This is a genomic window from Agromyces laixinhei, from assembly GCF_006337065.1.
Lineage (GTDB): Bacteria > Actinomycetota > Actinomycetes > Actinomycetales > Microbacteriaceae > Agromyces > Agromyces laixinhei.
The window spans coordinates 1,019,851-1,132,762 of the sequence record NZ_CP040872.1; the positions used below are offsets into that span (position 1 = coordinate 1,019,851).

At 68.8% G+C, this 112,912-nt stretch carries 105 protein-coding genes, 4 tRNA genes and 3 pseudogenes (2 of these 112 running past the window's edge); 68 read left to right on the forward strand and 44 right to left on the reverse strand.

What is annotated here, in order from left to right; genetic code table 11:
* Nucleotides 1-72: the final stretch of a hypothetical protein gene (locus FHG54_RS04810; protein ID WP_139416269.1), read on the forward strand. It extends 399 nt beyond the left edge of the window; 72 of the gene's 471 nt are visible here — the last part of the coding sequence; its start codon lies off the left edge, out of view; the stop codon is at nt 70-72.
* A 126-nt stretch (nt 73-198) separates the two neighbouring features.
* Here the strand turns inward: FHG54_RS04810 and FHG54_RS04815 are convergent, their stop codons facing one another.
* The 4 genes from FHG54_RS04815 to FHG54_RS04830 form a co-directional block, all read right to left on the reverse strand.
* On the reverse strand, nt 199-1,044 hold the full coding sequence (locus tag FHG54_RS04815) for a type IV toxin-antitoxin system AbiEi family antitoxin domain-containing protein (protein WP_168197107.1): 846 nt from the start codon (nt 1,042-1,044) through the stop codon (nt 199-201).
* Nucleotides 1,045-1,547: 503 nt separating this feature from the next.
* Nucleotides 1,548-2,405 (reverse strand): hypothetical protein, encoded by an 858-nt coding sequence (locus tag FHG54_RS04820; RefSeq protein WP_139416271.1) that lies wholly within the window; start codon nt 2,403-2,405, stop codon nt 1,548-1,550.
* Between the two features lie 160 nt (nt 2,406-2,565).
* Nucleotides 2,566-3,372: an IS21-like element helper ATPase IstB gene (istB, locus tag FHG54_RS04825; RefSeq protein WP_139416272.1), complete on the reverse strand. Its 807-nt coding sequence runs from the start codon at nt 3,370-3,372 to the stop codon at nt 2,566-2,568.
* Nucleotides 3,369-4,646, reverse strand: coding sequence for a Mu transposase domain-containing protein (locus FHG54_RS04830; protein ID WP_233437875.1), 1,278 nt, complete (start codon nt 4,644-4,646; stop codon nt 3,369-3,371). Before FHG54_RS04830 ends, istB begins: the two co-directional genes overlap by 4 nt.
* 529 nt (nt 4,647-5,175) lie before the next feature.
* Here FHG54_RS04830 and FHG54_RS16690 point away from each other — a divergent pair.
* Nucleotides 5,176-6,183 carry a hypothetical protein gene (locus FHG54_RS16690; RefSeq protein ID WP_233437876.1) on the forward strand — a complete coding sequence of 336 codons (1,008 nt, stop codon included), beginning with the start codon at nt 5,176-5,178 and terminating at the stop codon, nt 6,181-6,183.
* A 436-nt stretch (nt 6,184-6,619) separates the two neighbouring features.
* Here FHG54_RS16690 and FHG54_RS17115 read toward each other — a convergent pair.
* Nucleotides 6,620-6,937: pseudogene (locus tag FHG54_RS17115) on the reverse strand (HNH endonuclease); the annotation flags it as partial.
* Between the two features lie 178 nt (nt 6,938-7,115).
* Here FHG54_RS17115 and FHG54_RS04840 point away from each other — a divergent pair.
* Entirely contained in the window at nt 7,116-8,372 is a 1,257-nt protein-coding gene (locus FHG54_RS04840) for a hypothetical protein (protein WP_139416273.1), read from the forward strand.
* 381 nt (nt 8,373-8,753) lie between these two features.
* Here the strand turns inward: FHG54_RS04840 and FHG54_RS04845 are convergent, their stop codons facing one another.
* Complete coding sequence (locus FHG54_RS04845; protein ID WP_233437877.1) at nt 8,754-10,151, reverse strand: ATP-dependent DNA helicase; 1,398 nt, start codon at nt 10,149-10,151, stop codon at nt 8,754-8,756.
* 177 nt (nt 10,152-10,328) lie between these two features.
* Entirely contained in the window at nt 10,329-10,820 is a 492-nt protein-coding gene (locus tag FHG54_RS04850) for a valine--tRNA ligase (protein WP_139416275.1), read from the reverse strand.
* A 196-nt stretch (nt 10,821-11,016) separates the two neighbouring features.
* On the opposite strand from FHG54_RS04850, the gene FHG54_RS16920 reads away from it, so the two are divergent.
* Nucleotides 11,017-11,142: a hypothetical protein gene (locus FHG54_RS16920; RefSeq protein WP_267898512.1), complete on the forward strand. Its 126-nt coding sequence runs from the start codon at nt 11,017-11,019 to the stop codon at nt 11,140-11,142.
* On the opposite strand, the gene FHG54_RS04855 is transcribed toward FHG54_RS16920, so the two are convergent.
* The 3 genes from FHG54_RS04855 to FHG54_RS04865 all read right to left on the reverse strand — a co-directional run bounded on the left by FHG54_RS04855 (nt 11,125) and on the right by FHG54_RS04865 (nt 18,670).
* On the reverse strand, nt 11,125-12,048 hold the full coding sequence (locus tag FHG54_RS04855; RefSeq protein ID WP_168197108.1) for a DUF2971 domain-containing protein: 924 nt from the start codon (nt 12,046-12,048) through the stop codon (nt 11,125-11,127). The two genes, FHG54_RS16920 and FHG54_RS04855, sit on opposite strands and share 18 nt — an antisense overlap.
* 115 nt (nt 12,049-12,163) lie before the next feature.
* Complete coding sequence (gene mobF / locus FHG54_RS04860) at nt 12,164-14,845, reverse strand: MobF family relaxase (protein WP_233437878.1); 2,682 nt, start codon at nt 14,843-14,845, stop codon at nt 12,164-12,166.
* A 381-nt stretch (nt 14,846-15,226) separates the two neighbouring features.
* Complete coding sequence (locus tag FHG54_RS04865) at nt 15,227-18,670, reverse strand: hypothetical protein (protein ID WP_139416277.1); 3,444 nt, start codon at nt 18,668-18,670, stop codon at nt 15,227-15,229.
* Between the two features lie 435 nt (nt 18,671-19,105).
* On the opposite strand from FHG54_RS04865, the gene FHG54_RS04870 reads away from it, so the two are divergent.
* Nucleotides 19,106-19,558 (forward strand): hypothetical protein, encoded by a 453-nt coding sequence (locus tag FHG54_RS04870; RefSeq protein WP_139416278.1) that lies wholly within the window; start codon nt 19,106-19,108, stop codon nt 19,556-19,558.
* Here the strand turns inward: FHG54_RS04870 and FHG54_RS16305 are convergent.
* On the reverse strand, nt 19,502-19,951 hold the full coding sequence (locus FHG54_RS16305) for a hypothetical protein (RefSeq protein ID WP_168197109.1): 450 nt from the start codon (nt 19,949-19,951) through the stop codon (nt 19,502-19,504). The two genes, FHG54_RS04870 and FHG54_RS16305, sit on opposite strands and share 57 nt — an antisense overlap.
* A 22-nt stretch (nt 19,952-19,973) precedes the next feature.
* Between FHG54_RS16305 and FHG54_RS04880 the strand changes: the two genes are divergently transcribed.
* Nucleotides 19,974-21,014 carry a serine/threonine protein kinase gene (locus FHG54_RS04880; RefSeq protein ID WP_168197110.1) on the forward strand — a complete coding sequence of 347 codons (1,041 nt, stop codon included), beginning with the start codon at nt 19,974-19,976 and terminating at the stop codon, nt 21,012-21,014.
* Between the two features lie 108 nt (nt 21,015-21,122).
* On the opposite strand, the gene FHG54_RS04885 is transcribed toward FHG54_RS04880, so the two are convergent.
* Nucleotides 21,123-22,022 (reverse strand): HIRAN domain-containing protein, encoded by a 900-nt coding sequence (locus FHG54_RS04885; protein WP_139416281.1) that lies wholly within the window; start codon nt 22,020-22,022, stop codon nt 21,123-21,125.
* A gap of 69 nt (nt 22,023-22,091) precedes the next feature.
* A complete protein-coding gene (locus FHG54_RS04890) occupies nt 22,092-22,805 on the reverse strand; it encodes a hypothetical protein (RefSeq protein WP_139416282.1) in 714 nt (237 codons plus the stop codon).
* Nucleotides 22,806-22,943: 138 nt separating this feature from the next.
* Between FHG54_RS04890 and FHG54_RS04895 the strand changes: the two genes are divergently transcribed.
* Both FHG54_RS04895 and FHG54_RS04900 read left to right on the forward strand, forming a co-directional pair.
* Nucleotides 22,944-23,141, forward strand: coding sequence for an XRE family transcriptional regulator (locus tag FHG54_RS04895; RefSeq protein ID WP_127794348.1), 198 nt, complete (start codon nt 22,944-22,946; stop codon nt 23,139-23,141).
* A complete protein-coding gene (locus tag FHG54_RS04900) occupies nt 23,141-24,346 on the forward strand; it encodes a tyrosine-type recombinase/integrase (protein WP_139416283.1) in 1,206 nt (401 codons plus the stop codon). Before FHG54_RS04895 ends, FHG54_RS04900 begins: the two co-directional genes overlap by 1 nt.
* Here FHG54_RS04900 and FHG54_RS04905 read toward each other — a convergent pair.
* The 5 genes and pseudogenes from FHG54_RS04905 to FHG54_RS04925 form a co-directional block, all read right to left on the reverse strand.
* Nucleotides 24,315-25,654: pseudogene (locus FHG54_RS04905) on the reverse strand (ISL3 family transposase). The gene FHG54_RS04900 and the pseudogene FHG54_RS04905 sit on opposite strands and share 32 nt — an antisense overlap.
* A gap of 197 nt (nt 25,655-25,851) precedes the next feature.
* Nucleotides 25,852-25,924 (reverse strand) — tRNA-Phe (locus FHG54_RS04910).
* 89 nt (nt 25,925-26,013) lie between these two features.
* Nucleotides 26,014-26,087: transfer RNA gene (locus FHG54_RS04915), tRNA-Asp, on the reverse strand.
* Nucleotides 26,088-26,133: 46 nt separating this feature from the next.
* Nucleotides 26,134-26,206: transfer RNA gene (locus FHG54_RS04920), tRNA-Glu, on the reverse strand.
* A 169-nt stretch (nt 26,207-26,375) separates the two neighbouring features.
* Nucleotides 26,376-27,143, reverse strand: a complete 768-nt coding sequence (locus FHG54_RS04925; RefSeq protein WP_210415472.1) for an alpha/beta fold hydrolase — start codon at nt 27,141-27,143, stop codon at nt 26,376-26,378.
* A gap of 276 nt (nt 27,144-27,419) precedes the next feature.
* Between FHG54_RS04925 and FHG54_RS04930 the strand changes: the two genes are divergently transcribed.
* Together FHG54_RS04930 and FHG54_RS04935 are read left to right on the forward strand one after the other, a co-directional pair.
* Nucleotides 27,420-28,742 carry a M23 family metallopeptidase gene (locus FHG54_RS04930; RefSeq protein ID WP_139416285.1) on the forward strand — a complete coding sequence of 441 codons (1,323 nt, stop codon included), beginning with the start codon at nt 27,420-27,422 and terminating at the stop codon, nt 28,740-28,742.
* 25 nt (nt 28,743-28,767) lie between these two features.
* Nucleotides 28,768-30,015, forward strand: a complete 1,248-nt coding sequence (locus FHG54_RS04935; RefSeq protein ID WP_139416286.1) for a C40 family peptidase — start codon at nt 28,768-28,770, stop codon at nt 30,013-30,015.
* A 448-nt stretch (nt 30,016-30,463) separates the two neighbouring features.
* On the opposite strand, the gene ppa is transcribed toward FHG54_RS04935, so the two are convergent.
* Entirely contained in the window at nt 30,464-30,949 is a 486-nt protein-coding gene (gene ppa, locus FHG54_RS04940; RefSeq protein WP_139416287.1) for an inorganic diphosphatase, read from the reverse strand.
* Nucleotides 30,950-31,010: 61 nt separating this feature from the next.
* Between ppa and tilS the strand changes: the two are divergent.
* From tilS to cls, 18 genes and pseudogenes are all read left to right on the forward strand, one after another.
* Nucleotides 31,011-32,166, forward strand: a pseudogene (tilS, locus tag FHG54_RS16925) (tRNA lysidine(34) synthetase TilS).
* Nucleotides 32,167-32,264: 98 nt separating this feature from the next.
* Nucleotides 32,265-32,816: a hypoxanthine phosphoribosyltransferase gene (gene hpt, locus FHG54_RS04950; RefSeq protein ID WP_139416288.1), complete on the forward strand. Its 552-nt coding sequence runs from the start codon at nt 32,265-32,267 to the stop codon at nt 32,814-32,816.
* A gap of 62 nt (nt 32,817-32,878) precedes the next feature.
* Nucleotides 32,879-34,579, forward strand: a complete 1,701-nt coding sequence (locus FHG54_RS04955; RefSeq protein ID WP_139416289.1) for an MFS transporter — start codon at nt 32,879-32,881, stop codon at nt 34,577-34,579.
* Nucleotides 34,580-34,637: 58 nt separating this feature from the next.
* The gene (locus FHG54_RS04960; protein ID WP_139416290.1) at nt 34,638-35,351 is read left to right on the forward strand and encodes a DUF2652 domain-containing protein; all 714 of its coding nucleotides are present in this window, start codon (nt 34,638-34,640) and stop codon (nt 35,349-35,351) included.
* 91 nt (nt 35,352-35,442) lie between these two features.
* Complete coding sequence (gene ftsH, locus FHG54_RS04965) at nt 35,443-37,461, forward strand: ATP-dependent zinc metalloprotease FtsH (protein WP_139416291.1); 2,019 nt, start codon at nt 35,443-35,445, stop codon at nt 37,459-37,461.
* Between the two features lie 38 nt (nt 37,462-37,499).
* The gene (gene folE / locus FHG54_RS04970) at nt 37,500-38,120 is read left to right on the forward strand and encodes a GTP cyclohydrolase I (RefSeq protein ID WP_139416292.1); all 621 of its coding nucleotides are present in this window, start codon (nt 37,500-37,502) and stop codon (nt 38,118-38,120) included.
* A complete protein-coding gene (folP, locus tag FHG54_RS04975) occupies nt 38,113-38,925 on the forward strand; it encodes a dihydropteroate synthase (protein WP_139416293.1) in 813 nt (270 codons plus the stop codon). The genes folE and folP overlap by 8 nt, the downstream gene beginning before the upstream one ends.
* A complete protein-coding gene (gene folB / locus FHG54_RS04980) occupies nt 38,918-39,304 on the forward strand; it encodes a dihydroneopterin aldolase (RefSeq protein WP_139416294.1) in 387 nt (128 codons plus the stop codon). Before folP ends, folB begins: the two co-directional genes overlap by 8 nt.
* Nucleotides 39,301-39,786, forward strand: coding sequence for a 2-amino-4-hydroxy-6-hydroxymethyldihydropteridine diphosphokinase (folK, locus tag FHG54_RS04985; RefSeq protein ID WP_139416295.1), 486 nt, complete (start codon nt 39,301-39,303; stop codon nt 39,784-39,786). The genes folB and folK overlap by 4 nt, the downstream gene beginning before the upstream one ends.
* Entirely contained in the window at nt 39,783-40,256 is a 474-nt protein-coding gene (locus FHG54_RS04990; RefSeq protein WP_139416296.1) for a DUF3180 domain-containing protein, read from the forward strand. The genes folK and FHG54_RS04990 overlap by 4 nt, the downstream gene beginning before the upstream one ends.
* Nucleotides 40,249-40,779: a PH domain-containing protein gene (locus FHG54_RS04995; protein ID WP_139416297.1), complete on the forward strand. Its 531-nt coding sequence runs from the start codon at nt 40,249-40,251 to the stop codon at nt 40,777-40,779. The genes FHG54_RS04990 and FHG54_RS04995 overlap by 8 nt, the downstream gene beginning before the upstream one ends.
* Nucleotides 40,776-42,677 (forward strand): PH domain-containing protein, encoded by a 1,902-nt coding sequence (locus tag FHG54_RS16310; protein ID WP_168197111.1) that lies wholly within the window; start codon nt 40,776-40,778, stop codon nt 42,675-42,677. The genes FHG54_RS04995 and FHG54_RS16310 overlap by 4 nt, the downstream gene beginning before the upstream one ends.
* On the forward strand, nt 42,667-43,449 hold the full coding sequence (locus FHG54_RS05015; RefSeq protein WP_139416298.1) for a Rossmann-like and DUF2520 domain-containing protein: 783 nt from the start codon (nt 42,667-42,669) through the stop codon (nt 43,447-43,449). Before FHG54_RS16310 ends, FHG54_RS05015 begins: the two co-directional genes overlap by 11 nt.
* Nucleotides 43,446-44,312, forward strand: a complete 867-nt coding sequence (panC, locus tag FHG54_RS05020; protein WP_232333700.1) for a pantoate--beta-alanine ligase — start codon at nt 43,446-43,448, stop codon at nt 44,310-44,312. Before FHG54_RS05015 ends, panC begins: the two co-directional genes overlap by 4 nt.
* A 328-nt stretch (nt 44,313-44,640) precedes the next feature.
* Nucleotides 44,641-46,233 carry a lysine--tRNA ligase gene (gene lysS / locus FHG54_RS05025; RefSeq protein ID WP_139416299.1) on the forward strand — a complete coding sequence of 531 codons (1,593 nt, stop codon included), beginning with the start codon at nt 44,641-44,643 and terminating at the stop codon, nt 46,231-46,233.
* Between the two features lie 4 nt (nt 46,234-46,237).
* Complete coding sequence (locus FHG54_RS16315) at nt 46,238-46,399, forward strand: hypothetical protein (RefSeq protein ID WP_157002170.1); 162 nt, start codon at nt 46,238-46,240, stop codon at nt 46,397-46,399.
* A 68-nt stretch (nt 46,400-46,467) separates the two neighbouring features.
* Nucleotides 46,468-46,644: a hypothetical protein gene (locus FHG54_RS16320; RefSeq protein ID WP_168197112.1), complete on the forward strand. Its 177-nt coding sequence runs from the start codon at nt 46,468-46,470 to the stop codon at nt 46,642-46,644.
* A gap of 4 nt (nt 46,645-46,648) precedes the next feature.
* Nucleotides 46,649-48,115 carry a cardiolipin synthase gene (cls, locus tag FHG54_RS05030; RefSeq protein WP_139416300.1) on the forward strand — a complete coding sequence of 489 codons (1,467 nt, stop codon included), beginning with the start codon at nt 46,649-46,651 and terminating at the stop codon, nt 48,113-48,115.
* A 7-nt stretch (nt 48,116-48,122) separates the two neighbouring features.
* Here cls and FHG54_RS05035 read toward each other — a convergent pair whose 3' ends face one another.
* Nucleotides 48,123-49,190, reverse strand: a complete 1,068-nt coding sequence (locus FHG54_RS05035) for a pirin family protein (RefSeq protein ID WP_139416301.1) — start codon at nt 49,188-49,190, stop codon at nt 48,123-48,125.
* Nucleotides 49,191-49,249: 59 nt separating this feature from the next.
* Here FHG54_RS05035 and FHG54_RS05040 point away from each other — a divergent pair, with 59 nt between their 5' ends.
* Nucleotides 49,250-49,732, forward strand: a complete 483-nt coding sequence (locus tag FHG54_RS05040; RefSeq protein WP_139416302.1) for a hypothetical protein — start codon at nt 49,250-49,252, stop codon at nt 49,730-49,732.
* Nucleotides 49,733-49,790: 58 nt separating this feature from the next.
* Nucleotides 49,791-50,312 carry a DUF6609 family protein gene (locus FHG54_RS05045; protein ID WP_139416303.1) on the forward strand — a complete coding sequence of 174 codons (522 nt, stop codon included), beginning with the start codon at nt 49,791-49,793 and terminating at the stop codon, nt 50,310-50,312.
* On the opposite strand, the gene FHG54_RS05050 is transcribed toward FHG54_RS05045, so the two are convergent.
* Together FHG54_RS05050 and FHG54_RS05055 are read right to left on the reverse strand one after the other, a co-directional pair.
* Nucleotides 50,303-50,548, reverse strand: a complete 246-nt coding sequence (locus tag FHG54_RS05050; protein WP_139416304.1) for a helix-turn-helix domain-containing protein — start codon at nt 50,546-50,548, stop codon at nt 50,303-50,305. The two genes, FHG54_RS05045 and FHG54_RS05050, sit on opposite strands and share 10 nt — an antisense overlap.
* Nucleotides 50,548-51,165: a hypothetical protein gene (locus FHG54_RS05055; RefSeq protein ID WP_139416305.1), complete on the reverse strand. Its 618-nt coding sequence runs from the start codon at nt 51,163-51,165 to the stop codon at nt 50,548-50,550. The genes FHG54_RS05050 and FHG54_RS05055 overlap by 1 nt, the downstream gene beginning before the upstream one ends.
* Nucleotides 51,166-51,388: 223 nt before the next feature.
* Between FHG54_RS05055 and FHG54_RS05060 the strand changes: the two genes are divergently transcribed.
* The 4 genes from FHG54_RS05060 (at nt 51,389) to FHG54_RS05075 (ending at nt 55,647) form a co-directional block, all read left to right on the forward strand.
* Nucleotides 51,389-53,920: an ATP-dependent Clp protease ATP-binding subunit gene (locus FHG54_RS05060; protein ID WP_139416306.1), complete on the forward strand. Its 2,532-nt coding sequence runs from the start codon at nt 51,389-51,391 to the stop codon at nt 53,918-53,920.
* A gap of 93 nt (nt 53,921-54,013) precedes the next feature.
* Complete coding sequence (locus FHG54_RS05065) at nt 54,014-54,517, forward strand: amino-acid N-acetyltransferase (protein ID WP_139416307.1); 504 nt, start codon at nt 54,014-54,016, stop codon at nt 54,515-54,517.
* A gap of 63 nt (nt 54,518-54,580) precedes the next feature.
* The gene (locus FHG54_RS05070; RefSeq protein WP_139416308.1) at nt 54,581-55,210 is read left to right on the forward strand and encodes a hypothetical protein; all 630 of its coding nucleotides are present in this window, start codon (nt 54,581-54,583) and stop codon (nt 55,208-55,210) included.
* A 257-nt stretch (nt 55,211-55,467) separates the two neighbouring features.
* Nucleotides 55,468-55,647, forward strand: coding sequence for a hypothetical protein (locus FHG54_RS05075; protein ID WP_233437879.1), 180 nt, complete (start codon nt 55,468-55,470; stop codon nt 55,645-55,647).
* A 28-nt stretch (nt 55,648-55,675) separates the two neighbouring features.
* Here the strand turns inward: FHG54_RS05075 and FHG54_RS05080 are convergent, their stop codons facing one another.
* Nucleotides 55,676-56,185, reverse strand: coding sequence for a pyridoxamine 5'-phosphate oxidase family protein (locus FHG54_RS05080; RefSeq protein WP_168197113.1), 510 nt, complete (start codon nt 56,183-56,185; stop codon nt 55,676-55,678).
* 118 nt (nt 56,186-56,303) lie between these two features.
* On the opposite strand from FHG54_RS05080, the gene FHG54_RS05085 reads away from it, so the two are divergent.
* Both FHG54_RS05085 and FHG54_RS05090 read left to right on the forward strand, forming a co-directional pair.
* A complete protein-coding gene (locus FHG54_RS05085; RefSeq protein WP_139416310.1) occupies nt 56,304-57,476 on the forward strand; it encodes an aminotransferase class I/II-fold pyridoxal phosphate-dependent enzyme in 1,173 nt (390 codons plus the stop codon).
* Nucleotides 57,477-57,505: 29 nt separating this feature from the next.
* A complete protein-coding gene (locus FHG54_RS05090; RefSeq protein WP_139416311.1) occupies nt 57,506-57,916 on the forward strand; it encodes a dehydrogenase in 411 nt (136 codons plus the stop codon).
* A 13-nt stretch (nt 57,917-57,929) separates the two neighbouring features.
* Here FHG54_RS05090 and radA read toward each other — a convergent pair whose 3' ends face one another.
* Nucleotides 57,930-59,294: a DNA repair protein RadA gene (gene radA, locus FHG54_RS05095; RefSeq protein ID WP_139416312.1), complete on the reverse strand. Its 1,365-nt coding sequence runs from the start codon at nt 59,292-59,294 to the stop codon at nt 57,930-57,932.
* A gap of 184 nt (nt 59,295-59,478) precedes the next feature.
* Here radA and FHG54_RS05100 point away from each other — a divergent pair, with 184 nt between their 5' ends.
* Nucleotides 59,479-60,747 (forward strand): flavin-containing monooxygenase, encoded by a 1,269-nt coding sequence (locus FHG54_RS05100; RefSeq protein ID WP_139416313.1) that lies wholly within the window; start codon nt 59,479-59,481, stop codon nt 60,745-60,747.
* Here FHG54_RS05100 and FHG54_RS05105 read toward each other — a convergent pair.
* Complete coding sequence (locus FHG54_RS05105; RefSeq protein WP_233437880.1) at nt 60,725-61,552, reverse strand: SGNH/GDSL hydrolase family protein; 828 nt, start codon at nt 61,550-61,552, stop codon at nt 60,725-60,727. The two genes, FHG54_RS05100 and FHG54_RS05105, sit on opposite strands and share 23 nt — an antisense overlap.
* 109 nt (nt 61,553-61,661) lie before the next feature.
* Between FHG54_RS05105 and FHG54_RS05110 the strand changes: the two genes are divergently transcribed.
* Nucleotides 61,662-61,751: transfer RNA gene (locus FHG54_RS05110), tRNA-Ser, on the forward strand.
* Between the two features lie 233 nt (nt 61,752-61,984).
* Here FHG54_RS05110 and FHG54_RS05115 read toward each other — a convergent pair.
* Nucleotides 61,985-62,197: a hypothetical protein gene (locus tag FHG54_RS05115; protein WP_139416314.1), complete on the reverse strand. Its 213-nt coding sequence runs from the start codon at nt 62,195-62,197 to the stop codon at nt 61,985-61,987.
* Between the two features lie 63 nt (nt 62,198-62,260).
* Here FHG54_RS05115 and FHG54_RS05120 point away from each other — a divergent pair, with 63 nt between their 5' ends.
* Nucleotides 62,261-63,541: a Fic family protein gene (locus FHG54_RS05120; protein WP_139416315.1), complete on the forward strand. Its 1,281-nt coding sequence runs from the start codon at nt 62,261-62,263 to the stop codon at nt 63,539-63,541.
* A gap of 64 nt (nt 63,542-63,605) precedes the next feature.
* Here FHG54_RS05120 and FHG54_RS05125 read toward each other — a convergent pair whose 3' ends face one another.
* Complete coding sequence (locus tag FHG54_RS05125) at nt 63,606-64,685, reverse strand: DNA polymerase IV (protein ID WP_210415473.1); 1,080 nt, start codon at nt 64,683-64,685, stop codon at nt 63,606-63,608.
* A 73-nt stretch (nt 64,686-64,758) separates the two neighbouring features.
* On the opposite strand from FHG54_RS05125, the gene FHG54_RS05130 reads away from it, so the two are divergent.
* From FHG54_RS05130 to FHG54_RS05140, 3 genes are all read left to right on the forward strand, one after another.
* Nucleotides 64,759-65,052, forward strand: coding sequence for a DUF6412 domain-containing protein (locus FHG54_RS05130; protein ID WP_139416316.1), 294 nt, complete (start codon nt 64,759-64,761; stop codon nt 65,050-65,052).
* Between the two features lie 142 nt (nt 65,053-65,194).
* The gene (locus tag FHG54_RS05135) at nt 65,195-66,004 is read left to right on the forward strand and encodes a YidC/Oxa1 family membrane protein insertase (RefSeq protein WP_139416317.1); all 810 of its coding nucleotides are present in this window, start codon (nt 65,195-65,197) and stop codon (nt 66,002-66,004) included.
* Between the two features lie 104 nt (nt 66,005-66,108).
* Nucleotides 66,109-66,384 carry a GlsB/YeaQ/YmgE family stress response membrane protein gene (locus tag FHG54_RS05140; protein WP_139416318.1) on the forward strand — a complete coding sequence of 92 codons (276 nt, stop codon included), beginning with the start codon at nt 66,109-66,111 and terminating at the stop codon, nt 66,382-66,384.
* 2 nt (nt 66,385-66,386) lie between these two features.
* Here FHG54_RS05140 and FHG54_RS05145 read toward each other — a convergent pair whose 3' ends face one another.
* The gene (locus FHG54_RS05145; RefSeq protein ID WP_139416319.1) at nt 66,387-67,136 is read right to left on the reverse strand and encodes a glutamine amidotransferase; all 750 of its coding nucleotides are present in this window, start codon (nt 67,134-67,136) and stop codon (nt 66,387-66,389) included.
* The gene (locus FHG54_RS05150) at nt 67,133-67,840 is read right to left on the reverse strand and encodes a LysR family substrate-binding domain-containing protein (RefSeq protein WP_139416320.1); all 708 of its coding nucleotides are present in this window, start codon (nt 67,838-67,840) and stop codon (nt 67,133-67,135) included. The genes FHG54_RS05145 and FHG54_RS05150 overlap by 4 nt, the downstream gene beginning before the upstream one ends.
* A 132-nt stretch (nt 67,841-67,972) precedes the next feature.
* Between FHG54_RS05150 and FHG54_RS05155 the strand changes: the two genes are divergently transcribed.
* On the forward strand, nt 67,973-68,353 hold the full coding sequence (locus tag FHG54_RS05155) for a DUF5997 family protein (RefSeq protein WP_139418309.1): 381 nt from the start codon (nt 67,973-67,975) through the stop codon (nt 68,351-68,353).
* 16 nt (nt 68,354-68,369) lie between these two features.
* Here FHG54_RS05155 and FHG54_RS05160 read toward each other — a convergent pair whose 3' ends face one another.
* Nucleotides 68,370-69,008 (reverse strand): alpha/beta hydrolase, encoded by a 639-nt coding sequence (locus FHG54_RS05160; RefSeq protein ID WP_139416321.1) that lies wholly within the window; start codon nt 69,006-69,008, stop codon nt 68,370-68,372.
* A gap of 36 nt (nt 69,009-69,044) precedes the next feature.
* Here FHG54_RS05160 and FHG54_RS05165 point away from each other — a divergent pair, with 36 nt between their 5' ends.
* Nucleotides 69,045-69,626 carry an NUDIX hydrolase family protein gene (locus FHG54_RS05165; RefSeq protein ID WP_139416322.1) on the forward strand — a complete coding sequence of 194 codons (582 nt, stop codon included), beginning with the start codon at nt 69,045-69,047 and terminating at the stop codon, nt 69,624-69,626.
* An 84-nt stretch (nt 69,627-69,710) separates the two neighbouring features.
* Here the strand turns inward: FHG54_RS05165 and FHG54_RS05170 are convergent, their stop codons facing one another.
* Entirely contained in the window at nt 69,711-70,214 is a 504-nt protein-coding gene (locus tag FHG54_RS05170) for a GNAT family N-acetyltransferase (RefSeq protein WP_139416323.1), read from the reverse strand.
* A 71-nt stretch (nt 70,215-70,285) separates the two neighbouring features.
* On the opposite strand from FHG54_RS05170, the gene FHG54_RS05175 reads away from it, so the two are divergent.
* Together FHG54_RS05175 and FHG54_RS05180 are read left to right on the forward strand one after the other, a co-directional pair.
* The gene (locus tag FHG54_RS05175) at nt 70,286-70,726 is read left to right on the forward strand and encodes a helix-turn-helix transcriptional regulator (protein WP_139416324.1); all 441 of its coding nucleotides are present in this window, start codon (nt 70,286-70,288) and stop codon (nt 70,724-70,726) included.
* 10 nt (nt 70,727-70,736) lie between these two features.
* Nucleotides 70,737-71,147, forward strand: coding sequence for a VOC family protein (locus FHG54_RS05180; RefSeq protein WP_139416325.1), 411 nt, complete (start codon nt 70,737-70,739; stop codon nt 71,145-71,147).
* A gap of 95 nt (nt 71,148-71,242) precedes the next feature.
* On the opposite strand, the gene FHG54_RS05185 is transcribed toward FHG54_RS05180, so the two are convergent.
* Both FHG54_RS05185 and FHG54_RS05190 read right to left on the reverse strand, forming a co-directional pair.
* The gene (locus FHG54_RS05185; RefSeq protein ID WP_139416326.1) at nt 71,243-72,790 is read right to left on the reverse strand and encodes a DEAD/DEAH box helicase; all 1,548 of its coding nucleotides are present in this window, start codon (nt 72,788-72,790) and stop codon (nt 71,243-71,245) included.
* A 308-nt stretch (nt 72,791-73,098) separates the two neighbouring features.
* Nucleotides 73,099-73,641, reverse strand: coding sequence for a hypothetical protein (locus FHG54_RS05190; protein WP_210415474.1), 543 nt, complete (start codon nt 73,639-73,641; stop codon nt 73,099-73,101).
* Between the two features lie 100 nt (nt 73,642-73,741).
* On the opposite strand from FHG54_RS05190, the gene FHG54_RS05195 reads away from it, so the two are divergent.
* Nucleotides 73,742-74,995: a hypothetical protein gene (locus FHG54_RS05195; RefSeq protein ID WP_139416327.1), complete on the forward strand. Its 1,254-nt coding sequence runs from the start codon at nt 73,742-73,744 to the stop codon at nt 74,993-74,995.
* Between the two features lie 49 nt (nt 74,996-75,044).
* Entirely contained in the window at nt 75,045-75,620 is a 576-nt protein-coding gene (locus FHG54_RS05200; RefSeq protein WP_233437881.1) for a hypothetical protein, read from the forward strand.
* Nucleotides 75,621-75,704: 84 nt separating this feature from the next.
* Here the strand turns inward: FHG54_RS05200 and FHG54_RS05205 are convergent, their stop codons facing one another.
* The 3 genes from FHG54_RS05205 to FHG54_RS05215 are packed head-to-tail and all read right to left on the reverse strand — an operon-like array spanning nt 75,705 to nt 78,069.
* Nucleotides 75,705-76,316 carry a CGNR zinc finger domain-containing protein gene (locus FHG54_RS05205; protein ID WP_168197115.1) on the reverse strand — a complete coding sequence of 204 codons (612 nt, stop codon included), beginning with the start codon at nt 76,314-76,316 and terminating at the stop codon, nt 75,705-75,707.
* Between the two features lie 47 nt (nt 76,317-76,363).
* Nucleotides 76,364-76,861: a SprT-like domain-containing protein gene (locus FHG54_RS05210; RefSeq protein WP_139416329.1), complete on the reverse strand. Its 498-nt coding sequence runs from the start codon at nt 76,859-76,861 to the stop codon at nt 76,364-76,366.
* Nucleotides 76,862-76,887: 26 nt separating this feature from the next.
* Nucleotides 76,888-78,069, reverse strand: coding sequence for a PQQ-dependent sugar dehydrogenase (locus FHG54_RS05215; RefSeq protein ID WP_139416330.1), 1,182 nt, complete (start codon nt 78,067-78,069; stop codon nt 76,888-76,890).
* An 86-nt stretch (nt 78,070-78,155) separates the two neighbouring features.
* On the opposite strand from FHG54_RS05215, the gene FHG54_RS05220 reads away from it, so the two are divergent.
* Genes FHG54_RS05220 through FHG54_RS05230 form a run of 3 tightly spaced genes read left to right on the forward strand, consistent with a single transcriptional unit; the run spans nt 78,156 to nt 80,412 of the window.
* Complete coding sequence (locus FHG54_RS05220) at nt 78,156-78,932, forward strand: LamB/YcsF family protein (RefSeq protein ID WP_139416331.1); 777 nt, start codon at nt 78,156-78,158, stop codon at nt 78,930-78,932.
* Nucleotides 78,929-79,555: a 5-oxoprolinase subunit B family protein gene (locus FHG54_RS05225; RefSeq protein WP_139416332.1), complete on the forward strand. Its 627-nt coding sequence runs from the start codon at nt 78,929-78,931 to the stop codon at nt 79,553-79,555. The genes FHG54_RS05220 and FHG54_RS05225 overlap by 4 nt, the downstream gene beginning before the upstream one ends.
* Nucleotides 79,552-80,412 carry a 5-oxoprolinase subunit C family protein gene (locus FHG54_RS05230; RefSeq protein ID WP_139416333.1) on the forward strand — a complete coding sequence of 287 codons (861 nt, stop codon included), beginning with the start codon at nt 79,552-79,554 and terminating at the stop codon, nt 80,410-80,412. The genes FHG54_RS05225 and FHG54_RS05230 overlap by 4 nt, the downstream gene beginning before the upstream one ends.
* 45 nt (nt 80,413-80,457) lie before the next feature.
* Here the strand turns inward: FHG54_RS05230 and FHG54_RS05235 are convergent, their stop codons facing one another.
* Both FHG54_RS05235 and FHG54_RS05240 read right to left on the reverse strand, forming a co-directional pair.
* Nucleotides 80,458-81,183, reverse strand: a complete 726-nt coding sequence (locus FHG54_RS05235; protein ID WP_338025694.1) for a response regulator — start codon at nt 81,181-81,183, stop codon at nt 80,458-80,460.
* Nucleotides 81,180-82,382: a sensor histidine kinase gene (locus tag FHG54_RS05240; RefSeq protein ID WP_168197116.1), complete on the reverse strand. Its 1,203-nt coding sequence runs from the start codon at nt 82,380-82,382 to the stop codon at nt 81,180-81,182. The genes FHG54_RS05235 and FHG54_RS05240 overlap by 4 nt, the downstream gene beginning before the upstream one ends.
* Before the next feature lie 189 nt (nt 82,383-82,571).
* On the opposite strand from FHG54_RS05240, the gene FHG54_RS05245 reads away from it, so the two are divergent.
* On the forward strand, nt 82,572-83,234 hold the full coding sequence (locus tag FHG54_RS05245) for a hypothetical protein (RefSeq protein ID WP_139416335.1): 663 nt from the start codon (nt 82,572-82,574) through the stop codon (nt 83,232-83,234).
* Between the two features lie 40 nt (nt 83,235-83,274).
* On the opposite strand, the gene FHG54_RS05250 is transcribed toward FHG54_RS05245, so the two are convergent.
* A complete protein-coding gene (locus FHG54_RS05250) occupies nt 83,275-84,129 on the reverse strand; it encodes a spermidine synthase (RefSeq protein WP_139416336.1) in 855 nt (284 codons plus the stop codon).
* Between the two features lie 54 nt (nt 84,130-84,183).
* Nucleotides 84,184-84,936 carry a spermidine synthase gene (locus tag FHG54_RS05255; protein ID WP_139416337.1) on the reverse strand — a complete coding sequence of 251 codons (753 nt, stop codon included), beginning with the start codon at nt 84,934-84,936 and terminating at the stop codon, nt 84,184-84,186.
* 270 nt (nt 84,937-85,206) lie between these two features.
* On the opposite strand from FHG54_RS05255, the gene rpoB reads away from it, so the two are divergent.
* The 3 genes from rpoB to FHG54_RS05270 all read left to right on the forward strand — a co-directional run bounded on the left by rpoB (nt 85,207) and on the right by FHG54_RS05270 (nt 93,837).
* Nucleotides 85,207-88,698, forward strand: coding sequence for a DNA-directed RNA polymerase subunit beta (gene rpoB, locus FHG54_RS05260; protein WP_139416338.1), 3,492 nt, complete (start codon nt 85,207-85,209; stop codon nt 88,696-88,698).
* A 43-nt stretch (nt 88,699-88,741) separates the two neighbouring features.
* On the forward strand, nt 88,742-92,638 hold the full coding sequence (gene rpoC / locus FHG54_RS05265) for a DNA-directed RNA polymerase subunit beta' (protein ID WP_139416339.1): 3,897 nt from the start codon (nt 88,742-88,744) through the stop codon (nt 92,636-92,638).
* A 161-nt stretch (nt 92,639-92,799) separates the two neighbouring features.
* Entirely contained in the window at nt 92,800-93,837 is a 1,038-nt protein-coding gene (locus FHG54_RS05270; protein ID WP_139416340.1) for a hypothetical protein, read from the forward strand.
* Between the two features lie 6 nt (nt 93,838-93,843).
* Here FHG54_RS05270 and FHG54_RS05275 read toward each other — a convergent pair whose 3' ends face one another.
* Together FHG54_RS05275 and FHG54_RS05280 are read right to left on the reverse strand one after the other, a co-directional pair.
* Nucleotides 93,844-94,557 carry a hypothetical protein gene (locus FHG54_RS05275; RefSeq protein ID WP_139416341.1) on the reverse strand — a complete coding sequence of 238 codons (714 nt, stop codon included), beginning with the start codon at nt 94,555-94,557 and terminating at the stop codon, nt 93,844-93,846.
* A 77-nt stretch (nt 94,558-94,634) separates the two neighbouring features.
* The gene (locus FHG54_RS05280; RefSeq protein ID WP_139416342.1) at nt 94,635-95,195 is read right to left on the reverse strand and encodes a hypothetical protein; all 561 of its coding nucleotides are present in this window, start codon (nt 95,193-95,195) and stop codon (nt 94,635-94,637) included.
* Between the two features lie 165 nt (nt 95,196-95,360).
* Here FHG54_RS05280 and FHG54_RS05285 point away from each other — a divergent pair, with 165 nt between their 5' ends.
* From FHG54_RS05285 to FHG54_RS05295, 3 genes are all read left to right on the forward strand, one after another.
* On the forward strand, nt 95,361-96,446 hold the full coding sequence (locus FHG54_RS05285; RefSeq protein ID WP_139416343.1) for a hypothetical protein: 1,086 nt from the start codon (nt 95,361-95,363) through the stop codon (nt 96,444-96,446).
* 47 nt (nt 96,447-96,493) lie between these two features.
* Nucleotides 96,494-100,825: an FtsK/SpoIIIE domain-containing protein gene (locus FHG54_RS05290; protein WP_139416344.1), complete on the forward strand. Its 4,332-nt coding sequence runs from the start codon at nt 96,494-96,496 to the stop codon at nt 100,823-100,825.
* A 184-nt stretch (nt 100,826-101,009) separates the two neighbouring features.
* Complete coding sequence (locus FHG54_RS05295; protein ID WP_139416345.1) at nt 101,010-101,513, forward strand: FHA domain-containing protein; 504 nt, start codon at nt 101,010-101,012, stop codon at nt 101,511-101,513.
* Nucleotides 101,514-101,530: 17 nt separating this feature from the next.
* On the opposite strand, the gene FHG54_RS05300 is transcribed toward FHG54_RS05295, so the two are convergent.
* Together FHG54_RS05300 and FHG54_RS05305 are read right to left on the reverse strand one after the other, a co-directional pair.
* Nucleotides 101,531-102,169: a hypothetical protein gene (locus FHG54_RS05300; protein WP_139416346.1), complete on the reverse strand. Its 639-nt coding sequence runs from the start codon at nt 102,167-102,169 to the stop codon at nt 101,531-101,533.
* Nucleotides 102,166-102,891 (reverse strand): hypothetical protein, encoded by a 726-nt coding sequence (locus tag FHG54_RS05305; RefSeq protein WP_139416347.1) that lies wholly within the window; start codon nt 102,889-102,891, stop codon nt 102,166-102,168. The genes FHG54_RS05300 and FHG54_RS05305 overlap by 4 nt, the downstream gene beginning before the upstream one ends.
* A 238-nt stretch (nt 102,892-103,129) precedes the next feature.
* Between FHG54_RS05305 and FHG54_RS05310 the strand changes: the two genes are divergently transcribed.
* From FHG54_RS05310 to FHG54_RS05355, 10 genes are all read left to right on the forward strand, one after another.
* The gene (locus FHG54_RS05310; RefSeq protein ID WP_168197117.1) at nt 103,130-103,423 is read left to right on the forward strand and encodes a WXG100 family type VII secretion target; all 294 of its coding nucleotides are present in this window, start codon (nt 103,130-103,132) and stop codon (nt 103,421-103,423) included.
* A gap of 67 nt (nt 103,424-103,490) precedes the next feature.
* Nucleotides 103,491-104,150, forward strand: a complete 660-nt coding sequence (locus FHG54_RS05315; RefSeq protein ID WP_139416349.1) for a WXG100 family type VII secretion target — start codon at nt 103,491-103,493, stop codon at nt 104,148-104,150.
* Nucleotides 104,143-104,454, forward strand: a complete 312-nt coding sequence (locus FHG54_RS05320) for a hypothetical protein (RefSeq protein ID WP_139416350.1) — start codon at nt 104,143-104,145, stop codon at nt 104,452-104,454. Before FHG54_RS05315 ends, FHG54_RS05320 begins: the two co-directional genes overlap by 8 nt.
* Nucleotides 104,455-104,583: 129 nt before the next feature.
* Nucleotides 104,584-110,415, forward strand: coding sequence for a toxin glutamine deamidase domain-containing protein (locus FHG54_RS16930; protein WP_139416351.1), 5,832 nt, complete (start codon nt 104,584-104,586; stop codon nt 110,413-110,415).
* Between the two features lie 4 nt (nt 110,416-110,419).
* Nucleotides 110,420-110,704, forward strand: a complete 285-nt coding sequence (locus tag FHG54_RS05330) for a hypothetical protein (RefSeq protein WP_139416352.1) — start codon at nt 110,420-110,422, stop codon at nt 110,702-110,704.
* Nucleotides 110,705-110,776: 72 nt separating this feature from the next.
* Nucleotides 110,777-111,139, forward strand: coding sequence for a hypothetical protein (locus FHG54_RS05335; protein WP_139416353.1), 363 nt, complete (start codon nt 110,777-110,779; stop codon nt 111,137-111,139).
* Nucleotides 111,140-111,280: 141 nt separating this feature from the next.
* Nucleotides 111,281-111,559 carry a hypothetical protein gene (locus FHG54_RS05340; RefSeq protein WP_139416354.1) on the forward strand — a complete coding sequence of 93 codons (279 nt, stop codon included), beginning with the start codon at nt 111,281-111,283 and terminating at the stop codon, nt 111,557-111,559.
* A gap of 93 nt (nt 111,560-111,652) precedes the next feature.
* Nucleotides 111,653-111,904 carry a hypothetical protein gene (locus FHG54_RS05345; RefSeq protein WP_139416355.1) on the forward strand — a complete coding sequence of 84 codons (252 nt, stop codon included), beginning with the start codon at nt 111,653-111,655 and terminating at the stop codon, nt 111,902-111,904.
* A gap of 67 nt (nt 111,905-111,971) precedes the next feature.
* On the forward strand, nt 111,972-112,334 hold the full coding sequence (locus FHG54_RS05350; protein WP_139416356.1) for a hypothetical protein: 363 nt from the start codon (nt 111,972-111,974) through the stop codon (nt 112,332-112,334).
* 144 nt (nt 112,335-112,478) lie between these two features.
* A protein-coding gene (locus tag FHG54_RS05355) for a T6SS immunity protein Tdi1 domain-containing protein (protein ID WP_139416357.1) crosses the window boundary here: on the forward strand, nt 112,479-112,912 show its start. The gene runs 436 nt beyond the window's last position; 434 of the gene's 870 nt are visible here — the first part of the coding sequence; its start codon is at nt 112,479-112,481; its stop codon lies off the right edge, out of view.

The following is a 112,912-nucleotide window of genomic DNA, read 5'->3' on the forward strand; positions in this document are numbered from 1 at the left end:
ATCAAGTACGTCGGCAACGGCAAACCCCGCGGCCGACGCCCCCGAACCACCGTAGCGTCACCGATGTCCTGAGACATGAAGTGTCACCGATGTCCTGAGGCAGTTTCGTCACCGATGTCGTGAGACATCACAATCCCGCTCCAGGCGGCGGCGGTCGCCTGCGTCGACGGGGCATCTTGGGCGGTCTGTCCTCGGTCGTCACTTGCGGACCTCCTTCGTCGCCGGTTGCGTCGACACGGCAAGTGAGACCCAATCAACCGCGTCCAGTTGCATTGTCAGCCGCGCATGCGCGTCTGACGACCTAGTCGCTGCAGCGACTCCGCTAATGGACTCGGCCTTCGGGAGGTTCTCGAGGAAATGGGCTGCGATGAGGCCGCCGAGCGAGGGGATCGAGGCGATCTGCTTCGCGATGCTGTCCTGGTCGATGCCGGCGACACGCATGAGTTCCTCGAGCAGCGCATCACCATCACCCCTGCGGTGGCCGTTGCGATCAGCGAGCGGGCTCAGGAGTTCGGTGAGTCGGTCCACGTCCAGACGGGACTGCCAAGCGGCGTCACGGAGTGCATTACCGACGATGCTGAAGTCGTGCCGACCCTCGACCAGGTCGGCGATCGTGCGTTCCCGAGTCGTCGTGGGCAGGCCGTCCAGCACGGTGACGTCCTGCTCGGGCAGCACTCGGGTTCGGTGTCGGACGTCTGCTCGCTGGGTCTGCTTGCGGGTTGGGGTCGTGAACTCGCTTTTCATCGCCCGTAGGTCGCCGATGTCGTGGAGTCGAGCTGCCGATTCCCCGGAGACGACGGCGCTTCCCGGTCGTTCGCTGAGGCGCTCGTACGCAAGCTTCGCGGGCTCGGTTGCCAGCCATGCCGCACGCAGTTCCTCATGCTGTCCGCCGGGTGCGCCGGCAACCCTGTACACCCCGTGCGACAGGCGGATCAGGTCACCGGACTCAGCCAGTCGCGTGAGGTTCATGTGGCTGATGCCGCGCGCGCTGGCTTGTGCTGAGGTGACCATGCCCCACTGGGATCCGGACACCTCCGCCAGCACTCGGAGCGCCTCACGCGATTTCATGCTTGGATTCTAACGAAAGATGTGAGTTTCCAAGCATGGAGATTGGATTTGGGCCATTCCGGGTGAAGACGTTCCGCGTGACCTCTCTCGCATCGTGCGCGGTGATCAGAGCGAGACCTGCTCCCCGATGCGTACCCCGTCCTTGAGAGTGACACGCAGACTCTGCCACCAAGCACCGCACCGGTGAGATGCTCATACACGGAGGCCCTGCCCGGGCGCCCGGGCCGGTATGCCGATCCCCGAACGGAGATCCCAGCTTGCCCATTGGCGTGCCCCTGCGGGCATCCTCACTGGGCGATGTTTCTTGGTCATTACAATTCGCGCACCGGCGAGCGTGCGGATGGGCTCGAACTGCGGTCGCTCGAGCACCGGCTATGGGCACTGGTGCTCGCCACCGCTACCGAAACCGCCACCCTCGTCAAAGACAGCTACCACCGTTGGAAGGTGAAGCTCGAGACCTCTCACCCGGACCGTGCCGATCAGCTGAGCTCGGTCCACGGCCGGCTGCCGGTGAGCTTTGCTAGCCGGTCCACGATCGCAGACTGCCAGTACTTCGGGTCGGAATTCCGCATCCAGCGGCGCAGCACCTCGATCTCCTCATCGTGGCGGCCGAGCTTCCGTAAGATGATCGCCGCCTGCTCGGTGTAGAACGGTGGCAGCGCCCGCTTCCCCTCAAAACGGCTTCCGTCCTCGGCAGCCTCGATCGCCTTGTAGGCCAGCACCAGCGCCTCCTCGAGCCGACCGTCGCGCTTCAGCTGCTTGATCGGTTCGACCAGCTCGAGGTAGTGGACGCCGTCCACCAGCGACGCCCGGAATTGGTCACCGCGCTCATCATCGCGGGCGATCGCATCGGCGACCATTCGGCGTGCTCGCTGGTGGTTCGCCAGCCGTTTCTCAGCCGAGGTCATCGGCGGGCGGTCGACCTCGTTGAACGTCCATCGAGGCTTCCGGCTTCCGATCCAGGCCCACCCTTCGACCCGGAACCCGCTCGGGGTGTCGGCGGAGAACAACCGGACTGGAACTGTCACCGCGCCGTCGCCGAGCGGAAACCCACCGGCTGTCCCCGACGAGAGGTATCCGATCCGATCCCCTTCGACGTGCACCGCGATCGCGCCGGCGTAGACCGGGTTGTCTGGTTCGCGCACCAGAACGCCGGTCCTGTCGAGCATCCCCACCCCGGAGATCCCGTGCCTGAGCATCAGCGCGTGGGCGGCAGCTTTGCTGGTCGTGGTGGTGCCGGCCAACCACTCCTCGTCACGCTGGTTCGAAGCAGCCGCGACGAACTGACGCACGTCCGGCTGAGAAACCGCTTGCTTCGACCTGGCAATGTCATCCATGCACTCATCTTGCCGGCTGCCGCAGACCAAGGCGTGGGCCACGCGTAACGGTCTCGAGGAAGGGACACCCGACAAACGAGCGGGCTGACCCCAGCGATGACGGCGCTCAGCGAATTTCCCCAGAGTTGCTCATCGAAGTTCCTCAGGTCGCGGGGCAAGGTTAGCGCAGGTTTGTGCCGGTGGTGACGCGGCGGAGTTGCTCGGCTGCGGCGTGGTGGTTTCGGAGCCGGTAGGAGGCTCCGTCGAGGGTGACGACGACGGATCGGTGGAGGAGCCGGTCGAGCATCGCGGCGGCGACGGTCGTGTCGCCGAGGATCTCGCCCCAAGCCCCGACGGGCCGGTTCGTGGTGATCACGATCGAGGTCTTCAAGTACCGCTGGTTGATGACCTGGAACAGTGCGGACGCGGCTTCGCCGGGCAGCGGGAGGTAGCCGAGCTCGTCAATGATGAGGAGCGTGGGGCCGGCGAAGAACCGCATCATCGTCGCCCATTTGCCTTCGATCGCGGCGCGGTGGCAGCGCGCGGCGAGGTCGGCGGCGCTGATGAAGTAGACCCGGTAGCCAGCGGTCACGGCGGCGTGGCCGAGACCGGTCGCGATGTGGGTCTTCCCGACGCCGGGCGGTCCGATCAGGAGCACGTTGGTGGCGGTGTCGATGTAGCGGCAGGTGCCCAGCTCGGCGAGCAGCGAACGGTCTATGCCGCTGGCGGAATCCAGATCGAAGTCGTCGAGGGTCGCGCCGGTGGGGAGGTTCGCGAACCGGAACCGGCCGGCCAGGCGGCGGGCGTCGATCGCGGTGACCTCGACGCGCAGCAGGTGCTCGAGCGCCTGGGTGAGCGACCAGCCCTCGGCAGTGGCTTGGTCGAGCACTGTGGGCAGCGCCTCGGCCGCGTCGGTGAGTTTGAGTTCGAGCAGGTGGCCGCGCAGCTGCTGGTAGACACTCGCGGCGGTGGTCGTAGTGGTGGTCATCGGAGGGTGTTCCTGTTCTTCGCGGCCTGCTCGTAGGCGGCCAGGCTGATCACGGTCGAGGAGGGCTGGGCGGCGCCGGTCAGGACCTGCGCAGCCCGAAGCGCGGCGGGCCCGGGCGGGATGCGTTCCTTGCGCCGGTGTGGGCGTCCCGGCGGTGCCGAGGCCATTGCGATCGCTTCCAGCGCGGTGACGTGTCCGCTGTCACGGATCGTGACTCCGAGGCCGGACTCGGCGAGGCGGTGCCGGGCGACGACGGTGCCCGCGGCGGTGGCGATGTCGATCGTGTTGGCGCCGAGGCGCTGGTGCACGGTCACTCTCGTGGCGGCCAGCTCGGGCGGGACGGAGTACCGGTTCCCGCGCCAGTCGATCAAGGCCTGCCGAGTCGCGGAGCGCTCCTCGGTCACCACGACGGGGAACACGAGCGGTGGGAGTGGGCGGAGTCGCTCGGCGGTGAACATCGCCGCCGAGGTCGTCTTGCCGGTCTGGGTCTGCCGTGGCCGGTCGTCCTGCCGTTTCGCGAACGCTTCGACGCTGGCTTGCGCCTGCTCGAGGGTGAGCTCGTCGGGAAGGTTCCGCCACCAGCGTTGCGCGGCGGTGTGGTTGTTCTTCTCGACCACGCCCTTCCGGTTCCCGCTGCGGGGTCGGCAGACGATGGGCTGGACGGCGTGGTGCTTCGCGAACGCCGCGAACATCGGTGTCAGATCCCCGGTCACGGGGTCCAGCACGGTCCGCATCCGGTCGAACCGCCAGACCCTGGTCAGCCCGCCCAGCAGCGCGAGCAGGGTCGTCATCGCGGCCAGCAGGTGCGGGATATCCATCGACGGCGAGATCACCGCCCGCCAGGCTCCGGAGTGCGCGAGCGAGCCGACCAGCAGGAACGCCCGCTTGCGCGGGAACCGCCACCCGGCGGGTGGGTCGGGTAGCTCGAGCCAGTCGAACTGGGTCTCCTCCCCGGGCGGGTGCTCGATGATCGCGTTGGGCCGTTTCGTGACGTGTGCGCAGGCCGTGCACGCCGGGCGCAACCCTCGGACCCGGATCTGCCGCGTCAACGTCGGGTACGACCCGGTGAACCCCAGCGGCACGAGTTCGTCCAGCAGCGTCGCCGCCCACAGGTGCGGATCCTCGGCCAGCCGGGCGGTGACATAGTCGACGAACTCATCGAACGCGTCCGGGGCGGCGCGTTCACGCACCCCAGGGCTGCGTTCACCGTTCAGGTAGGCACGGATGGTCTTGCGGTCATGGTTGGTGCGGCGGGCGATCTCGCTGATCGTCATCCCTGCCGTTTCAGAGCGTGGATATCCACGCTGCTCCTCTCTGAGAGCATGAGAAACAGGGCCTCCCTCGAAGGCTGGTGTGTGGTCAGAGACCACCAGCATCGAGGGAGGCCCGCCTCATGCGGCGGAGCGACCCACGGTGGGGAATTTCGATGAGCAGAAGTGGGGACTTTCAGTGAGCGCCGTCAGCGATACGCTCCCGGCCTTGATGCATGGCTCGCTCGTAGCGATTGAAGCATCCGAGTCATCGTGCAAGGCAGTCCGGCCGTCGGGATTGCCGAACGCATACAGTACTTGGCAGCGGCCTGCGCTGCGTTGCTTTCGCTCCTGGGGCTCGCGATGGCGTTCACCGGGGGTGAAGGTGCGCGGGCCATCGGGCTGGGTGATGTCGTCGGCGGCGGCACCGTTGGTGACCGTCCCTGCGGGAACCGTCTCTTCGGGTTGTTCGGTCTTATCGGTGGAACGTCGCAGCGGGTGTTGCGGTTCATCCAGCGACGAAGGCCGGGTGCGCGGCTGGCAGGCTATCGGTATGACCTCGAAATCGTTGCCGGTGTCGACAGTAGGCGCCGCACTCGTCGCCAGCGCGGAGCGATGGGCTCGCGACGCGTTAACCGCATGGCATGACGAAGATCTGGAAGCAGTCTGCCTCATGGCCCCGCAAGCGGTCGAGCTGCTGGGCAAAGCTGCCCTTTGGGCGCGTAACCCCGCGCTGCTCGCGGTGGTCTCCGGCAACGATGGCGAGCAATCTCTGCGGCGGCTCGTCAAGGGGGACCCCCTCAGTGCACCAGGTCTCAAGACGGCCAGTCTGAGCGTCGTCCTTTCTCGACTTGCTGACCTCAACGCCGGATTCCCAGTTGAGAAGAAGCGTCGTGACCGCATTGCGGCTGTGCGGAACGGTGCGGTCCATGTTGGAGCTGCGTCCGAGGAGGCAAGGCACGTCTTGCTTGACTGCCTGGCGGTGATCGATTTCTTGCTTGAGCAGCTCGGCCGCGACCGCAATGCGTTCTACGGGAGTGATGTGGCGACCGTCAATGCCTTGGCGGAGGATCAACAGGCGTCGGTGTCAACCACCGTGCAGATGAAACTCGCGAAAGCACGCAACCGGCTTCGCCGGTTGGAGGATCTGCTGGGGCAGCCCAGCTTCGACACGACAACAAGTCAGCGCGAGCGCGAGCGCTTCACCCTGGACCCGAAGGACTACGTGCCTGGCGGCACGAGCATGGATGCCGATTGCCCCGAGTGCGCCTCGTCGGGCCGGCTTTTCGGATACGTCGATGTGGAGGCTGAGGTCGACTGGGACGTGGAGCCTTTGGGAGGCGGGCAGTACGAACCAATCGCAATCGGTTATTGGCAGCCATCTTTCGATCCGATGGTGTTCTTCTGCGCCGTTTGCGAGCTCGTCCTCGACGGCCAAGAAGAACTATCGACAGCTGGCCTCCCGGCCCGCCGGTTCGACGTTGACCCAAGCGCACTCGACGATCCGGCATTCGACTTTGAGACCTTCGTAGCCGCCTCGAGGTACGACGACGAAACGTGACCGATAGGGGATCCGCTTGCCGACGTCCGTTGGCGGACCGCCGACCGAGACACGAGTCTGCTAGGGAGCGCCGCGCCTCCTCGGCATGAAGCTCGTCCTTTCCGAAGTCTGGAGCCGTCTCCGTTATCAGGCAGTCGTCGACGGCGTGGCCTCGAGGTAGGCCCGCACACGCGTTGCATGCGAATCGTTGCGGCGCACTCGCAACCCGGCATTCCGCAGCTGGTCGATGAAGCGTTCTTTGCGCGCCGCTTGAATACCGGCGCCACTGTGCGTTCCAGCCGACCTCATCGTCGGCGAGAAGCCGCGGCTCGTCGGGCGCAACACGCATCGCCACGAGCGCCAGGAGTAGCTGTCGGCTTTCCTCACTGGCGGGAACGAAGTTCTCGGCGGTTTTCGCGTGGTGGCAGTCGAGGCAGAGCAACTGCAGATTGTCGAGCTCGTCGGAGTTCCCGTCTATGTGATCGACTTCGACCCCTGGCTTGCCGCATCTCTGACAGATCCCGCTATCGCGCTGTCGCACCTCGACTCGGATCCGGGGGAGTAAGCCTGCGCCCGAGCGAGCGATACCCGCCGACCAGGAGGCATGCGTTCTTTGTGTGGATGGCGAGTTGCACGTCCGGGTCATGGAAGCGTCCGTCCCGGAACACCCGTCGCATGTAACGGACGTGGCCCGGCACCTCTTGGCACCAGGTTGAACAATAGAGTCCTGCGATGTCGAGGTCGAGCTCATCGAGGCAATTAGCGCAGTGGTCATCTACGAAGTAGCGAGCATGCGGGACCTCGATCAGGAATGGTGGCTGCACATCGTCACCATAGCGAGATTCGGGTCATTGACCGATGTCGTGCGGATCGCTGAACAGCTCAGCGCATTCCAGTCCCCGTAGCCTCTTGCGGTGAGCTAAAGCCCGCCGCACGGCTGGCAGGATGACTCTGTGGAATACAACCCGCTTGCCTCGCACATTCGCGCGCACACAGAAGCCCTCGAAGATTTGGGCTCGACAATCGGCGAATGCCGCGAGGAGCTCGAGTGGTTCGACGCTTTCGAACCGGCCGCGATGGAGAGTCAGATCGCCGACGCTGAGGCGGCCGTGGTCGACGGCGAAGACAGACTCGCGAACCTGCGGACGACGATCGAGGGCACACGTGAGCAGGCCGACAACCTTCGGCCGCAGACTCGTCTTCAAATCGAACCTCGGAATTTGGTACTCCCTTGGACTCTGCTCTGGGATCTGGTCTCCGCTACTCGGATAGCGGTGGCGAAGACGAAGGAGCTGAATCGGTGCCTTGTCGAGATCGAGAATGGTCAGTCGCTAGAGCGCGAGCTTGCAGACGGGCAGGCCATGATGTTGACACGTCTCGCCGAGATGCGCGACGAGCTGGAGCGGCACTCGATGTTCGACCGCGGCGCGACTGGGGATCGCCTGGGCAAGTTGGTCGCTGAAGCCGCGGGCAGGAGCGACGAGTTGGACGCGTTGACGGCGCGGGCGACTGCACTCGACGAGGAACTCGAAGTCCCCTTGAAGGAGTACCTCAGGCGGAAGAGCGAGCTGGGCGATCTGGAGCGGAAGCTTGAGCGGGCTCGATACTACGACCGACAGCTCGGACTGGCTGAGAATGGCAGGGAGAGGCGGCAGATCCACGAGGAGTGCGGCAGCGACCTAGGCAATTCGAGGCCCCGCGACATCATCAATTCCGCCGTGCCGAAGGTCGCCTCGGCGCAGCGGGATGTGGCCAAGCTGGAATACCGTGTTCAGGACATCATCCGCCGTGGAACGCTGGACGTACAGAAGCTCATTGTCGACGGCAGCAACCTCTGCTACGAGGGTGACAGGCTCATCGGGTTGTGGGCGCTGCGAGCGCTGTTGGCTCGATTGGCCGAGGACGCCGAGGTGCTGGTGATCTTTGACGCGTCGATCGTTCAGAAGCTCAGCGTCCAGAGCACTGACGCGCTCCGATCTCAGATGCAGGGGATGAATGTCCACATCGTCGCCACGAAGGCCGGCGCGGACGAGACCATTCTCGACGCGGCGAAGGAACCCAGTACCTACGTGCTGAGCAACGACCGGTTCGCGGACTTCCCCGAGAAAGCCGCCGTCCGCGAAGGCAGGCTCATCAGGCACGAGATTTTCGACGGCCGGATCCTCGTCCACGATCTGCGGATCGACATGGAGTACAGCACGCGACGGTAACCTCAACGCTGACGGTTAGCGAACGGGTCTTGGTCACGTACTTTCATTGTGCCGATCTTCCCCTTCGGCGAATCGTCATGGCAGAACGGCGTCCTAGCTTGCGACGGCGAAGATACAGCGACGGCGACACGCCTTCGCGGGCAGTGGCGCCGGCCCATCCCAGCAGCAGGACGCCCACTTCCCAAGCGGCTGCTCCGGGTTGCCGCCGTTCCTCGTGGGCGTAGTCCAGCGGCGAGGCGCCCAAGAGGTCCAGCGGAGCCATCGACGCTAAGCAAGGGACAGCTATACCGAGCCTTCCCGGGCGGAATCCGAGGCTCTCCGTCGATGACACTTTCCGTGCACTCGCGGCCACAGGTGCCAAGTCAGCGCGGAACCTATACGTCATCGGCTCAGACCGACTTCCGGCGTGCTCCGGGTTGTGGAGTCCCGACCGAAACTCGTCCCGTCCGGCAGGCGAGCTTCGCGACGCCGCTCGTCCGTGCTGGTCGCGAGGCCGCGCACGGACTCCCGCGCGGCGATGGTCGCGCGGGTAAGCCCGCGATCGGCGCGGTCGCGTTCCGTCGCGAGGACAACCTGCTCCCGTGCATCGTCCAAGTCGCCGGCGACGAGGTGCAGGCGGTTGGAGTCACGTCCGCGGGTCATGCCGACATAGACGCCCGCCGCATCCATGACGTCGCCGAGGATCGTGTGGGACTCGCGCACAGTGGCGCCCTGCATCCCGTAGGCGGTCGACGCGTACGCCAGATGGGTGTGCTCGGCGACGTACTCCGCCGGCAGTCGCACAGTGCGTTGTCTCCAACTCGAGGTGTGTTCCTTCGCCCACACGGCGCCATCGCCGCCCACGCTCTGGACGATCCAGGTCTGCCGGTTCGCCACGTGCACAGCGGAGTCGTTCTGCCGGGTCTGGATCACGTCGCCGCGTCCGATGCTTAGGCCGTCGCTGCCGGTCGCGGTGAGTTGGTCGTCGACGTGGCCGGCGCGCACTCGCTCGTCGCGGATGCGCGTGTTCAGTTCGCGGGCTTCGTCGTTCGTCGCGACGGTGATCGCATTTCCGTCACACCACTCACGTGCGAGTGCATCATGGAGGGCATTCGGGCTTTCATGCATCACGACGAGGCCGAGCGCGTGAAGGCGGTCGAACAGCGATTCCGGATGCTCCCCGCGTCGCATCTGCACGGTGAGCGCGGCATACGCGGGGTCGGTGAAACGGTGCACGGCGGTCATGCTGTGCACGCGGGGAAGCAGTTCCACGGCCATGTCGAGCACGCCACCGCGGCCGATCGCGGCGAGTTGCGCGCGGTCGCCGACCAGGGCGAGGGTTGCGCCGTGCTCGTCGGCGACGGTCAGGAGCGCGAGTGCGGTGTCCTGGTCGAGCATGCCCGCTTCATCGACAACGATCCGCTCACCGCGGGCAAACCGAGCGGATGCCGCGGGGCCGGTGTATGGGGCATCCGTTGCAGGGTCGATCTCGCCGACGGCGAGCTGGGTCCAGACGCCGTCGCGATTCCATCGCCAGCCGTGCTCGTGCACGAGCTTCGCGACGCTGTCGGCTGCAACCCCGAGTTCCTGATGCGTAACATCGGCCGCCTTCTTCGTCGGCGTGACCACCCGGGTTGCGCGGCCGTGCGCGGCGGCGGCCTCGATTGCGGCGGCGAGCATCGTAGTCTTCCCCGCGCCGGCTGCGCCTTCGACGACGACGAGCGGATCGACGGATGCCACGGCCGCGGCCGCTCGCGCCTGCGCCGGGTCGAGCCGGTGCCTGCGTGCGACGTGCGTCACATCTGGTGCACGTTGCCGTGATTGCGCGGCGCGAGCGGTGAGCAGGTCGCGCAGGCGGGTCTCCGTGGCGATGACGTGCAGGCTCGTGAGGTGCGCGACGTGCTCGGGATGCGGGCTGTCGGGCGGACCCGGGGTAGGGGAGTTTCAGAGCGCCGTCAGCTCCGACGTGGGCGACCCTCAAACTGCGTCGTCCGTTGGTCTCTGGGCGGGGTCGCCCAGACGGCCCGTACGAGCCCAGGCAAAGAGGCGGGGACCCACACGTTCTCTTAGCGCCTGGAGCTCTCGGGTCTGGTGCCCGTCGATCGCCTCCGCCAAGATGGCCGCCAGCGAGGCAGTCAGTTCGTGTTTCAACCAAGCGTCGACCTCAGACACATCGCGAACGGAAACAGCAGCCGCGTTCATCTTGACCGTGACGTCGTGCAGTGCCGTCTTGATGCTCGAGGCTCGCTGGTAATCGATCTCGCCAGACTGCAGCCTCGATCGGTACTCGGCTAACGCGAGATCGATTGCGAGCGCATACTCCAGTCGCTGAGAGCGTTCGGCTTCCGCGCGCTGAACTCTTGCGAGCCGAACCGTCACAAAGACTGCCGTAATCGCGACTGCTGTCGAGGCGATGACGCCCGCGGCAGGGATGATCATCTCAGCCCACCACTGCCACGCCGAATACACGTATCCAGTGTTTCACCCGGCTCACGCGGGCGCAGTCGAGGACGCGAAGCCGGTGCGCTCGCTGATGACTTTTTTCCGCATTCCGGGTGCCGCGTACACGCGGCTAACGGCGCGACGAGTTTGACAATCCCAAGCCTCGCGCGCGAAGCGGTTCCGTCGTGGTGGTCATGTCCGCAGCTCTTGCCAGAATCGAATCATGAGGACGTTGCTGCTCGACACCACCTTTGAGGCAGATGATGTTGCTGACCGGTTCGCCTTCACCAGTATGGTGTCACTCGCCGAGACCCTCGCCAGTCTCGAGCGACTACTTCTTCCCGATTGAGTTCATGGATTCGATGTAGTTCTCCAAGAACCCATGTTCAGCAAGGACTCGCCAAGGGTTATTTGCTGCCGCAATGTCACGATCAGCATCCTGGATCCTGCACCATGAGCAGCGATTGCCCATTACTAGAGGCTCGCCGCACACCTCGCAAGCGTTCTCGGGTTCTGAGATCGCCCCTTCTGCAAAGACACGAGACGAACCGTCCGAAGCCAAGAAGAATGGGGTTATGTTGTTTCGCCCGATCTTGCTCTCATAGACTTCGCAACCAATATCCGCGGCGTACGAGCGCAGTTTGGACTGCGTGTCAGCGTCAATGTTCGAGCCGAGGATCACTGCGGTTACACAATGACGCGGAATCGAAAGGAGTGATGCTCCGTCCACATGAACGAGGTCGGTCGCATTGTTCAGGACGAGACGCCTCTCCTTCTCGTACGACCAGCACGAGGCCTTTGTGAAGTATGCGGCGTGGTACACACTATTGCGGAGAAAGTAGATGTCCCTAAACTTCTGGCGATATTGAGCCCGCGCGAGTGAACCCGCGAGGTCGTCGGCGGGCGAGTCGCGATAGGTTACGTCATCAATAACGCAGGAGTCACCGAGTTCAGCACGCAAACTTGCTTCATCTATCTCAATGACAAACCCCTCACCGTTCTGTCCGTAGTGAGCCCACATCGGAACGACATCAGGGTGACGTGAGAAGCATGTGGTGGGCATCATCCCCATCGCTCCGATCACCTCTTCATAGAAAGCGAGAGTGTCAGGGGGGAAATTATGGTCAACGGTGAGAAACAACTCGAAAGGGTCATTGAACTCGTTCGGCAGGGAGAACTTGAGTGTTGCGCCATTTTGCGAAAGTGCTTTGCCTGCAAGATCAGGGGCGAGGTACTTGTACAATTTGCCGGCCAAATGACTTCCTTTCGGGAACAGAGTCTTACTTGGATCAGGCTTCGCTCTGCCAAGGCCGGGTCGCAGGGCAAACGATACATCGACCATCCGCTCGGTAGGTCTCGCCCACGGATACTCATCGGTTCAGGACTGCTCCTGGGTTCCTCCGTGGTGAGGGTGCAGATGCAGTCGTAAGTCCGCGAACGGACTCTCGTGCAGCCGAGGTGCCCCTCACGAGGCCGTGATCGGCGCGATCCCGATCCATCGCGACGACGAACTGCTCACACGCATCACCCGCATCCACGGCCACGAGGTGCACCCGGTTGATGCTCCGGCCGCGCGTCATCCCCACGTAGACACTCGCCGCACCCATCGCATCACCGACCACCGTGTGCGACTCGTCCACCGTCATGCCCTGCACCCCGTGTGCCGTCGCGGCGTACGCGAGGTGCGTGTGCTCGGCAACGTACTCTGCTGGCAGCCGCACTGATGGCGGCCGACGCCCGGGGGCACGTTCCGCCGCCCACACTGCGCCATCCTCGCCCACGCGCCGAATGACCCATACCTGCCGATTCGCCACTCGCACGCCCGAGTCATTCCGCCGAGTCTGAATCACATCGCCGCGCCCGATGCTCAACCCATCGCTCCCGATCACCGTGCAACTGTCATCGACGAGATCGGCCCGCACCCGCTCCTCGCGGATCCGCGCATTCAGCTCGCGCGCCTCGTCGTTCGTCGCAACGGTCATTGCGCACCCTTCGCGCCACTCGCGCACAAGCGCCTCGAGCTGCGCATCCGGGCTCTCATGAATCGCAACAAGACCGAGCGCGCACAGCCGATCGAAGACGGCCTCCGGATGATCCCCGCGCCGCATCTGCACGGTGAGCGCGGCGTACTTCGTATCGACGAATCGGTGCACGGTCGTCATGTGATGCACGCGGGGGACCAGTTGCGCGGCCATGTCGAGCACACCACCTCGGCCGACGGCGGCGAGCTGCGCACGGTCGCCGACGAGGGCAACGATGGCGCCCACCTCATCGGCGACGGTCAGTAGCGCGAGCGCCGTGTCCTGGTCGAGCATTCCCGCCTCGTCGACGACGATTCGTTCGCCGCGGCGCAGCCGAGCGGATGCCGCAGGGCCGGCGTACGCGGCATCCGTGTCAGGATCGCGGTCGCCGATGGCGAGCCGCGTCCACACGCCGTCGCGATTCCACCGCCACCCGTGCTCGTGCACGAGCTTGGCGACGCTGTCGGCCGCAACCCCGAGCTCCTGGTGCGCAACGTCGGCCGCCTTCTTCGTCGGCGTGACCACGCGGGTCTTGCGACCCTGCATCGCCGCCGCCTTGATCGCAGCGGCGAGCATCGTCGTCTTGCCCGCGCCGGCTGCACCCTCCACGACGACGAGCGGTTGAGCTGATGCCACGGCCGCAGCCGCGCGCGCCTGTGCCGGGTCGAGTCGGAGCCGCTGTGCAAGGCGCGAGAGGTCCGGCGTGTGTTGCGGAGGCCGCCCGGCACGGGCCGTGAGCAGATCTCGCAGCCGGGTCTCGACCGCGATTACATGCACGCTCGTCAGGTGCGCGACGTGCTCAGGATGCGGCCCATCGGGCGGCAGCACCGACAGGCAGTTCGCCTTGGCGAGCTCTGTGACGAGCGTGACGAACTCGCGCAGCGGCGTCGGGTCGGCCCGAACGCCGGCCTCGGTGACGAGGTGCGACACGTGCTCCTGGATGTCGTGCACCGTCCACGTCGACGCAGCGGCCGCGCATCGATCGAGCGCGCGGGACGCGACATCCTTCACACTCAGCTCATCGAGCGCGACGGCCCGTTGCGCCCGCACGCGTTCGAGATTAGGTCGATAGCCGGATGCCTCGAGCTCGCGCCGCCACGCTTCCTCGCTGCCGAGTTGGGTCGGCTTCTTGTGCGGCCGCTCGTGATCCCACGCCATCGCGGTCAGTCGCGACATCGCGGCGGGTCCGGGTTCTTGGTCCGGATGCACCGCACGCCAGTCCTTCTCGAAGCGTGCCAGGTTGCGCGTAACCTGCTCGGCACGCTTGCTCATCGCCGCGTTGAACGGCTGCAGTTCGGTGACCTCGGCCGTCACCGGATCGAGCGTGAGGCCATGCGCGTCGAGCGCGGCCGCGAGGTGCGGATGCGCCGCGATCACGGCCGTGCCGAGCGCGCGGATCGCACCTTGCTGACGGAACAGCGCCGCCGTGTCGAGACCTCGCCACGCGGCATCCGCCCACACCCGTGTGCCGATCTGGAAGTGGATGTGCCGGTGCGGGTCGCCGGCCCGCGAGGTCTTGTGCGAGACCGCGACCGTCTCGAACTGCTCGACCGGCACCACCCGCTGCGCCCCGCGCGGGCCGACACGAGTGACCGAGTGCTGGCCGAGCCAGACGCGGATCTCGGCGACCGCGTCACGCTGCGCCGCATCGAGGGCCTCGGATACCTCGGGGTGAAGCGCCGCGGCGATCGACAGCGACTTCGGCGCGTTGACGACCATCTCCGCGAACCGCGGCGATCCGTGGCGAGCGTCGCCGGCGTGGCGGGGCGTGCCCATCGACTCGCCGGTGAGCGGGTTGATCCAGTCGACCCAGTGCGCGTACTGCTCGGGAGTGAGGGCGCCCTCGCCGATCAGGTCGCCGTTGCCGTCGACGACGGAGAACTCGGCCAGCGCCGTGCCGCCCTCGAGGTAGTAGTCGTCGGCGCGGGAGCGATCGGACTCCAGGTATCGGCGCGCATCGGCTCCGGAACCTCGGTACAGGTTCACTCCACCTCGCATCGCCTTCCTCCGAGCTAGCTCAGGTTCTTGCAACTACCTACGGTAGCATACGTCCATTCAGAAATGGGGGACTCGGAGTGTGCGGGTGTGTGCTGTAGGAACGATGTATCGGTACTCTTGGCGGCGCCTGGAGGTGTATCCGGTCGAGCAGGTTCGAGTTGGCTAATTCGCTCGCCGAGCGCGTGACCGGTATGTCGGGTGAGAACCCAGCAGCCCCGAGCGTGACGCGGGTGCCTCGCTAGGTGCGCTCCCACGCCATGTCGTCGATGTTGAGCATCCGCCGCAGTCGCAGCACACCTGGAAAGCATGGTTTCGCTCCCGCGCGCCTCGTGAATGAGACCCAGATGCTCGCCACCTCCGGATAGGCGGTGTGTCTCTCTCCTCAGATCGCCAGTTTCGTTCGGCGCACGCGACTCAGGAGAGCCTAAGTAGCGCCTCCCGCGCGGTGGAGCTCGGGTGGGGTGGAGATCGAAAGCAGCTCGGCTTCTGGCACTCGCGCGAGCCCGCCGAGTTTACGGTTCGGCAACTGAGGCATTCCCATCCGGGTTCGGGGCGCTCCGCAATCGCTTCCAAGAGGCCACGGGCATCCGGAGGCGCAATGCGCGCGAGAGCATCGATGGCGGCCTCCTGAACGTGACCGTCCACATCGTTCAACAGCAGAGCAAGGCGCGGGTCAACTCGACGGCGGTCGAACTCCGTCATGGCCGCCGCAGCTGCCCTCAACACCGGGTCCGGATCATTCAGCCAGATTGATGGCTCAGGCTGGCCAGAGAGCGAGGACAGAGTAAGGGCAGCGAGTCGTTCATGCTCCGGAGAGCTGTGCAGCTTGGGGATCAGATCACGGATGAGACGCGCGGCCGTGGCAGCTTGTGGTGTTGCCCAAAGGAATCTAGCGGCTACGCGGGCTTGTGTCGTGGTCAGAAGGAACTGGCTTGCAAGCGCGTGCACGGCTGAATCGGGGTCGTCGAGGCGAGCCCACTCAGGTTGTCGTGGCGCGGGGGGGTCGAACATCGCATCGAATGGCGCGGACGACCTTGTCTCGCCCATCCGCTCAAGGAGAATCGAGGCTTCGGTGGCGAGTTCGCTCATGTCCAGCCCGAGTAGTTCGGCCACCGCTGTGAATACAGAACGCCGGACTGCGGGACTCTGTGCGTGGAAGGGGTCGCCGTAGTCCTCCAGACGGAGGGCTTGGAGAAGCGATGCCAGCGAATCAAGTGCGACGGATTCGCGCCCCGTCATGGAGAGGCGCTGGCCCTCAGCGATCTGCTCGACTGTTTCCGATTCTCGGGCCTCCTCGTGGTCGTCAAGCCAGGCCGCGAGTCTGATCCGTCCCGGTTCGTCGGTGCGTGCCTCGACGATCTCACGCACCTCAGCGTCGAAGCCGTGATCCACCAGAACTTGCGTGAGCGGATCGGCGAGCATCGCTGGACCGTGCATGATCCTCTGCACAAGCAAGTCGACGTTCTCCGGACTGTGTTCGGCGAGGAAGCCAGCTGCCTGCGACTGCGCGGTTGCCAATGAGCCGACGTGGCGCAGGACGCTCCAAAAGTCGCGTGACTCCCGTCCAGTGCCGCCGGCCGATTTCGGCAAACTGCTAAGCGTCATGAGCTTTCGCACCTGCTCGATCAGGTCCTCAGGAGACGGCTGAGTGAACCGGAGCGCAAGCGTCGTCTCGGCGACGAGTGCGTGATCCTCACTATGGGAGCGGGCCGCCGCGATTATGCTTTCGTGCGCGTCCGTCGGCGGGCACATCTCGAGGAGGTCGTCCCAGCAGTCCCAGCTTTCGTCGGTACCGAGGTTCAAGCTTTCGATGAGCGACGAGAGGATCTCTCGCCTCTCCCGCTCGGCCAACGCGGCGCCTTCACGAATGGCACGTGCCAGCGCGCGAGCAAGCTGCACGTTCGACGGCGTTGCTCGCAGAACTTCGACCGCCGCGGCGCCCGCGGTGGCAGGATCAAGCGCGCATGCAAGCACAACGGACTCGAGATTCTCCGCAGCGATACGAGCGCCGGTCCAGGTGGACAACGTGGTTGGGTTGGCAACGGCGTGCATCGCGTCTCCGATCTCTGCGAAGAAAACGATGCGGGGAGTTACTTGACTCGACGATGTGCCGATGGTGAATATCCCGCTTTCGTCGAATAGACGGATCGCATCAAGTGATGCCGCTTTCGCGTCGCCTGGTGCGAGGTCCCATTGGTGGCTTAGCTCGGCACCTACAACTTCCACGAGGGCGGTGAGGCTCACCGATCCGTTGTGGTCCATCAGCGTTCTCGCTTCAACCGCGAACGCGTGGAGGCCCGCAATAGGGAGTGCGCTTCCTTCAAGCCTCCCGAGAGGGTGACCGTCATTGCGTCTCAGCTCACGTCGCGTGACGACCTCGTCTACGGCCTCCCGGAGCACGTCCGCCCGGCGGTGCGGGAGCCCGCTTTCATCGGTGCGCGTGGCGAGCAACGTGAGCAGAATTGGTATCAGGGGTGTCTCGCGAAGGATGCTATCGCTCGCGAGCACGTCGTTTGCCCATCGCTGGCGGACCTCGATCCACTCACCAGCGCTTACCCCCTCCCGGGTCGGGGCAGCTAGCCGAAGTATCGCACCGATGGTGACGCCGGAATTCGCGGGTGGCATGAGGTTGACGTGTGGCCAGCCCAGTGTCTCGGCGTACGCGTACGCGACGTCCCTGGTGCTTAGCAGGACCGGCACGCCGGCATCCAACGTTTCCGTGAACCGTTGCACGTCGCTGATGACCTCTGCTCGGTGGTCGTACGTCTCATCGAGCGCATCGAGCAATACAGCAACCGGTCGTGTTCCATCGAGCCGCACCTCGAACTCAGCCCGCAGTACCTCCCGATCAGAGGCTGTGCAGTCTTTCAGAGCGATGGCGAGCAAGCGGTCGCGGAAGCTGAGACTGTGATCCAGCGCGTTGACTTCACGTAGCGACGCCAGAAGGGGTATCGGCAAGTGCCCGCCGGCGCAAAGATCTGCGGCAGCCCGGCGCATGGCTGTGGATTTTCCTGCTCCTGGCAGACCAGTGAGGACGCAGCGCACACGTCGGAGGAATGCCCACGTCAGTGGGCGGCCGACGGTATGGCCGTCGACTGACCGTTCCACGCGAACGTCCGCATCGGCTTCAGCGAGTGCGACATTCGGCAGGGCCGCGCCGAGCGAGCGTAGGTCGATCTCCCAACCACGCCGTCGGACGCTCAGACGATATCGGTCGAGAGCAGATTCGCGTTTCTCGAAGAGCCCGGCTGGCGACGCAGACAGTTCCCTGAAACCGGCACCACCAGCACGGAGCGCCGTCAACCATGCGTCTAGGTCGTTCCCACCTCGCAAGCGAGCTACACGGCCGGCCTCCTGGAGAGTGAGCCCCCACACCAGCATTGCTTGTTTCGGATCCTGGAGCTCGGCCCTCAGCAATCCGATTGCGACCTGCGCACCGGGTTCTTCGGGCTGCTCCGCCTGGACCTCCCAAATCACGGCTACTTTGAGCACCTGCTCGAACTGTTCGTCGTTGAGCTCCGACAGCTTCTCGCGAAGCTTCACCCTAAGCGACTGCTCCTCGCCCGTGTCCGCCGCGGGTGTTGTCAGTTTCTGCCGTTGGAGCCATCGGCGCATGGAATGCATGGTTCCCGAGAGCCTCCCAGACGCAATAACGAGACGCGTCTTGGCGGGGTTGACGCCTTGCTTGACCGCCGCGACCCACTGAGTAACCGCCTTCGACAAAGACGCGCCGGCGTCGAGGCTTCTCTTCGCCTGAATGAGGGCCATCCAGCCATCATCGAACGAAACCGAAATGTCGTCGACGGCGTCGTCCGTTTCGAGCCCGACCGCTCTGACGAAGGCGTACTCTGTCGGCACATCCAGCCCGGCTACTGGTGCTCCGGCTATGCCGCTCGCCACCAGATAGGAAGCAACCGCGCGACGATACTCGGCGCCAGCTTCTCCCGCGGCACCCCCAACGCTGCCTCGCCCTGCGACCACTCAGACCCCCAAAACCGTCAACCCGGCATCGTGCTCTACGAGCACATTCTCCTGCCTATCCGAGTCGTGTAGGACCGTGGAACCTGAAGCACACTTGGCTGGGTCGAGCAGAGTCGCGATGTGCAGTAGCCGTTTCGAAGACATTCCTCGGCAGCCTTGGCTTCCATGCCACCTAGGCTCGGCGCTGGACCGCTAACCGCTCTCATGAAGCGTCGGGAAGGTGGCAGTCGCAGCAGGTATGCCCGAACCGCCGACTGACCTGATGCGGTCGAATGAGTGTTCTAATAGGATCCGGCGAAAGGAGGAGAGCGCATGGATATTCTCGAGCTCATCCAACGCGGCAACGACAATGTCGTCGTTAACGATGACCACCGATCCCTGAGGGCTGCCGCCGCTACACTGGTGGACTCTTTCGACGAGTGGTCGGCCTTCACCGTTGTGGCGGCGAGCCCGGCCGGCGAGCGGTTGCTCGGCGCTGCGATGATGCTTTACCCGACCCTCAGAGGCGGTCGCTCCGCTCGGACGGTGATCGTCGACATCAATGTTGCAAGCGGCACGCTCATCGCCAACGCGGCCCGGCGGCTCCGAGAGGAAACCGTCGTCGAGCGAGTCGTTGCGATAGCGCTTCACTCATTGGTGGCACACGACTTCCGATGGTCGATTGAGGGTGTCGACTCGGTCCTTATCCCAAGCGCCCAAGCGCCTGATTCACGCGAGTTCGGACAGCGCCGCAAGTACGGCCTCGTACTTGCCGGCACCGATTGACTTCGCGTACGCGACCGCGTCGTCCAGGCCGTTCTTCTTGAGGCGGCGGGCGAATGCCTGCGCATCCCCGAGAACAACAGGCTGGCCGAGGTGCTCGCGCACGACGAAGATCGAGGCCCCTTCAGCGTGAGCTCGTGAGAACTGTGCTTTTGAACGTCGGGCAACCGGGGAGGTTCCGGCGACGCGGAACACGGCTCTCTCGAATGCTAGCGATGGCAGTTTCCCGCTAAGCAGTCGTGCGAGATCGACGGCCTGCTCCGCGGGTTCGACAGAAGAGGCACGGAGTTCGAAGTCGGCCTCGACGACAGGACTGGCGGTGGTTCCGCTGAGGACAACGCCGACGATGCGCGGTTTGCCGGCCGCAGGTATTACGGAGACGCCAAGAACTCGCATTGCACGACAGTACCCTGAGTGCATGTCATCAGCGCCCGACTACCCGCCGGGAACCGTCGTTAACGATCGCTACGAATTTCGGGGGAAGCTCGGCCGGGACGGCAGTGTCTACGAAGCATTCGACCGGAATCTGCGTCGCGTCGTTGCGTTCAAGGTGTTGGAGCCTCGCCAAGGGCAATCCCAGTCATGGGATGAAGCTCGAAGGCTCGAGCAGCTCCGGAGCGAGTTCATCGTCGATGTGTTGAACGCGGACGTCGTAATCAATAGTGACATCAGGTACATCGTTACGCCGCTGGTCCCAGGTGGTGACCTAGAACAGCTCGCCAGTCCCGTCGGCGTCGGTCTGAGGAGCGCAGTGCGCTTTGGCCAACAGATTGCGGCTGGTATCGATCGCGTTCACGAAAGCAACATGCTTCACCGCGATGTGAAGCCTGCAAACGTCCTGCTACAGGGTGACAAAGTGCGCGTCTCAGATCTCGAGTACTGCATCGCCATGGACGAGATCGGTGAGGCTGAACCGGCGGGAAGTTGGTGCTCGGTTGCGCCGGAAGCAGCCATCGACAATGGCAGGTGCTCGGTTCGAAGCGACATCTACTCGCTCGGTGCAACCGTCTTCTACCTACTATCCGGTGAGTACCCAGTCGACCACCGGCTCCACCCCGCAGAGCAGAGAGACCGAATCGTGCGGGGCGACATTCGGGAACTCCGCGAGCTTGCACCGCACGTCCCTCAATCCGTCGCAAACGTTGTGCGTCGCGCGGTGAGGCATGATCCGAACAAACGCTTCGATTCCGCTCTTGCGTTCGGGAATGCCTTGGCAACTGCGTACGCGAACGCACAGGATCGGAGACGTGTGGTGCACCCCGATCACCTCCACTGCATTGAGCTAGATGGGGGAACAAAGGCGCCCGTGACGATCTGTGCTGTCCGGAACGCAGTCGGTGTGCACCTCTCAGCACGACACTCGCGAAACGGTCGCCGCGTTGCGGGCGTTCGTGATCGCGTTGTAGCCGATGCGAATCTCGCATCCGAGTTGCGCACGCTTGTTCAGGAGTGTGCGTAGCGACGGGGGCTGATTGAGCAGCGTCCTCCCAAAGCGGACCCGCCCACGTCGCGTACTCAGGCATCGATCGAGCGAGTGACGCTGTCTGCGTTGAGGTCGGGCTTGGGCCTACGCACCGCGTTCGGCGGTGATTCGTGACCGGCTAATCCGTGACGACACCGAGTCCGGAATCTCGCGGTCTCCGCAAGCAGCGACGTAGCGCTCCAACGCCTCCAGCTCCTGCGGGAACTCACGGAGTCGACGCAGGACTACGGACAATTGCTCGGTCGCCCACGGGTTCGGGATCTCTCCCATCGAGGCTGCCTCCCGTTCGGCGGCATCGCGACACTTCACAAGCAGATCCCGGGCCTCGTCAAAGCGCTGTTGGCGCTTGAGTTCGGCGATGCTCGGTTTGAGTAGTGCCCAGTACTCACCGTCGACGGCGCCAGCGGTCCGTCGAGCTTCCTTCTCCGCCTCGCGCGCAGCCTTTGCCTCGGCCTTGCGCATTTGCTCAACAAGCCTCGCGGATTCGTACGCTTCGCTCGCGAGCCGCTCTGCCGCGTAGTCCTTTTCCGACTCGGAGTCGCCGGAAAACATCAGCGTTACTCTTCCCCGCCACACGTTGTCATCGTTGCGGGCCCAGATTCGTGCCGGGACTACCGCGATGCCTCCGCGACCCACCGAACTGCAAGCTCGCGCCACATTCCTGCTGTCCTCTTGCGGGACGTGGCCGACCTGATGCCCGTTGACGACGACTCGGACCGCGTTCGGGTCGTACTTGTTCGTCGGTTCCGGGATTAGCTGTGCCACTTGCATCGTCACGCCACCCTCAAGGCGCCCTAGGCTGCCAAAGATGTTTGCGAGCCCGCCGCGATAGTACGCCTCGCCAGCGACCTCGATGTCGTTCCATCCACGGCCAATCGGGACCTCTCTGGCGACAACACTGCTTGCAGACTGCGCTGGCTGAGTTTCCGTGGTGCGAGCCTGTCCTGAGCCGCCGCCGAACAGTCTGGACAGGAAGCCAGCCATTGATGTCTCCTCGATATGCGGAGGGCGTACCCCTCCTCCTCGCGTGAGTGTAGCGAAACCTTGGCGACTCTATCCCGCGCGGCCGCGACGCCCAGGCGGTAGGAGCCCGCGGTCTCGGGCCTTCGTGATCCAGCCCTGCGCGGTGGAGAGGGCGACGCCGTTGATCTGCGCCATCGTCGCGCTCGGATTCGCGTCGCCCTGCTGGGTGAGCCGGCCGTGCTGCAGCGCCACCAGCTCGTAGAAGTCCGGGACCTTCTTCGGGTCACCCAGCGGCTTGAGCAGATCCCGCCGGCTGACCTTCCGCCCAGACGGGAGCACGATCTTGCCGCCGGTGATCGTCTCGGTGCGCTTCATCGCGAAGAGGCGCTTGTTGATCGCGGCCTCGATGCGGGCGGTGGGCAGCTCGCGGAGGAGCTGGCTCGTGATCGGGTCTCCGGCCCGCCAGGGAAGGTAGATGACGCCGGTGATTCGCACCTCCCCCGGTACGGCGAACGTCTGGCGCTGCAGGCGGATCATGACGCGTGTGTGCGTCGCATTGTGTTCGATGTATCGCCAGCGGCCGTCGATCGTCTCGTTCTGGTCGGACTCTTGCTGCCCCTGAGCCCGCTCGTCGGTGTTTGCCCAGTCGTTGTAACCGAGGAGCTCGTCGATCTGCGCGCTCGCGTCGTCGCTCCGCTCGCCGGCGAATCGGCTTGGGAGGTGCCACCCGTCGGGAAGGTCGGTCGTGTCAAGCAGCCCGTCTTGCGACTGGTTCGCCCATGGGGACGGTTCGGGAAGGCCCATGGCTCGAGTCTAGCCACACAGCTCAGGTACTTGCCGAAACCCGTGCGCGATGGTAATCTCAGGTACTTGCAAATAGCCGCGCGTGGGTCGGCATGCACGAGATGCCAGCCGGCGGCCGATGAGTCGAGGGGGAGCGTCATGGCCGACACCGCGTGGAGGGTTGAGTACCTGAGTCGAGTCGAGGCGGCCGAGCGGTGTCGCATCCCGGTCTCGAGCTTCGACAAGCTGCGCCACGACGGACTCATCCCCGAGCCGGACGCGCGCATGGGCAAGCACCTGCTCTGGAGCGCCGACACGATCGACGAGCTGCTCGCGCGGGGTGGAACGGAACACTGATGGCCGGGCGGCCGACGAGAGACACCCCGTCGCGCGTCGATCCGCGCACGGGTCGGCCGCTGCCCGAGGGCATCCGCTGGCGAGCCGACCGCCAGCGGTACCAGATCCGCGTCGTCGGCCCGAGTGTCGAGGGCGGCGCTGCCGAGCGATCCCGCACCTTCCTCACGCTCGCCGAGGCCAAGCGTGAACTCGCGAAGATGGTGGCCGGCCGCAACCCGAACGGCTCGATGACGCTCGACCAGTGGTACGACAAGTACTGGCCTGCGATCGAGTCATCCATCCGCCCGGCGACGGCCCGCAGCTACGGGGTCGCCTGGCGGCTCCGCGTGAAGCCGAGCCTCGGCCGGCACCGGCTCGACGAGATCACCTCGCCGATGATCGAGTCGGCGATGGTCGCGTGGTCGGGCGGGGCTTCCGCCAAGAACGATGCGCTCGCCGTGCTCTCGCGGTTGCTGGATGGCGCGCGCCGCTCCCGGTTCATCGACTTCAACCCGGCCCGAGAGGTGAAGCGTCCGAGCATGCGCGAGTCCATCTCGCCGGTCTCGCGCGCGCTCACCCTCGACCAGATTCGCGCCCTGCTCGAGCTCGTTCCCGAAGGGGCATACCGCGGCTACCTCGCGGCCCTCGTCTACACCGGCATGCGGGCGGGGGAGGCGACCGCGTTGCGCGTGGGCGATGTCGACTTCGAGCGCGGCATCATCCGCGTCAGCCGGTCGCTGAGTCCTGGCCAGCGCGGCGAACTGATCGAGCAGTCGCCGAAGAGCCACAAGTCGCGCGACGTCCCGCTGATCGACGCGCTGCGTCCGTACGCCGAGGCAGCCGCGAGAGGCAAGCAGGCGAGCGACCTGCTCTTCGCCGGACCCGACGGCGGGCGACTCACCAACCACAACGCGCGACGAGGAGCAAACTGGGAGACGCTTCGCGAGGCGATCGGTCGACCCGACCTGCGCATCCACGACCTCCGGCACACGTTCGCGACGATCCTGTTCGACGCCGGCGCCACCGCGCCCGACGTGCAGGCGACCTTCGGCCACTCGAGCCTGCAGGTCACCGAGCGCTACTCGCGCGCTCGCGAGGGCGTCGCGCTGCGCACTGGCGCGGCCCTCAACGACGCGCTCAAGAGCGCAGGCGCCGGACCATCGCAACGAACCAAAGGGCGGACCCCCGCCGACCTTAATGGCACATTAATGGGCGCTCCTGACTGATCTGTGGGTCATGCCCGGCGCGGGAGGACGGGGCGGTGGCCGCCGAGGCTGAGCAGCGCGAGGGCGATCAGTGCTTCGGCGGACTTGAAGCCGAACGCGATCCTGGTTATTAGGCGGATCTTGGTGTTGGTCGACTCGATGAGCCCGTTGGACAGGTTGTGCTCAATCGCGGCGAGGATCCGGGCGCGGTGTTTGACGATGCTCTTCTGCAGCTTCACGAATGCCGGGATCCGGCAGCGGCGGGCCCAGCTGACCCACCGGTCCAGAGCCTCGACCGCGGCGTCGTACGGCATCGTGAACACCAGCCGCAGCCCCTCCTTGAGCAGGTAGGCGCGATAAAGCTTCGGGTCGGTGGCGGCGATCCAGGCGAGCTTGACCTGCTGGTGCTCGGTGAGGTTCTCCGGGTTCTTCCAGAGCGAATAGCGGGCACCGTTGAGCGCCTTGGCGCGCTCGCTTCCAGGTCGCGGTGGGGCGTCCGCTCGGGGACGCCCGCGCCCACGCCCCGGCTCTTTGCGGGCCAGGGCACGAGCGTCGTTCCACGCCTGACGGCGGACCTCGTCGAGCGCATCGGTGGCCCACTTCACGATATGAAACGGGTCGGCGACCCGGACCGCGTCCGGACACTTCTCGGCGACGATCGTGTCGATGAAGTCCGCCCCGTCGGCGCTGACGTGGGTGATCTGTGCGCAGCGCTCTTCGCCGAGGAGGTCGAAGAACTCACGCACGGTCGCGCTGCTGCGTCCCGGCGCCGCCCACACCAGCCGGCGGGTGTCGTGGTCGACGACGACCATCAGGTACTTGTGGCCCTTCTTGTAGCTGATCTCGTCGATCCCGATCCGCCGCAGCCCGGCGAACCGATCGTGAGCGGCCTCGACATCCGCCCAGACCCGGGTGATGATCGACCCCACCGTGCGCCACGCGATCCGCATGAGTTCGACCACGGTGGACTTCGACGCCTGCGTGGCCAGCCACGCCACCTGATCATCGAAGACGTGAGTGTGACCGGCGTCGTGACGAGCCCACGGCACCGCGGCGACAACGACCCCCGTGGACACGGCACCGAACGCGCGGTGAGTCCGCTTCGACGAAGGCCTGGATCGTGCCCAGATCCAGCGTCCGCCACCGCCGCCGACCAGGACCGGTGTCATAGCCAGGGCAACGGCGGCGACAGATCCCGCACCGGCGGCGCTCCCGCGAGCGGGGCCGCACGTGCGCGACCAGTAGCTGCACGTCCTCGTCGAACTCGACTCGTTCGATCACGGTCTTCTCGAGGCCGAGCACACCCCGCCATAAACTGACATCACGCACGCCGTTCTCCTGACCCTGGATTCTGATGCCTTCGACAGCTCAGAACCTATACAGGGAACGGCGTGCGCCACGCTCAGACCCGCTCAGGCACCCACAGAAGAGTCAGGAGCGCCCATTAATGGCACAGCCTCACCGGCGTCCTCGCGGAATGACCCACTGACACGAAAAAACCCCCGGTAAACCGGGGGTTTTGACTGTGGCTCCGACCGGCATCGATCCGGTGACCTTTCGATTTTCAGTCGAACGCTCTACCAACTGAGCTACAGAGCCTCGAAGCATCCGCTCGGCCGAAGCCGAGAAAGATACCTCGATAAGGAGAAAGCCCCTTCTCTCGTAAGGGAAAGGGCTTGTCGCCTGAGCGACCCTGACGGGACTTGAACCCGCGACCTCCGCCGTGACAGGGCGGCACGCTAACCAACTGCGCTACAGGGCCTCGTGGTGTCTTGCGACACCGAGCTATTCAATTGTACGTCGTGCAGTGACCCCAACGGGATTCGAACCCGTGCTGCCGCCGTGAAAGGGCGGTGTCCTAGGCCACTAAACGATGGGGCCGGAGGGCGATGCCTGGGCACGCCCGCCGACAGCCAAGCATACGTGCAGTCGCGCGAGATGGCAAAACGACCCGCAACGACGCGTTGACTCATGATGGATGCCCGCGAAGTGGCCGAGGGCGACGAATCGAAGACGGGCTGTGCAGCGGTCGGGCATGCGAGCGTGCGCGTCATATCACGGGCTCGACGGTGGCCATCCATCGCGTGAGCTCGGCGGAGAGCGCGGCGGGAGCATCGAGCTGGATGAGGTGCCCGGCATCTTCGATGATCGTGACTGATGCGTGTGGGATCGCCCCTTGGAGCCGGTCTGCCCGGTCGGCGGGAATCCAGGTGTCTTCGGCGCCCCAGATGATGTGCACGGGTTCAGTGAGCGTGCCGTACTCGGGTTCGATCTGCTCGGTGAAGCGTTCGTCGGCTTGCGCGATCTGGCGATAGAACGCGGTCTGCCCCGCGTCATCCGCCCACGGCTCGACGAGCATTGCGAGGTCATCGTCGCGCAGTCCGCGATGGCTTGCTCCTCGGATGTAGGCCTCGATCGCCCCGCGGTGCACCGCCGGAGGCAACTGCGCGAAGACGCGTGCGTGTTGCTTGACCAGCGTGAAGTACGGCGAGCCCCACGGAGACAGAGCCACCACGTCGACGAGGCAGAGCGAGGCGTACTGCGCACCGTGCAGCAATCGCGTGCGAAGCGCCACAGCGCCGCCGAGATCATGAGCGACGACGTGCGGTCGGTCGAGACCCCACTGCTCGAGCAAGTGCGCGAACAACTCACCCTGCGCGCCCAGGTCGACCGGGTGCTGCGCCTCTTTCGAGGAGGCGCCGTAGCCCGGCATGTCCCAGAGATAGACCGTGAACCGCTGGGAGAGTGCTGATGCGATCGGATGCCACAGGGCTGACGACCAGGGCGTGCCGTGCAGGAACACGAGAGCGGGCCCCACCCCGAAACGCTCCCACGCAACGGATCGTCCTTGCCAGTGCAACTCTCGGGTGAGGTGGTATCGGGACACCCTTCAATCGTGACAGCAACCAGGCACTCGAAGGCAGCGGATGCCGCGGCGCCGGCCACACACTCGCGACGGCACCGCCACGCGGCATCCGCGGACATGCCCGTGAAATGCCCGGTGTGGGCCGATCTCCCGCCTATCGTGGGGCTGCCAGTGCCCGAACCGAGAGTCGAGGAGCGCGGGGACCCGAGCCCGCGTGGACGGGGAAAGATGTACCGCACCACAGACCGAACGCCCACCGGCGGGGCCCGAACGAGCCCGGCATCAGGCGGCGTTCGGCGAGCCGGTCGCTCGCGTGCCGCGCGGCGTCTCGTCGCCCTGGTCGCGATCGTCGGTGCCGCACTCATGGCTCCCGTGATCACGCCGATGCAGCAGCCCGCGATCGCGGCGACGTATCCGAGCTGGGACGAACTGCAGGCAGCCAAGGCCAACACCGCCGCCGGCGCTGCGGCGGTCGAACAGGTCACCGCACTCATCGCGGAGCTGGAGGCGAACGTCGCGTTCACGCGAGCCGAGGCCGAGCGCCGCACCGACGAGCTCTTCCTCGCCCAGCAGAAGTACGACGAGGCCGTGCTGCGTGCCGATCAGATCCAGGCTCAGGCCGACGCATCCGCTGCAGAGGCGGTGGCAGCCGAGTCGAACGCCGGCCAGGTCGCAGCGCAGCTCTACCGCTCGGGCGGCAGCGACGTCGGGGTGAACCTCTTCCTCGATGCCGGTAACGCGCAGGCGACCGACACGCTGCTCTCCAAGCTCGGCAACATGGAGAAGATGGTCGAGCGCACCTCGAGCATCTACGACCGCGCACAGGAGAAGCAGAACACCGCCGAGGCGCTGAGCGGCCAGGCCGAAGTGGCGCAGGGTGAGCGCGAGAAGCTGCGCATCGCCGCCGAAGCGGCCCTCGTCGCGGCTCAGGAGGCGCAGGCGGCGGCCGAAGCAGCACTCGCCGAATCGCAGGCGAAGAAGATCGAGCTCGACGCCCAGCTCGCGTTCCTGAAAGACGCCGAGGCGAAGACCACGGCGGCCTACGAAGAGGGCGAGCGCATCCGCAAGGAGGAAGAGGAGCGGCGCCGACAGGAGGCCCTGCGTGCCGGCTCGCCGGGCACGCCGGCCTCATCGGGCTGGGCATTGCCCGCGAGCGGCGGACTCACGGGCGGCTACGGGCCGCGATCGCCGATCTGCGCCGGCAGCGGTTGCTCGGGCAGCTTCCACTACGCGGTCGACATCGGCACCGGTTGCTCGTCTCCGATCTACGCCGCGAACAGCGGAGTGGTGACGTTCTCGGGGTACTCGGGCAGCTACGGCAACTTCATCAAGGTCGACCACGGCGGCGGCATCTCGACCGGCTACGCGCACATCCGCGACGGGGGCCGTTTCGTCGGCGTCGGCGAGTGGGTCGGCGCCGGGCAGAACATCGCGTCGAGCGGCACGACCGGGGCATCGACGGGCTGTCACCTGCACTTCGAGGTCTACAACGGCGGCAGCCGCATCGACCCCGAGCCGTTCATGGGGGACCGGGGGGTCTACTTTGGCTGACAATCGCACCAGACCGCTGTCGCGCGTGAAGCCCGCAACCATCTTCTCGGCGGTCGCCGTCGGCGCGGTGACGGCGTCGGTCGTCGCCGCGGGCGGGCCCGCCATGGCCGAGCCCGACTACCCGTCGTGGAGCGAGATCGAGCAGGCCAAGAGCAACGAGGCCACGAAGCAGGCCGAGATCGCACGCGTCGGCGAGCTCCTTGTGGGCCTCCAGCAGGCAGCGGATGCCGCGGTGCAGGCGTCGCAGATGGCGGCCGAGTCGTATCGCATCGCCGCCGACCAGCGCGACCAGGCGGCCGAACGAGAGCAGACTCTCGCACGGCAGGCCGGCGAGGCCGACGCCGTGGCGGAGATCTCGAAGATGCGCGCGGGCCTGCTCGCAGCGCACATCGCGAAGGCCGGGGGCAACGACCTGAGCTCCGAGCTCGTCTTCGCGGGCGACGGCGCCGATGGCCTGCTCAAGCAGCTCGGCATGGCGACGAAGCTCGGCGAGCAGTCGCAGGCCGTCTACGAGCAGGCGATCGCCGACCGCAACACGGCTGACTCGTTGCGTGCGCAGGCCACCGAAGCGGCCGCAGAGCGCGCGAGGCTCGCGGCACTCGCAGAGGCGAAGGCGACCGAGGCGAATGCCGCAGCGGAATCGGCGATGGCTGCCGTCACCGCGCAGGAGCAGCGTTCGGCCGAGCTATACGCCCAGCTCGCGACCCTGAAAGACACGACCGCCGAACTCGAGCGCGAGCGCGTCGAGGGGCAGGCGCGCGAGGCGGCGATGGCAGCCCTCGAGGCCAGCCGGCCGAGCACTCCGGCGCCGCCGTCCGGGGGAACCGGCGGCAGCGGCGGCAGCAGCGGCGGCAGCGGCGGCAGCACCCCGGCGCCGAACCCCGACCCCGCCCCGCCGAACGCGAGCGCGGTCGAGACGGCGATCTGGTTCGCGAGCCAGCAGCTCGGCGAGCCCTACCGGCTCGGCGGCGCAGGCCCCGACGAGTGGGACTGCTCTGGCCTCACCCGCGCCGCGTACAGCGCTGCGGGCATCGGCATCGGCACGCACTCGGCGACGAACCAGTACCACACGCTCGCCGGCCGCGGCAAAGCCGTGCCGCTCGGCAGCGTGCAGCGCGGCGACCTGCTCTTCTGGGGCTCCAGCGGCAACTACTACCACGTCGCCATCTACCTCGGCGGCGGCCGCATCCTCGAGGCGCCCGACTACGGCAAGCCCGTGCGCGAGTGGCCGATCTGGGGCAGCCCCTCAGCCGCGGCGCGCCCCGCCGGCTGACCGACGAGGTTCGCCGCACGCCGCGCCGCGCCGCGCCAGTGCTGGCCAGCGCTGCGCCAGGTTCGCCGCGCGCTGCGCCAATGCTGCGCCAGGTTCGCCGCGCGCTGCGCCAGGTACGCCGCGCGCTGCGCCAGCGCTGCGCCAAGGTTCGCCGCACGCCGCGTACAACGGTTTGCGCGTACATCGGTTTGTAGGACGAAGGCCTCGTTGTAGGACAGCGGGGCACGGTTTCGTCCTACCAAGCGGCCTTCGACCTACAAACCCGGTGGGGGTGAGGGGCTGGAGCCGGGGGCTGGAGCTTGGGAGCCGGGGCTGGAGGCTGGGGCTGGGAGCTAGGGGCAGGGGGCTGGGAGCGAGGGCAGGGGCTGGGTCCTACCACGCGGCCTTCGGCCTACAAATACTGAGCGGATGCCGCGAGCCCGCGGCATCCGCTCGGTTCATGCCGTGGTCAGTGACCGGGGAACTTCTCGATCGCCTTCTGGATGAGCCCCTCGGCCTCGGCCGCGTCGGCCCAGCCCTCGGTCTTGACCCACTTGCCGGGCTCGAGGTCCTTGTAGTGCTCGAAGAAGTGCTCGATCTCCTTGCGAGTGAACTCGGGGATGTCGTTGACGTCCTGGATGTGGTTCCAGCGCGGGTCGCCGGCGGGCACGGCGATCACCTTGGCGTCGCCGCCGCCGTCGTCGGTCATGTGGAAGACGCCGACCGGGCGCACCTTGACGCCCACGCCCGGGAAGAGCGGGTAGTCGAGCAGCACGAGCACGTCGAGCGGGTCGCCGTCGTCGCCGAGGGTGTTCTCGAAGAAGCCGTAGTCGGTCGGGTAGACGAACGTCGTGTAGAGCACGCGGTCGAGAAAGACCCGGCCCGTCTCGTGGTCGACCTCGTACTTGTTGCGGCTCCCCTTGGGGATCTCGATGACGGCGGCGTACTCGCCCATGCTGTTCTCCTTGATTCTGGAAGCTTCGTCGCCCGCGCGGGGCGCGGAATAAGGTTACTTGATGCCTCACGATCAGCCGACGGATGCCGCGGCTCCCCGGCGCCCGCGCCTGACACCGCCGATCGCCGATGTGCGCCGGGCGGTGCGTGCCGTGCTCCCCGCCGGTGCCGAGTCGGCCGATCGCCGAGCCGAAGGAGCCGAGGGGCGACACGCCGAGCTTCGCGCCGGTCGGTCGACTTCAGCTCCTGCGACTCGGCGAGAACCGGGCGGCACACTCGTGCTCGTCGCCCTCTCGGGCGGCGCCGACTCGCTCGCCCTCGCTGCGGCCGCCGCGTTCGAAGCGCCGAGGGCCGGATGCCGCGCGGGCGCCGTCATCGTCGACCACGGGTTGCAGCCCGGCTCGGCCGAGGTCGCGGCTGCCGCGGCGGCGACCGCGCGAGAGCTCGGGCTGGGCCCCGTGCTCGTGCGACGCGTCGAAGTGCCGTCGACCGGGGCGGGCAGCGCGGGGGGTCCCGAGGCATCCGCTCGCGATGCCCGATACGGCGCGCTCGACGCCGCGGCGGCCGAGACCGGGCCGCCCTCGTGCTGCTCGGCCACACGCTCGACGACCAGGCCGAGACCGTGCTGCTCGGGCTCGCGCGCGGCTCGGCGCCGCGAGCCTGTCGGGCATGCCGGCGCGCGCCGGCCGTTACGCACGGCCGCTCCTCGGCATCCGCCGTGCCACGACCCGGCAGGCCTGCCTCGACGCGGGGCTCACCCCGTGGGACGACCCGCACAACCTCGACCCCACGTACGCACGGGTGCGGGTGCGCGAGCGCGTGCTGCCCGTGCTCGAGGCCGAACTCGGGCCGGGCATCGCCGAGGCGCTCGCGCGCACGGCCGAGCACCTCCGTGAAGACGAGGCGGCGTTCTCGGAGCAGATCGAGGAGTTCATCGAGGAGATCTGCGAGCCCGCAGAGGCCGGCATCGCGATCTCGGTCGGCGCCCTCTCGGCGAACCCGGCGGCGCTGCGACAGCGGGTCATCCGGCACGTCGTGGGCAGTGAGTTCGGCGTCTCGCTCTCTCGCACTCAGACGCTCGAGGTCGCCCGGCTCGTCACCGACTGGCACGGGCAGGGCCCGATCGACCTGCCGGGCGGGGTGCTCGCGACCCGCGCGGGCCGGCACATCGTGCTGAGCACGACGGGGTCGACCGAGATCCTTCCGCACGACCACTGAGCGAGCCGAGCGAGCCGAGCCGGCCGCCCGCTGAGCACGGGGCACCGCCGACGCGGCGTAGGCTCGACGCATCCGTCGTCGTCACAGAAGGAGCAGGCATGTACGCGCGCGAGATCGAGGCCGACCTCACCGAGGTGCTCGTCACCGAAGCCGAGATCCATGCGAAGCTCGCCGAGCTCGCCCGCCGTATCGAGGCCGACTACGAGGGCAGGGACCTGCTGCTCGTCGGCGTGCTGAAGGGCGCCGTCATGGTCATGGCCGATCTCGCACGAGAGTTGCGGCCGCACCTCAACATGGACTGGATGGCGGTCTCCTCCTACGGCGCGGGCACCCAGTCGTCGGGCGTCGTGCGCATCGTGAAAGACCTCGACACCGACCTCACCGGCCGCCACGTGCTCATCGTCGAGGACATCATCGACTCGGGCCTGACGCTCAGCTGGCTGCGCGGCAACCTCGAGTCCCGCGGCGCCGAGTCGGTCGAGATCTGCGCGTTGCTGCGCAAGCCCGATGCGGCGAAGGTCGAGGTCGACGTCAAGTACCTCGGCTTCGACATCCCGAATCAGTTCGTCGTCGGCTACGGCCTCGACTTCGCCGAGAACTACCGCAACCTCCGCGACGTCGCGATCCTGGCACCGCACGTCTACAGCTGATCCACCGCACGTCTACCGCTGATCCCTCGCGCGGCGAGCGGTCGCGGGCCTAGAGTCTTCGCATGGCCGAAGGGCAACGCCGAAGCACGTTGCGCGACGCTGCCGCCGCGTTCACGAGCAACTGGCGCAACCGCAACCTGCGCCGGGCCCAACTCAGCTTCCTCGGCGCGTGGACCGCCGAGTGGGCGTTCACCGTCGCCCTCGGCATCGTCGCCTATCGCGACGGCGGCGCGGTGGCGCTCGGCCTGGTGGGCCTGCTTCGCATGCTGCCCTCGGCGATCCTCGCCCCGCTGCTGTCGCCCATCGCCGATCGGGGCCGACGCGAGCGGGTGCTCGTGCTCGTCTCCATCGTGCGCGGCCTCGCGACGGCGGGCGCCGCCGTGGTCGCCGCCGTGTCGGGCCCGGTCGCCGTCATCTACGTGCTCGCCGTGCTCTCGACGATCGCCGCGACCCTCTACCGCCCGGCGCACTCCGCGCTGCTGCCCTCGCTCTGCCGCACGGGTCATGAGCTCGCGAGCGCCAACGTCGTGCGAGGGCTCCTCGACTCGGCCGCCACGCTCGTCGGCCCGCTGCTCGCGGCGGTGCTGCTGCAGTTCACCGGCGTCGACGTCGTCTTCGCGGTCGCGGCGGCCGCGTCGTTCTGGGCGGCGGGCCTGCTCGTTCGGCTGAGATACGACGCGCCGCCGCGCCCTCCCGCGCCGCAGCGCCCCAACCTGGCCAGGGAGGCGCTCGACGGCGTGAAGGCGGTCGTGTCGAACCGCGACCTGTCGCTCATCCTCGGTCTCGCCGCGGCGCAGGCCCTCACCCGCGGCGCGCTCACGGTGCTCTCCGTCGTGGTCGCGATCGAACTGCTCGGCACGGGGGAGCCGGGAGTCGGCGCCCTGATGACCGCGGTCGGGGTCGGTGCGGTGCTCGGATCGCTCGCGGCCTCGCTGCTCGTGGGCACCGGGCGGCTCGGCGTGTGGTTCGCCGTCGGAGTCGCGCTCTGGGGGCTGCCGTTCACGCTCGTCGGCCTGGCGCCCTACGAGGTGCCGGCCCTCGGCCTGCTGGCCTTCGTCGGCGTCGGCAACGCCCTCATCGACGTCGCCGGGTTCACCCTCATCGCCCGGTTGGCCCCCGACGAGGTGCTCGCTCGCGTCTTCGGGGTGCTCGAGAGCCTCGTCGCCGTCTTCATCGGCATCGGCGCGGTCGTCACGTCGGCCCTGATCGAATGGTTCGGAGCGACGACCGCGCTCGTGGCGATCGGCCTCGTGTGCCCGGTGCTCGCGCTCGTGTCGCTCCGGCGCCTGCGCGGCATGGACCGTTCGGTCGACGTCATCGACGACGACATCGAGCTGCTGCGGCGGGTGTCGATGCTCCGCACGCTGCCGCTGCCCTCCATCGAACAGCTGGCCCGCGGCCTCGAGCCGGTCGCCGTTCCCGCGGGCACCGCCGTGTTCACGCAGGGCGACGTCGGCGACCGCTACTACGTGATCGAGGCGGGTGAGGCCGACGTGGTCGGCGACGGCCGGGTCGTCGCGAGGCTCGGCCCGGGGGAGGGCTTCGGCGAGATCGCGCTGCTGCGCCGCACGCGAAGAACGGCCACGGTCACGGCGAACAGTGCGCTCGCGCTGCGGGCGCTCGGCTCCGACCGGTTCCTTCCCGTCGTGCTCGGCTACACGGCGAGCGCGCAGGAGGCGGCCGTCGTCGTCGACGGGCAGCTCGACCGATACGCCCCGAAGCATCCGTTCGTCGACCCGCCTTCAGGAGGGCAGCCCTCCTGAGGGCAGCCCTCCTGAACAGGGGTGTTGAGGTGTGCTCAGTTCAATGGGATGGTGAGGCATGATCTCCGGCCGCGCCGTGCTGCTGATCGCAGACATCGGCGGCTACACCGACTACATGAGCTCCCACCGCATGAGCCTCGCGCACGCCGAGGTCAACACCGGTCGCATGCTCGAGCGCATGATCGACGCCGCCCCCGGATTCGACCTCATCGAGATCGAGGGCGACGCCGCCTTCCTCTCGTTGCAGCTGGGCGACGGCGAGACGGATGCCTCGATCCCCGTGATCCTCGACGCGGCCCTCGCCATGCATCGCGCCTTCCACCTCGAACGCGCGTACGTCACGGCCAACCTCTGCCCCTGCAAGGGATGCAAGGGCGCGTCCGACCTCAAACTGAAGTTCGTGGCGCACGTCGGAGAGGTCGCCACGCAGACCATCCGCGATCGCATCAAGCTGGTCGGCATCGACGTCATCCTCGTGCATCGCATGCTGAAGAACCCGGTCGACGTCGCGGAGTACGTGCTGCTCTCAGAGGAGCTCTACCGTTCGGGCGTAGACGCGCTGCCTGCCCCGGTGCACGACGTGGTGTCGGAGTTCGAGGGGTTCGGGGCCGTGCGCGGGTACTACGTCGACGTCGATGAGCTCGACGGCGAGACGGTGATGCCGACGCCCTCGTGGCCGAAGCGCATCGGGCAGACGTTCGCCGCGGTGGGCCCCGGCGTGCCCTACATGCTCGGACTTCGCGACACCCGCCGCGCGGCATCCGATCGGTGAACTCACCGCCGCTCGCCCGCAGCGCGCGACGCACAGCCCTCAGCGAACACTCGGCTGCCATTCGGTGACTGCAATGTAGCCTGTGAGCACCATGAACATCAAGAAGATCCTGCGCGGGCCGATCATCTACATTCTGCTCGCGATCGTCGCCGTGTGGATCGGGTCGAGCCTCATCACCGCCTCGGGCTTCAAAGAGGTCTCGACGCAAGAGGGCCTCGAGCTGCTGAACGACGGCAAGGTCGCCTCGGTCAAGATCGTCGACGGTGAGAACCGCGTCGACCTGACCCTCGCGAAGGCCGACGAGGAGCTCGGCACGCAGGTGCAGTTCTACTACGTCACCCCGCGCGGGGCCGACGTCATCGCGGCCGTCGACGCGGCAGACCCGGCAGACGGCTTCAACGACGAGGTGCCGCAGCCGAACTGGTTCCTCTCGATGCTCGGCATCCTGCTGCCGCTCGTGCTCATCGGCCTGTTCTTCTGGATCATGCTCTCGGGCATGCAGGGCGGCGGCAACAAGGTCATGCAGTTCGGCAAGTCCAAGGCGAAGCTCGTCTCGAAGGAGAGCCCCACCGTCACGTTCGACGACGTCGCGGGCGCCGAGGAGGCGATCGAAGAACTGCACGAGATCAAGGAGTTCCTGAAGGAGCCGGCGAAGTTCCAGGCCGTCGGGGCGCGCATCCCCAAGGGCGTGCTGCTCTACGGCCCTCCCGGCACCGGCAAGACGCTCCTCGCCCGTGCGGTCGCCGGTGAGGCGGGCGTGCCGTTCTACTCGATCTCGGGTTCCGACTTCGTCGAGATGTTCGTCGGCGTCGGCGCGAGCCGCGTGCGCGACCTGTTCGAGCAGGCGAAGCAGAACGCGCCCGCCATCATCTTCGTCGACGAGATCGACGCGGTCGGCCGCCACCGCGGCGCCGGCCTCGGCGGCGGTCACGACGAGCGCGAGCAGACCCTGAACCAGCTGCTCGTCGAGATGGACGGCTTCGACCCGAAGACCAACGTCATCCTCATCGCCGCGACGAACCGCCCCGACATCCTCGACCCGGCGCTGCTGCGCCCCGGCCGCTTCGACCGGCAGATCGGCGTCGACGCGCCCGACCTCAAGGGTCGCCAGAAGATCCTCGAGGTGCACTCGAAGGGCAAGCCGCTCGCCCACGGCGTCGACCTCGAGGTGCTCGCCCGCAAGACCCCCGGCTTCACGGGTGCCGACCTCGCCAACGTGCTCAACGAGGCCGCGCTCCTGACGGCACGCTCCAACGCGCAACTCATCGACAATCGCGCCCTCGACGAGGCCGTCGACCGTGTGATCGCCGGCCCGCAGCGCCGCTCCCGTGTCATGAAAGACAAGGAGAAGCTCATCACGGCCTACCACGAGGGCGGCCACGCCCTTGCGGCGGCGTCGATGAACTACACCGACCCCGTGACGAAGATCACGATCCTGCCGCGCGGCCGCGCCCTCGGCTACACGATGGTGATGCCGCTCGAAGACAAGTACTCGGTCAGCCGCAACGAGCTGCTCGACCAGTTGGCCTACGCGATGGGCGGCCGGGTGGCAGAGGAGATCGTCTTCCACGATCCGTCGACCGGCGCGTCGAACGACATCGAGAAGGCCACCTCGACGGCACGCAAGATGGTCACCGAGTTCGGCATGAGCGCGAACGTCGGCGCCGTCAAGCTCGGCCAGTCGCAGGGCGAGGTCTTCCTCGGCCGTGACATGGGCCATCAGCGCGACTACTCCGAAGAGGTCGCCGAGACGGTCGACCTCGAGGTGCGCAAGCTCATCGAGCAGGCGCACGACGAGGCCTGGCAGGTGCTCAACGACAACCGCGACATCCTCGACAAGCTGGCCGCAGAGCTGCTCGAACACGAGACGCTCGACCACAAGCAGATCGCCGAGATCTTCAAGGACGTCAAGAAGCTGCCCGAGCGCCCGCTCTGGCTCTCGAGCGACAAGCGCCCCGTCTCCGACCGGCCGCCGATCGCGTTCCCGACCGACAAGATGCCGATCGACCAGGGTGCGGTCGACGGCGGTGTCGACTCGGGTGAGTTGCCCATCGACGACGAGGCGCGGGTGCGCGCACCGCAGTCGAACCCGCGGCCCGCGACGGCCTAACCGTCGGGCCACGCCCGTCGACCCGAAGAGGGGGAGTCATGGCCGGAGTGGATGCCGAGCGCATCCGGCGCGCCGTGCACGAGATCCTGCTCGCGATCGGTGAGGATCCGTCACGGCCGGGGCTCGAGCGCACGCCGCAGCGCGTCGCCGAGGCCTACGCCGACTTCTTCGGCGGCCTCGACGTCGATCCGCTCAGTCACCTCGCCGATGCCGTTCCGATCGGGTCGTCGCTTCGACAGAGCCTGGGCGGTGCGGATGCCGGTGCGCCGGCCACGGGCGAAGCGGTCGTGCTGCGCGACCTCGCGTTCCGGTCGGTGTGCGAGCACCACCTGCTGCCCTTCGTCGGCACCGCGCACGTGGCGTACCTGCCGGGCGATCGTGTGGTGGGGCTCGGCCGCATCCCGGCGGTCGTCGACACGCTCGCACGACGCCCCCAGTTGCAGGAGCGGCTCACCGAGGAGATCGCCGACGCGCTCGTGGCGGGCCTCGACCCCCGCGGCGTGCTCGTCGTGCTCGACGCGCAACACCGCTGCGTCACCACGCGTGGCTCCCGCCAGGAGCGCAGCTCGACCGTGACGATCGCGAGCCGCGGCGCGCTCTCAGAGCCCGCGGCCCGCTCCGAGATCATCACGCTCATCGGGGCATCGGCGCATGCCTGATCGCACGCTCGTCATGGGCGTGGTCAATGTCACGCCCGACTCGTTCAGCGACGGCGGGCGTTGGTTCGACGCCGATGCGGCGATCGCGCACGGCCTCGAGCTCGTCGCCGACGGCGCCGACATCCTCGACGTCGGCGGTGAGTCGACCCGGCCCGGCGCGGCCCGCGTGGCGCCCGAAGAGGAGCTTCGCCGTGTCGTTCCCGTCATCCGCGAGCTCGCGGGTCGCGGCATCCGAGTCAGCGTCGACACCATGCGCGCCGCGACCGCGCGGGCGGCCGTCGACGCCGGGGCCGTGATCATCAACGACGTCTCCGCTGGCCTCGCAGACGCGGCCATGGGCCCGATCGCGGCCGAGACCGGCGCGCAGTACGTCGCCATGCACTGGCGCGGCCACTCCGATCGCATGGACTCGCTCGCGGAGTACGCCGACGTCGCCGTCGAGGTGCGCGACGAACTCGCGCAACGGGTCGACGCGCTCGTCACCGCGGGAGTCGCCCCCGAGAAACTCATCCTCGACCCCGGACTCGGGTTCGCCAAGCGCGGCGACCAGAACTGGCAGCTCCTCGGCCGACTCGACGTGCTGGCCGGCCTCGGGCTGCCGATCCTCGTCGGTGCGTCGCGCAAGCGCTTCCTCGGGGCGATGCTGCCCGACGCGGCATCCGTCGTCGATCGCGACCTGCCGACCGCCGTGGTGAGCGTGCTCTCGGCGCAGGCCGGGGCGTGGGCGGTGCGCGTGCACGACGTGCAGGGCACTCGCCGAGCCCTCGACGTGCTCGGCGCATGGCAGAGTGGACGACGTGACTGAACTGCGCAATCGCGGGCGGGCCGACCGCATCACCCTCACGGGACTCCGCGTCCGCGCGCACCACGGTGTGTTCGAGTTCGAGCGCACCGAGGGGCAGGAGTTCGTGATCGACGTGTCGGTCGCGCTCGACCTCGCGGCACCAGCGGCATCCGACGACCTCGCCGGCACCGTGCACTACGGCGAGCTCGCCGAGGCGGTCGTGGCCGCCGTCGAACGCGACCCGGTCGACCTCATCGAGACCGTCGCCGAGCGGGTCGCCGCAGTCGCGCTCGGCTACGCGGCCGTCGACGAGGTCGAAGTCACCGTGCACAAGCCGCAGGCGCCGATCACCGTGCCCTTCTCGGATGTCGCCGTCACGATCGTGAGGGGCCGGGCATGACGCGCGCCGTCATCGCCTTCGGGGCGAACCTCGGCGACCGTGAGGCGACGATCGCCGCCGCCGTTCGCGAGATCGCGGAGGCGACCGGGATCGCCCTCGTCGCCGTGTCGCCCGTGTACGAGTCGGCCGCCGTCAAGGACTCCGGCGTCGACGAAGACGCCCCGCGCTACCTGAACGGCGTCATCGTCGTCGAGACGGCGCTCGCTCCGCACGCGCTCCTCGATCTGCTGCAGCGCATCGAACTCGAGCACGGACGGGAGCGCACCGAGCACTGGGGCGACCGCACGCTCGATCTCGACCTCATCGACGTCGACGGAATCGTGCTCGACGACGAGCGGCTCGTGCTGCCGCATCCGCGTGCCTCGCAGCGGGCGTTCGTGCTGGCGCCGTGGCTCGACATCGACCCCGACGCCGAGCTCGCGGGGCACGGGCCGATCGCCGCGCTGCGCGCTGCGGCCACCGACGAGGTGGTGCGTCGATGAAGCGCACGCACCCCTCGACGATCATCGCCTTCGTGCTGGCGGGCCTCGTCGCCGGGTACCTCATCGACCTCGCGATCGTGTCGGGCGGGTCGAAGGCGATCGTGCCGCCGATCTCGCTGTCGATCACCCTCGCGGGCGTCGCGGCACTCGTCGTGGCCTTCGCCTGGCCCATCCGCCGGGCGGTGAAGGGCAAGGCGACCAAGCACCTCGACCCGTTCCGTGCCATGCGCACCGCGGTGCTGGCGAAGGCCTGCAGCCTGAGCGGGGCGCTCCTGCTCGGTTTCGGGATCGGCATCACGCTGTTCCTGGTCACGCGCAGCGTCGTGCCGCCCCCGGCGACGATCTGGCTCGCCGTCGCCACTGCGATCGGCGCAGCGCTCCTGCTGGCCGGAGGCCTCGTCGCCGAGGCCTTCTGCACGCTGCCCCCCGACGACACCGACACCGAGAAGAAGGAGCAAGCGCATGCCTGAGGCATCCGGCCCCCAGCCTGATGAGACGGCCCGCGACGAATCGCGCCGGCCTGCGGCATCCGACTCCGACTGGCAGCGGGTCTCGCCGAAGTACGTGCTCGTCGAGGTGATCGGCTCGATCATCGGCATGGTCGTCTTCGTGGGCATCGGGCTCGGCGCCTACTTCGTGCTGCACTGGCAGTGGGCGCTGTGGGTCGCGATCGCGATCGCCGTGGTCTCGATCATCGCCATCGCCTTCGAGCCGCGCCGAGTGCGCTCCATCCGGTACCGGCTGCGCGCCGACGACCTGCTCTTCCGCCGCGGCATCATGTTCCAGCGCCAGGTGGCCGTGCCCTACGGGCGCATGCAGCTCGTCGACATCACGCGTGGTCCGGTCGCGCGCGCCCTCGGCCTGGCCGACCTCAAGTTCGTGACCGCGGCCGCGGCGAGCGCCGTGACCGTACCCGGTCTCCCGATGGCGGAGGCCGACCGGTTGCGCGACGAACTCGTGGCCCTCGCCGAGTCGCGCCGGGCGGGACTGTGAGCACAGGCACCCGCCCGCAGACAGCGGTGAACCTCGCCGACGGCGAGTGGCACCGGCTGCACCCGGCGAGCCCGCTGCTGCGCGGCGGTCTGCTGTTCCTCGCCGTGCTGGGCTTCGTGATCGCGAACCTCCGCGAGCGGGTCATCGACATCTTCCTCACGATCTTCGCTCCGGCCTCGAGCGACCGGGTCGACGCCGAGTACGACGACTGGCAGCAGGAGTGGGCGAACGACCCGGTCGGCGGCATCGTGTCGAACGGGCTGGTCGGGTGGGCGCTGCTCGCTCTCGCCGCGATCATCGTCGTGGTCGTCATCGGCTTCTGGCTGTCGTGGCGCATGCACACATTCCGGGTCACCGGCGAGGCGGTCGAGGTGCGCAGCGGCATCCTCTTCCGCTCGCACCGCAGCGCCAGACTCGATCGCATCCAGGGCATCAACGTCAACCGGCCGCTCTTCGCGCGGCTCTTCGGAACGGCGAAACTCGAGATCTCGGTGGCCGGGCAGTCGGCGAACGTGCAGCTCGCCTACCTGGGCTCCTCCCTCGCCGACGCGTTGCGCGCCGACGTGCTGCGCCTCGCGTCGGGCGCGCGAGCCGAACGCACGCAGGGCACTGCGGCTGCCGCAGGGGCGGCAGAGGGGCGAGCGGATGCCGCGGCGCCCGGTGTCGCGACGGAACCCGATGCCCGGGGTGCCGGCACTGGCAGCGATGGCGGTGCCGGCGCTGATGCCGCTGTCGCCGGTGCCGGTGGTGTGGGTGCGGGCGATGCCGCTGCCGCCGGTGCCCGCACGCCGGTCACGGCCCGTGCCGGCGCACTCGTCACGCAGCGCGTCGACGAGTTCCTCGCGCCCGAACTCGACCCCGACCTCGCTCCGCCGGAGTCGGTCGTGCACCTGCCGCTCGGCCGCGTGATCGGGTCGACTTTGCTCGGCGGTTCCATGATCTGGGTGGTCATCCTCATCGCGATCATCGTGATCGGGGTCACGAGCGGTCAGATGTGGGTGCTCTTCAGCTTCGTGCCCGCGGCCATCGGTCTCGTGAGCTACATGTGGTCGCGCATCACGAAGTCGCTGCGCTACTCGATCGCCGGCACGGCCGACGGTGTGCGCATCGGGTACGGCCTCCTCTCGACCGCCAACCAGACGATCCCCCCGGGTCGCGTGCATGCCGTCGAAGCCACGCAGTGGGTGTTCTGGCGGCCGTTCGGCTGGTGGTCGGTGCGTATCAACGTCGCCGGGCAGTCGGTCTCGGCCTCGGGCGAGTCGACGCAGCGCACCATCGTGCTCCCGGTCGGCACCGCGGCCGACGTGCATCGGGTGCTCGCCCTGCTGCTGCCCGACGCTGCGGCCGACGTCGAGGCACTCGTCGACGCCGGTCTCGTGGGTCAGGGCGACGCCGGCGGCTTCTCCGTCACGCCGAAGCGAGCTGCGTGGCTGCGCCCGTTCTCGTGGAAGCGCATCGGTCTCGCCGAAGCCTCGGGCGTCGCCGTGATCCGCAGGGGGGCGCTCATCCGCAGTCTCACCCTCGTGCCGCTCGCGCGCATGCAGTCGGTCGCCCTGTCGGTCGGCCCGATCGAACGCAGGCTCGACCTCGCGACACTGCGACTGCACACCGTGACCGGTCCGGTCTCGGCCCTGCTGCCCGTCGCCCATCGTCCGGATGCGACGGCGCTCTTCGAGCGGCTCGCGCACGAGGCGATCGAGCGCGCGGCGAGCGACACCTCGCACCACTGGGGCGCCAGCGCGCCGGGGTCGCCCGAGCCCGAGCCCGAGCCCGAGGCCGAGCCCGGGCCCGGGCCCGAGCCCGAGGCTGAACCCGAGCCCGAGGCTGAGCCCGCCTCGCCCGCTGATCAGGCTCAGGCAGCAGCGCCAGAGGAATCGGCCCCCCGCCATGTCGACTGATCGCCCGGGCCGACTCGGCGTCGGCACGATCGGCGCCGGCCGCGTCGGCGCGGTGCTGGCCTCGGCGCTCGCCGGTGCCGGGCACGCGCTCACCGGCATCGCCGCGGTCAGTGACGCGAGCCGCGATCGGGCCGCCACGATGCTGCCCTCGGTGCCGGTACTGCCGATCCCCGAGATCATCGAGCGCAGCGAACTCGTGCTGCTCGCGGTGCCCGAGCCCGAGCTCGTGCCGCTCGTCGCCGGTCTCGCCGAGGCCGGCGCGTGGCGGCCGGGTCAGCTCGTGCTGCACACCGTCGCACGGTTCGGCACGGGCGTGCTCGACCCTGCACGTGCGGCGGGCGCGATCCCGCTCGCGGTGCACCCCGCCATGAGCTTCACCGGAACGAGCATCGATCTCGCACGTCTGCCGGGCACGTGGTTCGCCGTCACGGCGCCCGCGCCGGTGCTGCCGATCGGGCAGGCGCTCGTCGTCGAGATGGGCGGCGAGCCGTTCGTCGTGGCCGAGCACGACCGCGCGGCATACGGCGAGGCGATCGACACCGCCGTCTCGTTCTCGACGTCGATCGTCGATCAGGCCAGCGGTCTCCTCGACGGCATCGGCGTCGGCCGGCCCGGAGCCGTGCTCGCCCCGCTCGTGCGCAGCGCCGTCGAGAACGCACTCGCCCGGCACGACAGCGGCGCCGACAGTGCCGACATGATCGACGCCGACATGATCGACGCCGACACGATCGACGACGCAGATTCCGACCGGCGGATGTGGGGTGGCGCGTGACCGAGTCCGTATTCGACATTCGTGTCGTGCCGACCATCGCCGAACTGCGCGAGCGGCTCGCCGAGCGACGGGCGGCCGGGGCATCCGTCGCTCTCGTGCCCACCATGGGCGCGCTGCACGCCGGCCACCTGGCGCTCGTGGCCCGCGCCCGCGAGCTCGCCGACGTCGTCGTCGTGTCGATCTTCGTGAATCCGTTGCAGTTCGGCCCGGGTGAAGACCTCGACCGTTACCCGCGTACCCTCGAGGCCGATGTCTCCGCGCTCGCGGGGCTCGGGGTCGCGTTCGTGTTCACGCCGTCGGTCGCCGAGATGTATCCGAACGGGCCGACCGGCACGACGCTCAGTGCCGGCGAGGTGGGTTCCCTCTACGAGGGCGCATCGCGACCGGGCCACTTCGACGGCATGCTGACCGTCGTCGGCAAGCTGCTCAACATCGTGCGGCCCGACGTGGCGGTCTTCGGGCAGAAGGACGCCCAGCAGATCTTCCTCGTGCGTCGCATGGTCGAAGACCTCGACGTGCCGACCGCGATCGACGCCGTGCCGACCGTGCGCGAAGCCGACGGGCTCGCGCTCTCGAGTCGCAACCGATTCCTCGACCCGGGTCAGCGGGCCGCGGCCCTCACCCTGATCGAAGCCCTCAGGGCAGCGGATGCCGCGGCGCCCGAGGGCCTCGCCGAGGTGCTCGCCGAGGGGGCGGCCGCCTTCGGCGACCACGACGAGGTGACGCTCGACTACCTCGTGGTCGTCGACCCCGAGACCTTCCTCCCCGTCGCCGATGGTGCGCGAGGCCCGGCCGTCGTGCTCGTCGCCGCCCGTGTCGGCGCGACGCGCCTCATCGACAACGCCGCCATCACGCTGGGCTGACGCATGCACCGACCGGCGCGCGCCGCTCTGACCCGCCGCGTCGGCGGCGCCGGGCGCCATCGGAGGCACCGGGACGCGTCGGCGGCGCCGGGACGCGTCGGAGGTAACGGGTCCCGTCGGAGGCAACGGGTCCCGTCGGAGGCAACGAAGCCGGGCCCTCCGACGGGACTCGCGTCCTCCGACGCCACTCCGTGGAGGATTGCCACGCCGTGGAGGATCGCCGCTCCGTGGAGGATTGCCGCTCCGTGGAGGATCGGATCGCCGAGCACGCCTAGGCTGGTGCACGCACCCCGGTACAGACGGCACTGCCGCACGACGAGAGAGAACGATGGCCGAGAACCAGACGGATGCCGCGCCCGAGCCCAGCGCCGACCAGCCCAGCGCCGACCAGCCCAGCGCCGACGGGCCCAGCGCCGACCAGCCCACTGCCGACGAGATCAGCGCCGACGAGATCTCCGAGCAGAAGGCCGTGCGCCGCGCCAAGCGCGAGCGGCTGATCGCGGCATCCGACGACCGTGCCTTCGGTGCGTACCCCGTGCGCCTGCCGATCACGGCGACGATCCCCGAGGTGCGCGACCGGTTCGTCGGGCTCGGCGTCGACGAGGCGAGCGGCGTCGAGGTCGGCGTCGCGGGTCGCGTCGTGCACTCGCGCAACACCGGCAAGCTGTGCTTCGCCACGCTGCAGGCGGGCGACGGCAGCCGCATCCAGGCGATGGTCTCCCTCGCCGAGGTCGGCGAGGAGTCGCTCGCCGAGTGGAAGGAGCTCGTCGACCTGGGCGACCACGTCTTCGTGGCCGGCGAGGTCATCACGAGCCGGCGCGGTGAGCTCTCGATCATGGTGAAGGAGTGGCGCATCGCCTCGAAGTCGATCCTGCCGCTGCCGAACCTGCACAACGAGCTCTCCGAGGAGATGCGCGTGCGCAGCCGCTACCTCGACCTCATCTCGCGCGATCAGGCCCGAAAGAACGTCATCGACCGGGCCAAGGTCAACTCGAGCCTCCGGCGCACCTTCGACGGCCTCGGCTTCATCGAGGTCGAGACGCCGATGCTGCAGGTCATGCACGGCGGGGCATCCGCTCGCCCGTTCGTCACGAACTCCAACGCCTTCGACACCGAGCTGTACCTGCGCATCGCGCCCGAGCTGTACCTGAAGCGTGCCGTCGTCGGCGGCATCGAGCGGGTGTACGAGATCAACCGCAACTTCCGCAACGAGGGCGCCGACTCGACGCACTCGCCCGAGTTCGCGATGCTCGAGGCCTACGAGGCGTACGGCGACTACACCACGATCGCCGACCTCACGCAGCAGCTCATCCAGGATGCCGCGCTCGCGACCTCGGGCTCGCACGTCGTGACCTGGGCCGACGGCACCGACTTCGACCTCGGCGGCGACTGGGCGCGCATCTCGATGTACGGCTCGCTGTCGGAGGCGATCGGCGAGACGATCACCTCGTCGACGCCGGTCGAGCGCCTGAAGCAACTCGCCGATGAGATCGGCGTCGAGGTCGACCACCCGCTGCCCGGCAAGTACGTCGAAGAGCTGTGGGAGCACCACGTGAAGTCGGGGCTCGTTCGGCCGACCTTCGTCATGGACTTCCCGCTCGACACCTCGCCGCTCGTGCGCGAGCACCGCTCGATTCCCGGGGTCGTCGAGAAGTGGGACCTCTACATCCGCGGCTTCGAACTCGCGACCGGCTACTCCGAGCTCGTCGACCCCGTCGTGCAGCGCGAGCGCTTCGTCGAACAGGCGAAGCTCGCCGCGGGCGGCGACCCCGAGGCCATGCGCCTCGACGAGGAGTTCCTGCGGGCGCTCGAGTTCGGCATGCCCCCGTCGGGCGGCATGGGCATGGGCATCGACCGCCTGCTGATGGCGCTCACCGGCCTCGGCATCCGCGAGACGATCCTCTTCCCCTTGGTCAAATGAGCGGATGCCGCAGATGAACGACTACCTGCCGAAGGGCGAACTCGAACCCGAGAAGGATCCGAAGCGCCCGTCGAACATGCGCCTCGGCATCTGGATCGTCGTCGGCGCCATCGGCCTCTACCTGCTCGGCTCCGGCATCTGGGGCATCGTCGCGGGCGGTGGTTGAGCGGGCGGCATCCGCAGATGCGCGCAGGTGCGCGTCGGCGCGGAGATTCGGGGTAGTCTGATGAGGCTATGGACGATTTCTGGGCGAACGCGATCTGGTCGCTCGCGCCGACCGTGCTCATCGGGCTCATCTTCTGGTTCGTGATGCGCGCGGTCATCCACGCCGATCGCAACGAGCGCAGGGCGTACTCCAGAGTCGAGACTGAGGAGCGGGCCAAGCTCGCCAAGCAGCGACCGGCAGCCTGACGGCATGTCAGCGGAGCAGACGGCGCTCCTCCTCGCCGGCATCCTCGTCGTCATCGACCTGATCGTGCGTGTCACGGCGGTCATCGTGGTGCCGCGCAATCGCCGCCCCACCGCGGCCATGGCATGGCTCCTCGCGATCTTCTTCATCCCGTTCATCGGGGTGATCTCGTTCCTGCTCATCGGCAGCCCGAAGCTGCCGAAGCACCGGCGAGCGAAGCAGGCGGCGGTCGATCGTCTCATCCGCGAGTCGACGCTGGGCGTCGAACGCGTGAGCGATTCCGTGCAGTGGCCGGAGTGGTTCGAGGGCGTCGTGCACCTCAACCGGAATCTCGGCTCGATGCCGCTCATCGGCTCCAACAGCGCGAGCCTGATCGGCGACTACCAGGGCTCGCTCGACGCGATGACCGAGGCGGTGCGGGGGGCCGAGCGCTACGTGCACGTCGAGTTCTACATCCTCGCCCTCGACGCCACGACGACGCCGTTCTTCGATGCACTCGGCGATGCGGTCGCGCGCGGTGTCGACGTGCGACTCCTGCTCGACCACGTCGCCTCGTTCCGGGTGAAGGGCTACCGCAAGACGCTCAAGCGGCTGACCGCGATGGGTGTGCGGTGGCAACTCATGCTGCCGGTGCAACCGCTCAGGGGAAAGTACCAGCGGCCCGACCTGCGCAATCACCGCAAGCTCGTCGTCGTCGACGGCGAGGTGGGCTTCATGGGCTCGCAGAACATGATCGACCGCAGCTACAACAAGCGCGCCAACATCCGCCGCGGCCTGAAATGGAAGGAACTCGTGGCGCGCGTCGAGGGACCGATCGTGCCGGGTCTCGACGTGATCTTCGCCACCGACTGGTATCTCGAGACCGGCGAAGAGATCACCAGCGAGATCGTGGAGTCGTTCGACCAGCCGGGCGAGCCGGAGAACCTCGACTGCCAGGTCGTGCCGAGCGGGCCCGGGTTTCCGAACCAGAACAACCTCAAGCTCTTCCTCGCGCTGCTCTACGCGGCCGAGGAACGCATCATCATCACGAGTCCGTACTTCGTGCCCGACGAGTCGATACTCGTGGCCGTCAGCGGGGCGACCCAGCGCGGCGTGCACGTCGAACTCTTCGTCTCCGAGATCGGCGACCAGGCCCTCGTGTACCACGCACAGCGCTCGTACTACGAGGCGCTGCTGCGCGCCGGCGTGAAGATCTATATGTACAAGTCGCCGTACATCCTGCACTCCAAGCACTTCTCGATCGACGACGACGTCGCCGTGATCGGGTCGAGCAACATGGACATCCGTTCGTTCGAACTCAACATGGAGGTCACGCTCCTCGTGCGCGGAGCGTCGTTCGTGCGCGAGATGCGCGCCGTCGAAGACGGCTACCGCCGCGACAGCCGTGAACTGACGCTCGACGAGTGGATGCAGCAGCCGCTGCGATCAACGGTGCTCGACAACCTCGCGCGGCTCTCGTCGGCGTTGCAGTAGCCCGCGATCAGCGCCGGGGCTTCAGCCGCACGGTCGGCAGACCCGGTGCCGACAGCGGCGGCCCGTCATAGCCGTCGACACTGCCGAACCGGCCGTCGGGGTTGTCGCGGCCGACGACATCGGCCTGCCACTGCCGCCGGAACTCCACGATCTCGTCGTTGTTGCGGCCGATGAAGTTCCACCACATCACGAGTTCTTCGCCGAACGGCGCGCCGCCGATGAGGATCACGCGCACCGGGGCATCCGCTGCTCGCAGCCGCACGCCTTCATGACCGACCGGCACGTAGCCGAGTTCGCTTCGCGCGAGCGTCGCGGCGTGGCCGGTCTCGGCGAGCGGCACGAGTTGCCCGGGGTCGTCGACCTCGCCGTCGAGCGCCGCGATCGTGACGCCGACCGGGCCGAGATCGACGAGCAGCCCATGCTCGAACGCGGGATCGAGGTCGATCCACGCTTCGCCGCCTGCCGGCAGCTCGATCTGGGCGCCGACGAGCGGCGAGAAGATGGAGACGGTGCTGTCGTGGGCCTGTCGCAGGGTGGCTTCAGCGCCGGGCAGCGAACCGGCGAAGACGCGCACGACGGCGTCGTCGATCGTCACCTCGGCGATCTCGGCGTGCTCGAAGAAGGGCGCGACGTTGCGGGATGCGTCGGGCAGCGCCACCCAGAGCTGTACGCCGTGCAGCCGCGTGGTCTCGGGTGTGGAGACCTCGGAGTGCGAGATGCCGCGCCCCGCCGTCATGAGGTTGACGGCGCCGGGCCGAACCATGGCACGGCTGCCGGCAGAGTCGCGGTGCTCGATCTCGCCGTCGAAGAGCCAGCTGACCGTCTGCAGCCCCGTGTGCGGATGCGGCGGCACATCCATGCCGCCCGAGACCGTCACGTCGTCGGGCCCGTAGTGGTCGACGAAGCACCACGCGCCGATCGTCGTGCGGCCGCGCTGCGGGAGGGTGCGTCGCACGTTCATCGCGCGGGGCCCGCCGAGCGGCACGTCGCGTGCGGTGAGCACCTGCAGCGCTGGACCGGCCGGCTCCTCGGCGGGGCAGACCACTTCGGCCGGATCGCGCTCGAGGTTGCTCATGGCCCAGATTCTACGTGGGCCATCCGACCACGAGGCGGGGCGGGCGATAGCATGATGCCATGGCTCCTTCGCTGCGTCTTCGTCGTGCTGGTCTCGTGGCTCTGGCGGTCTCGTCGGTGTTCCTGCTTTCGGCGTGCAACCCGCCGTCAGGGGCCGCCGAGAACTTCCCGGGCCTGCCGACCGAGGCCGAGGCCGACACCGTCGACGTCGAAGCAGGCACCGACCCGGCGGGCGACGACGAAGAAGCGCCGTCGCCCGAAGACGGCCCCGTGGTCGTCTGGTGGGCCGACGGCGGGCAACTGGCCCTCACCATCTCGGGCAGCTCGACCTGCCCCGAGATCGGCGATCAGATCCGCGTGCTCGAGAAGGCCGGCGAGGGCAACCGTGTCGCGATCGACCTCGTCGAACGGCCCGCAGACCAGGTCTGCACGATGGACCTCGTGCCCCACACGACCCTGTTCTGGACCCCGGTGACCGTCACGACCACCGAGCCGCTCGTCGTCGAGGTGTTCGACACCGAGGTCACGGTTCCGGTCAAGTGACCCCGTCCCGCCGGCGAACCTTCCACGGCGCCCGCCGGGCGCACCGCGCCGCGCACTCGTGACCTGGCTCGACGGCATGGCCGAGGCGTTCCCGCTCATGCGCGGCGGCGGCGCGTTCCTCGTCGCGATCGGTCTCGGCATCCTCGTCGGAGCCTTCGGCTCCCGCCGCTGGCGCATCGTCTGGCTCATCGCCGGTGCCGCCGTCGGCATCCTGATCATGGCCGTCGGCGGCGCCACGAAGCTGATCTTCGCAGGTCTGCCGTCGCCGGCGATCTGGCAGTGGGTCGTACTCGGCATCGCCTTCCTCGTCGAGGGGTACCTGGTGAGCGTCGTGGTGCGCAGGTTCCCCGACCTCGATTCGCGAGAGTTCTGGATGTGGATGCTCTTCATCGTCGGGGCCCACTTCCTCATCCTCGGTTTCTCGCACGGCCCGATCTGCGCGCTCCTCGCGCTCGTCTGCATGGCGAACGCGCTCGTCGGCCTTCGCATCGGATCGGCCGACTTCCGGGTGTTCTGGGCGATCGACGGGGCGCTGAAGATCGGCGCGGGCGCCGCGATGGTCGCGGTCAGCTACGTCTGAGCCCTGCCCGGGCGGAGCACCAGCAGTTCGCCGACCTCGCAGCCGAGCGCTTCGCAGATCGCCTGCAGCGTCGAGAAGCGGATGGCGCGGGCCCGGTCGTTCTTCAGCACGCTGAGGTTCACGACGCTCACGCCGACGAGTTCGGCCAGGCGCGTGAGCGTCATGCCCTTGGCCGCGAGCAGTTCGTCGAGCCGGCAGTGCACATCGGATGCCTCGTCGCCTTCGGCCGGCGCCATCAGACGAGGCCCTCGGTGTCGCGCTGCAGGCGTTCTCCGAGTTGGAACGCGGCGCCGACGACGGCGAGCGCGAGCAACCCGAACAGGGGCGTGAAGTTCATCTCGAACAGCACTCCGTCGTAGCTGTACTCGCTCACGGCGGAGAGCGCTCCGTTGACCGCCATCGTCGTGAAGAGCCGGTCGAACAGCCACCCGACGACCAGTACCGCCGTTCCCCACCAGATGATCATCGTGTTCTGGCGGGTGAATGCACGCCCGTGTGCGAGGTTCCAGCACAGGAGGCCGAGCAGCACGATGCCGGCGATGATCGCGAGCCCCGTGACGATCGGTTGCGCGACGATCGCGAACTGCGTGGCGTCGGCCGGATGCGGCACCGTCACGACCGCCTGGTCGACCGAAACTCCGACGGATGCCCCGTCGGGCCCGATCGGCAAGGTCGCCCGTTCTCCGGCGAACGGCACGAGCACGGGCACGTCGCGGCCGGGAACCACCTCCACGAGACGGTTGACGAGCGTGAAGATCGTGACGGCGATGCCGACAGCGCCGAGAAGGATCGTGAGGTACATGCCGGCCGTGTCGCTTCGGCTCAGCCGTTGGGCAGTGGTGGAACGGGGCATCCGTAGCGCCTTTCTCCTGGATTCGGTCGTCGTGCCTGCGCCTGCAACGGCGGCGCACATCGCATATCGTTTCTCGATATTAACGATTATCGATAGGTTCGCACGCTGCACTCGGCACGTCAAGGCGGTGCGCCCACGGCGAACAGGGCCCCACGCGGCATCCGCCTTGTTTACGCTCGATATATCGACGTCCCCTGCCCAGTGGGGCCGTGAGGAGTAGAGCATGTTCGAGAGATTCACCGACCGAGCCCGTCGTGTCGTCGTCCTGGCCCAAGAAGAGGCCAAGATGCTCAATCACAACTACATCGGCACCGAGCACATCCTGCTCGGGCTCATCCACGAGGGTGAAGGCGTCGCCGCCAAGGCGCTCGAGTCGCTCGGCATCTCGCTCGACGCGGTGCGCGAGCAGGTGCAAGACATCATCGGCCAGGGCCAGCAGCAGCCGACCGGGCACATTCCGTTCACGCCGCGCGCCAAGAAGGTGCTCGAGCTCTCGCTTCGCGAGGCGCTGCAACTCGGCCACAACTACATCGGCACCGAGCACATCCTGCTCGGGCTCATCCGCGAGGGCGAGGGCGTCGCCGCCCAGGTGCTCGTCAAGCTCGGCGCCGACCTCAACCGCGTGCGCCAGCAGGTCATCCAGCTGCTCTCGGGCTACCAGGGCAAGGAGCAGGTGCAGGTCGGCGCCAACGAGCAGCAGACCCCGCAGGGCGGCTCGCAGATCCTCGATCAGTTCGGCCGCAACCTCACGCAGGCTGCGCGCGAGTCGAAGCTCGACCCCGTGATCGGCCGCGAGAAGGAGATCGAGCGGGTCATGCAGATCCTCTCGCGTCGCTCGAAGAACAACCCCGTGCTGATCGGCGAGCCCGGCGTCGGCAAGACCGCCGTCGTCGAGGGCCTCGCGCAGGCGATCGTGAAGAACGAGGTGCCCGAGACGCTGAAAGACAAGCAGCTCTACTCGCTCGACCTCGGCTCGCTCATCGCCGGTTCCCGCTACCGCGGCGACTTCGAAGAGCGTCTGAAGAAGGTCACGAAGGAGATCCGCACGCGCGGCGACATCATCGTCTTCATCGACGAGATCCACACCCTCGTCGGTGCGGGCGCCGCCGAAGGCGCGATCGACGCGGCCTCGATCCTGAAGCCGCTGCTCGCACGTGGCGAACTGCAGACCATCGGTGCGACCACGCTCGACGAGTACCGCAAGCACTTCGAGAAAGATGCCGCGCTCGAGCGCCGTTTCCAGCCGATCCAGGTCGCCGAGCCGAGCCTGCCCCACGCGATCAACATCCTGAAGGGGCTGCGCGACCGCTACGAGGCGCACCACAAGGTCTCGATCACCGACGGCGCGATCGTCGCGGCGGCGAACCTCGCCGACCGCTACATCTCCGACCGGTTCCTGCCCGACAAGGCGATCGACCTGATCGACGAGGCCGGAGCGCGCCTCCGCCTCTCGATCCTCTCGAGCCCGCCCGAGCTGCGTGAGTTCGACGAGAAGATCGCCGTCGTGCGTGCCGCGAAGGAGACGGCGATCGAAGAGCAGGACTTCGAGAAGGCCGCGTCGCTGCGCGACGAGGAGAAGAACCTCCTCGGCGAGCGTCTGCGCCTCGAGAAGCAGTGGAAGTCGGGCGACGTCAAGACCACCGCGGTCGTCGACGAGGGCCTGATCGCCGAGGTGCTCGCCCAGGCCACCGGCATCCCCGTCTTCAAGCTCACCGAAGAGGAGTCGTCGCGACTCGTCTTCATGGAGAAGGCGCTGCACGAGCGCGTCATCGGTCAGGAGGAGGCCATCTCGGCCCTCGCCAAGACCATCCGCCGCACCCGCGCCGGCCTGAAGGACCCGAAGCGCCCCTCCGGCTCGTTCATCTTCGCCGGCCCCACGGGCGTCGGCAAGACCGAGCTCGCCAAGGCGCTCGCCGAGTTCCTCTTCGACGACGAGGCGGCGATGATCTCGCTCGACATGTCGGAGTACGGCGAGAAGCACACGGTCTCGCGCCTGTTCGGCGCCCCTCCCGGATTCGTCGGCTTCGAAGAGGGCGGCCAGCTCACCGAGAAGGTGCGCCGCAAGCCGTTCAGCGTCGTGCTCTTCGACGAGATCGAGAAGGCGCACCCCGACATCTTCAACTCGCTCCTGCAGATCCTCGAAGAGGGCCGGCTGACCGACGGCCAGGGTCGCGTCGTCGACTTCAAGAACACGGTCATCATCATGACGACCAACCTCGGCACGAAAGACATCTCGGGCGGCCCCGTCGGCTTCCAGCTCGAGGGCGACTCGCGCACCGGCTACGACCTCATGAGCGGCAAGGTGAAGGAGGAGCTGAAGAAGCACTTCAAGCCCGAGTTCCTGAACCGCGTCGACGAGGTCATCGTGTTCCCGCAGCTCTCCAAGCCCGAGCTGCTGCAGATCGTCGACCTGTTCATCAAGCGACTCAGCGAGCGCATGCTCGACCGCGATATGACCGTCGAGCTCACGCAGTCGGCGAAGGAGCGGCTCATCGAGGTCGGGTTCGACCCGTCGCTCGGTGCTCGACCGCTGCGCCGTGCAGTGCAGCGCGAGGTGGAGGATCGCCTCAGCGAGAAGATCCTGCACGGCGAGCTCAACTCGGGCGACCACGTGCACGTCGACTTCAAAGACGGCGAGTTCCTCTTCACGACGACGCAGCGGGAGCTTCCCGTCTCGGTCGGCGTGAACGCCGCCGCCGCGCTCGGCACCGGCTCGGCGACCCCCGATCTGGCAGCTGCGTCGGGCGAGCAGTAGCCGACACGACGCGAGGGCGGATGCTGCGGCATCCGCCCTTCGTCGTCTCCGTTCATGATCGGGCGGCAGTCGCCGGCACAATACGATGGCAGGATGACCGAGTTCCACGTGCGCCGGGCGCGCACGAGCGATGTGCCGAAGATCATCGAGCTGGTGGAACCGCTCGTGCAGCGACGCATCCTGCTCGGCAAGGAGCGCGTCGACCTGTACGGCGCGGTGCAGGAGTTCCGCGTCGCCGAGACCGATGACCGCCGCTTCGTCGGCGCCGGCGCCCTGCACGTGATGTGGGAAGACCTCGGCGAGGTGCGCACACTCGCCGTCGACGACGAATGGCTCGGCCACGGCGTCGGCCACGCCCTGCTCTCGGCGCTCGAGGGGGAGGCCCGCGAGCTCGGCCTGAAACGGCTCTTCTGCCTGACGTTCGAGACCGAATTCTTCGGCCGTCGAGGCTTCGTCGACATGGGAGCCGAGACCGTGGACCCCGCCGTCTACGCCGAACTCGTGCGCTCGAACGACGAAGGCATCGCCGAGTTCCTCGACCTCGCACGCGTGAAGCAGAACACCCTCGGCAACACGCGCATGCTGAAGCTTCTCTGACACCTGACACGGCACGCCGAGCGGATGCCGCGTGCAGCGGTGGCCCGGTCGTACCCTGTGAGCATGTCGACGAACACACCGGCCGGGCGGCAGTCACCGCAGGTGTATCGTCGGCGGCGCATCGTCGTGCTCATCGGGCTCGTCGCGGTGATCATCGCGATCGTGCTCGTCATCGTGCGCCCCGGCGCGAGCCAGGGTGAGGAGCCCGGCCCGAGCGTCGCACCGAGTGTCGAATCGTCGGCGCCGCCCGAGACCGCCATCCCGACGGAGCCGACCGCGGCCGACGGCGATCCGTGCGCCCCCGAGAAGGTCTTGGTCGAGGCTGTCACCGACAAGTCCTCCTACGAGCCAGGGGAGCAGCCCCAGCTCTCGGTCACGATCACCAACACCGGCAAGAACGTGTGCGTGCTGAACGCCGGCACGGCGGCCCAGGTCTTCACGATCACGAGCGGATCGGAGCAGTACTGGATCTCGACCGACTGCCAGGTCGACGCCATCGACGCCGAGGTGTCGCTGACGCCCGGCGCGCCGGTCAGTTCGAGCGTGCCGCTCATCTGGGATCGAACGCGCTCGACGCCCGAGACCTGCACCGGCGCCCGTGAGACGGTGCCTGCCGGCGGCGCGTCGTACCATCTCGCGGTGAGCGTCGACGGTTTCGCATCCGTCGAGCAGAAGCAGTTCCTGCTCTACTGAGCTCACTCCGGCCTGCGCGGTGATGTTGCGCCGGCGCCGTGGGGTCGACAAGAATGCCGTCGTCTTCGTCGACACCTCGGACCCTCACGGTCCGGCACACACAGCTTAGGTTGCTTTCGGCGGAACGTCACATCCGATTTCGGCCCACATTGAGTTACATCCGCGCCTGCCCGTGCACGGGCACTGGATCGCTCCGGTACACGGAGCGGGCCACGCCTCGGAGGGTGCACGCGGCATCCGTTCGAAGGGGTGCGCACATGAACGGGAACGCAACAGTCGATGCCCTGATCGCGACGCTCGACTACGGTGACGGCGCGGTCGACCAGACGGTGTTCATTTTCGAACTGCGTGATGGCAAGATCGCGAAGGAGACCGCGTACTGGAGTGAACCGTTCGCCGCCCCTGACTGGCGTGCGACATGGGTCGAGCAGATGTGACGGATGCCGCGCGGTCACAGCCCGGTGATCAGTCGTCGGGCAACCACGCGCGCTCGTAGTCGTCGCCCAATTCCTTTACGGCGGCTTCCTCGAGGAGGGTGCCCGTCCACGATCGCCAGCGCTCGGGCGTGACCACAAGGCAGACATCGTCGATCGGGCCCCATGCGCGCTCGATGCCGGCGAGTGCACCCGGCACCATGTACTTCTCACGCACGCAGGCGATCGCCTGTTTCGCCTCAGCCCCCTCGAGCAGGCGCCCCTCGCCCTCCGCTGAAACCATCAGATTGCGTCCCGTCGACGCCACGCCCTGCACGAGTACGGTGGCGCGCCCGCGTGATGCGACGTTCTGTGCCTTACGGGTGACCGACGACGTCTCGATGAGGAACCGACCGTCGTCGTACAGAAAGATCACGTAGGCGAGATGCACGGAGCCGTCGGCGTTCAGCGTGCCGACCGCCGCGTTGAGGCGTTGACCGAGCACTTCGTCGATCTCAGTCTGCTCCGGGTGATGAGTGTAGATCCGTCGTGCGTCCGACATGGCCACTCCGTCCGCGTTCGTCGCCAGACTACGCCGCGCGCCGGGCCATTGACACCGGGCCATCCATTTGGGACGCTGACACCGACCCGTGACGAAGCGCAGCCGAAAGGCGGTCGACATGTCAGTGTCTGCACGAGCGGCCGAGGCGAAGGCCTCGGTCGAGATGGTGACCTCGTTCTTTGAGAGCATGGGTGACGTTGCGAGCGATCCCGAGGCCCTCGACTTCACCTTCGGGAATCCGCACGAGATGCCGTTGCCGGGCCTCACGAGCGCCATGAGCGCCCAGCTCGAACCCCGATCCGTCGATTGGTTCGCGTACAAGTCCAGCCAGCGGCTCGCCCAGGAGGCGGTGTCCGCGGGCCTTCGCGCCGAACTCGGAATGGACTTCGAACCCGACGACATCGCGATGACGCAAGGGGCGTTCGGCGCGATCTCCCTCGCGCTGGCGATGCTGGCCGATGCCGGTGACGAGGTGGTGATCCCCGTGCCCGGATGGTTCTGCTACCCGCCGATGCTGCACGCCGCGAACCTTGCGCCGGTCGGTGCCGCGCTCGATCCGGTCACCTTCGATCTCGACATCGACGCCATCGCGTGGGCGATCACCCCGCGTACACGCCTGGTGATCGTGAACTCGCCGGCGAACCCGACGGGGCGGGTGTACCCGAGGGAGGCATGGGACGCACTCGCGGCGGTGCTCGAGGAGGCATCCCGCACGCACGGCCGGCGCATCTGGCTCGTCTCCGACGAGCCGTATCGGCGCATCCGCTTCGACGGGATCGACTTCGCGAGCCCGGCCGCCTCCTACCCGTGGAGCGTGATCGTCTACAGCTACGGCAAGGTCCTCCTCGCCCCGGGGCAGCGGCTCGGCTACCTCGCGCTCTCGCCGCTGCTCCCGAGCGAGGAGCGTGCTGAGCTCAGGTCCGCGTGCATGCCCGTGCAGCTCGCGATCGGCTGGGGCTTTCCCAACGCTCTCATGCAGTACTCGGCTCCGGCGCTCGAGTCCGTCTCGATCGACATCGCGGAGCTGACCCGCAAGCGGGATCGCATGCACGACGCGCTCACCCGGGCCGGGTACGCGCTCACCCGGCCCGAGGGAACCTTCTACCTCTGGGGCAGGGCGCCCGGCGGCGACGGGGCGGCGTTCTGCCGCGAGCTCGCCGCGCACGGCGTGTACCTCATGCCGGGCACGATGTTCGACCAGCCCGCGCACTTCCGCATCTCGCTGACCGCGACGATGGAGATGATCGAGCGGGCCCTTCCGACGCTGGTCGCCGCGCCGGAAGGGAGCTGACGGCGGAATTCGCTCGGTACCCTTGAGGCATGGCAGGAAAGGCACGACGGAAGCAGGCAGCCGAGCCCATGGAGTTCCGTTCGCAGGCGCTCGCCGAAGCGCTCGAGCGGCAAGATGTCGCAGCGGTCGCTCTGGCACTGCGCCACGGCAACACGGTGGTGCCGCTCGTGAAGCCGGGGCCGCGCGACAAGCCGCTCGATGGCGGCGAGGTGTGGACCTACCGCGACGCGAAGACCGGCGAGATCGCCCTGTTGCTCTTCAGCGACGCGGTGAACAAGCCCGAGAACCTGCCGCCCGCGGTGGGGCTGCAGAGCCCGGCGTGGCTGCGCACGTTCCTGAAGCGCTACGAATCGACGATCACGACGGTGTTCCTCGACATCGCGGGTCCGCATCCGATGCAGGCATCGCCCGCTGAGCTGCTGCGCGCGCTCGAGGCGTAGCGCGCGCTCGCGGTCAGAAGGCGGCGTCGAGTTCTCGTTCGCGCGCATCGGTCGAGGCCAGCATGGCGCGCTCGACGGCGGCGTGGACGCTGCCGGACTCGACGTCGAGGATGGCCGTGTAACCGAGCCGCCCGGCCTCGGCCGCGCGCTGTCTCGCCGCCGAGACGGGGCGAACCTCGCCGGCGAGGCTGATCTCGCCGAACGCGGCGAGCTCGTGGGGCACCGCGCGGTCGCGCATGGCCGAGGCGATGGCCACGGCGATCGCGAGGTCGGCGCCGGGCTCGGCGAGCCGAACCCCGCCGACGGTGGAGACGTAGACGTCGTGATCGCCGAGGGTCTTGAACCCGGCACGGCGTTCGAGCACGGCGATGATCATGGCGACGCGTGAGGGGTCGACCCCGTTGACGACGCGCCTCGGTTGCGGGGCCTTCGTGGAGACCACGAGCGCCTGCACCTCGACCGGCAGCGCTCGCCGACCCTCGAGGGCGACGGTGACGCAGGTGCCGCTCACCGCACTACGACCGCTCGAGAGGAAGAGGCCTGACGGGTCTGGAACCTCGGCGATGCCCTCGCCGGTCATCTCGAAGCAGCCGACCTCGTCGGTCGGACCGAACCGGTTCTTGAGGGCGCGCACGAATCGCAGCGCGTTCTGGCGGTCGCCCTCGAACTGGCACACGACGTCGACGAGGTGCTCGAGCAGGCGGGGGCCGGCGATCGAACCGTCTTTCGTGACGTGGCCCACGAGCAGCACGGGAAGCTGCCGCTCCTTCGCGACGCGGATGAGGGTGGAGGCGACTTCGCGAACCTGACTCGGTTGCCCGGGCAGCCCGTCGGAGAGCGATGAGGAGACGGTCTGCACCGAGTCGACGATGAGGAGCGCGGGGGAGACGGCGTCGACCTGGCCGAGGATCGTCGCGAGGTCGGTCTCTGCGGCGAGGTAGAGCTCGTCGTGCAGGGCGCCGGTGCGCCCGGCGCGGAGCCGCACCTGCGCCACCGACTCTTCGGCCGTGACGTAGAGCACGCGGCGGCCGGCGGCGGCGACGCGTGCTGCCACCTCGAGCAGGAGCGTGGACTTGCCGACGCCCGGCTCGCCCGAGAGCAGGATCGCGGCGCCCGCGACGATGCCGCCGCCGAGCACCCGGTCGAACTCGCCGATGCCGCTCGGGCGGTGCGCGGCGTCTTCGGTCTGCACCTCGACGATCGATCGCGCGGTGCGCGCCTCGCCGAGTTGCACGGCCTGCACGGCGCGCACGATGCCCGTGGCCTCTGCCACGTCGACGACCGTGCCCCACTGCTGGCACTCGCTGCAGCGGCCCACCCACTTGACGGTGCTCCACCCGCACTCGGTGCAGCGGAACGTGGAGGTGGATCGGGCCATGTCCTGAGACTAGCTGCGGCCGGAGACATCACCGTCGCCGACATCCCGCCGACGTCCCGCCGACGTCCCGCCGACGTCCCGCCGACGTCCCGCCGACATTCCGCCGGCATCCGGCCGCCCGCCCGCTGTGCCGAATGGGAGATCGCCCGTGGCCGCGCGGCGACGACGGGCGTACCCTGAGCGCATGCGGGCCGACGTCGACGTCCTCGTGATCGGAGCCGGACAGGCCGGACTCGCGGTGAGTCACGAACTCGACCGAGCCGCTGTCGAACATGTCGTGCTGGAGCGCGACCGGGTCGGCGCCACGTGGGCGGATCGATGGGACAGCTTCAGGCTCGTCACGCCGAACCACACGATCCGGTTACCGGGTGGCGAGTACAGCGGCACGGAACCCGACGGGTACCTGGGCCGCGATGAGATCGGCGACCATCTCCGCGCGTACGCGGATTCCTTCGCGGCGCCGGTCGAGGAGGGCACGGCGGTCGAATCACTCCGACGCGACGCCGACAGCGCCGACAGCCCCGGCAGCGCCGGCAGCGACGGGAGCGGCGAGCGCGACGGCAGCGACGTATTCATCGCCGAGACCTCGACCGGCCGCCTCCGTGCACGACGCGTCGTCGTGTGCACCGGCGCCTACCAGCGTGAGCACCGCCCCGCCGTCATCGACGAGATCGCGCGCGAGGTGCCCGTCATCGGGGCCACGGAGTATCGTTCACCGGCCGCGACACCGGGCGGCACCGTGTTGATCGTCGGCGGCGGTCAATCAGGCTGTCAGATCGCGTCGGAGCTGGTGCACGCCGGCCGCGAGGTCGTGGTCGCCGCAAGCCGCGCGCCGGCCATGCCGCGCCGAGTGGACGGTCGTGACATCGCCGACTGGCTCATCGACCTCGGCTTCTTCGACCAGACCCTCGCCGACATGCCGTCGCCCGCCGTGCGGTTCGCGTCGAACCCGCTCGCCACGGGAGCCGGCGGGGGCCATGACCTCAACCTCCGCACACTCGCGGCCGACGGGGTACGCCTGATCGGCCATGTCACCGGCGTCGACGGCACGCGGGTCGCGGCCGCCGACGATCTCGCCGAGTCGGTCGCCGTGGGCGACGGCGCCTTCGCCGAGATCTGCTCGGCGATCGGGCGACTGTGCGCGGCGCGAGGGCTGCCGGTGCCCGGACTCCCCGAACTTCCGGCGACCGAACTCACGACCGCCGACCCGCCCGATCTCGCCGACCTCGGCCTGGTCGTCAACGCATGCGGGTTCCGCCCGGCCTACGACTGGATCGCGATCCCCGGCATCGTCGATGACATGGGATTCCCCGTGCAGGAGAACGGCGCGAGCGCGAGCGTTCCCGGACTCTTCTTCGCCGGCGTCCCGTGGATGCGCACACGCAAGTCACCGCTCCTGCTGGGTGTCGGCGAGGACGCCGAGATCGTCGTCAGGCAGCTCGCTGCTCGGTGACGCGTGACCACGCACTCGCTGAGGCATCTCGCTCCACGAGCCGCTCGACGACGGGGGCGAGTGCCGGCCGGAATGCCTCCGCCCACACCGCGTAGCCGTGGTCGTTCGGATGGAACATGTCGCGCGCGAACTGCGTCAGGATGCCGCGGAGTCCCTGTCGCCGCGTCACCTCGTGGAGCGGCGCCACGACGAGTCCGTGCTCGCGGGCGGCTGCGCGCAGCATCCGATTCGCCTCGGCGACCTTGCGTTCGTTGCGGGGCAGGTGAAAGCACGGCAGGTCGGCCACGACGGCGTGCGCGGGCAGTGCGGCGAAGAGCGAGCGGATGTCGCGGTCGAACCGCGCCGGGTTCCAGTCGGCGATGTCGTTCGCGCCGATCGAGACCGTGACCACGTCGGGCTGGAGGCGCAACAGGGTGCGGAAGCGCGGCAGCTGGTCGTGCACCGCGAGCGTGGTCGTCGCACCCGAGACGCTGAGGTTCACGACGCGCACGCTCCGGCCGGTCGCCGCGCGCAGCCCGTCGGCGAGCACACCCACGTAGCTGTGGTCGGGGCGGGAGGCGCCGATGCCCTGGGCGGTGCTGTCGCCGATCGCGACGTAGAGCAGCTCGCCCTCGGCCTTCGCATGCTCGCGCCACCACTTCGAGTGCACGGGCAGCGTGTCGTTCAGGGTCGATGCGTTCTCGAGCATGCGCGCGCGGAACGGCCGCACGCCGACCGCGCCGAGCACGGTCGACGCGGCGAGCCGGGCGCCCGCGGCGACACTCGGGCGTTGCGCGTCGAGGGGAGAGATGGAAGAGACGGTCACGAGCAGAAGCTATGCCTGCTCGCTTCGTGGGGGCTGGGTGCTGGCTGAACGTCAGCTGAGGCATCCGCTCGTTTTGGTGCTGGCGGGCGCGTCGTCTACGATTGTCCTCGGTACCGTGTCCGAGCGGCCGAAGGTGCAACTCTCGAAAAGTTGTGTGCGTGAAAGCGCACCGTGGGTTCAAATCCCACCGGTACCGCCAGATCGAAGGCCCCGACTCCCCTTGATAATACTGGGGAGGCGGGGCTTTCGTCATGTCTGGGGGAGGGCTTGCGGTAACGCAGCGGTGACAGAATTTCTCGATGCCTTGCGAGGATGGATGGCGTCGATCGGTTCAGGTGAGGCGGCCTTCTGCTGCGTCGATGATCGATGCGAACGCTGCGCTTGTGGCGCGTCGTGGGGGATTCCACTGTTCGTAGGCCAGTGATCGATGTGTCAGTGCGTGGTTTCCACCCAGCCCTTGCCCGAGTTGCCCGTCTCGTGCATCCACTCCTTGCCGCAAGCGGTGCAGCGGTAGTCCTGCTCGTCGGCGACCGTGCCCGAGCCACCGAACTGACGGAAGCCCCCGACCTGCTCGAGGCGCGCGTGCGGCGGAATGTTGCGGCCCTTCGTGCCCGTGTCGACCAGCTTCCAGCAGTCGTCGCACATCGTGTCCCGCCACCGTGAAGCCTTACCTTCACTTATGCCACTAAGTGAAGGTATGGTTGGTTCATGCCAACGGATAGCAGCGGAAGCGACTCCCGCACCTCGGTGCTGTCCTGGCCTGCCCTCGACTACGAGTTGCATCGCTGGGCGCCGCGCGCGCCCCAGATCCACTCCAACGCCGCGGTGCGTCGGCAGACAGGGCACTACCGCGCCGCAGTCACGCCTGAGATCGCCGACCTCGATGTTCGGCTCAGCGCGGAGAGCGCGCGTGACCTCGAGGAGGCAGCCGCCGCACTCGTCGCATTCGACAGCCATGCGCAGAAGACGCTCGGCATCAACAACCCCGCCTTGGGGCCGATGTCGGCGATCCTGCTACGCACGGAGAGCGCCTCGAGTTCTCAGATCGAACAACTGACAACCTCGGCGAAACAGCTCGCGCTCGCAGAGCTCGACGAAGGCAACGGCGGCGCGCACGGTTCGGGCAAAGCCAACGCGCGCACGGTGATCGGCAATGTCCGAGCAATGGAAGCCGCACTCGCGCTCGCAGATCACGTGAACGCCGAGACCATCCTCGCCATGCACTCGGCGCTGCTGCGTCACCAGTACGGCTTCGAAGACGAAGCCGGCCGATTCCGGCATGAGCAAGTGTGGATCGGCGGTGAAGGTGCCGGCCCGATCGGTGCTGAGTTCGTCGCGCCGCACCACGACCGCGTGAGGCGAGCCGTCGACGATCTCGTCGTCTTCATCGATCGCGAGGACATCCCCGTCCTTGCGCAGGTCGCGATCTCGCACGCCCAATTCGAGACGATCCACCCCTTCGTCGACGGCAACGGCAGAACCGGGCGCGCCGTGGCCCAATCGGTCATCCATCACAAGCGCCTGGTCACCAGCACCACGGTGCCGATCTCGGCAGGGCTGCTGGTCGACACCGAGCGGTACTTCGGTGCGCTCGACGCATACCGGGACGGCGACGCCGGCCCCATCGTCCGCGCCTTCGCGGATGCCTCGCGCCTGGCGGCGTTCACCGGGACGGCGCTCGTGAACGAGCTCGCCGAACAGCTCGAGATCGCTCGAGAGCAGCTCGGCGGCGTGCGTACCGATGCCGCTGCGTGGAAGCTCCTGCCCACCCTGATCGGCCAGCCGGTCGTCAACACCAGGTACCTGCAGCAACGACTCGCGATGTCGGAGGCGTCGTCGTTACGCGCACTCGACACCCTCGTCGAACGGGGCGTGCTCATCGAGCGCACCGGCTATGGGCGCAATCGCGTGTGGCAGCACTCCGGCATCATCGCGGTGCTCGATGCGTACGCCGCGGGCATCCGGCGCCGCGCTCAGCGCCGCGCCTGATGCTGCGGCGTCGACCGAGAGAACGCGGCCGCGGGTACTGCGTACTCGTTCGAGAGCGACCCGGTCACCACCCGCTCCGCGTGGGCGAATGCCCCTCTCGCGCGTCGTCGGGCATGGTCATCTCGGCGCGCAGCCCGAGCAGGCGGATCGGCCGGTCGGGCTCGATGCGGCCGACGAGTTCGAGCGTTCGCGCCACCACGACCGCGCGATCTGTGGTCGACGCGATCTTCTTCGTGAAGACCTTGGTGATGAACGGCGCGTATCGCACCTTGAGCGTCAGCCCGATCACCGGCCTGCCCTCCGCAGCGACGTCATCGAGCACGTGCGCGGCGAGTTCACGCACGGCATCCTCGATCTGCCCGGGTTCGGTGAGGTCCTGCTGGTAGGTCGTCTCCCGGCTGTGCCCGCGAGCGACCCAAGGCGTGTCGTCGACGACATCGGTGCCGTCGCCGCGGCCGAGCTCGGCGTACCACGGCCCCATGCGCGGGCCGAACTCGGTGGCGAGGGCATCGGGGTCGGCTGCGGCCAGCTCTGCCACCGTCGCGATGCCGAGTCCTGCGAGACGCCGGGAGATCTTCGTGCCGACGCCCCACAGCTCGATCGTCGGCCGATCGCCCATCACCTCGAGCCAGTTGCCGGCCGTGAGCCGGAACACCCCGCGCGGCTTGCCGAAGCCCGTCGCGACCTTCGCCCGCACGAGCGTGTCGCCGATGCCGACGCTGCAGTGCAGCCGGGTGCGGTCGAGCACGGCCTGCTGAATCCGCCGCGCGTACGCCTCGGGGTCGGCGGTCTCCACGCCGACGAACGCCTCGTCCCAGCCGAGCACCTGCACGATCGCGCCCGGCTGCACGCGCAGCGTCGCCATCACGGCAGCGGATGCCGCGCCATAGGCCTCGGCGTCGACCGGCAGGATCACCGCATCAGGCGCCTTGCGGGCGGCGATCCGCAGCGGCATCCCCGAGCCGACGCCGAACTCGCGTGCCTCGTACGACGCGGTCGAGACGACGGCCCGCTCGCTCGGATCACCGCGCCCTCCGACGATCACGGGTCTGCCCGCGAGCTCGGGGCGCCGCAGCACCTCGACGGCAGCGACGAACTGGTCGAGGTCGACGTGCAGCACCCACGACGTACGGTGTCCGCCCATCTCACCAGTCTGCACCGGAACCACCGGTGGTAGCGTGGATCGACCCTGTGCACGACCACCGAGAGGAGCAGCCGTGATCGAACTCGTCGTCGCGCTCTTCCGCGTCGCACAGGCCTCGCTCGAGATCGCGCTCGCGTCGAACGCGCAGATATCCGTCGTGCTCGTCGGCGTCGTCGGCGCGGCCGCCGTCGCCGTGGTCGTCGTCGCCTGCCAGTCGCTGCCCGCGATGGTCGCGGCCGACGCGAGCGGTGCCGCCACCCGGTTCCGCCAGACGGCCGACCCATGGCGACTGCTCGCACAGAGCGACCCCGACGCGCCCGGGCGTGCCCGCCCCAGGGCGCCGGCACTCGGCCTCGCGGCCGCGTAGCGAGACCGACCCGCCGACCCGCGCGCACCCGGCATGGTGCGCGCACCGCACCCTTCGGTGCGCACCGCGCCATCCGGCGCGAGCTCGGCCTTCCTCGTGGCCAGACGGATCCTGTCATCCCTCGACCGCAAGGAACCTCCTCATGGACCTCTACGCATTCCCGCCCATCGCGGGCCTCCTCGACGGCGCGCACACCGTGCTCATGACCCTCGCTGCCCTGCTCGAACCCGTCATCGGCATCGCGAGCGCCGCGGCGGCCGTCGTGCTCATCACCCTGCTCGTGCGCGGTGCGCTCATCCCCGTCGGCATCTCGCAGGCCAAGGCGGAGCAGACCCGCTCCCGCCTCGCGCCGAAGCTCGCAGCACTGCAGAAACAGCACAAGAAGAACCCCGAGCGGCTGCAGCGCGAGACGATGAAGCTCTACGGCGACGAAGGCACGACGCCCTTCGCCGGTTGCCTGCCGATGCTCGTGCAAGCGCCCGTCATCGGCGTCATCTACGCCCTCTTCATCCTGCCGACGATCGCCGGCCACCCGAACGCCCTGCTCGAGCAGACGTTCTTCGGCGTGCCGCTCGGCTCGAGCCTCGCCGGCCAGATCGCGGCGGGCACGCTCGCGCCCGGCGCGCTCGTCGTCTTCCTCATCGTGATCGCGGGCATCGCCGTCGTCGGCGAACTCACCCGTCGCGTCTTCCAGCCGAGCACCCCTGTCGGCGGTGCCGCCGGCACGAACCGAGCGGATGCCTCGGCGGGCGGCGCCGGGGCATCCGCTGCACTGCTCGCGGCACCCGGCATGACCCGTGCACTCGGAGCGCTGCAGTTCATCACCGCCGTGATCGCGATCTTCGTGCCGCTCGCCGCGGCGCTCTACCTGCTCGTCACGGTGGCGTGGACCCTCGTGCAACGGATGCTGCTGCGCCGCCGTTACCCGCTCGTCGAGGCGAGCACCGCCTGAACGCCGTAATCGGCGCATGCTCGCGTCGTCGCCGACCGGAATGCGACGCTTGCGGCGCCCGGCCGGCGGTGGTTTCGTTGAGGTATCGAACGAAGGAGCACATCATGAGTTTCCTCGCGTTTCTGATCCTCGGCCTCATCGCCGGGGCCATCGCCAAGTTGATCCTGCCGGGCAATCAGGGTGGCGGATGGTTCGTCACCCTGCTGCTCGGCGTCGTCGGGGCCCTCCTCGGCGGCTGGATCGGCTCCGCCCTCCTCGGCATCGGCATGGGGGAGTTCTGGAACATCTGGACGTGGCTCCTCGCCATCGGCGGATCGATCATCGTGCTGCTCATCTGGGGGCTCATCACCCGGGGGCGGAGCAAGAGCACGACCGCCTGACATCAGCCGCGTGAGCGCGCGCCTGCGAGTTCGGCGAAACGCCGCAGCATCCGTTGCGGTTCGGTGACGGATGCCGCGGCCAGCCGTTCGCCGACCTCGCGCAGTTCGCTCGCCGGGAAGTAGCCGTGATGGCGGTACACCTGCGCGCGGGCGATGAAGTCGGTCGTCGACACCTCGGGGTGGAACTGCGTCGCATAGACCTGCGTGCCGACGCGATAGATCTGCACGGGGCAACCGGCCGATGACGCGAGCAGCACGGCGTCGGCCGGCGGCCGCTCCGTCGCCTCCTTGTGGCCGACGAGGGCGTCGAACCGCCCGGGCAGCACGCTGACGAGTGGATCGGCCGTACCCTCGGCCGTGAGCCGGATCTCAACGGCCTGCGCGTGCTCGCCGAACGTGGTGCCGACCTCGCCGCCGAGCAGCCGGGTCAGCACGCCGATGCCGTAACACGTGAGAAGGAGCGGGAAGTCGTCGGCGACGGCGCGCTCGGCCAGGCGGGTGAGATCTGCCTCGACCCGTCGCTGCACCTCGTGCTTGCCGGTCTCGGGGGTCGTCACGTTGTACGGGCTGCCGCCGACGACGATACCGGCGTACTCGTCGAACTCGAGCTCGCCGAGTGGATCGACATCGAGGCGCACGTGCTCGAGCCGGGCCGCGTCGACGCCCATGGCGCGGCGCACCGACTCGTACTCGGGGCCGACGGCCTCGACCTCTGGGCGTGCGGAGAGGAAGAGGAACGGCTTGGCGCTCATCGCCCCCTCCGGCGGCTGCGCTGCTTGGCTCCTGCGCCGGTTCGAGGGGCCGGGCGGCCGCCCTTCCCGCCGCCCTTCTTCCCCGTGCCCGACTTCGCGGCCGCCGCCCGTCGCTCGGCGGCGGCGAGTTTCGCGGCCTTCGCGGCCTTCATCGGCGGAGGGTCGTCGGCCGAACCTCGCGAGCTCTTCGCACCCCGGCCGCGCACGACGGCGACGAACTCCTGGATGTCGGCGTCGTCGCGGTCGCGGCGCCAGACGAGCGAGATCTGCGTGGCCGGGGCATCCGTCACCGGAATCGCGACCACGTCCTTGCGTCGGTGCAGCCTCGCGACCGAGTGCGGCACGATCGCGTGGCCGCTGCCCGCTGCCACGAGCTCGATCGTCATGGCGGCGTCGGCCTGCACGGGCGCGGTCGCTTCGCCCTCGAGATCGGCGAGCGTGAGCGACTCGGCGCCGGCGAGCGGATGCTCCTTCGGCAGCACGACGACCGCGAGCTCCTCCCAGAGCGCGACGGCGTGCAGGCCTTCGGTGTCGACGGGGAGGCGTACGAAGGCGATGTCGGCGTCGCCCGCGCCGAGTGCGACGAGCTGCTCGGCCTCGCCGACCACGATCGCCTCGAGCGGCAGTTCGGGTCGCAGATCGTTCCACACGCGCAGCCATTTCGACGGGCTCACCCCGGCGACGTAGCGGAGTCGCAGTGTCACCCCGGCCCCCGTTCCCTGCAGCCGTGTTCAGGCTGCTCCCAGCGTAGACGATGGCCGCGTGGCCTCCCGGTGGGCGCGGGCGCTGCGACGGGCTACGGTGTTGGAGTGAGCCAGTCGAAGAACTCCCAGACCATGAAGGCGGAGACCGCAGCCAAGAAGCTCGGCATCCTCCTCGAGGCCGCGCCCGCGGAGTTCCGCGAGGGGCTCGTCACGCGCGACGAACTCGCGGCGCTCACGGCCGACCCGCCCGAGTGGCTCGAGGTGCTGCACCGCGAGGGCCCGCACCCCCGCACCGTCGTCGCCGCGAAGCTCGGCATCTCGAACTCGGGCCTCGCCCGCGGCGGCGTCACCGACCCGCTCACGACCGCCGAGATCAAGGCACTGCTCGAGGCGCCGCCCGCATGGCTCGTCACCGAACGCGCGACGCAGGCCGCCGTGCGCGCCGAGAAGATCCGCGTCGCCGATCGCGACAAGGAGCGCGCCGCGCGCCGCGGCGGCGGCTCGGGCGTCTGACCCCGCCGGCCCGGCGTCAGGCGTAGCGAGCGGCGAGGAACGCCGACGCGTCGGCGAGTTCGAGTTCGGACACCGAGTGCCCGAGGCCCTCGTAGATGCGCTCGTCCAGGTCGGAGTGCGCGGGCAGCCACGCCTGTGTTCGAGCGACGGATGCCGCGGGGATCACGTCATCGACCGTGCCGCGCCCCCAGAAGACGGGCGGCGCCAGTTGCGACATCCGCTCATCGCCGTCGCGCTCGCCGGGCAGGGCGAATCCGGCGAGGCTCACCGCGAACGCGAAACGCTCGGGTGCGCGTCGCAGCAGCTCGAGCGCCATCGCGCCGCCCTGTGAGAAGCCGAGCAGGCCGACCGACACGTCGTCGGGCACGACGCGGCCCAGCCACTCGATGATCGCGGTGACGGCGGCATCCGCGCCCTCGACGGAGAATTCGACGCCCTCGTTCATGAGCGGAAACCAGGCGTGGCCGTACCCCGTGAACGTCGGGGCACGCAGCGACGCGACCGCCGGCGAGAGCGGCAGGTAGGGCGCGAGGCCGAACAGGTCGCCCTCGTTCGAGTTGTAGCCGTGCAGCAGCACGAGCAGCGGGCGGCCTTCGCGATCGGCCGCGGAAGCCGACCACAGCACGGCCTCGTCGTCGATCTGCACGTCGGTCATGGGGTCAACGCTAGCGCGGTGGGGCAGAATCGAGGCATGAGCGTACGCACCCCCGACCCGGACTGGAACCCCGACGACGAACCCGTCGTCAGGCCGCCGGCGAATCCCGGGTGGCTGACCGACCTCGAACTCGCCGAGGTTCGCGGCAGGCTGCCGCTGCTCTACGTCGAGGCGGTGCCGGTGCGGGTCGACGGGCTCGGCCAGGTGACCGAGGTCGGCGTGCTGCTGCGGGCGAACTCCGTGGGCGAGATGACGCGCACGCTCGTCTCAGGGCGGGTCATGTACGGCGAGACGATCCGCGACGCCCTGTTCCGCCACCTCGAGAAGGATCTCGGCCCGATGGCGTTTCCGCTGCTGCCCGCGAGCGCCGTGCCGTTCAGCGTGGCCGAGTACTTTCCGATGCCCGGCATCACGCCGTACACCGACGAACGGCAGCACGCCGTGTCGCTCGCGTTCGTGGTGCCGGTCACCGGCACCTGCGAGCCGCGCCAGGACGCGCTCGAGGTCACATGGATGACGCCCGAAGAGGCCGTGACCCAGAGCGTCGCCGCCGAGATGGAGGGCGGGCGCGGCACGCTCGTCAAGCAGGCACTGGCCTCGGTGGGGGCGCTGCGCTGAGGCTCGTTCTTCGCTCTGGCTCGTTCGCTCTGGCTCGTTCGCTCTGGCTCGTTCGCTCTGGCTCGCTTGCCCAGGTTCGCTCGCTCAGCGGACGAACCGCACCTCGTGGATCTCTTCACCGAGGAACGGCACGTCTTGTGCTGCGCCGTCGAGCGTGAAGCCGTTGCGTGCGTAGAAGCGGTGGGCGCGGGGGTTGTCTTCGGCGACCCAGAGGTAGCCGGGCCGGTCACCGCAGGCGGCGTCGAAGAGCTTCTGGCCGATGCCGGTGCCGTGGTACGCGTCGAGCAGGTAGATGAAGTAGAGCTCGCGCTCGCGGGGCGGGTTCTCGTCACGGGCGGGGCCGGAACCCACGAAGCCCACGATCTCGCCGTCGACGAGGGCGGCGAACTGGTTGTACTCCTCGCCCCGAGAGGCCATGTGGGTCCACAGATCTGCCATGCGGCGGGGCGAGAGGTGCTCGAACGCGGCGGCGCTGATCAGGTGATCGTAGGTCTCGTGCCAGCAGGTTGCGTGCACGCGACCCAGGGCCTCCACATCGGAGTCCCTGATGGGGCGAACGACGACTTCGGCAACGACTTCGGTGCTCATGCCCTGAGACTAAGCCAGCACGCGCGCGGCGCGAAATCGAGCGGCGGATGCCCCGGTGCTACCGTGGAACCATGACTCCGCAGGAGCTCGAGAACCTCGTACATCTGCGCCGTGCTCGCGACCTGATCGATCGTGAGTACGCGGAGCCGCTCGACGTGCCGACCATGGCCGATCGGGCGCTGATGTCGCCGGCGCACTTCTCGCGCCGGTTCCGGGCCGCGTACGGCGAGACGCCCTACAGCTACCTGATGACGCGACGCATCGAACGCGCGATGGCGCTGCTGCGCGGCGGGGCGAGCGTCACCGATGCCTGCATGGCGGTGGGCGCTACCTCGCTCGGTTCGTTCAGTTCGCGCTTCACCGAGATCGTCGGCGAGACGCCGACGGCCTACCGCAGCCGCGAGCACCACGCCGTCAACGCGATGCCGCCGTGCGTCGCGAAGACGTACACACGCCCGATGCGGGGCACACCGAGCAGAATCGAAGAAGCCCCAGGGCGAGCGGCGGCGTAGCGTCGACGTCATGACCATCTCACTGCAGTTCACGAACATCACCGTCAACGACGTCGACGAGGCCGTCGCCTTCTACCGCGACGCGCTCGGCCTCGAGGTGCAGAACGACGTGGCATCCGGCAATCACCGCTGGGTCACGCTCGGCAGTGCCGCGCAGCCGGGCCTCGGCATCGTGCTCTCCGACCCGCACGCCGGCCGGTCACGGGCCGACGGCGATGCGATGCAGGAACTCCTCGCGAAGGGCGTGCTGCCCATGCTCGTGTTCCGCTCCGACGACGTCGACGCGACCTTCGAGACCGTGCGCGCGTCGGGCGCCGAGGTGCTTCAGGAGCCGATCGACCAAGCGTGGGGTCCGCGCGACTGCGCGTTCCGCGATCCGGCCGGCAACACGGTGCGCATCTCGCAGGCGCCGGCCGCCTGACCCACTGCATCAGCCTGCCCGCAGCGCCGGGCGTACGCGAACGGCCCCGACGAGTTCACGCGAACTCGTCGGGGCCGCTCATCGGTGCGTGCGACTCAGCCTTGGGCGCGGCGATTGCCGCGTGAGTTGCCGGAGGGCGAGACGAGGCTGCCGACGCGCAGCGGCGCCTTGCCGCCCGAACGGCCGCCCGTCGAACGCTGCGCGCCCGTCGTCTGCGCACCGCGGCCCTGGCCACCGCCCTGCTTCGGCGCGTTGGCACGTGCCTCGGCCGGGCGACCGGAACGGTCGCGGCGGGGTGCGCCCGCGACATCCGACTGGCCACCGTTGCCGCCGCGACCGCGACCGCGGCCCGTGCGGGCTTCGCCGCCGCGCTCGTCGCGTGCGGCGCGCTTGCGCTGGGCATTGGCGCCCTGTGAGCGACCGCCGCCCTGCTGCGTCACCGCGGCGCGCGGCGCCGGCTTCACGTACGGGGCGACCTCTCCGACGAGCGTCGTCACGACCGGCGAGGTCGCGGTGACCTGCTGCGGAGTGACGGTGATCGCGGCCCTGCGGAGCAGGGTCTTCAGGTCCTGCTTCTGTGCGGGCAGGCTGATGGTGACGACGTCGCCCTCGCTGCCGGCTCGAGCCGTGCGGCCCGAGCGGTGCAGGTACGCCTTGTGCTCCATGGGCGGGTCGACGTGGATCACGAGCTCGATGTCGTCGACGTGCACGCCGCGCGCTGCGACATCCGTTGCGACCATGACCTTGGCCGAACCGTCGGAGAATGCGGCGAGGTTGCGGTCGCGCTGCGGCTGCGACAGGTTGCCGTGCAGGTCGACCGAGGGGATGCCCTGCTCGGTGAGCTTCTTCGCGAGCTTCTTCGCGTGGTGCTTCGTGCGCATGAAGAGGATGCGGCGGCCGGTGCCGCTCGCGAGGGTCTTCACGAGGTCGTTCTTGGCGTCGACGTCGGCGACCTCGAAGACGTGGTGGGTCATCGCGGCGACGTGCGAGGTCGCCTCGTCGACCGAGTGCAGCACCTCGTTGTGGAGGAAGCGCTTGACGAGCTTGTCCACGCCGTTGTCGAGCGTGGCCGAGAAGAGCAGGCGCTGGCCGTCGGCGGGGGTCTTGTCGAGGATGCGCGTGACGACCGGGAGGAAGCCGAGGTCGGCCATGTGGTCGGCCTCGTCGAGCACGGTGATCTCGATCGCGTCGAGCGTGACGAAGCCCTGCTTCATGAGGTCTTCGAGGCGGCCGGGGCAGGCGACGACGATGTCGACGCCGCCGCGCAGCGCGTCGACCTGGCGCTTCTGGTTGATGCCGCCGAAGATCGTCGTGGTCTTCAGGTCGTAGGCGGCGGCGAGCGGCGCGAGCACCGCGTCGATCTGCGTGGCGAGCTCACGGGTGGGTGCGAGCACGAGTGCGAGCGGCCGGCCCGGGCGGCGGCGGCCGCCGGCGAGGCTGGTGCCGAGGCGGGCGACCATGGGCAGCGCGAACGCGATGGTCTTGCCCGAGCCGGTCTTGCCGCGGCCGAGCACGTCGCGTCCGGCGAGCGTGTCGGGCAGCGTGTCGACCTGGATCGGGAACGCGGTGGTCTTGCCGTCGGCGGCGAGGGCCGCGACGAGTGGAGCCGGCACGCCGAGCGTGCTGAAGGTGATGTCGGTCATTGGTGCCTTTCAGGCAGAGCACACCGCCGGTCGGTCTTCCGCGAACGGAAGGTCTGGCCCGGCGGTGGGTGTTGGCGAAGGCGCCGGTCGGCGCATCCGTTCGCCGTATGAGAGTCAACGGGCCACTGTGAGTGCACAGTGCCCGGAAAGCGTTTCTACGACGCGGGCGGCGCGGTCGTCGCGCACACCGTGGGAAAGTCTAGCGGATGCCCGCGCCATTTCCCTGAACACCACCGTTTTCAGGAGTTTTGGGGAGATTCTGCTGGATTCGGCCGCGACACGCCGTGTTTCGACCGCCGCGACGACCATTACTCCTGAGAAGAGTGGGTGGGCCCGGAAGAGTGGGTGGGCGGGCTCACGTCGGCGGTGCCCGGCGGGTCGAACCGCCAGCTCGGCGCAAGTTGCCGCAGCCGCAGGCCGCGCCACTGCCAGAACGCCCACGTCGGGTACCAGGCCAATGGGTCGAGCGCCCCGGCGCTTGCGCGCAACTGGTCGCGATACAGGGTGCGGCCGTCGGGCAGCGCCGAGACGGCCATGCGGTGGTCCCAGCTGCCGAAGGCGGCGAACGGGCCCGTCAGCGGGCTTCCGCCGTCACGGAGCATCCGCACCCCCTCTGGCAGGCCGCCGGGGCTCGTCAGTTCGACGCGCTCCTCGCCGACCGCGAAGCGGCGGAAGGCGAGCACCCGCAACCGGTGCGGGCCGTCGGGCCACATCGTCGGCAGACCGCCCGGCTCGACCGACTCGAAGTCGAGCCACGGGGCGACGACCTCGCGCAGCACGGCCGGGCTCCGAAGCGCCCGCCACGCGGCATCCGGAGTCGTGTCGAGCGTGAGTTTCAAGAGCACCCGCATGAGCCGAGAGTAGGGCGGCCGGATGCCGCGGCCAAGCGCCGCGCCGGATTCGGAGCCACTCCTCGGGGTGCGTCCGCACTGAACGCCTAGACTCCCGCACATGCCCGACGGACTCTGGTGGTTGCCATCCCTCCTCGTCTTCGCCGCTGCTGCGGTCGTGCTCACCGGTGCGGTCGTGGCACTGCGGCGGTTCGGCGCCCGGCGTGAGCAGGCGGCGCTCGCCGACGGTGCCGACGTCGAAGCCAGGGCGAAGGGGCACATCGTGCGGGCCGACAACGCGGTGCGCGACGCCGAGCGTGAACTCGCATTCGCCGAGGCCCAGTTCGGCCCTGACGCGGCGCGGGCCCTGCGGAGCGCACTCGACTCGGCGCACGGCTGGATGCGTGAGGCGTTCATCCTGCAGCAGCGCCTCGATGACGCCGAGGCCGACACCGCCGCCGAACGCCGCACCTGGAGCGCCCGCATCGACGGCCTCTGCGCCTCGGCTGTCGGGGCACTCGACGACGCCGAGGCTGCGCTCGCCGTGCGGCGGCGTACCGAGCGCGGCGCCCACGAGGAGCTGCCGGCGCTCCGCGCTGATGTCGAACGGCTGGAACGCCGACGCATCGAGGCCGGCGCCATGCTCGGCCGGCTCGCGACGCGCTTCGCGGAGTCGGCACTGGCGCCCGCGCGGGCGGCGGCCACCCGCGTCGACACGGCCCTCGCGGGCGCCGGAGGCGCGCTCGACGAGGCCGAGGTGCGGCTCGGCCGCTCGAAGCCGACCGCCGACCTCCTCGGTGCCGCGGGTGATCGGCTCGACCGAGCAGGCCGCGACCTCGACGAGATCGACTCGGTCGAACTCTCGCTCGCCGCTGCGCAGCAGGAAGCCGCCGAGGAGGCCGCGGCGCTCGATCGCGAGCTCGTCGCGGCGCGGCGGGAGCGCGACGCGCAGGAGGATGCGGACGCCGCCGATGCGATCGGAATCGTGATCGGCGCGGCTTCGGCGGCGATGGCGGGCCGTGCCGAGCTCGCAGGGGATCCGTTCGCCGATCGTGACCGGATCCGGGCCTGCCGCGACCGCCTCGAGGTCGCCCGCGCAGCGGCACGCAACGCCCAGGGCCGGCTCGACGGCGCGCGGGGTGCGCTCGGCGGGGCGATGGCCATCGCCGAGAGTCAGCTGCGGGTCGCGCGCTCCGCGATCGAGCGCGGCGGTCATGCCATCGGCGCCGAGGCTCGCACTCGACTGGCCGAGGCCGAGCGTCAACTCATCATCGCCAGGCAGGAGCCCGACCCCGTCGCCGCGCTCGATGCAGCGCGCCGCTCGACGTCGCGTTCGAGCGACGCCGAGGCGCTCGCCCTCTACCGCGGGTACTGACGTGACGACACGTGGAACAGGCGGGGCGCGCAGCGGATAGCCTGTGCGGGTGAACGCGCAGAGCCCCGATCCCGTCGCCCAGTCCACGTACCAGGTGCGATTCGACTGGGGCGGCCGCGGCGCAGCGCGCGTCACCGAGGGCGTCGACATCGTCGTGTGGGTCGACGTGCTGCCGGATGCCGCGTCGTCGCGCTCGCCCGCCGAGCTCATCGGTCTCGCACCCGAGCCCGCCGCGGTGCTCCAGGCGGGGCTGGTCGATGCCACGGCGACCGCCCGGTGGATCCTCGCCGAGCAGGAGCGGCTCGGTCGCAGGGCCTTCCTCGCAATCGTCGCTGCGGGCGACGCCGAGGCGGGATTCGCCGCCGACGACCTGCTCGGCGCCGGTGCCGTCATCGACGCGCTCGCCGCGCTCGGCATCGACGACACCTCACCGGAGGCCGCCGTCGCGGCATCGGCGTTCGGCGGGCTGCGCCGGGCGGTACGGCACCTGACCTCGGCGTCGACGGCGGGCCGCGCCGCGGCGGCATCGGGCCTGGGCGTCGACGCGGTTCACATGGCTGCGGCACTCGATGCGAGCGACGCGGCCCGCGTGCTCAGGGGCGGTGCCGAGGCATCCTCCGATTGATCGACCGTGACGTGCCCGTCGTTGATCGACCGTGACGTGCCCGTCGCGCGGGAAGGCGGCCGAACGGCGGCACGCCGGTCGTGCTCAGACCACGACGCTCCCGGCCTTGCGAGCGCGGTGCGCGCGCACCTTCGCGCGGTTGCCGCAGCGCTGCATCGAGCACCAGCGGCGGCTCGCGGCCCGCGAGGTGTCGAGGTACACCACCGCGCAGTCTGCGCCGGAGCAGCAGCGGATGCGCAGCGCGTTCACGGGTGCGAAGAGGTCGACGGCGTCACGCGCGATCGTCGAGAGCGCTTGCGCCACGGTCTGCACGGAGCGGCCGGCCTGGCGCGTGCCGCCGGCGAGCGACGGCGGCACGTCGGGCGTGGCCGCATAGAGGTTCACCATGTCGATGTCGGCGGCGCGCACGGCTTCGTCACGGCTCGCGGCGATCGCCATGCGACTGATCGCGTCGCGCAGGCCGACCGCGTCGAAGAGGTCGCGCGACCGAGCGACGCCGACCGCCACGGGAAAGCGCTCGTGCAGCCACCTCGAGAGGTCGTCGGGCGCGTGCAACTGCTCGACGTTGCGCAGCCCGCCGATGCGACCGGTGTAGGCGAAGTCGAGCGCGAACGAGCCCGAATCGAACCACCAGCGAACGTCGTCTCCTGTGGAGATCCACTGCCCGACGGCGATTGAGACGGTTGAGACGGGCACGCCAACAATCTAGCCGGTGACGGCGCACGCGGCCGACCCGCGACCCGTCACTCGGCTGCGGCGCTCGCGGCCCTGCGACGCACCGCGGGGGTGATCTCGCGGCGACGCCACACGATGAGGTTCGCATGGTCGAACCCGCGCCGGCACAACCCGCAACTCAACTGGCGTCGCGGCTCGCGGTAGCGGAAGTGCTCGTGGCCGGCCGGGCAGCGTCCGACCCACGGTGCGAGTTCGTGCGCGACCTCGCCGTCGTGGGTGCGCCGGCCGACGTAGCCGAGGTCTGAGGCGATCGAGGCCCACTTCTGCCCATGGCCTGCGCGCGACCCGGCGAGCGCGTGGGCGACCTCGTGCAGGAGGATCTGGTGGATCTCGTCGTCGTCGTACCGCGCAGCGAGGTAGCGCGAGACCGAGATGCGCTTGTCGGTGTAGTTGCAGAGACCGGCCCGCTTCTTCGCGTTGTCGAACGCGAAGCTCCAGGCAGTGGCGTCGAGATGCAGCACGATGAGCGCCTCGGCCCACCGTCGCACCCGTTCGAGATCCGCCATGAGAGAGAGAATAGACCCGACGGCCGTCACTGGGGAGGGGAATCTGCAGGTGCGAGCGGCACCCGGTACAGCCGGTCGTCGCCGTCGCTCGGCGAGCCGCGCCCGTCGGTGTTGTTCGAGAGCAGCCACAGCGACCCGTCGGGCCCAGGCGTGACGTCGCGGAGGCGACCCGGTTCGCCGGTGAACCACGGCGTCGCTGCGAGTGCGCCGCCGGTGGTCGCGGGCGCGATCGCCCAGAGGCGTTCGCCGCGAAGCGCCGCGAGGAAGAGCGTGTCACCGATCACCGCGAGACCGCTCGGGCTCGCCTCCGACGTCGACCACTGCATGACGGGGTCGACGAAACGCGGGTCGCCCGCGACGCCCTCGACGATCGGCCATCCGTAGTTGGCGCCGCGCGAGATGCGGTTCAGCTCGTCCCACCTGTTCTGGCCGAACTCTGCGGCCCACAGCTCGCCGTTCGCATCCCACGCGATGCCCTGCGGGTTGCGGTGACCGAGCGACCACACGGCGTTGCTGTACGGGTTGCCCGGCGCTGCGGCGCCGTCGGGCGTCACCCGCAGGATCTTGCCCGACAGCGACGCCGGGTCCTGCGCGGCATTCGGGTCGCCGGCGTCGCCGGTCGTCACGTAGAGCAGGCCGTCGGGCCCGAAGGCGATGCGACCGCCGTTGTGCGTCGCCGCGCCGCGGGGGATGCCGGTCAGCACGTCTTCGGGTGCTCCGAGCGCGAGCGCGCCCTGTGCACCGGTGAGCGGCATCCGCACGACGCGGTTGTCGGATTCGGCCGTGTGGTACGCGTAGACGCGATCTGGCCGTGTGCCGTCGCCGGGCAGGAACGCGAGCCCGAGCAGCCCGCCCTCGCCGCCGGCCGCGACGCCCGGTACGACGCCCGCGACACGCAGCGAGCCGTCGGGCAGCACCTCGACGATGTCGCCGCGGTCGCGCTCGCTGACGAGCACACCGCCGCTCGGCAGCACGAGGATCGACCAGGGCGCTTCGAGTCCCGAGGCGATCGGTTCGGGGGCACCCGCGGGTTGCAGCACGGGCGGCGCGGGCGAGGCGGGTACGGTCGTCGGCGGGGTCGTCGGGCTCGGCAGCGGCGTCGGCGTCGGCAGCGGGGGAGCCGGCGCGCACGCCGCGAGTGCGAGCGACGCGGCGAGCGCGAGCGCGAACGAGAGGCCGAGCTGCGATGCGACCCGAGTGCGTGGCATTCTTCCTCCCGCCCCCGTCTGCCCCGACCACCTCAGTCTGCCCCGAAGTATCCCGGTCTGCGCCGAGTCCGCGCCAGAATGGGAGCATGCCCGCCGAGAACGATGTGCACAGCATCGACTTGAACAGCGACCTCGGAGAGTCGTTCGGAGCGTGGCGCCTCGGCGACGACGAGGCGATGTTCGCCCTCGTCTCGAGCGCGAACATCGCCTGCGGGTTCCACGCTGGAGACCCGGTGACGATGCTCGCGAGTGCACGCCGTGCCGCACGCCACGGCGTCGCGCTCGGCGCCCACCCCGGCTACCGCGACCTCGCGGGGTTCGGCCGTCGCGATCTCGACGCGACTCCCACCGAGATCGCCGCCGAACTCCTCGCCCAGCTCGGCGCGCTCGACGGCACCGCCCGCGCCGCCGGCACGCGGGTGCGATACGTCAAGGCGCACGGCGCGCTCTACCACCGCCTCGCCGCCGACGAGTCGGCCGCCCACGCCTTCGCCGAGGCTGTCGCGGCATTCGACCCGGCGCTCACGGTGCTCGGCCAGCCGTCGGGCGCGATCGTCAGGGCAGCGGATGCCGCGGGGCTCCGCTACGCCCGAGAGGCCTTCGTCGACCGGGGCTATGCGGCAGGCGGCTCGCTCGTGCCGCGCGGCGAGCCCGGTGCCGTCGTCGACGATCCCGCCGCGGCATCCGATCGGGCACTCGAGATCGCCGAGACCGGCGGCATCACCGCCGACGACGGCAGCAGGGTCGAGCTCGCACCCGACTCGCTGTGCCTGCACGGCGACACCCCCGGGGCCGTCGCGATCGCCCGAGCCGTACGGGCAGCGCTCGAGGGTGCCGGGTTCGAGATCGAGGCGTTCGCGTGAGCCGCCGCCTCCTGCCGAGCGGAGACGCGGCGCTGCTCGTCGAGTGCGACAGCCTCGATGAGGTGCTCGCGCTGCACGACGCGCTCGCCGCCGACCCGCCGCAGGGTCTCGTCGAGCTCGTTCCGGCCGCTCGCACGATCCTCGTCGCGATCGATCCCGGGCGACTGCCGCTCGAGTCGGCGGCGACCTGGGTGCGTCGCATCACCGCCGGTGCCGTCGTCGACGCGGTAGGGCCGGCCCCCGCGACGATCCCGGTGGTCTACGACGGCGATGACCTGGCCGAGACCGCGGCCACGCTCGCCGTCTCGCCCGAAGCGCTCGTCGCCCGCCACTCGGCGGCCGAGTGGCGGGTCGCGTTCATCGGCTTCGCTCCGGGATTCGGCTATCTCGTGAGCGACGACTGGCCGTTCGAGGTGCCGAGGCTCGACGCGCCGCGGACCCGCGTGCCGGCGGGTGCCGTCGCGCTCGCCGGGGCGTTCGGCGGCGTGTACCCGCGGCCGAGCCCCGGCGGCTGGCGCCTGATCGGCCGCACCGACGCGACCCTGTGGAGCCCGTCGGCCGATGAGCCGGCCCTGCTGGCTCCCGGCCGACGCATCCGCTTCGAGGCGGTCGATGCGTCATGAGCCGCCTGCACGTCGAACAGCCCGGCGCCCTCGCGCTCGTCGAGGACCTCGGCCGCCCGGGACTGGCGCATCTCGGGGTCGCCGCTTCGGGGGCGCTCGATCGCGGTGCGCTCTCGCTCGCGAACCGGCTCGTCGGCAACCCCGACGATGCCGCGGGGCTCGAACTCCTCGTCGGCGGCTTCCGCGCGCGCTTCGAGGGCGAGGTGTGGTTCGCCATCGCTGGCGCGTTGGGGGGCACCCGGCTCGACGGTCGCGCGATCGCCCCGTACACGGCGGTCCGCGCCCCCGACGGAGCGGTGCTCGAGGTCGGCACGGCCGAACGCGGCATCCGCTACCTGCTCGCAGTACGCGGCGGACTCGACGTGCCGGCAGTGCTGGGCTCGCGTTCGCGCGACACCCTCGCCGCGCTCGGCCCCGACCCCGTCGGCCCGGGCAGCGTGCTCGAGATCGGCGCGGAGCCCGAGGCATCCGTGCCGGTCGTCGGCAACGACGTCGCGTTCCCGCCGCCGCAGGGGGCGGTGACCCTCGCACTGCACGCCGGGCCGAGGGCCGACTGGTTCACGGATGCCTCGCGCGCCGCGCTCTTCGAGACCGAGTGGGCTCTCTCGGAGCAGGCCGACCGCATCGGCGCCCGGCTCGTCGGGCCGGCGCTCGACCGGATCCGCCCGGGCGAGCTGCCGAGCGAGGCGACCGTGCCCGGCTCCATCCAGGTCGCGGGCGACGGGCAGCCGACGATCCTGCTCGCCGACCGACCGGTCACCGGGGGTTACCCCGTCATCGCGATCGTCGCTCGCGCGTCGCTCGACGCGGTCGCCCAGCTCCGACCCGGCCAGGCGGTGCGCTTCCGCCACGCGTGAACGCAGGCCGGGGCGACGAGTGAGCGGCGAGCGCGGCGCGTTGCGTCAGGACTCGTCCCCGACCCGCACGAGCCCCGACTCGTACGCGAACACGGCGATCTGCACTCGATCGCGCAGCGCGAGCTTCGTGAGCAGCCGCGACACGTACGACTTCACCGTCGCCTCGCTGAGGAAGAGCCGCGCGGCGATCGCCGCGTTCGGAAGGCCCCGGGCGACGAGCGTCGCGACGGCCGTCTCGCGTTCGGTCAATTCGTCGAGACGCTCGCGCATCAGTTCGGCGACGGGTTGCTGCTGCACATATCGGTCGATCATGCGACCGATGACCGCCGGTGCGAGCATGGCCTCGCCGGCCGCCACGACGTGGACTGCGTTCACGAGACCGGCGGGTGAGATGTCCTTCAGCAGGTATCCGGATGCCCCTGCGCGGATCGCGCCGTACACGAACTCGTCGAGGTCGAACGTCGTGAGCGCGATCACGCGTGGCGCGGGTCCCGGCAGGGCGACGATGCGGCGCGTCGCCTCGATGCCGTCGAGTCGTGGCATTCGCACGTCCATGAGCACAACGTCGGGCCGGGTCGCCATTGCCTGTTCGACGGCCTCGATGCCGTCGGCGGCCTCGGCGACGATGTCGAAGCCGGCCCGCTCGAGGATGAGACGGAACCCCGCGCGAACGAGGTACTGGTCGTCGACGACGAGCACCCGGATCGCGGCGTCAGTCGTGCGGTCGGCATCCGGCGTGCCATCCACATGACGCGCGTCGGCGGGCTTCACGTCGCCGCCCGCGGGAACACCGCGCGTACCAGGAACCCATCGGCGGATGCGCCGGCATCGAGCCGCCCGCCGTAGATCGCGGCGCGTTCCCGCATGCCGATGAGGCCGTGGCCGGGCCCGGCAGAGGCGTCCCGCGCTCCTGAGGTGCCAGGTGCTGCTGGTACTGCCGAGCCGCCCGCGGCGCCCGTGCCGTAGTCGACGACCTCGATCGTGAGCGATTCGGGGTCGCAGCGCACGGCTACCTGCGCGCGTCGGGCGCCCGAGTGCTTCCGCACGTTCGTCAGCGCCTCCTGCACGATACGGTAGGCGGCGAGCCCGAGCCCCGGCGGCACGTCCTCGTGCGCGCCCGACATCTCGAGGTCGACCTCGAGGCCGGTGGACCTCGCCGCGGTCACGAGCTCGCCGATCGCGGCGATGTCGGGCTGCGGTGCGAGACCGTCGGCGGCATCCGGCTCGCGGAGGAGCGAGACGATGCGGCGTACCTCGTCAAGCGAGCTCGTGCCGGCCACCCGGATCGCGGCGAGTGCGCCGCGCACGTACTCGGGATCCTCATCGACGACCTGCTCGGCGGCGCCGGCCTGCACGACCATTACGCTGACCGAGTGCGCGAGCACGTCATGCAGTTCGCGGGCGATCCGGGACCGTTCCGCAGTGACGGCCGCTTCGGCCTGCTCGCGTGCCTCGGTCTCGGCAGCGCGCGCCCTGATCGCCGCAGCGACGGCCCGGGCCTCGGAGGTGCGCAGTCCCCAGCCCGCGGCGAACCCGACGGCGCAGACCGTCCAGTGGAAGACGATCTCATCCGCCCCCTGCAGTACGGGGAGGAAGACATCGGCGAGGAGGAGCGCCGTGGCCGCCGCTCCGGCGCCGATCCACGGCAGCCGACCGCGTCCGTGCCGCGCGAGGCTGTACAGGGCGAGCACGAACGGTACGAGCTGGCCCCAGAACAGCGACTGCATGTGCCCGAGGGTGAGCACCCCGATGACGAGCCAGACGACGAATACGCCGGGCAGGAGCCAGGTGCGCAGCCGACGCTGAGAGAGCAGCGCCGCGGCGAGCACGACGCCGATCGAGCTCACGACCGGCGATCCGTCGCCCAGCACGGACTCGATGAGCCCGAAGGCCTCGGCGACGCCGGCGCAGGCGAGGGCGAGTGCGAGCGCGGCATCCTGCAGCCCGTGCCAGAACCGTCGCCGTTCCATGGCCTCACGGTAGCGCCATGCCGGCCGTGCGCGCGTCATCCCGCGGTCGATCCCGGCATCGACCCGAGTCGATGCCGGCAGCGACGGCAGTCACCGAGCTCTGGCCGCGCGGGGGATCCGCCTGCCACGGAACCTCACTAACTTCGGGCATCGACCGGCGACCCGCCGGCACTGACCGAAGGAGTTCCGATGTTCCGCCTCGCCTCGTTCCACCGTCTCGTCACGGCCGTCTGCCTCGCCCTCTGGGCGGTGCTGTCGGTCGTCTTCGTGTTCACCGCGCCCCCGCTCGACGGGTCGGGCGACGGCGCTTCGCCGCTCGCCGCGGTCGTCTCCGCCTACGCCTTCCTCGCTGCCCAGGCAGCCCTGGTCGTCGGCATCATCGGCGTCGCACACCTGCTCCGCGACCGCACGCCGGTGCTCGCACCCATCGCGGCGTTGCTGACCATCCTCGGCGCCGTCGGCCATTCGGCGTTCGCCGGTATCTCGCTCGTCCTCGCAGGTGGTGCGGACGGCGCGCCGGCCGCGGTCGAGGCGGCGTTGCAGGGGCCGGCCGCTGCGCTGTCGATGGTGAGCCTCGTCGGCGCGGTCGTCGGTGTCATCGTGCTCGCGATCGCGCTGTTCCGGGCCGCACTCGGCGCGACCTGGATCGGCATCGTGCTCCTCGGCTGGGTCGTGGTGGAGTTCTTCCTCAGCGGCATCGGCCTCTGGGCGATGCTCGGATCGGCCGCCCTTCTCCTCGTCGGCTACGGCGCGATCGCCGTGGTCGTCTTCCGGAGTGATCTACGCGATTGGATGACGGCGAAGGAGGCGGAGGTCGCTGCGCGACGCGCGGTCGAGCCCGCGTCCGTCTGATCCTGATCCGTCGTTCTCGGAGCCCGCCGCAAGGACTGATTCACGGCTTCGAGAGGAACACCGAGCGCGCCGGCGGCGGTGACGGCACGGCTGTGGCGTCCGTCACGACCGGTGCGCCGGCGATGAACCGGCGAAGCTCTTCGCCGTCGACGAGCTTCGCCGGCGCCGGGTCGCTCGCGAGGCGACGCGGCAGGCCCGCGAAGGGCAGTTCGTCGTGGGAGGCGTACATCACGACGTTGCCGAATCGGCGCCCCTTCAACATCGAGGTGTCGGCGGCGATCGCCAGGTGCTCGAAGACGTGCGCGAGCGTCGCGGCCTGCGAGCGGGCGAAGGCGAGGCCCGCGCCGTCGGCGACGTTGACGGCGACGATGCCGCCCGGTGCCAGGCGCGGCGAGACGAGCCCGTAGAACTCGGTGCTCGTCACGTGCGCGGGTGTGCGGGCGCCCGAGAAGATGTCGACGATCGCGATGTCGACCGCGCCGTCGAGCCCGGCCGGCAGCTTCGCGAGCACCGCTCGGGCATCGCCGTGCCGCACGCGCACCTGTGCGCCTCGGGGCAGCGGCAGGTGCTCGCGCACGAACTCGACGAGATCGGATTCGAGCTCGACGACCTGCTGGCGCGAACCGGGTCGCGTGGCCGCGACGTAGCGGGGGAGCGTGAGCGCGCCGCCGCCGAGGTGCACCGCCGTGATCGCCTGCCCCTCGGGTCGCACGAGGTCGATCGCATGGCCGATGCGGCGCACGTACTCGAAGCCGAGCCAGTCGGGTCGGTCGACTTCGACGTGCGACTGGGGCGTGCCGTCGACGTAGAGCGTCCACGAGCCCGGCGACTGCCGCGACTCCTCGAGCCGCGCGAGATGCCCGCTGGCGGCGAGGCGGCGTTCGAGCTCTGACACGGATGCCACGCTACCGCGCGGTGCTGCTCATGCTCCGGCCGAACGCGCTCGCCGTCAGCACGCGCCCCACAGCACGAAGTCGAGGCGGTCGCCCTCGAGCACCTCGGCCGGATGCGGCCCGAGCGCGAGCAGTCGCTCGCCGAGACCGTCGGGCAGGCCATCCGGGGCGGCGACGACCACGGCATTGCCCTCCTCGGCGCCCGAGAGCATGCTCGGGTCGCCCGCGACGAGCAGTTGCGCACCTGGGTCGGACCTCGAGATCGCACGGGTCTGGCCGCGAAGCCGAACGAGCCCCGCGGCATCGGCCACGTTGACGACGAGTGCGCCTCGAGGAGCGAGGAGCCTGAGGCATCCGCCCATGAATGCGGCGGTCTCGACGAACGCGGGCGGCTGCAGGCGGCGGTAGAGGTCGACGATCACGACGTCGAACGATGCGGTGAGCGTGTCGATGACGGATGCCGCGTCGCCGACGACGAACTCGATGTCGGCGTCACCGGGCAGCGGCAGACGAACGAGCACCGCCTCGAGCACTTCGCGGTCGATGTCGACCACGACCTGCGAGGAACCGGGGCGGGTGGCCGCGACATACCGCGCGAGCGTGAGGGCGCCGCCGCCGAGGTGCGCCGCACGCAGCGGTGCCCCGGGAGCACCGAGCGCGTCGAGCACGTGACCGACGCGGCGCGTGTACTCGAAGAACAACCGGGTCGGGTCGACCGCATCGACGTGCGACTGCGCGGTGCCGTCGACGAGCAGTGTCAGCCCGTTCGACGAGAACACGTCGGCTTCGAACTCGATGCGCCGATTCATGCCTGAATCGTGCCATGCGCGGGCCGCCGAACCGGGTGCGGGAACGGGTTATACCGGAGAGCCGGAGACAAATCAAGATTCGACTGGACACGCGGCGATCGGCAGCATATAGTTAACCTTTGCGCTCCCAGACCCACCATGCCTTCATATTGCGGTCGGCTTCTGTGCGTGTCGAGATCCTGAGGTCTTCGGCATCCGCACTCGTCTGAGGGGTTCCACTCTCCGCTACCGACAGTGAACCGGCCCGACGGGGCCATGGAGGTTACTCACTTGGCTGCTGCGCGCAACGCGACCACGCCCACCCCCAAGAACGGACGCGGTGCAAGCCGTCTCTCGTTCGCCAAGGTCACCGACACCCTCACGGTACCCGACCTGCTCGCCCTCCAGACCGAGAGCTTCGACTGGCTCGTCGGCAACGACGCGTGGAAGTCACGCCTCGCCGAGGGCAAGTCGGCCGGCCGTCAAGACCTGCCCGAGACCACCGGCCTCGAGGAGATCTTCGAGGAGATCTCCCCGATCGAGGACCTCGGCGAGACCATGCAGCTCTCGTTCACCAACCCCGAGCTCGAGCCGCCGAAGTACACGATCGACGAGTGCAAGGAGAAGTCGAAGACCTTCTCAGCACCGCTGTACGTGAACGCGGAGTTCATGAACCACCTCACGGGTGAGATCAAGACGCAGACCGTCTTCATGGGCGACTTCCCGCTCATGACCCCCAAGGGCACCTTCGTGATCAACGGCACCGAGCGTGTCGTCGTCTCGCAGCTCGTGCGTTCGCCGGGCGTCTACTTCGAGCGCACCCCCGAGAAGACGTCTGACAAAGACATCTACTCGGCCCGCGTCATCCCGAGCCGCGGCGCCTGGCTCGAGTTCGAGATCGACAAGCGCGACCAGGTCGGCGTGCGCATCGACCGCAAGCGCAAGCAGTCCGTCACCGTCTTCCTCAAGGCCCTCGGCCTCACCTCCGAGGAGATCCTCGAAGAGTTCGCCGGCTACGAGTCGATCGCCCTCACCCTCGAGAAGGACAACATCCTCACGAAGGAAGAGGCGCTCAAAGACATCTACCGCAAGCTCCGTCCGGGCGAGCAGGTCGCTGCCGAGGCCGCGCGTGCGCTCCTCGACAACTTCTACTTCAACCCGAAGCGCTACGACCTCGCGAAGGTCGGCCGGTACAAGATCAACAACAAGCTCGGCCTCGAGGCACCCCTCACCGACTCGGTGCTGACGGTGCAAGACATCGTGGCCACGATCAAGTACCTCGTCGCGCTGCACGACGAGCGCACCACCCTGCCCGGCCGCCGCGCCGGCAAGGCGGTCGAGCTGCGACTCGACGTCGACGACATCGACAACTTCGGCAACCGTCGCATCCGCGCGGTGGGCGAGCTCATCCAGAACCAGGTGCGCACCGGTCTGTCCCGCATGGAGCGCGTCGTCCGCGAGCGCATGACGACGCAGGACATCGAGGCGATCACCCCGCAGACCCTGATCAACGTGCGACCCGTCGTCGCCGCGATCAAGGAGTTCTTCGGCACCTCGCAGCTCTCGCAGTTCATGGACCAGAACAACCCGCTCGCGGGTCTGACCCACAAGCGTCGCCTCTCCGCGCTCGGCCCCGGCGGCCTCTCGCGCGACCGCGCCGGCGTCGAGGTCCGTGACGTCCACCCCTCGCACTACGGCCGCATGTGCCCGATCGAGACCCCGGAAGGCCCGAACATCGGCCTCATCGGATCGCTCGCGTCGTTCGCGCGCATCAACTCGTTCGGCTTCATCGAGACGCCGTACCGCAAGGTCGTCGACGGCAAGGTCAGCGACCAGATCGACTACCTCACGGCTTCCGAGGAAGACGACTACGTCGTCGCCCAGGCCAACGCGCCGCTGAAGTCCGACGGTCGTTTCACCGAAGATCGCGTGCTCGCCCGGAAGAAGGGCGGCGAGGTCGACCTCGTTCCGGCTGACGCGATCGGCTACATGGACGTCTCACCGCGCCAGATGGTGTCGGTCGGCACCTCGCTCATCCCGTTCCTCGAGCACGACGACGCGAACCGCGCCCTCATGGGTGCGAACATGCAGCGTCAGGCGGTGCCGCTGCTGCGCAGCGACTCGCCGTTCGTCGGCACCGGCATGGAGGGCTACGCGGCCATCGACGCCGGAGACGTCATCACGGCCGACCAGGCCGGTGTCGTCGCAGAGGTCTCGGCCGACTCGGTCACCGTGCAGCTCGACGCCGGCGGCACGCAGACCTACTTCCTGCGCAAGTTCGACCGCTCCAACCAGGGCACGTCGTACAACAACCGCGTGCTCGTGAACTCGGGCGACCGCGTCGAGGTCGGCGAGGTCATCGCCGACGGCCCCGCGACCGACAACGGCGAGCTCGCGCTCGGCAAGAACCTCCTCGTGGCGTTCATGCCGTGGGAGGGTCACAACTTCGAGGACGCGATCATCCTCAGCCAGAACCTCGTGAAGGACGACGTGCTCTCGTCGATCCACATCGAGGAGTACGAGGTCGACGCCCGCGACACGAAGCTCGGCAAGGAGGAGATCACCCGTGACCTCCCGAACGTCAGCCCCGATCTGCTGGCCGACCTCGACGAGCGCGGCATCATCCGCATCGGCGCCGAGGTCCGCCCCGGTGACATCCTCGTCGGCAAGGTCACGCCGAAGGGCGAGACCGAGCTCTCGGCCGAAGAGCGTCTGCTCCGCGCGATCTTCAACGAGAAGAGCCGCGAAGTTCGCGACACCTCGCTGAAGGTTCCCCACGGCGAGCGCGGCACGATCATCGCGGTCAAGGTGTTCGATGCGCAAGACGGTGACGACGAGCTCGGCTCGGGCGTCAACCAGCGCGTGGTCGTCTACATCGCCCAGAAGCGCAAGATCACCGAGGGCGACAAGCTCGCCGGTCGTCACGGCAACAAGGGCGTCATCTCGAAGATCCTGCCCGTCGAAGACATGCCGTTCCTCGCCGACGGAACCCCCGTCGACGTCATCCTCAACCCGCTCGGCATCCCCGGCCGCATGAACTTCGGCCAGGTGCTGGAGACCCACCTCGGTTGGGTCGCCAAGCAGGGCTGGAAGGTCGACGGCAGCCCGGCATGGGCCAAGAAGCTCCCGAAGGAAGCACACGAGGCCGCGCCGGGCACCAAGGTCGCGACCCCGGTGTTCGACGGAGCCCTCGAGGAGGAGATCGCGGGTCTGCTCGACTCGACGCTCCCCAACCGCGACGGCGAACGAATGATCGACTCGAGCGGCAAGACGCAGCTCTTCGACGGTCGCTCGGGCGAGCCCTTCCCGTACCCGGTCTCGGTCGGTTACATGTACATCCTGAAGCTGCACCACCTCGTCGACGACAAGATCCACGCACGCTCGACGGGCCCGTACTCGATGATCACCCAGCAGCCGCTCGGTGGTAAGGCGCAGTTCGGCGGCCAGCGATTCGGTGAGATGGAGGTCTGGGCGCTCCAGGCCTACGGCGCCGCATACGCGCTGCAGGAGCTCCTCACGATCAAGTCCGACGACATCCTCGGCCGCGTCAAGGTGTACGAGGCGATCGTCAAGGGCGAGAACATCCAGGAGCCCGGCATCCCCGAGTCGTTCAAGGTGCTCATGAAAGAGATGCAGTCGCTCTGCCTGAACGTCGAGGTGCTCTCGGCCGACGGCACCGCGGTCTCGCTCCGTGACACCGACGACGAGGCCTTCCGTGCTGCGGAAGAGCTCGGCATCAACATCTCCGCGCGCTTCGAGTCGTCGAACATCGACGAAATCTGAGCCAGGCCAGTAGACGAATACAGAAACTTTCCAAGGAGAGAAATTGCTCGACGCAACGACTTTTGACGAGCTTCGCATCGGCCTGGCCACCGCAGAGGACATCCGCAAGTGGTCCTACGGTGAGGTCAAGAAGCCTGAAACCATCAACTACCGCACCCTGAAGCCCGAGAAGGACGGTCTGTTCGGTGAACAGATCTTCGGCCCGAGCCGCGACTGGGAGTGCGCCTGCGGCAAGTACAAGCGCGTGCGCTTCAAGGGCATCGTCTGCGAGCGATGCGGCGTGGAGGTCACCAAGTCCTCCGTGCGCCGTGAGCGCATGGGCCACATCGAGCTCGCCGCCCCGGTCACGCACATCTGGTACTTCAAGGGTGTGCCCAGCCGTCTCGGCTACCTGCTCGACATGGCACCGAAAGACCTCGAGAAGGTCATCTACTTCGCCGCCTACATGGTGATCGACGTCGACGAAGAGGGTCGTCACGCCGACATGCCCGGCCTCGAGAACGAGCTCCGGCTCGAGATCAAGACCATCGGCGACCAGCGCGATGCCCGCATCGCGACGCTGATGGCGCGCAAGGAGGAGGACCTCGCCGCACTCGAGGCAGAGGGTGCCAAGTCCGACCAGAAGAAGCGCGCAGAGGCTGCCGCCGACAAGGAGATGACCCAGGTCCGCAAGTCGGGCGACGAGCAGGTCGCGCACCTCGAGCGCGTGTGGGAGGACTTCCGCACCCTCAAGGTCGGCGACCTCAAGCCCGAGGACTCGGTCTTCCACGAGCTCCAGGACCGCTTCGGCATGTACTTCGACGCCTACATGGGCGCCGAGGCCATCAAGAAGCGTCTCGAGGCCTTCGACCTGGCCGCCGAGGCCGACGACCTGCGCCTGCAGATCGCCGATGGCAAGGGCCAGAAGAAGATCCGCGCGATCAAGCGTCTGCGCGTCGTCAGCTCGTTCCTCTCGACCGGCAACTCGCCGGCCGCCATGGTGCTCGACGTCGTGCCGGTGATCCCGCCGGAGCTTCGCCCGATGGTCCAGCTCGACGGTGGACGCTTCGCGACCTCCGACCTCAACGACCTCTACCGTCGTGTGATCAACCGCAACAACCGTCTTCGTCGTCTGCTCGACCTCGGCGCTCCCGAGATCATCGTCAACAACGAGAAGCGGATGCTGCAGGAGGCCGTCGACGCACTGTTCGACAACGGCCGCCGCGGTCGCCCCGTCACCGGTACCGGCAACCGCGCCCTGAAGTCCCTGAGCGACATGCTCAAGGGCAAGCAGGGCCGCTTCCGCCAGAACCTGCTCGGCAAGCGCGTCGACTACTCGGGCCGTTCGGTCATCGTCGTCGGCCCGCAGCTGAAGCTGCACCAGTGCGGTCTGCCCAAGCAGATGGCCCTCGAGCTCTTCAAACCGTTCGTGATCAAGCGCCTGATCGACCTGAGCCACGCTCAGAACATCAAGGCCGCCAAGCGCATGGTGGAGCGTTCGCGCCCCCAGGTCTGGGACGTGCTGGAAGAGATCATCCGTGAGCGGCCGGTGCTGCTGAACCGTGCACCGACGCTGCACCGCCTCGGCATCCAGGCCTTCGAGCCGCAGCTCGTCGAGGGCAAGGCGATCCAGCTCCACCCGCTCGTGTGTGCTGCGTTCAACGCGGACTTCGACGGCGACCAGATGGCCGTGCACCTCCCCCTCTCGGTGGAGGCGCAGGCCGAGGCGCGCATCCTGATGCTCGCGTCGAACAACATCCTGAAGCCGTCCGACGGTCGTCCGGTCACCCTGCCCACGCAGGACATGATCATCGGCCTGCACCACCTGACGACCGGTCGCCCCGGCGCCGCAGGTGAGGGCCGTGCGTTCTCGTCGCTGTCCGAGGCCATCCTCGCGTTCGACCAGAACCGTCCGGGCGAGCTCGCGCTCGACCTCGGCGCCACGGTCAAGATCCGTCTCGAGGGCCTCCACTTCGCCGAGGGTGAGACCCCCGACGACATCGTGGCGGGCAAGCCGTACCTGTTCGAGACGACCCTCGGCCGTGCGCTCTTCAACGAGGCACTGCCGGTCGACTACCCCTACGTCAACGCGCAGGTGGGCAAGACGCAGATCTCGGAGATCGTCAACGACCTCGCTGAGCGCTACCCGAAGACCGAGGTCGCCGCGACCCTCGACCGCATCAAGGACGCCGGCTTCCGCTGGGCGACCCGTTCGGGCGTGACCGTGGCGCTCTCCGACATCCTGACGCCGCCCAACAAGGGCGAGATCGTCTCGAAGTACGAGAAGCAGGCCGCCAAGGTGCAGGGCCAGTTCGAGAAGGGTCTGACGACCGACCTCGAGCGTCGCCAGGAGCTCATCCAGATCTGGACCAAGGCCACCGACGAGGTCGCCAAGGCCATGCAGGAGAACTTCCCGACCGACAACACCATCAACCGCATGGTGACGTCGGGTGCTCGCGGTAACTGGCTGCAGGTGCGCAACATCGCCGGCATGCGAGGCCTCGTGAACAACCCGAAGGGTGAGATCATCCCTCGCCCGATCATCTCGAGCTACCGCGAGGGCCTCTCGGTCGCCGAGTACTTCATCGCGACGCACGGTGCCCGCAAGGGTCTGGCCGACACGGCCCTCCGTACGGCCGACTCGGGCTACCTCACGCGACGTCTCGTCGACGTCTCGCAGGATGTCATCATCCGCGAAGACGACTGCGGCACGACCAAGGGTCTCGAGCTGCCGATCGCGACGACGGATGCCTCGGGGGCGCTCGTGCGCGACCCGAACGTCGAGAACGCGGTCTACGCCCGCAGCCTCGCGGCCGACGCGGTGAGCGCCAAGGGCGAGGTCGTGGCCGAGGCCGGTGAAGACGTCGGTGACGTGCTCATCGACAAGCTCGTCGCCGCAGAGGTCGAGACGATCAAGGTGCGCTCCGTGCTCACCTGCGAGTCCGCCGTCGGCGTCTGCGCGAAGTGCTACGGCCGCTCGCTCGCGACCGGCAAGCTCGTCGACATCGGCGAGGCCGTCGGCATCATCGCGGCCCAGTCGATCGGTGAGCCCGGCACGCAGCTCACGATGCGTACCTTCCACACCGGTGGTTCGGCCTCGGCCGACGACATCACGCAGGGTCTGCCCCGCGTGCAGGAGCTCTTCGAGGCGCGCACCCCCAAGGGTGCATCGCCCATCGTCGAGGCCCCCGGTCGCATCACGATCGACGAGACCGACAAGCAGCGCAAGGTCATCCTCACGCCCGACAACGGCGACGAGCCGATCGCGTACAACGTGCTCAAGCGTTCGACCCTCCTGGTCGAAGACGGACAGCACGTCGAGCTCGGTCAGCAGCTGATCGTCGGCACCGTCGACCCGAAGGAAGTCCTCCGGGTCAAGGGTGTGCGCGAAGTGCAGAAGCACCTCGTCAACGGCGTGCAGGACGTCTACCGCTCGCAGGGTGTGCCGATCCACGACAAGCACATCGAGGTCATCGTGCGCCAGATGCTTCGCAAGGTCACCGTCGTCGACCACGGCGACACCGACCTGCTGCCCGGTGAGCTCGTCGACCGGCTGAAGTACAACGGGATCAACCGCACGGCGCTGACCGAGGGCAAGAAGACCGCCTCGGCCCGCCAGGAGGTCATGGGTATCACCAAGGCTTCGCTCGCGACCGAGTCGTGGCTGTCGGCCGCGTCCTTCCAGGAGACGACCCGCGTGCTCACGCAGGCCGCCATGGAGGGCAAGTCCGACCCGCTCGTCGGGCTCAAGGAGAACGTCATCATCGGAAAGCTCATCCCGGCGGGTACCGGCCTCGGCAAGTACCGGAACGTCGCGGTCGAGGCGACCGAGGAGGCGAAGGCGGAGCGCTACCCGAACCGCATCTTCACCGACGACGCGGCGTTCCCCGAGGGCGACCTGAGCTTCGTCGACTTCGACGCGTTCTCGAGCGACGACTTCACCCCCGGCAACTACAGCTGATCAGCCGATACGACGACAGGGCCTCGGAGCAATCCGGGGCCCTGTCTCGTTCGCTCGTCCGAATGCTCCGCGAAGCGCCGTGCGCGCTCCCGGAATCCGGCCCTCGCCGTTGCTACAGTTGGCCGATCACGGGTACGAGGATGCCCGGAAGGAGCGCGACCATGAGCAGCACGACTCCCGGCAACGACCCGGAAGGCCACGGCGAGCAGTCCGATCCGATCGACGACGACCACCTCGACGCTTCCGCTCCGGCCGGCGACGGGAGCGAGGCGAGCCAGGTCGACGAGCCCGCACCGAACGAGACGGGCGCGATCGACGAGCCAGCACCGAGCGAGACGGGCGCGATCGACGAGCCCGACGCCGAATCGCCCGCCGAACCAGCTGCTCCGGTCTCTGACACGGCGGAACCCGATGCCGCGACCTCCCGCCTCGACGAGGCGGTCGAACGGGCGAGCGCACACCCCGCGCCCGATGACGCCGACGGAATCGACGACGCGGATGCCGCGGCACCCGCCGACCCCGTCGCCGCCGACGCCGTGCGACGCGAGACCTACGTGCCGGCCTCGACCGTCGCAGCAGGCACGGGCGCCGCGACGCTCGCCGAGACGCCTGAACCGTTGTACGTCGCTCCGCAACCGGGGCCGCAGACGATCTACGTGCAAGCTCCCACGCCTCCGAAGACGAAGGGCAACCGGGGGTTCGGCGTGCTCGTCGCCCTCATCGGCACGGTGGCGTTCGGCGTGCTCTACGCCGCCATCGCCTACGCGCTCTACGTGAGCTACGGCGCACCGGCGGGCGAGGCGATCGGCATCGGCGAGTTCCTCATCGAGCCCACGTTCTGGGTTCCGGTCGTCGCCTTCTTCGTGGGCTTCGCCCTGCTTGCTGCGATCGTCAACCGCGGGCCCTGGTGGACCTACGCGGTGTTCGGCCTGCTCGTCGGGGTCGTCGTCTACTTCGCGTACATCGGCGGGGCGCTCCTCGCAGTGCAGGCCTGGACGCTCACGCTCGACCAGGCACAGGAGTTCATCTCGCAGCGCTGGCTCGACCCCTTCGCGATCATCGCGGCCGTCATCGCTCGCGAGATCCCGATCTGGCTCGGCGGCTGGATCGCCGCGCGAGGCCGCACCGTCACCGAGCGCAACCGCCTCGCGCTCGAGGCGTACGACCGTGAACTCGCGGCCGGGCCGCAAGTGCGCTGAGCCCGGTCAGCCGCAGGGCAGCACGGCGTCGGCGTCGAGGTCGACGGGTTCACCCCACGCCGTGAAAGCGAGTTCGGTGTCGCCCCCGAGCTCTGCGATGCTGAGCGAACGCGGCAGCGGCGGACCGTATCGTTCGACCGTGAGCACACCCACCATCGCCTCGGACGAGCCGATCTGCACCGCGAGCGTGGCGTCGTCGTCGTCGGGAGCTGCCACCGACAGCTGTGCGCCGGACAACACCTCGTCGAGGAGCGCGGCCGGCTCGGTGAACGGCGCCCACTGGGCGACGGCCGGATCGGTGCCGACCGTGCACTGCACGGCCGTCAGTTCGGGGCGCCCGCTCGAAGCGGCGGAGGCGTCGTTGCCCCACACCCGGGTGCTCCCGTCTTCGACGAGCAGCCGCGTCTCGAGGGCGCCCGAGATGAAGTGCGCCAGATAGCCGGCCGGTCGGCCCGTGTAGTCGATCGTCAGCATGCGGCCGGGCAACGACCCACCATCTTCTGTGGTGATGAACTCGTGCACAGTGCCGTGCATCGACACCGCCCCGGCTTCGTGCATCGACTGCACGACGATCGAGGCGATCTCACTGGTCGGAGCGAGCCAGAGCCCGTTGCCGGATGCGCCGTCGAACGATCCGGCATCGATGCCCTCGGGCGCTGCCGGCAGCTCGGGCGGCGTGCTGCAGGCGGTGAGCAGTGCCGAGGCCGTCAGTGCGGCCACGATGAGAGCGACACCCCGGACGCGACGACCCGCGGTGTGCGCGCGTGCCGTGCGGAGTGCTGCGCTGCGGGGCGCGGTCACGATGCGGCGTCCGCCGCGCAGATGCTCGCGCCCTTCTGGCCGGCGACGGTGCCGGCGTCGAGCGACACCTCGCCCTGATCGCCCGCGGGCCGCACCACGAAGCAGGTGCGGTCGTCGTAGAGCCCGGCAGCGGCGGGCAGCCACGCCTCGGTGCCGGTCACGAAACCGGTGAGGTCACTCGCGGTGCCATCGCCGGAGACGGCGAAGAGCGCGTAGTCGGCCTCGGGGCCCGACCAGTCGAGGCGCAGGTTGCCGGACTCTGTGCTCGCCGAGAGAGCCGAGACCTTCACGTTCGAGTCGGTGAGGGCGGAGACGATGAGCCAGGCAGCGAGTGCGGCCAGGGCGAGGAAGGTGAGGCAGACCGAGACGATGAAGGCAGGCTGCAGCCACCATCGCCGCACACGTTCCGGCGCCTCGGTGAGTTCGGGCAGCACCGAACCGCCGTTGCCGAGCGCGCGGTCTCCTCCGCGGCCACCGAGCTTGGGTTGGCCGGCGGCGTCGCCGACCGTCGCTCGCCCGGTCGCCGTCGATGACATCGCGGTCAGGCGGTCGGTCATCTCTCGGCTCCAGCCTTCGGTGCCCGGAGTACGGGCGCGGGTGTTCGGTGCGGCGGTATTCGCCCGGTCGCGCCGTGATGGTCGCGCGACCGCGTACCATGCTATATCGGTGCGCCTGCTCGGCCGGGCGCCCATCGGACAGTGCTGGAGAGGATGAGCGTGGGCATGGTGCGACGACTCCCGGCGATCGCCGTGGTCTTCCTCATGATGTTCGCGACGCTGCTCCCGGCGTCTTCCGCGCGCGCCGCTGAAACTGCTGCTGCGCAGCCCGACGCCGACCCCGCTCGCGTGGCGATCCCCTACCTCGGCACCGCCTCCATCGACATCGCCGCTCCCTGGTCCATCACCGATTGCGCCGCACCGCTCGCCGCGACCCCGTTGGTCACCGCCTGCGAAGCCGGCAAGATCTCGCTCGCCGCCCCCGTGTACGACCCGGATGCAGGTGCCACAGCGCTGCGGCTGTCGCTGAGCGACGGACGCATCACCACGACGACGGTGTACCAAGTGGTACTCGAACCGCCGGCGGTGCCCACGGCGACGCCGAGCTCCGAGCTGCGCCCCGCTCCCGCCGGTTCGCTGCTTCGCATCCCGATCTCCGACCTCGGACTCGAGTGCCAGGTGTGCAGCGACACCGGCGGCAACCTGCGCGCGGTCGCCGTGCAGCCCGCGAGCGCCGGTTCACTCTGGGCGACCCCGACGCACCTGGTGTTCCGTGCCGCGGCAGATGCCCGAGGTCCCGTCGAACTCGTCTTCCGCTTCGCGGACGACTTCGGTTCATGGTCGGCCGACGCGAAACTCGGTGTCTCGATCCTCGACCCGGTCGACCGGCCGCTGGCCACCGCAGACGTGGTCGTCGAGCTCGTCGAAGGCGGGGCGAGCGTCGACCTGAACGAGCTCGCCTTCCCGCTCGGAGGGGGCGAGCTGATCGTCGTCGGCTGCGGCAACCCCGTTCGGGGGCAGGTGCGCTGCGCAGCCGACGGCACCGCCGAGTACCGCGGCGACGGCGGCACCGATCAGTTCTCGTTCCAGGTGGCGACGGCCGATGGCGGTCGCGGCTTCGGCTCGGTCACCGTTGTACCGGCCGGTGCGACCGAGCCCGGCGCCGGCACGGCGCCGATCGCGCCGCCGAAGCAGTCGAAGCAGGGCGTGCCCGTGTTCGTCCCGCCCGCAGTGCCGGTCGAAGACGATGCGGCCGCCGACGGCGGGCTGCTCCGACCGCTGCTCTCGGTGTTCGATCGGGTCGGCGCCTGACGAGTGATGAGTGAAGCACGAGTGACCGAAGGCGGAGGGCAGGACCGATGAGCCTGAGACTGACGATCGATCCGGCGACCGGGAGCGGGGCCACGGGCTCGTGGTCGCTCGACGTGGATGAGGCGACGACCGTCGGCGAGGTCGCCGAGGCGCTCGGCCTGCCCAGCGTCGCGCTCGACCCGCTCGCCGGTGAGACGGCATCGCTCTCCGAGAGCACCCTGCTGTCCGGGGCATCCGTGCCGAATCGAGGCGACCAGTCGCTGCCGCTGGGCACGCTGCGCCTCGAGTTCGTCGGCGGCCCCTTCGCGGGCGACGCCGTCGCCCTCGCCCGGGGCGCCGTCGTGACCGTCGGCCGCGATTCGGGCGCCTCGATCGTCGTCGCCGACGGCGCGCTGGCGCCGATGCACGCGAGCCTCGCCCTCAGCGACGCGACGACCGGAGACGGACGCCCCGCGCGCCTGGTCGCGACCCTGACCCCGGCGCCCGGAGCGGATGTCTGGGTCAACGGAGAGCGTCTCGAGGACGCGCGCGAGATCGTTCCCGCCGATCTGCTGCAGCTCGGCAGCAGCGTGCTGCGACTCGGTGTCGCGCCGGCCGCCGATGCCGACCTCACCCGTGATGCACTCGGCGATCGCGGATTCAACCGCCCGTCGCGCATCCGCCCCGCGATCGAGCAACCGACCATCCCACTGCCGGGAGATCGCCCCGAAGACCCCGATCAGTCGCCGCTGCCGTGGCTGTCGGCGATCATCCCCGTCGTGCTCGGCGTGACCATGGCGTTGGTGTTCGGCCGGGCGATCATGCTGCTGATGGCTGCGGCCAGCCCGATCATGGTCATCGGCTCCTTCCTCACCAACCGCAAGCTGGCGAAGAAGAAGGGCGTGAAGACCGAACGCCAGTGGATCGAGGAGGTGCGCGTCGCAGAGGGGCGAATCGAAGACCTCGCCAAGGTGCAGCGGCTCGCGAACTGGTACCGGCTGCCCGACCCCGTCGTCATCGGCGATATCGCGACCAAGCCGATGTCGCGCCTCTGGGAGCGGCGCCGGGCCGACTCCGATGCCCTGTCGATGCGCGTCGGAGTGGCAGAGGTCTCCCTCGACGTGCGCTTCGAGGGTGGGGGCCGCGACCGAGGTGAGACCCGCCGCGTCGGCGTGTCCCCGTCACCGGTCGCAGCTGACCTGCGCAACGGGCCCCTCGGCATCGCCGGGTCGGCCGACGCCGTCCGCAGCGTCTCACGCTCGATCGTCGCGAGCTTCGCCACGCTGCGATCGCCCCGCGACTCCGAGATCGTCATCGTCTGCCCCGACGACGCGGCAGAGGACTGGGCGTGGACCCAGTGGCTGCCCCACGTCGAGAGCGGCCCGGCCGCCGCTGCGGTCGGCAACACCGATGACAGCCGGCGCGAGCGCGTGCGCGAGCTCGGCGTCGTGCTCGAGCAGCGGGTGCGCGCTTCAGGCCAGCGCGGCGCCCCGCCGTCCAACGACATCCTCGTCATCGTCGACGGTGCCCGTGAATATCGCATGCTGCCGGGCATGGTGCCGTTGCTCGAGCACGGTGCGAACCACGGCATCCACGTCGTCGCCCTCGACAGCGAGCGTGCGCGGCTGCCGGAAGAGGCCAAGAGCGTGGTCGTGGTCGACGACCACGACCTGGCCATGGCGCGCGTCGAGACCGGCTCCGAGTACTACCCGATGGTGCTGCTCGACGGACTGTCGGTGACGCGTTGCGAGCAGATCGCGCGCAGCCTGTGCTCCCTGCGACACGTCAGCGGCGTCGGAGACGACGCCATGCTGCCGAGCAGCGTGCGCTACGTCGAGCTGATGAAGATCGACCTCGACGACCCCGAACCGATCGTGCGTCGCTGGTCGACCCACCCCCGGAACACCTTCGTCGTGGTCGGCGCGACCGGTGACGGCGAGTTCGCGATCGACATCTCGCGCGACGGCCCGCACGCACTCGTGGCGGGCACCACGGGTTCGGGCAAGTCGGAGTTCCTCCAGGCCCTCGTCGTCAGCCTCGCGATGGCGAACCGGCCCGACGCGCTGAACTTCGTGCTCGTCGACTACAAGGGCGGTTCTGCGTTCGCCGACTGCGAGCGGCTGCCGCACACCGTCGGCATGGTGACCAACCTCGACGCTCGCGAGACCGAACGTGCGCTCGCCTCGCTCGACGCCGAACTGAAGCGCCGCGAGAAGGTGCTGCGCGACATGAACGCGAAGGACGTCGACTCGGCGTGGGCGAAGGACGCCGACACGGCCGCCCGTCGCGGACTCGCGCGACTGATGATCGTCATCGACGAGTTCGCCGAACTCAAGACCGAGCTGCCCGAGTTCATCGACGGACTCGTGCGTATCGCCCGGGTCGGTCGCTCGCTCGGCGTGAACCTCGTGCTCGCCACCCAGCGTCCTGCCGGTGTCGTCACCCCCGAGATGCAGTCGAACATCAACCTGCGTGTCGCCCTGCGAGTCACCGACCGCACCGACTCCTCCGACATCCTCGGTTCGGGCGAGGCGGCGATGATCAGCCCATCGACCCCGGGTCGGGGCTTCGTGCGCACGGGGCCCGCCTCGGCGCCCGTTCCCTTCCAGACGGCCCGGGTGGCGGGCATCCGGCCCGGAGTGCAGCGGCAGGTGAAAGTGCTGCCGCGCAAGGCGCCGCTCGAGTGGGCGGATCTCGGCTACCCGGTGCGCTATCCGAAGGCGGTGTCGACCCAGCAGCAGAACGCCGACCACGACGACACCGATCTGCGGGCGCTCGTGAACCTCGTGGCAGACGCGACCCAGCAGCTCGGCGTACCGAAGAATCCGTCGCCGTGGCTCATGCCGCTGCCGACCGTGCTCCCGCTCGAGAAGTTCCAGGACCAGCGTGTGCCCGAACACCACATCGCGCTCGGCCTCGAAGACGTGCCGGGTGAGCAATCCCAGCGCAGCCTCACCTGGGGCGTCGCGGAGGGTTCGCACCTGCTCTTCCTCGGTGGCGCCCTGTCCGGCCGCACGACGGCGCTGCGCACGATGCTGGCGCAGCTCGTGCAGGAGTTCTCGCCGGCCGACCTGCACATGTACATCATCGACTTCGGCAACGGTGCACTGCTGCCGCTCGTCGATGCCCCGCACACCGGTGCGGTCGTCACCCAGCTCGACTCCGATCGCCTGCCGCGTCTCGTGCAACGCCTGCTCGAAGAGCTGAGCCGTCGGCAGTCGGTGCTCTCGGCTGCCGGGGTCGGGCACATCTCAGAGCAGCGCGCCCAGTCGGCCCCCGAAGCGCGACTGCCGTACGCGATCGTCGCGGTCGACGGCTGGGAGCGCATGCTCTCGACGATGAACCCCGACCAGCTCGTCACCTTCCGTGACCAGTTCATGCGCATCCTCCGCGAGGGCCCGGCCGTGGGTGTGCGCGTGATCATCACCGGCGACCGCGGCATCACCGGCGACAAGATCATCTCGTTCATCGACGAGCAGTACGTGCTGCCGCTGCGCGACATCGCCGACTATCGCACGGCCGGCATCCTCGCGCGGGAGGTCCCGCTGAACCTCGGGCCGGGGCGCGTGCTGTTCGGAGCGAATGCCGCCGAAGCCCAGCTCGCCGTGCTCGTGCACGACACCAGCGGCGAGGCGCAGGCGACCGCTCTGCGCCGCATCGTCGAGCAGGTGCGCGACCACTTCGACCAGTTCCCGCAGCTCGCAGCGCTGCCGTCGCCGTTCCGCGTGGATCCGCTGCCGAGCCACTTCGCGCTGACCGCAGCCTACGAGCTGCCGCTCGGTGAGTCCGGGCCCGATGACGGCCCGGTCGTCGCAGTCGGCGGTGACCTGCTGTCTCGATTCACTCTCGACTGGCCGGCCGAAGGCGGGTTCGTCGTCACCGGGCCGCGCAAGTCCGGTCGCTCGTCGGCGCTCGCGGCGATCGTGCACCAGCTGGCCTGGCGCAAGGCTCCGGTCGTCGTGGTCTCGGGTCGGGAGTCGATCCTCACCGAGGTGGCCACCACCCATGGAATCCACGTCATCCGGGGAGGCGACATCGGACCGGCAGAGCTCGAGCCGATCCTCGATGCCGCCGGAGAGTTCGTCACCGTCGTCGTCGACGACGCCGAGCAGCTCAAGAATGCACCCATCGAGCATGCGCTCACGGGTGCGAAGCATCGAGCGGTGTTCATCGTGGCCGCCGATTCCGAGTCGCTGTCGACGTTGTTCGGCGGTCCGGTCGTCGAGGCGAAGCGCGCCAGGCGTGCCCTCGTCCTGCGGCCGGAGTCGACGATCATGGGCACGCAGGCAGTCGGTTCACCGATTCCGAAGTTCATGCTCGGTCGGGCCACGCCCGGTTCCGCCGTGCTCACGACGCCGAGCGGCTGGCTGCCGGTGCGGGTGCCGGACATCCGGCAATGACGGATGCCTCGCGCACGTAGACTGAGCCGGGCGACACCGGGAGTGACCGGGTGCTGCGCCCGTCGAGAAGGGGATGATCCGAGTGGCTTCTGCCCGTTGCGTGTACTGTGACGCCACGTTGCAGCCGAACAGCATGTACTGCATCTCGTGCGGTCAGCTGATACCGCAGCACTCGACGCCCCCTGTGCCTGCTCAATTCCAGGTCGAGAAGCCGGCGCCGGCGCCGCGCGCCGACACCCCGAAGCCGTCTCCGGCGGCCCCGCTCGAGCCGGTTCCGCTCCCTCGCTCGCTGCCCTGGCAGCAGCCGGGCGCGCGCATCGAGCCGCCCGCTGCAGTGCCCGCCGCGGTTGCGCCGATCGAACGCGTCGAGCTGCTCTTCTCGACCGGTCAGCGCGTCGTCGTCGAAGGGTCCGCGGTCATCGGCCGCAAGCCCGCCGACACTGCCCTCGCCATGGGCGCCCGAGCCGTCGAGGTCGTCGACGACACGCGTTCGGTCTCGCGGGTGCACCTCTTCCTCGATGTGCAGGGCGGGCAGATCACCGTGGGCGACGCCGGATCGGCGAACGGCTCACGGGTCGAGCGCGCAGGTGCGGTGCTCCCGCTCGAAAGTGCGGGCACCCGTATCACGCTCGAGATCACCGACACGATCTGGCTCGGCGACCTGAGCTTCGTGCTGCGCGCGGCCTGACGCGATCGCGCGCGGGCTCAGTCGCTGAAGAGACCGGAGACGAAGCCGTTCACGATCGTCTGGCTGGCGCGGGCACCGTAGTGGTCGACGTTGAGACGGCTGATCGCCTCGTACGCCGGCCCGTCGAGCATGGCGAGGGGCAATGCCTGCCAGTCGCGCCCGAGTCGGCCGGCGACACCGGCGTAGGCGACCCGATCCGCCTTGGCGAGCCAGACGCCGAAGACGACGTCTCCCTTGTTCGTGACCGGCAGCGGCAGGTACGTCCGAGGGTCGCCGCTGGCCAGCCGGGCGAGCACGGCTGAGGCCTCGTGCGAGGGCAGCGCGAGGTAGGAGCTCGCCTGCTGCTTCAACACCGTTCCGGTGGCGACGCGCTCCCAGCGGTACGACCAGGCGAGCAGCCAGACGAGTCCGCCCAGGGCGGCGCCGGCGCTGAGCAGCACAGCTCCCGGGGCGACGGCGTCGCGCAGGCCGCCGCGACGGCCGCGGTAGGTGCTCGACAGTTCGACGAGGGCGTCGTACATGACGATGCTGATGACCAACGCCACCAGCCCGAGCACGAGCATCACGAGCGCGGCGACCATCTGGCTGCGCGAGCGCACGCGGCGTACCTCGGCCGGGCTCGCGCGCAGTGGTTGTTCCTGAGGTTCGGCGGTCACTGGGTCCCCTTCTGAACGGGCCACTTGTGATCGATCATCGGCCCCTTCCATTCGAAGTAGTCGAAAATGCGGTCGAAGATGCGAGCCGGGATGTCTCGACGCTCCGCCTCGCGGATGACGAACTGCGCCGCCTGGTGCGCGCTTGCGTCATCGAGCACTGCATCGAGCAGAAGAGGCACCAGACCGCGTCGCCGACCGTCGAACTCGTCGAACACGGTGACACGTTCACCGCCGGGCGCCTGCGCGAACGCGTCGCGCAGCGACGGGGCGTCGCGTACCCCGAGCTCGCACAGCAGGGTGGCGCTGCCGGCGCGCACAGCGGTGCTCGCGAAGAAGCCGATGACCGGCAGCCGTCGCAAGGTGCCGGTGCGACGACGGTCGTCGAGCACCCCGACGAAGACGATCTCCGACCAGGGGATGAGCGGGGCCCCCGCGAGCTGCACTCCGTCGGGCCCGACGGCGATCGCGATGCCGTCGTCGGCGATCAGCAGCCCGAGTGCGCGTCGGCGTCGGTGTGCGAGGACCGCGGACACGAGGCCGGCGACCATGGCGAACGCGGCGATGACCACCGTGAACCAACCGAAGCCCCGCATGATCGCGACGACGACGAGGGCGGCGAAGACAGCCCCGATGGCGAGGCCGGTCACGAAGAGGCGCCGATTCAGCCGCTCGGCGGTGTCGACCTTCATTCGGTCGACGTGCGCCCGGTAGACCCCCTGCACTGCATCCTCCGTGTCTCGCCACGGACGAGGCGTACCGCGCGCGCCGTCAGCCTACCCGGCCTCGAGCCTGTCGCCCATTCGGGGGCGGATGGCCGCAGCCAGTTGACGGGAACCACTAGGGGAGTACTCCCCATCGGCATTTCCGGTGCTTGCAGGTAACGTGTTCGAGGCACAGACAATTCGGAGCGCATGCTCCGGCTCGATGCCCACCGAGGCATCCAACTCAACGGAGGAAATCATGGCGGAGATCCGCGTCACATCCGACTCTCTCGCCGGTGTCGCCGGCCAGCTCTCGAGCGGCTCGCAGTCGATCGAGTCGCAGCTGTCGAACCTGAAGTCGCTGGTCGAGGGGCTCATCTCGGGCGACTGGGGCGGCACCGCGTCGCAGAGCTTCAACGAGCTGTACTCGCAGTGGGACCAGGCCGGCCTGCAGCTGAAGGAGTCGCTCCAGGGCATCAGCGACCTGCTCAACCAGGCTGCGCTGTCGTACGAAGACAGCGAGAACGCGATCGCCGGCACGTTCAACGGCTGACGCACGCATCCAGGGTGCCGGCGTGCGGCGACGCACGCCGGCATCGGTTCACGGCTAGGGGTCTGAGATGGTCTTCTTCAAAGTACGCGCCTCATCGCTGAGCGAGGTCGCAGCGCTCATCGGCAACGTCATCGTGACGTTCGACGCGAACCTCGCGTCAGCCGACAGCGTCGTCAGCCGCATGGCCGGTACGACATGGGTCGGTGATGACGCAGAGAAGTTCGGTGAGGACTGGGCCACATTCGTGACCCTGGCATCGCAGGTCCGGCTCGCCCTCACTGGTCTGCAGCAGGGTCTGATCGCCGCAGACGGCAGCTACACCCGCACCGAGACGGGCATCGGCACCGGCTTCCGCCAGCGTCAGCAGGGCCTCGTCAGCGTGCGAAGCGCCTCGGGCAACCTCAGCGCCCGTGTGGCGACGGGCGAGGGCAAGGCGGAGGACATGGCCGAGTACTTCGGTCGCGACTACGCCGGCGACGACGAGGTCGAGCAGTTCGGCGGCGGCGCGCTCGGCCCACGCAAGACGAGTGGTCAGGCCACCGGGGGCGGTTCCGGCGACACCGACGGCGATGGCGACGACGACTCGATCGGCACGGGCGTCTTCCGCGTCGGTGCCGACGGCGAGCCCGATGCGAACGCGTACATCGAGGTCGACATCGACATGCCCGACTTCGGCCCGGTGGCCGAGGCGTTCCAACAGGTCAAGGGAGGCGGCGGGAATGGCTGAGCAGCAGGCCGACACCACCGAGCTCAGTGAGCTCTTGCAGACGATGAACGAACTCATCGGCTATACCTCTGCACTCAAGCAAGGAGCGAGCGGGTTCGCCTACATGCTCCCCACCGAGTGGCAGGGTCCTGCGATGCAGGCGTTTCTCGGCACCTTCAACGCGTGGACGGTCGGCGCTTCGGCTCTCGAGGTGACTGCGCTGGCGCTCAAGAACCAGGCGCAGGCCTCGTCCGACGCGTATTCCGGCACCATCGAGAAGCTCGACTCCTCGTGGGCGTCGATCCAATCGAACTTCGAGGCATAGCGTGATCGCCCGTGAACTCGATGACCTCCTCCTGCAGAAGCCGGGGTGGAACCGCGGCACCCCGATCTGAGTCGTGACCGCCGGTCAGACCCTTCTCGTTTCAGAACCGATACTCCGATAGGACTCCTGATGACCCAGGTGAAGCTGGATCCCGCACGCCTCGTGCAGGACGGTGATGACCTCTACAGCATCGCCACGACGCTCGACAGCGCCGTGACCACACTGCTCTCGCAGCTCAACGGCTGCGGTGGCATGGCGGGCGACGACAACGCGGCAGAGGAGTTCTGCGAGGGATCCGAAGGATACGACCAGCTCGCCGGTCCGACGATCGATGCGATCACCTCGCACGGCAACGCCTTGCGGATTCTCGACGCTGCGCTCTCGAACACGGCACGTGCCTACGACGCGGCGCAGAAGCCGGGCGCCGGGCTCGACCCGGAGACGGCGCGGCCGGCCGAGGCGACGGCGCGCATCGACAACTCGAAGGCGAATCCGTCGAACGCGCTCGGCCCGGGCTGGCCGGGTCCGCTCGGGGAGTTCCAGGAGATTCTCGAGTGGGGTCTCGCGCAGGTCGGTGTCGTCATCCCGACCGGCGACGAAGACAAGCTGCAGAACGCGGCCGACGCCTGGAGCGACTTCGCCACCAGTATCAGCTCGGCGCGCACCAGCGTCGGCTCGAGCTTCACGAACGCCAATTCTGCGACGCTGCCGGGCCCGCAGAAGGCCTCGATGCTCGCCTGCCGTTCGAGCATGTCGTCCGGGCTGAACGAGCTCCGGCAGAGTGCCGACGCGATGGAGCAGTGGATCCGCGACTTCCGCACCCAGCTTCGTCAGATGCGCGAGGAACTCGGCTGGTTCCTCAAGCAGATGGCGATCGAGATCGCCGCGGAGCTCGCTGTCGGCGGCCTGCTCAGTCTCGTCACTGCGGGTCTGGCGGCGCTCGCGACCGCCGCGAAGGTCGGCCACACCGTCATCCGCTGGTGCATCAAGATCGCCCAGCTCATCCAGAGGCTGAAGACGTTCCTCAGGGGTATCCGCGGCGTCAAGGGCATGCTGGTGCGCGGCGGCCTGCGTGCTGCGAAGGAGGGCCTGCAGGCAGGAATCGCGTCGACCATCTCGGTCACCTACGTGAATGCCGCTCGATCCGGCGAAGAGGGCTACGAGCAGCAGAACGTCGGCACGGCGTTCGTGTCCGCGTTCGCGGGCGGCGCGATCGCCTCACCTGTCTCGCGGGTGCTCGGCGGCTCAGGCGGGCCCGGCTTCCGGGCGGGTGCGCGAGAGGTCGGGGCCGAGACGGTCGCCGGTGCGGCCGACGGCCTCGTGAGCTCCGGGGTCGAGTCCGGCATGAACGGTACGGAGTTCAACCCGATCTCGGGCATGGTGCTCGGTGCGCTGCTCGGTGGCGGCATGACCGCTGCTGGCCGCGGTCTCAGTGCACTCAAGCCCGGGTCGAACGCCGGTGCGGGGTCAGGCGTGACCGACTCCGGCGGCATCCCCACTCCTGGTGGTTCCGGTACCGGGTCGTCGAACCAGGGCGGCGGCAACTCGGTCGATGTCTCGAACGACGCGCCGCAGCCCGGTGCCGGCGATGCGGGCACCAGCGCAGGCGACGGCGGTGGGGCGGTCGACATTCCGACGGATGCACCGACGGGCGGCGGAGCCGACGGCGGTGTCGGTGCCGGCGACGGCGGCGGGTCGGTCGACATTCCGACGGATGGACCGACGGGCGGCGGAGCCGACGGCAGTGGCGGTGTCGGCGACGGCTCCGGGGCCGGTGCCGGTGCTGGTGACGGCGCGGGGGCGCCCGCTGACGCTGGCGGCACTCCTGCGGAGAACGGCGGGACTCCGACCGACAATGGCGGAACTCCGGCCGATAATGGTGGCACTCCGGCTGAGAACGGCGGAACTCCTGCTGAGAACGGCGGAACTCCGGCCGATAACGGCGGTACTCCTGCTGACAATGGCGGTACTCCTGCTGAGAACGGCGGCACTCCGACCGACAACGCCGGCACTCCGACCGACAACGCCGGAACTCCGGCCGATAACGGCGGTACTCCTGCTGACAACGGCGGCACTCCGACCGACAACGCCGGAACTCCGGCCGACAATGGCGGAACTCCTGCTGACAACGGCGGGACTCCTGCTGACAATGGCGGCACTCCTGCCGACAATGGCGGGACGCCTGCAGACAATGGCGGCACTCCTGCTGAGAACGGCGGCACTCCTGCCGACAACGGCGGGACGCCTGATGTTGAGGCACCGACGTCCGGCGGCGAAGGTTCTGACGCACCTGGCGCGGCTGCGGCCGGTGCTGGGTCGTCGAGGGGCCCGCTCGGCGACACCGGTGATGGCTCGAACGGCAATGCCGATGTGAGCCACACCGACACCGACGCGACCGACACCGACGCGACCGACACTGACGCGACTGACACCGACGGCACCGAACCGGATTCGACAGACGCCGACGGCGGGTCGAGTGACGGCGAGAGCGATTCGCCCGAGGCATCCGATGCCGATGGCATCTTGGCCCCCGACGCCGCTGCCGGCGCCGGTGGTGCTGCCGTCGCCGGCGCCGCGGCGCTCATGATCGGCAAGCCCGGCATTCTGCCGACGCACACGCCCGGCGGTTCGACCCCGGCCGCGCCGAAGCCGGCCGGTCCGAACGCCGACGGCTCGAGCAACTCCTCGAACGCGGGTGCGGATGGTTCGGGTGCCGACGGCTCCGGAAACGATGCCGGTTCGAACGACGCGAGCACGGCCGATTCCGGGGCGGACTCCGACAACGGGGCAACGCCCGAGAACGACGGCGCACTGCAGCCCGAGGCGCCCGAGGCCGACCAGGGTGGATCGAACCACAGCGACCGCACGCTCGACGAGATCGATACGGCGCTCAACGAGATCAACCCGAACTACGACCCGTCCGATCCGGCCAACGGATACGCGACGAACTGCGGCAATACTTCGGCCATCCTCAACGACTTCCTGAACGGCGACTCGAGCTCCGAAGCATCCACCGGAACGCTCGACGTGGCCCAGATGGAGGCGCGCACCGGCAACCCGCAGACCCCCATGACCCCCGAGCAGATCGACGCGACCCTGCGCGACATGGGAGAGGGCTCCCACTGCGTGGTCGGCATCGACCGGTCGACCGGTGACGGTCACTGGTTCAACGCCTACTTCGACGGCGATACCGTGTGGTCGATCGACGCGCAGACCGGCAGCCGCTCGCCGTGGCCGCCCGCCGAGCCGAACGCGACCAACTGGGATGCCTCGATCCAGCCCGAGCGCGTCACGAACCCCGACGGCACGAAGCCGCACGCCGCGCAGCCGGATGCGCCGGCGGCCGACGGGACGAACGTCGACGCGACCAACCCCGACGGGCAGTCGTCGACGACGACTCCGTCGTCGCCGGCGTCGACGACGACCTCGCCGACGCACACCGCGCCCCACTCGCCGTCAACGGCTGCGACTCCGTCGTCCCCCACGTCGCCGAGCACGGCTCCCGCCCAGAGCACGCCCTCGACGCCGAGCGCGGTCGACGGTGGGACGCCGACATCTGCCGACGGTCCGTCCGCCACGGTCGATGGGTCGAGCTCTACGGCCGACGCCGCCGACGGTTCGTCCGCTACGGACTCCAGCGACGCCAACGCCTCCTCCGAGGGCAGCGACTCCTCTGACGGCGGCGACCGGAGCGCCTCGGGGCCGAAGTGGACTCCGCCTGCAGATCGGGTCGACCCCTCGCACGCCTCCGACGGCTCCGACGGAGCCGGGGTGACGTACAACGGCTACAACATCCCCGAGCTGACGCCCGAGATCCGTCAGCAGCTCGACGCGCTCGCGGATCGGCCTGACTCGCCGATCGTGCGAAACACGGACGGTTCGTTCTCGCTCAAGAATCCGATCACGGTCACCGCCTTCAACCGGTCGAACTCCAACCATGACTGGGCTGAGTTCCAGCGCCAGGTCGGCCTCCAGCAGCAAGGCCTGAACGACCTGACGATCGCGGAGTGGCGGCACAACGTCACGTTCTACGACAAGTGGAAGCGGGTCGCGAAGACACTGCAGCAATCCGCCCTGGACGCGATGACGGCCAAGGGTGTCAGGAGCATCTTCCCGAAGCCTGCCGTGCTTCACGGACCCGACCAGATCGCGGGAGGGCGCGCTGATCGCTTCGATGGCGTCGGTCACTCGCCGATCAACAGCTCGCACGGCCCGGCCTGGTCGGGAAGGCGTATCGATGATCTGCGCACGGATGTCGCCAGCGCAATGCGGAAGATCGACAAGAAACTGCACGCTCACATCAAGCTGAACGTTCACCTCGGCGCTTCCGACTCGGTCGGGGGAAACTCCAACGCCACCCAAAGCACGCTCACCTCGGCGAAGCCGGTGACAGCGGGACCCTCGCCGTCGAGTGCAGGCTCGGGCTCGACACCGGGTGCGTCCGCCCCTGGTGCGACGCCCGCCTCCGGTTCGACGCCGTCCGGTTCGACGCCGTCCGGTTCGACGCCGTCCGGTTCGACCCAGCCGGGTGTGACCGGCGGAACAGGACACGGCGCGCCCGCGCGCACCGGTGCAGACCCGACCTCGATGTCGGGTACGAACCCTGCTGAGTCGGGTACGAACCCTGCCGAGTCGGGTACGAACCCTGCTGAGTCGGGTACGAACCCTACTGAGTCGGGTACGAACCCCGACGAATCAGCAAATGATGGGGGAACCGAGGGCGAGACGTCGACCGACAACGCGAGCGACACGGACAACGCGAGCGACACCGACTCCGGTTCGGATGCCGACTCGACGCCCGAGACCGCTGCCGAGCCTGACGCCGAGTCGACCCCGGCCGACAGCGAGGCCCCCGATTCCGCGGAGTCGCAGGAACCAGCGGTTCCGGAGACGATTCACCACCAGATCCTCGACGACGCGTTCCCGCACATCGCGACGCCTGAGTCGTCGGCACAGGCGATCCATATCGTCAACGGAATGGGCGTCACGGTCGATCAGGGGCGCTTCCTGAACAACTGCCACTACGTTGTCAACGCACTCGAGCTCCGCCTCCGAGGCTACGATGTCATCGCCAGCCCCACGGTGCAGGGTGCGGTCGTCGACGCTGCGACGGGCGCGATCAACCCGACCTTCGAGGGTCGCTTCCCGCACAGCATCGCCGCCGACTGGATGCAGGCCGACGGCAGCAGTCGCGACTTCGAGCAGTTGGGTGACTTCCAGGGACAGACGGCCAGGGAGGCGCTCGATGCGCTCACCGCCTCGTGGCCCGAGGGCGGCCGCGGGTTCATCGCCGGGTACTGGAAGACCGGTGGCGGGCACATCTTCACCGTCGTGAAGGAGTCCGACGGCGTGAAGCTGTACGACGGGCAGGTGAACCAGACCGACGTCTCCGGCTATCTCGACGCGATGCACTTCAACGAGACGTCGTCGGCACCGTGGAAGGACATCCTGGTCATGCGAGTCGACGACCTCGTGCCCACGAGCGAGGTGCTGAAGACGTCGAAGCCGTGGACCCAGCCGGAGTACCAGCTCTTGGTCGACTGGCGCGACGCCGCGGATCCGTCGGCGCTGCCGCAGCAGATGATCGACCGCGAGTTCGCGGCCAACGAACGCTGGCGCGACCGGAACACGGAACTCATCGCCGAACGGCTGACGATCCTGCACGACCCGGCGACCAGCATCGCCGAGGCGCGTCGTCTGCAGGGCGAGATCCAGGTGCTCCGAGACCAGAACCTGAGGCTGGAGGCCGGGGCGGTGCAGTTCAAGCTCGAGCTGGCCACGCCGCCGAGTAGTGCTCCGGCAGCACCTGCTGCACCGTCCACTCCTTCGGGGGCGTCGACCAGCGGATCCGGAACGTCTTCCGGGTCGACCATCGTGACCAACGGTCCGGGCGACGACTACGAAGATGAGCACGGTGATGCGTCGCGCGTCGGCGCGGGCCCGTCGAAGGAGCGAGACTAGGACCATGACGATCCACGAAGCACGCCAGGCGCTCGATCAGTACTTCGTCGAGCACCCGCCCGCGATCTCGGGCGACCTCTACATCGCCGATGAGTGGTTCGAGGACGAGCAGGATTATCTGCCGGTCTGGGGCTCACGGCAGTTCTACGTCGACGGTGTCGAGGCATTCGCCCGCTGGGACAATCTCGCGATCTTCATCGACAAGCGAACGGGCGCGGTTCGTCAGGAGTTCCACACCCCGAACTTCGCGAAGATCAGCCGAATGACACCCGTCGCGGCGACGGAGTGAGGACGATCGCGCTCGAGACATCCGTCCGGACCTCGATAAGATCGCACGTATGACTCCGGGGGCAACGAACTGATGCTGGACACCGAGACGACGCGGTTCGTCGACGCGGCGACGGCACTTCCCGCGGCGGTCCTCGAAGCGGCGTATGAGCGCCAGCTCGACCTGTGGAGCGAGGGCGGCGACGCGGCGAGCGATGCGGCGGGTCCGTCTGCGAGCGCGAACTCCGAGCTCGATCATCGGATTCGAGCAGCGCTCCTTCCCCGTGCCGACGAACTCGACGAACACGTCCTCGGGCTCCACACGGGGGCCCGGACGGTGATCTCCACGGCGGCGCGAGCGATCCTGACGCGCCGGCGCCTGACCGCCGAGCAGTTCACGGTGCTGGTCACCCCGTTCGTCGAACTCGGCTTCGACATCCCTGCTCACGCGGACTGAGCGTACGCACGCATGGGGACTCCTCACGCACTGCTCATCACGCCGTTCGTCGAGGTCGCCTCGACGTTCCCGTTCACGCCGGCTGAGTAGCAGGCGCATGTGGACCATGCCCCATGCCCCATGTGGATCGGACGGAGCGGCATGACCCGACTCGAGGCACCGCGGCGCTACAAGGTGTTCGCCGGTGATCAACTCGCGCTCGACCTTCGAGGAGAGAGCGGCCTCCTGGTCAGCACGTCGGCGCCACCACCGTTGCCCGGTGTTGCGCCGGTGACGCACCCGTTCGCGACCGCGGTCTTCCGGATGGCTGAGAACGAGGGCGAGTTGGGCGAGTTGCTTCGTGAAGCGGCCGACCTCGACTCCTTCCTCGACCTGGTTCGTGCCCGGGGATACCGAGTCGAGCCGGGCGAGGGTCACTGATGTCGTTTCTGCCCGGCGACGTGGTCGCATTCATCGATGCGACGGCCGCCCTACCCACCGAGACTCTGGCCGACTTGCGGCGGACGATCGCTCTTGCGCCCCGAGCCCGCAGGGGAGGCGCCGAAGCTCGACGCTGCGCAGTTCGACGCGTTGGCCAAGCATCTTCGCGATGCGTTCCGGCCGAGAGCCGATGAGCTTGCCGCGCTGGTACCGAATGGTGCGCTCAGTGCCAGCATCGCCAACACGAGCGTTGCGGCGCAGGCGATCTGGAAGCGAGCACAGCTGACGGATGCCGAGTTCCAGTCTCTGACCGGTGCGGACCGCGACGCCGGTATCGAGTTCTGACCGGCGTGCCGTGCTGCTGCCGCGTGCTGGATAGGATCGACGGCATGAATGTGGAGGCGACCAACTGATGCTGGACACCGAGACGACGCAGTTCGTCGACACGGCGACAGCTCTGTCGGCGACGGATCTCGAAGCGGCGTTCGATCGTCAGATCGATCTGTGGACCGAGGGCGGCAAGGAGGCGAGCAATGCGGCGGGTCCCTCCGCGAGCGCGAATTCCGAGCTCGATCATCGGATTCGAGCTGCGCTCCATCCCCGTGCCGACGAACTCGACGAACACCTCTTCGGGCTCCATTCAGATGCCCGGACGGTGATCTCCACGGCGGCGCGAGCGATCCTGACGCGTCGACGGCTCACTCCCGAGCAGTACACGGTGCTCGTCACCCCGTTCGTCGAGCTCGGCTTCGACATTCCTGCGCACACGAACTGAGTGAACCCACGCATGGGGACTCCTCCCCATGTCCTTCACCTCACCCCTCGATAGACTCTCCGAGGCGGCCCGGCTCCGTCCGACGCATCGAGCCGAGCCGTTTCAGCAGCGGGCCGAGCGGCTCCGCCCGAGGAAGGTTCACGTATGACGAGGTTCCGGAGCTTCGACCCGGTCGCCCCCATCACCGAAGAGACGATCGCCGCATTCGCCGGCGCCGTCCCGACCGAGGTCGCCGAGCTCTGGCGCACGCATGGCGCGGGCCTCGTGGGTGACGGCTACTTCAGGTTCCTCGACCCGGAGCGTGCTGCGAAGATGCTCGCCGGTGTGTTCGAGCTGCCCGAGGGGTCGACGGTGCTGTTCGCCACGGCGCTCGGCGACCTCGTCGTGCACGTCAAGGGGCTCTACCTCGTCTACAAGTCGCGATGGGGCGCCATCGACCTCATCGAGGGGCTGAGCTTCGACGAGCTCGTGGCTCTCATCGAAGACCCTGCCCAGCGCGATGCGGCGTGGGAGTGGCAGCCGTACCCGACCGCGGCCGAGCGCGACGGCGTGCCCGGCTTCGAGCAGTGCTTCGGGTT

Excerpts from the sequence above, each read along its gene's own strand:
- FHG54_RS05215 (WP_139416330.1), bottom strand. The coding sequence starts at position 78,069 with ATGCCACGCACTCGGGTCGCATCGCAGCTCGGCCTCTCGTTCGCGCTC.
- FHG54_RS05040 (WP_139416302.1), top strand. The coding sequence starts at position 49,250 with ATGGCTCCTTCGCTGCGTCTTCGTCGTGCTGGTCTCGTGGCTCTGGCG.
- folK (WP_139416295.1), top strand. The coding sequence starts at position 39,301 with ATGACGCGCGCCGTCATCGCCTTCGGGGCGAACCTCGGCGACCGTGAG.
- FHG54_RS05245 (WP_139416335.1), top strand. The coding sequence starts at position 82,572 with ATGTTCCGCCTCGCCTCGTTCCACCGTCTCGTCACGGCCGTCTGCCTC.
- folE (WP_139416292.1), top strand. The coding sequence starts at position 37,500 with ATGGCCGGAGTGGATGCCGAGCGCATCCGGCGCGCCGTGCACGAGATC.
- FHG54_RS16320 (WP_168197112.1), top strand. The coding sequence starts at position 46,468 with ATGGACGATTTCTGGGCGAACGCGATCTGGTCGCTCGCGCCGACCGTG.
- FHG54_RS16930 (WP_139416351.1), top strand. The coding sequence starts at position 104,584 with ATGACCCAGGTGAAGCTGGATCCCGCACGCCTCGTGCAGGACGGTGAT.
- FHG54_RS05285 (WP_139416343.1), top strand. The coding sequence starts at position 95,361 with ATGGTGCGACGACTCCCGGCGATCGCCGTGGTCTTCCTCATGATGTTC.
- FHG54_RS05175 (WP_139416324.1), top strand. The coding sequence starts at position 70,286 with ATGACTCCGCAGGAGCTCGAGAACCTCGTACATCTGCGCCGTGCTCGC.
- FHG54_RS05065 (WP_139416307.1), top strand. The coding sequence starts at position 54,014 with ATGACCGAGTTCCACGTGCGCCGGGCGCGCACGAGCGATGTGCCGAAG.
- FHG54_RS05035 (WP_139416301.1), bottom strand. The coding sequence starts at position 49,190 with ATGAGCAACCTCGAGCGCGATCCGGCCGAAGTGGTCTGCCCCGCCGAG.
- FHG54_RS05160 (WP_139416321.1), bottom strand. The coding sequence starts at position 69,008 with ATGACCGACGTGCAGATCGACGACGAGGCCGTGCTGTGGTCGGCTTCC.
- folP (WP_139416293.1), top strand. The coding sequence starts at position 38,113 with ATGCCTGATCGCACGCTCGTCATGGGCGTGGTCAATGTCACGCCCGAC.
- hpt (WP_139416288.1), top strand. The coding sequence starts at position 32,265 with ATGTACGCGCGCGAGATCGAGGCCGACCTCACCGAGGTGCTCGTCACC.
- cls (WP_139416300.1), top strand. The coding sequence starts at position 46,649 with ATGTCAGCGGAGCAGACGGCGCTCCTCCTCGCCGGCATCCTCGTCGTC.
- FHG54_RS05125 (WP_210415473.1), bottom strand. The coding sequence starts at position 64,685 with ATGGGCGGACACCGTACGTCGTGGGTGCTGCACGTCGACCTCGACCAG.
- lysS (WP_139416299.1), top strand. The coding sequence starts at position 44,641 with ATGGCCGAGAACCAGACGGATGCCGCGCCCGAGCCCAGCGCCGACCAG.
- FHG54_RS04900 (WP_139416283.1), top strand. The coding sequence starts at position 23,141 with ATGGCCGGGCGGCCGACGAGAGACACCCCGTCGCGCGTCGATCCGCGC.
- FHG54_RS05060 (WP_139416306.1), top strand. The coding sequence starts at position 51,389 with ATGTTCGAGAGATTCACCGACCGAGCCCGTCGTGTCGTCGTCCTGGCC.
- ppa (WP_139416287.1), bottom strand. The coding sequence starts at position 30,949 with ATGGGCGAGTACGCCGCCGTCATCGAGATCCCCAAGGGGAGCCGCAAC.
- FHG54_RS05320 (WP_139416350.1), top strand. The coding sequence starts at position 104,143 with ATGGCTGAGCAGCAGGCCGACACCACCGAGCTCAGTGAGCTCTTGCAG.
- FHG54_RS05350 (WP_139416356.1), top strand. The coding sequence starts at position 111,972 with ATGCTGGACACCGAGACGACGCAGTTCGTCGACACGGCGACAGCTCTG.
- FHG54_RS05335 (WP_139416353.1), top strand. The coding sequence starts at position 110,777 with ATGCTGGACACCGAGACGACGCGGTTCGTCGACGCGGCGACGGCACTT.
- FHG54_RS04885 (WP_139416281.1), bottom strand. The coding sequence starts at position 22,022 with ATGGCTGGCTTCCTGTCCAGACTGTTCGGCGGCGGCTCAGGACAGGCT.
- radA (WP_139416312.1), bottom strand. The coding sequence starts at position 59,294 with ATGGCCCGATCCACCTCCACGTTCCGCTGCACCGAGTGCGGGTGGAGC.
- FHG54_RS04960 (WP_139416290.1), top strand. The coding sequence starts at position 34,638 with ATGATCTCCGGCCGCGCCGTGCTGCTGATCGCAGACATCGGCGGCTAC.
- FHG54_RS16315 (WP_157002170.1), top strand. The coding sequence starts at position 46,238 with ATGCCGCAGATGAACGACTACCTGCCGAAGGGCGAACTCGAACCCGAG.
- ftsH (WP_139416291.1), top strand. The coding sequence starts at position 35,443 with ATGAACATCAAGAAGATCCTGCGCGGGCCGATCATCTACATTCTGCTC.
- FHG54_RS05340 (WP_139416354.1), top strand. The coding sequence starts at position 111,281 with ATGACCCGACTCGAGGCACCGCGGCGCTACAAGGTGTTCGCCGGTGAT.
- FHG54_RS04870 (WP_139416278.1), top strand. The coding sequence starts at position 19,106 with ATGGATATTCTCGAGCTCATCCAACGCGGCAACGACAATGTCGTCGTT.
- FHG54_RS04895 (WP_127794348.1), top strand. The coding sequence starts at position 22,944 with ATGGCCGACACCGCGTGGAGGGTTGAGTACCTGAGTCGAGTCGAGGCG.
- FHG54_RS05155 (WP_139418309.1), top strand. The coding sequence starts at position 67,973 with ATGAAGGCGGAGACCGCAGCCAAGAAGCTCGGCATCCTCCTCGAGGCC.
- FHG54_RS05115 (WP_139416314.1), bottom strand. The coding sequence starts at position 62,197 with ATGTGCGACGACTGCTGGAAGCTGGTCGACACGGGCACGAAGGGCCGC.
- FHG54_RS05310 (WP_168197117.1), top strand. The coding sequence starts at position 103,130 with ATGGCGGAGATCCGCGTCACATCCGACTCTCTCGCCGGTGTCGCCGGC.
- FHG54_RS05085 (WP_139416310.1), top strand. The coding sequence starts at position 56,304 with ATGTCAGTGTCTGCACGAGCGGCCGAGGCGAAGGCCTCGGTCGAGATG.
- FHG54_RS05280 (WP_139416342.1), bottom strand. The coding sequence starts at position 95,195 with ATGACCGACCGCCTGACCGCGATGTCATCGACGGCGACCGGGCGAGCG.
- FHG54_RS04890 (WP_139416282.1), bottom strand. The coding sequence starts at position 22,805 with ATGGGCCTTCCCGAACCGTCCCCATGGGCGAACCAGTCGCAAGACGGG.
- FHG54_RS05170 (WP_139416323.1), bottom strand. The coding sequence starts at position 70,214 with ATGAGCACCGAAGTCGTTGCCGAAGTCGTCGTTCGCCCCATCAGGGAC.
- FHG54_RS05090 (WP_139416311.1), top strand. The coding sequence starts at position 57,506 with ATGGCAGGAAAGGCACGACGGAAGCAGGCAGCCGAGCCCATGGAGTTC.
- FHG54_RS05195 (WP_139416327.1), top strand. The coding sequence starts at position 73,742 with ATGCCCGACGGACTCTGGTGGTTGCCATCCCTCCTCGTCTTCGCCGCT.
- FHG54_RS05140 (WP_139416318.1), top strand. The coding sequence starts at position 66,109 with ATGAGTTTCCTCGCGTTTCTGATCCTCGGCCTCATCGCCGGGGCCATC.
- FHG54_RS05145 (WP_139416319.1), bottom strand. The coding sequence starts at position 67,136 with ATGAGCGCCAAGCCGTTCCTCTTCCTCTCCGCACGCCCAGAGGTCGAG.
- FHG54_RS05290 (WP_139416344.1), top strand. The coding sequence starts at position 96,494 with ATGAGCCTGAGACTGACGATCGATCCGGCGACCGGGAGCGGGGCCACG.
- FHG54_RS05255 (WP_139416337.1), bottom strand. The coding sequence starts at position 84,936 with ATGAATCGGCGCATCGAGTTCGAAGCCGACGTGTTCTCGTCGAACGGG.
- FHG54_RS05050 (WP_139416304.1), bottom strand. The coding sequence starts at position 50,548 with ATGGCGCCGGCCGAAGGCGACGAGGCATCCGATGTGCACTGCCGGCTC.
- FHG54_RS05190 (WP_210415474.1), bottom strand. The coding sequence starts at position 73,641 with ATGCGGGTGCTCTTGAAACTCACGCTCGACACGACTCCGGATGCCGCG.
- FHG54_RS05240 (WP_168197116.1), bottom strand. The coding sequence starts at position 82,382 with ATGGAACGGCGACGGTTCTGGCACGGGCTGCAGGATGCCGCGCTCGCA.
- FHG54_RS05220 (WP_139416331.1), top strand. The coding sequence starts at position 78,156 with ATGCCCGCCGAGAACGATGTGCACAGCATCGACTTGAACAGCGACCTC.
- istB (WP_139416272.1), bottom strand. The coding sequence starts at position 3,372 with ATGACCACCACTACGACCACCGCCGCGAGTGTCTACCAGCAGCTGCGC.
- FHG54_RS05210 (WP_139416329.1), bottom strand. The coding sequence starts at position 76,861 with ATGGCGGATCTCGAACGGGTGCGACGGTGGGCCGAGGCGCTCATCGTG.
- FHG54_RS04995 (WP_139416297.1), top strand. The coding sequence starts at position 40,249 with ATGCCTGAGGCATCCGGCCCCCAGCCTGATGAGACGGCCCGCGACGAA.
- FHG54_RS05135 (WP_139416317.1), top strand. The coding sequence starts at position 65,195 with ATGGACCTCTACGCATTCCCGCCCATCGCGGGCCTCCTCGACGGCGCG.
- FHG54_RS04830 (WP_233437875.1), bottom strand. The coding sequence starts at position 4,646 with ATGACGATCAGCGAGATCGCCCGCCGCACCAACCATGACCGCAAGACC.
- FHG54_RS05180 (WP_139416325.1), top strand. The coding sequence starts at position 70,737 with ATGACCATCTCACTGCAGTTCACGAACATCACCGTCAACGACGTCGAC.
- FHG54_RS05165 (WP_139416322.1), top strand. The coding sequence starts at position 69,045 with ATGAGCGTACGCACCCCCGACCCGGACTGGAACCCCGACGACGAACCC.
- FHG54_RS16305 (WP_168197109.1), bottom strand. The coding sequence starts at position 19,951 with ATGCGAGTTCTTGGCGTCTCCGTAATACCTGCGGCCGGCAAACCGCGC.
- FHG54_RS05075 (WP_233437879.1), top strand. The coding sequence starts at position 55,468 with ATGAACGGGAACGCAACAGTCGATGCCCTGATCGCGACGCTCGACTAC.
- FHG54_RS04955 (WP_139416289.1), top strand. The coding sequence starts at position 32,879 with ATGGCCGAAGGGCAACGCCGAAGCACGTTGCGCGACGCTGCCGCCGCG.
- FHG54_RS05185 (WP_139416326.1), bottom strand. The coding sequence starts at position 72,790 with ATGACCGACATCACCTTCAGCACGCTCGGCGTGCCGGCTCCACTCGTC.
- FHG54_RS05055 (WP_139416305.1), bottom strand. The coding sequence starts at position 51,165 with ATGCCCCGTTCCACCACTGCCCAACGGCTGAGCCGAAGCGACACGGCC.
- FHG54_RS05120 (WP_139416315.1), top strand. The coding sequence starts at position 62,261 with ATGCCAACGGATAGCAGCGGAAGCGACTCCCGCACCTCGGTGCTGTCC.
- FHG54_RS05270 (WP_139416340.1), top strand. The coding sequence starts at position 92,800 with ATGAGCAGCACGACTCCCGGCAACGACCCGGAAGGCCACGGCGAGCAG.
- FHG54_RS16690 (WP_233437876.1), top strand. The coding sequence starts at position 5,176 with ATGACCTCGAAATCGTTGCCGGTGTCGACAGTAGGCGCCGCACTCGTC.
- FHG54_RS16920 (WP_267898512.1), top strand. The coding sequence starts at position 11,017 with ATGAGGACGTTGCTGCTCGACACCACCTTTGAGGCAGATGATGTTGCT.
- FHG54_RS04990 (WP_139416296.1), top strand. The coding sequence starts at position 39,783 with ATGAAGCGCACGCACCCCTCGACGATCATCGCCTTCGTGCTGGCGGGC.
- FHG54_RS04820 (WP_139416271.1), bottom strand. The coding sequence starts at position 2,405 with ATGGATGACATTGCCAGGTCGAAGCAAGCGGTTTCTCAGCCGGACGTG.
- FHG54_RS05315 (WP_139416349.1), top strand. The coding sequence starts at position 103,491 with ATGGTCTTCTTCAAAGTACGCGCCTCATCGCTGAGCGAGGTCGCAGCG.
- FHG54_RS05230 (WP_139416333.1), top strand. The coding sequence starts at position 79,552 with ATGAGCCGCCTGCACGTCGAACAGCCCGGCGCCCTCGCGCTCGTCGAG.
- FHG54_RS05100 (WP_139416313.1), top strand. The coding sequence starts at position 59,479 with ATGCGGGCCGACGTCGACGTCCTCGTGATCGGAGCCGGACAGGCCGGA.
- FHG54_RS04880 (WP_168197110.1), top strand. The coding sequence starts at position 19,974 with ATGTCATCAGCGCCCGACTACCCGCCGGGAACCGTCGTTAACGATCGC.
- FHG54_RS04930 (WP_139416285.1), top strand. The coding sequence starts at position 27,420 with ATGTACCGCACCACAGACCGAACGCCCACCGGCGGGGCCCGAACGAGC.
- FHG54_RS05070 (WP_139416308.1), top strand. The coding sequence starts at position 54,581 with ATGTCGACGAACACACCGGCCGGGCGGCAGTCACCGCAGGTGTATCGT.
- FHG54_RS05015 (WP_139416298.1), top strand. The coding sequence starts at position 42,667 with ATGTCGACTGATCGCCCGGGCCGACTCGGCGTCGGCACGATCGGCGCC.
- FHG54_RS05080 (WP_168197113.1), bottom strand. The coding sequence starts at position 56,185 with ATGTCGGACGCACGACGGATCTACACTCATCACCCGGAGCAGACTGAG.
- FHG54_RS05330 (WP_139416352.1), top strand. The coding sequence starts at position 110,420 with ATGACGATCCACGAAGCACGCCAGGCGCTCGATCAGTACTTCGTCGAG.